This window comes from Caulobacter hibisci (genome assembly GCF_016135805.1).
Classification (GTDB): Bacteria; Pseudomonadota; Alphaproteobacteria; order Caulobacterales; family Caulobacteraceae; genus Caulobacter; species Caulobacter hibisci.
Map to the genome: position 1 here is coordinate 1 of NZ_JADWOX010000015.1, position 109,680 is coordinate 109,680.

110 protein-coding genes and 3 pseudogenes (1 of these 113 only partly in view) are annotated in these 109,680 nt (G+C 69.2%); 58 read left to right on the forward strand and 55 right to left on the reverse strand.

The genetic code is table 11. The features are described 5' to 3' along the window. Nucleotides 1-680 precede the first annotated feature (680 nt). From I4Q42_RS18580 to I4Q42_RS26175, 4 genes and pseudogenes are all read left to right on the forward strand, one after another. On the forward strand, nt 681-3,353 hold the full coding sequence (locus I4Q42_RS18580) for a TonB-dependent receptor (RefSeq protein ID WP_198577586.1): 2,673 nt from the start codon (nt 681-683) through the stop codon (nt 3,351-3,353). Nucleotides 3,354-3,456: 103 nt separating this feature from the next. After that, entirely contained in the window at nt 3,457-5,766 is a 2,310-nt protein-coding gene (locus I4Q42_RS18585) for an alpha-N-acetylglucosaminidase (protein WP_198577587.1), read from the forward strand. Nucleotides 5,767-5,783: 17 nt separating this feature from the next. Beyond that, nucleotides 5,784-6,899: an acyltransferase family protein gene (locus tag I4Q42_RS18590; protein ID WP_198577588.1), complete on the forward strand. Its 1,116-nt coding sequence runs from the start codon at nt 5,784-5,786 to the stop codon at nt 6,897-6,899. A 34-nt stretch (nt 6,900-6,933) separates the two neighbouring features. After that, nucleotides 6,934-7,026: pseudogene (locus tag I4Q42_RS26175) on the forward strand (hypothetical protein); the annotation flags it as partial. Nucleotides 7,027-7,046: 20 nt separating this feature from the next. On the opposite strand, the gene I4Q42_RS18595 reads toward I4Q42_RS26175, so the two are convergent. Continuing rightward, a complete protein-coding gene (locus tag I4Q42_RS18595; RefSeq protein ID WP_198577589.1) occupies nt 7,047-7,955 on the reverse strand; it encodes a LysR substrate-binding domain-containing protein in 909 nt (302 codons plus the stop codon). A gap of 159 nt (nt 7,956-8,114) precedes the next feature. Between I4Q42_RS18595 and I4Q42_RS18600 the strand changes: the two genes are divergently transcribed. Continuing rightward, entirely contained in the window at nt 8,115-8,546 is a 432-nt protein-coding gene (locus I4Q42_RS18600; protein WP_198577590.1) for a transcriptional repressor, read from the forward strand. Here the strand turns inward: I4Q42_RS18600 and I4Q42_RS18605 are convergent. From I4Q42_RS18605 to I4Q42_RS18635, 5 genes and pseudogenes are all read right to left on the reverse strand, one after another. Then, on the reverse strand, nt 8,543-9,118 hold the full coding sequence (locus I4Q42_RS18605; protein ID WP_198577591.1) for a hypothetical protein: 576 nt from the start codon (nt 9,116-9,118) through the stop codon (nt 8,543-8,545). The genes I4Q42_RS18600 and I4Q42_RS18605 overlap by 4 nt on opposite strands. Nucleotides 9,119-9,402: 284 nt before the next feature. After that, complete coding sequence (locus I4Q42_RS18610) at nt 9,403-11,748, reverse strand: TonB-dependent receptor (RefSeq protein ID WP_198577592.1); 2,346 nt, start codon at nt 11,746-11,748, stop codon at nt 9,403-9,405. A 203-nt stretch (nt 11,749-11,951) separates the two neighbouring features. Further along, a complete protein-coding gene (locus I4Q42_RS26180; protein ID WP_408611103.1) occupies nt 11,952-13,982 on the reverse strand; it encodes a PAS domain-containing protein in 2,031 nt (676 codons plus the stop codon). Then, nucleotides 13,965-14,426: pseudogene (locus I4Q42_RS18630) on the reverse strand (GAF domain-containing protein); the annotation flags it as partial. The pseudogene I4Q42_RS18630 and the gene I4Q42_RS26180, both read right to left, overlap by 18 nt. Before the next feature lie 126 nt (nt 14,427-14,552). Continuing rightward, nucleotides 14,553-16,154: an EAL domain-containing protein gene (locus tag I4Q42_RS18635; protein WP_198577593.1), complete on the reverse strand. Its 1,602-nt coding sequence runs from the start codon at nt 16,152-16,154 to the stop codon at nt 14,553-14,555. Nucleotides 16,155-16,403: 249 nt separating this feature from the next. On the opposite strand from I4Q42_RS18635, the gene recA reads away from it, so the two are divergent. Beyond that, entirely contained in the window at nt 16,404-17,474 is a 1,071-nt protein-coding gene (gene recA / locus I4Q42_RS18640) for a recombinase RecA (RefSeq protein WP_198577594.1), read from the forward strand. Nucleotides 17,475-17,906: 432 nt separating this feature from the next. Here recA and I4Q42_RS18645 read toward each other — a convergent pair whose 3' ends face one another. Then, nucleotides 17,907-18,392, reverse strand: coding sequence for a hypothetical protein (locus I4Q42_RS18645; protein ID WP_198577595.1), 486 nt, complete (start codon nt 18,390-18,392; stop codon nt 17,907-17,909). A gap of 355 nt (nt 18,393-18,747) precedes the next feature. On the opposite strand from I4Q42_RS18645, the gene alaS reads away from it, so the two are divergent. Together alaS and I4Q42_RS18655 are read left to right on the forward strand one after the other, a co-directional pair. Next, a complete protein-coding gene (alaS, locus tag I4Q42_RS18650; RefSeq protein ID WP_198577596.1) occupies nt 18,748-21,390 on the forward strand; it encodes an alanine--tRNA ligase in 2,643 nt (880 codons plus the stop codon). Between the two features lie 95 nt (nt 21,391-21,485). After that, the gene (locus tag I4Q42_RS18655) at nt 21,486-22,772 is read left to right on the forward strand and encodes a serine hydrolase domain-containing protein (RefSeq protein ID WP_332873113.1); all 1,287 of its coding nucleotides are present in this window, start codon (nt 21,486-21,488) and stop codon (nt 22,770-22,772) included. Nucleotides 22,773-22,826: 54 nt separating this feature from the next. On the opposite strand, the gene I4Q42_RS18660 is transcribed toward I4Q42_RS18655, so the two are convergent. Further along, entirely contained in the window at nt 22,827-25,622 is a 2,796-nt protein-coding gene (locus tag I4Q42_RS18660; protein WP_198577597.1) for a TonB-dependent receptor, read from the reverse strand. A 360-nt stretch (nt 25,623-25,982) separates the two neighbouring features. Between I4Q42_RS18660 and rhaT the strand changes: the two genes are divergently transcribed. The 12 genes from rhaT to I4Q42_RS18720 all read left to right on the forward strand — a co-directional run bounded on the left by rhaT (nt 25,983) and on the right by I4Q42_RS18720 (nt 38,545). Further along, a complete protein-coding gene (gene rhaT / locus I4Q42_RS18665; protein ID WP_198577598.1) occupies nt 25,983-27,050 on the forward strand; it encodes an L-rhamnose/proton symporter RhaT in 1,068 nt (355 codons plus the stop codon). Nucleotides 27,051-27,163: 113 nt separating this feature from the next. Next, complete coding sequence (locus I4Q42_RS18670; RefSeq protein ID WP_198577599.1) at nt 27,164-27,817, forward strand: hydrolase; 654 nt, start codon at nt 27,164-27,166, stop codon at nt 27,815-27,817. Nucleotides 27,818-27,881: 64 nt separating this feature from the next. Continuing rightward, nucleotides 27,882-28,157, forward strand: coding sequence for a DUF1427 family protein (locus I4Q42_RS18675; protein WP_198577600.1), 276 nt, complete (start codon nt 27,882-27,884; stop codon nt 28,155-28,157). A gap of 28 nt (nt 28,158-28,185) precedes the next feature. Beyond that, nucleotides 28,186-30,060 carry an amidohydrolase gene (locus tag I4Q42_RS18680; RefSeq protein WP_198577601.1) on the forward strand — a complete coding sequence of 625 codons (1,875 nt, stop codon included), beginning with the start codon at nt 28,186-28,188 and terminating at the stop codon, nt 30,058-30,060. After that, on the forward strand, nt 30,060-30,458 hold the full coding sequence (locus I4Q42_RS18685) for a DoxX family protein (protein ID WP_198577602.1): 399 nt from the start codon (nt 30,060-30,062) through the stop codon (nt 30,456-30,458). The genes I4Q42_RS18680 and I4Q42_RS18685 overlap by 1 nt, the downstream gene beginning before the upstream one ends. Next, nucleotides 30,455-31,813, forward strand: a complete 1,359-nt coding sequence (locus I4Q42_RS18690) for an alginate export family protein (RefSeq protein WP_198577603.1) — start codon at nt 30,455-30,457, stop codon at nt 31,811-31,813. The genes I4Q42_RS18685 and I4Q42_RS18690 overlap by 4 nt, the downstream gene beginning before the upstream one ends. Before the next feature lie 2 nt (nt 31,814-31,815). After that, nucleotides 31,816-32,490, forward strand: a complete 675-nt coding sequence (locus I4Q42_RS18695) for a YoaK family protein (protein ID WP_198577604.1) — start codon at nt 31,816-31,818, stop codon at nt 32,488-32,490. Between the two features lie 149 nt (nt 32,491-32,639). Next, nucleotides 32,640-33,245: a helix-turn-helix domain-containing protein gene (locus I4Q42_RS18700; RefSeq protein ID WP_232793279.1), complete on the forward strand. Its 606-nt coding sequence runs from the start codon at nt 32,640-32,642 to the stop codon at nt 33,243-33,245. Between the two features lie 19 nt (nt 33,246-33,264). Beyond that, the gene (locus I4Q42_RS18705) at nt 33,265-34,059 is read left to right on the forward strand and encodes an alpha/beta hydrolase (protein WP_198577605.1); all 795 of its coding nucleotides are present in this window, start codon (nt 33,265-33,267) and stop codon (nt 34,057-34,059) included. Between the two features lie 126 nt (nt 34,060-34,185). Continuing rightward, entirely contained in the window at nt 34,186-34,842 is a 657-nt protein-coding gene (locus I4Q42_RS18710; protein WP_198577606.1) for a response regulator transcription factor, read from the forward strand. After that, nucleotides 34,839-37,868, forward strand: a complete 3,030-nt coding sequence (locus I4Q42_RS18715; protein ID WP_198577607.1) for a sensor histidine kinase — start codon at nt 34,839-34,841, stop codon at nt 37,866-37,868. The genes I4Q42_RS18710 and I4Q42_RS18715 overlap by 4 nt, the downstream gene beginning before the upstream one ends. A 203-nt stretch (nt 37,869-38,071) precedes the next feature. Beyond that, entirely contained in the window at nt 38,072-38,545 is a 474-nt protein-coding gene (locus I4Q42_RS18720) for a GatB/YqeY domain-containing protein (RefSeq protein ID WP_198577608.1), read from the forward strand. A 79-nt stretch (nt 38,546-38,624) separates the two neighbouring features. Here the strand turns inward: I4Q42_RS18720 and I4Q42_RS18725 are convergent, their stop codons facing one another. Together I4Q42_RS18725 and I4Q42_RS18730 are read right to left on the reverse strand one after the other, a co-directional pair. Continuing rightward, nucleotides 38,625-39,560: an AEC family transporter gene (locus tag I4Q42_RS18725; protein ID WP_198577609.1), complete on the reverse strand. Its 936-nt coding sequence runs from the start codon at nt 39,558-39,560 to the stop codon at nt 38,625-38,627. A gap of 93 nt (nt 39,561-39,653) precedes the next feature. Then, nucleotides 39,654-41,183, reverse strand: a complete 1,530-nt coding sequence (locus I4Q42_RS18730; protein WP_198577610.1) for an esterase-like activity of phytase family protein — start codon at nt 41,181-41,183, stop codon at nt 39,654-39,656. A 118-nt stretch (nt 41,184-41,301) separates the two neighbouring features. On the opposite strand from I4Q42_RS18730, the gene I4Q42_RS18735 reads away from it, so the two are divergent. Then, on the forward strand, nt 41,302-41,676 hold the full coding sequence (locus I4Q42_RS18735) for a glyoxalase superfamily protein (protein ID WP_198577611.1): 375 nt from the start codon (nt 41,302-41,304) through the stop codon (nt 41,674-41,676). Here I4Q42_RS18735 and I4Q42_RS18740 read toward each other — a convergent pair. Next, nucleotides 41,673-42,773 carry a hypothetical protein gene (locus I4Q42_RS18740; protein ID WP_198577612.1) on the reverse strand — a complete coding sequence of 367 codons (1,101 nt, stop codon included), beginning with the start codon at nt 42,771-42,773 and terminating at the stop codon, nt 41,673-41,675. The genes I4Q42_RS18735 and I4Q42_RS18740 overlap by 4 nt on opposite strands. Nucleotides 42,774-42,888: 115 nt before the next feature. Continuing rightward, complete coding sequence (locus I4Q42_RS18745; RefSeq protein ID WP_198577613.1) at nt 42,889-43,461, reverse strand: DUF2939 domain-containing protein; 573 nt, start codon at nt 43,459-43,461, stop codon at nt 42,889-42,891. A gap of 182 nt (nt 43,462-43,643) precedes the next feature. Here I4Q42_RS18745 and I4Q42_RS18750 point away from each other — a divergent pair, with 182 nt between their 5' ends. The 3 genes from I4Q42_RS18750 (at nt 43,644) to I4Q42_RS18760 (ending at nt 46,863) form a co-directional block, all read left to right on the forward strand. Further along, nucleotides 43,644-45,047 (forward strand): amino acid permease, encoded by a 1,404-nt coding sequence (locus I4Q42_RS18750; protein ID WP_198577614.1) that lies wholly within the window; start codon nt 43,644-43,646, stop codon nt 45,045-45,047. 164 nt (nt 45,048-45,211) lie between these two features. After that, nucleotides 45,212-45,562 carry a PilZ domain-containing protein gene (locus tag I4Q42_RS18755; RefSeq protein ID WP_198577615.1) on the forward strand — a complete coding sequence of 117 codons (351 nt, stop codon included), beginning with the start codon at nt 45,212-45,214 and terminating at the stop codon, nt 45,560-45,562. 113 nt (nt 45,563-45,675) lie between these two features. Continuing rightward, complete coding sequence (locus I4Q42_RS18760) at nt 45,676-46,863, forward strand: patatin-like phospholipase family protein (protein ID WP_232793280.1); 1,188 nt, start codon at nt 45,676-45,678, stop codon at nt 46,861-46,863. Between the two features lie 13 nt (nt 46,864-46,876). Here I4Q42_RS18760 and arsH read toward each other — a convergent pair whose 3' ends face one another. Continuing rightward, a complete protein-coding gene (arsH, locus tag I4Q42_RS18765) occupies nt 46,877-47,605 on the reverse strand; it encodes an arsenical resistance protein ArsH (protein ID WP_198577616.1) in 729 nt (242 codons plus the stop codon). Between the two features lie 54 nt (nt 47,606-47,659). Between arsH and I4Q42_RS18770 the strand changes: the two genes are divergently transcribed. The 3 genes from I4Q42_RS18770 to arsC are packed head-to-tail and all read left to right on the forward strand — an operon-like array spanning nt 47,660 to nt 49,087. After that, nucleotides 47,660-48,001 (forward strand): ArsR/SmtB family transcription factor, encoded by a 342-nt coding sequence (locus I4Q42_RS18770; protein WP_198577617.1) that lies wholly within the window; start codon nt 47,660-47,662, stop codon nt 47,999-48,001. Nucleotide 48,002: 1 nt separating this feature from the next. Next, nucleotides 48,003-48,677, forward strand: a complete 675-nt coding sequence (locus I4Q42_RS18775; protein WP_198577618.1) for an MIP/aquaporin family protein — start codon at nt 48,003-48,005, stop codon at nt 48,675-48,677. Continuing rightward, a complete protein-coding gene (gene arsC, locus I4Q42_RS18780) occupies nt 48,674-49,087 on the forward strand; it encodes an arsenate reductase (glutaredoxin) (RefSeq protein WP_198577619.1) in 414 nt (137 codons plus the stop codon). The genes I4Q42_RS18775 and arsC overlap by 4 nt, the downstream gene beginning before the upstream one ends. On the opposite strand, the gene I4Q42_RS18785 is transcribed toward arsC, so the two are convergent. The 3 genes from I4Q42_RS18785 to I4Q42_RS18795 all read right to left on the reverse strand — a co-directional run bounded on the left by I4Q42_RS18785 (nt 49,077) and on the right by I4Q42_RS18795 (nt 51,671). After that, nucleotides 49,077-49,886 carry a hypothetical protein gene (locus I4Q42_RS18785; RefSeq protein ID WP_198577620.1) on the reverse strand — a complete coding sequence of 270 codons (810 nt, stop codon included), beginning with the start codon at nt 49,884-49,886 and terminating at the stop codon, nt 49,077-49,079. The genes arsC and I4Q42_RS18785 overlap by 11 nt on opposite strands. A 114-nt stretch (nt 49,887-50,000) precedes the next feature. Continuing rightward, on the reverse strand, nt 50,001-50,333 hold the full coding sequence (locus tag I4Q42_RS18790; RefSeq protein ID WP_198577621.1) for a DUF2322 family protein: 333 nt from the start codon (nt 50,331-50,333) through the stop codon (nt 50,001-50,003). Between the two features lie 123 nt (nt 50,334-50,456). Continuing rightward, a complete protein-coding gene (locus I4Q42_RS18795) occupies nt 50,457-51,671 on the reverse strand; it encodes an NADP-dependent isocitrate dehydrogenase (RefSeq protein WP_198577622.1) in 1,215 nt (404 codons plus the stop codon). A gap of 227 nt (nt 51,672-51,898) precedes the next feature. Between I4Q42_RS18795 and I4Q42_RS18800 the strand changes: the two genes are divergently transcribed. Beyond that, nucleotides 51,899-54,409, forward strand: coding sequence for an ATP-binding protein (locus I4Q42_RS18800; RefSeq protein ID WP_332873114.1), 2,511 nt, complete (start codon nt 51,899-51,901; stop codon nt 54,407-54,409). 21 nt (nt 54,410-54,430) lie between these two features. On the opposite strand, the gene I4Q42_RS18805 is transcribed toward I4Q42_RS18800, so the two are convergent. After that, on the reverse strand, nt 54,431-55,456 hold the full coding sequence (locus tag I4Q42_RS18805; RefSeq protein WP_198577624.1) for a serine hydrolase: 1,026 nt from the start codon (nt 55,454-55,456) through the stop codon (nt 54,431-54,433). A 101-nt stretch (nt 55,457-55,557) separates the two neighbouring features. Between I4Q42_RS18805 and I4Q42_RS18810 the strand changes: the two genes are divergently transcribed. Then, the gene (locus tag I4Q42_RS18810; RefSeq protein ID WP_198577625.1) at nt 55,558-56,358 is read left to right on the forward strand and encodes an RNA methyltransferase; all 801 of its coding nucleotides are present in this window, start codon (nt 55,558-55,560) and stop codon (nt 56,356-56,358) included. Nucleotides 56,359-56,519: 161 nt separating this feature from the next. After that, nucleotides 56,520-59,387, forward strand: a complete 2,868-nt coding sequence (locus tag I4Q42_RS18815; RefSeq protein ID WP_198577626.1) for a TonB-dependent receptor — start codon at nt 56,520-56,522, stop codon at nt 59,385-59,387. 134 nt (nt 59,388-59,521) lie between these two features. Here I4Q42_RS18815 and I4Q42_RS18820 read toward each other — a convergent pair whose 3' ends face one another. After that, nucleotides 59,522-60,391 (reverse strand): LysR family transcriptional regulator, encoded by an 870-nt coding sequence (locus I4Q42_RS18820; protein ID WP_198577704.1) that lies wholly within the window; start codon nt 60,389-60,391, stop codon nt 59,522-59,524. 117 nt (nt 60,392-60,508) lie between these two features. On the opposite strand from I4Q42_RS18820, the gene I4Q42_RS18825 reads away from it, so the two are divergent. The 8 genes from I4Q42_RS18825 to htpX all read left to right on the forward strand — a co-directional run bounded on the left by I4Q42_RS18825 (nt 60,509) and on the right by htpX (nt 66,459). Beyond that, the gene (locus I4Q42_RS18825; RefSeq protein ID WP_198577627.1) at nt 60,509-61,618 is read left to right on the forward strand and encodes an S-(hydroxymethyl)glutathione dehydrogenase/class III alcohol dehydrogenase; all 1,110 of its coding nucleotides are present in this window, start codon (nt 60,509-60,511) and stop codon (nt 61,616-61,618) included. Between the two features lie 167 nt (nt 61,619-61,785). Next, complete coding sequence (fghA, locus tag I4Q42_RS18830; RefSeq protein ID WP_198577628.1) at nt 61,786-62,622, forward strand: S-formylglutathione hydrolase; 837 nt, start codon at nt 61,786-61,788, stop codon at nt 62,620-62,622. A gap of 83 nt (nt 62,623-62,705) precedes the next feature. Further along, the gene (locus tag I4Q42_RS18835; protein WP_198577629.1) at nt 62,706-63,098 is read left to right on the forward strand and encodes a hypothetical protein; all 393 of its coding nucleotides are present in this window, start codon (nt 62,706-62,708) and stop codon (nt 63,096-63,098) included. A 57-nt stretch (nt 63,099-63,155) separates the two neighbouring features. Next, nucleotides 63,156-63,572, forward strand: a complete 417-nt coding sequence (locus I4Q42_RS18840; RefSeq protein ID WP_198577630.1) for an ExbD/TolR family protein — start codon at nt 63,156-63,158, stop codon at nt 63,570-63,572. After that, on the forward strand, nt 63,572-63,970 hold the full coding sequence (locus I4Q42_RS18845; RefSeq protein ID WP_198577631.1) for an ExbD/TolR family protein: 399 nt from the start codon (nt 63,572-63,574) through the stop codon (nt 63,968-63,970). Before I4Q42_RS18840 ends, I4Q42_RS18845 begins: the two co-directional genes overlap by 1 nt. Nucleotides 63,971-64,158: 188 nt before the next feature. Continuing rightward, nucleotides 64,159-64,776 carry a 30S ribosomal protein S4 gene (gene rpsD / locus I4Q42_RS18850; RefSeq protein WP_101712483.1) on the forward strand — a complete coding sequence of 206 codons (618 nt, stop codon included), beginning with the start codon at nt 64,159-64,161 and terminating at the stop codon, nt 64,774-64,776. Nucleotides 64,777-65,151: 375 nt separating this feature from the next. Next, nucleotides 65,152-65,508: a TFIIB-type zinc ribbon-containing protein gene (locus I4Q42_RS18855; protein WP_198577632.1), complete on the forward strand. Its 357-nt coding sequence runs from the start codon at nt 65,152-65,154 to the stop codon at nt 65,506-65,508. An 18-nt stretch (nt 65,509-65,526) separates the two neighbouring features. Then, nucleotides 65,527-66,459, forward strand: coding sequence for a zinc metalloprotease HtpX (gene htpX / locus I4Q42_RS18860; protein WP_198577633.1), 933 nt, complete (start codon nt 65,527-65,529; stop codon nt 66,457-66,459). 61 nt (nt 66,460-66,520) lie between these two features. On the opposite strand, the gene I4Q42_RS18865 is transcribed toward htpX, so the two are convergent. The 4 genes from I4Q42_RS18865 to I4Q42_RS18880 all read right to left on the reverse strand — a co-directional run bounded on the left by I4Q42_RS18865 (nt 66,521) and on the right by I4Q42_RS18880 (nt 69,572). Further along, a complete protein-coding gene (locus I4Q42_RS18865) occupies nt 66,521-67,816 on the reverse strand; it encodes a cation:proton antiporter (protein ID WP_408611101.1) in 1,296 nt (431 codons plus the stop codon). A 183-nt stretch (nt 67,817-67,999) separates the two neighbouring features. Continuing rightward, nucleotides 68,000-68,425 (reverse strand): hypothetical protein, encoded by a 426-nt coding sequence (locus I4Q42_RS18870; RefSeq protein WP_198577635.1) that lies wholly within the window; start codon nt 68,423-68,425, stop codon nt 68,000-68,002. 89 nt (nt 68,426-68,514) lie between these two features. Continuing rightward, nucleotides 68,515-68,970: a hypothetical protein gene (locus I4Q42_RS18875; RefSeq protein WP_198577636.1), complete on the reverse strand. Its 456-nt coding sequence runs from the start codon at nt 68,968-68,970 to the stop codon at nt 68,515-68,517. Between the two features lie 119 nt (nt 68,971-69,089). Continuing rightward, complete coding sequence (locus tag I4Q42_RS18880) at nt 69,090-69,572, reverse strand: Lrp/AsnC family transcriptional regulator (protein ID WP_198577637.1); 483 nt, start codon at nt 69,570-69,572, stop codon at nt 69,090-69,092. A gap of 84 nt (nt 69,573-69,656) precedes the next feature. Here I4Q42_RS18880 and I4Q42_RS18885 point away from each other — a divergent pair, with 84 nt between their 5' ends. Next, entirely contained in the window at nt 69,657-70,571 is a 915-nt protein-coding gene (locus tag I4Q42_RS18885; RefSeq protein ID WP_198577638.1) for an EamA family transporter, read from the forward strand. 4 nt (nt 70,572-70,575) lie between these two features. Here the strand turns inward: I4Q42_RS18885 and I4Q42_RS18890 are convergent, their stop codons facing one another. Then, nucleotides 70,576-71,712, reverse strand: a complete 1,137-nt coding sequence (locus I4Q42_RS18890; RefSeq protein ID WP_198577639.1) for a serine hydrolase domain-containing protein — start codon at nt 71,710-71,712, stop codon at nt 70,576-70,578. A 53-nt stretch (nt 71,713-71,765) separates the two neighbouring features. Here I4Q42_RS18890 and I4Q42_RS18895 point away from each other — a divergent pair, with 53 nt between their 5' ends. Continuing rightward, entirely contained in the window at nt 71,766-72,140 is a 375-nt protein-coding gene (locus tag I4Q42_RS18895) for a hypothetical protein (RefSeq protein ID WP_232793282.1), read from the forward strand. Between the two features lie 157 nt (nt 72,141-72,297). Here the strand turns inward: I4Q42_RS18895 and I4Q42_RS18900 are convergent, their stop codons facing one another. The 4 genes from I4Q42_RS18900 to I4Q42_RS18915 are packed head-to-tail and all read right to left on the reverse strand — an operon-like array spanning nt 72,298 to nt 74,247. Further along, nucleotides 72,298-72,717 (reverse strand): acyl-CoA thioesterase, encoded by a 420-nt coding sequence (locus I4Q42_RS18900; RefSeq protein WP_110121494.1) that lies wholly within the window; start codon nt 72,715-72,717, stop codon nt 72,298-72,300. A gap of 4 nt (nt 72,718-72,721) precedes the next feature. Continuing rightward, nucleotides 72,722-73,063: a Grx4 family monothiol glutaredoxin gene (grxD, locus tag I4Q42_RS18905; protein WP_198577640.1), complete on the reverse strand. Its 342-nt coding sequence runs from the start codon at nt 73,061-73,063 to the stop codon at nt 72,722-72,724. A gap of 53 nt (nt 73,064-73,116) precedes the next feature. Next, nucleotides 73,117-74,004 carry an aldo/keto reductase gene (locus I4Q42_RS18910; protein ID WP_198577641.1) on the reverse strand — a complete coding sequence of 296 codons (888 nt, stop codon included), beginning with the start codon at nt 74,002-74,004 and terminating at the stop codon, nt 73,117-73,119. A 6-nt stretch (nt 74,005-74,010) separates the two neighbouring features. Next, nucleotides 74,011-74,247, reverse strand: coding sequence for a BolA/IbaG family iron-sulfur metabolism protein (locus I4Q42_RS18915; protein WP_198577642.1), 237 nt, complete (start codon nt 74,245-74,247; stop codon nt 74,011-74,013). 318 nt (nt 74,248-74,565) lie between these two features. On the opposite strand from I4Q42_RS18915, the gene I4Q42_RS18920 reads away from it, so the two are divergent. The 5 genes from I4Q42_RS18920 (at nt 74,566) to dmeF (ending at nt 77,879) form a co-directional block, all read left to right on the forward strand. Then, on the forward strand, nt 74,566-75,069 hold the full coding sequence (locus I4Q42_RS18920) for a hypothetical protein (protein ID WP_198577643.1): 504 nt from the start codon (nt 74,566-74,568) through the stop codon (nt 75,067-75,069). Beyond that, complete coding sequence (locus I4Q42_RS18925) at nt 75,066-75,644, forward strand: hypothetical protein (RefSeq protein ID WP_198577644.1); 579 nt, start codon at nt 75,066-75,068, stop codon at nt 75,642-75,644. The genes I4Q42_RS18920 and I4Q42_RS18925 overlap by 4 nt, the downstream gene beginning before the upstream one ends. A gap of 12 nt (nt 75,645-75,656) precedes the next feature. Beyond that, nucleotides 75,657-76,580, forward strand: a complete 924-nt coding sequence (locus tag I4Q42_RS18930; protein ID WP_198577645.1) for a M20/M25/M40 family metallo-hydrolase — start codon at nt 75,657-75,659, stop codon at nt 76,578-76,580. 91 nt (nt 76,581-76,671) lie between these two features. Next, complete coding sequence (locus tag I4Q42_RS18935) at nt 76,672-76,947, forward strand: metal/formaldehyde-sensitive transcriptional repressor (protein WP_110121486.1); 276 nt, start codon at nt 76,672-76,674, stop codon at nt 76,945-76,947. A gap of 8 nt (nt 76,948-76,955) precedes the next feature. Next, a complete protein-coding gene (dmeF, locus tag I4Q42_RS18940) occupies nt 76,956-77,879 on the forward strand; it encodes a CDF family Co(II)/Ni(II) efflux transporter DmeF (RefSeq protein WP_198577646.1) in 924 nt (307 codons plus the stop codon). A 176-nt stretch (nt 77,880-78,055) separates the two neighbouring features. Here the strand turns inward: dmeF and I4Q42_RS18945 are convergent, their stop codons facing one another. Further along, nucleotides 78,056-78,250 (reverse strand): hypothetical protein, encoded by a 195-nt coding sequence (locus tag I4Q42_RS18945; RefSeq protein ID WP_198577647.1) that lies wholly within the window; start codon nt 78,248-78,250, stop codon nt 78,056-78,058. Between the two features lie 88 nt (nt 78,251-78,338). Then, the gene (locus I4Q42_RS18950) at nt 78,339-79,148 is read right to left on the reverse strand and encodes an SDR family NAD(P)-dependent oxidoreductase (protein WP_198577648.1); all 810 of its coding nucleotides are present in this window, start codon (nt 79,146-79,148) and stop codon (nt 78,339-78,341) included. A gap of 126 nt (nt 79,149-79,274) precedes the next feature. On the opposite strand from I4Q42_RS18950, the gene I4Q42_RS18955 reads away from it, so the two are divergent. Next, on the forward strand, nt 79,275-79,784 hold the full coding sequence (locus I4Q42_RS18955; protein ID WP_198577649.1) for a winged helix-turn-helix transcriptional regulator: 510 nt from the start codon (nt 79,275-79,277) through the stop codon (nt 79,782-79,784). Here I4Q42_RS18955 and I4Q42_RS26665 read toward each other — a convergent pair. The 5 genes and pseudogenes from I4Q42_RS26665 to ribD form a co-directional block, all read right to left on the reverse strand. After that, nucleotides 79,697-79,885: pseudogene (locus I4Q42_RS26665) on the reverse strand (hypothetical protein). The gene I4Q42_RS18955 and the pseudogene I4Q42_RS26665 sit on opposite strands and share 88 nt — an antisense overlap. A gap of 31 nt (nt 79,886-79,916) precedes the next feature. Continuing rightward, entirely contained in the window at nt 79,917-80,363 is a 447-nt protein-coding gene (gene ribH / locus I4Q42_RS18960; protein ID WP_198577650.1) for a 6,7-dimethyl-8-ribityllumazine synthase, read from the reverse strand. Then, entirely contained in the window at nt 80,360-81,577 is a 1,218-nt protein-coding gene (gene ribB, locus I4Q42_RS18965; RefSeq protein WP_198577651.1) for a 3,4-dihydroxy-2-butanone-4-phosphate synthase, read from the reverse strand. Before ribB ends, ribH begins: the two co-directional genes overlap by 4 nt. Next, nucleotides 81,553-82,167 carry a riboflavin synthase gene (locus I4Q42_RS18970; protein ID WP_198577652.1) on the reverse strand — a complete coding sequence of 205 codons (615 nt, stop codon included), beginning with the start codon at nt 82,165-82,167 and terminating at the stop codon, nt 81,553-81,555. The genes ribB and I4Q42_RS18970 overlap by 25 nt, the downstream gene beginning before the upstream one ends. A gap of 12 nt (nt 82,168-82,179) precedes the next feature. Further along, nucleotides 82,180-83,145 carry a bifunctional diaminohydroxyphosphoribosylaminopyrimidine deaminase/5-amino-6-(5-phosphoribosylamino)uracil reductase RibD gene (ribD, locus tag I4Q42_RS18975; RefSeq protein ID WP_198577653.1) on the reverse strand — a complete coding sequence of 322 codons (966 nt, stop codon included), beginning with the start codon at nt 83,143-83,145 and terminating at the stop codon, nt 82,180-82,182. Between the two features lie 144 nt (nt 83,146-83,289). On the opposite strand from ribD, the gene I4Q42_RS18980 reads away from it, so the two are divergent. Together I4Q42_RS18980 and I4Q42_RS18985 are read left to right on the forward strand one after the other, a co-directional pair. Continuing rightward, a complete protein-coding gene (locus I4Q42_RS18980) occupies nt 83,290-83,973 on the forward strand; it encodes a GntR family transcriptional regulator (RefSeq protein ID WP_198577654.1) in 684 nt (227 codons plus the stop codon). A gap of 40 nt (nt 83,974-84,013) precedes the next feature. After that, the gene (locus tag I4Q42_RS18985) at nt 84,014-84,466 is read left to right on the forward strand and encodes a MaoC family dehydratase (RefSeq protein ID WP_198577655.1); all 453 of its coding nucleotides are present in this window, start codon (nt 84,014-84,016) and stop codon (nt 84,464-84,466) included. Nucleotides 84,467-84,587: 121 nt separating this feature from the next. On the opposite strand, the gene I4Q42_RS18990 is transcribed toward I4Q42_RS18985, so the two are convergent. Together I4Q42_RS18990 and purL are read right to left on the reverse strand one after the other, a co-directional pair. Then, the gene (locus I4Q42_RS18990; RefSeq protein WP_198577656.1) at nt 84,588-84,941 is read right to left on the reverse strand and encodes a hypothetical protein; all 354 of its coding nucleotides are present in this window, start codon (nt 84,939-84,941) and stop codon (nt 84,588-84,590) included. Nucleotides 84,942-84,976: 35 nt separating this feature from the next. After that, nucleotides 84,977-87,184, reverse strand: a complete 2,208-nt coding sequence (gene purL / locus I4Q42_RS18995; RefSeq protein WP_198577657.1) for a phosphoribosylformylglycinamidine synthase subunit PurL — start codon at nt 87,182-87,184, stop codon at nt 84,977-84,979. Nucleotides 87,185-87,250: 66 nt separating this feature from the next. Between purL and I4Q42_RS19000 the strand changes: the two genes are divergently transcribed. The 3 genes from I4Q42_RS19000 (at nt 87,251) to I4Q42_RS19010 (ending at nt 88,188) form a co-directional block, all read left to right on the forward strand. Next, complete coding sequence (locus tag I4Q42_RS19000; RefSeq protein WP_198577658.1) at nt 87,251-87,514, forward strand: type II toxin-antitoxin system VapB family antitoxin; 264 nt, start codon at nt 87,251-87,253, stop codon at nt 87,512-87,514. Continuing rightward, a complete protein-coding gene (locus I4Q42_RS19005; RefSeq protein ID WP_232793283.1) occupies nt 87,511-87,906 on the forward strand; it encodes a type II toxin-antitoxin system VapC family toxin in 396 nt (131 codons plus the stop codon). The genes I4Q42_RS19000 and I4Q42_RS19005 overlap by 4 nt, the downstream gene beginning before the upstream one ends. 135 nt (nt 87,907-88,041) lie before the next feature. Continuing rightward, a complete protein-coding gene (locus I4Q42_RS19010) occupies nt 88,042-88,188 on the forward strand; it encodes a hypothetical protein (protein WP_198577659.1) in 147 nt (48 codons plus the stop codon). An 87-nt stretch (nt 88,189-88,275) separates the two neighbouring features. Here I4Q42_RS19010 and purQ read toward each other — a convergent pair whose 3' ends face one another. From purQ to I4Q42_RS19045, 7 genes are all read right to left on the reverse strand, one after another. Further along, a complete protein-coding gene (gene purQ, locus I4Q42_RS19015) occupies nt 88,276-88,938 on the reverse strand; it encodes a phosphoribosylformylglycinamidine synthase subunit PurQ (protein ID WP_198577660.1) in 663 nt (220 codons plus the stop codon). A gap of 55 nt (nt 88,939-88,993) precedes the next feature. Then, the gene (locus I4Q42_RS19020; protein ID WP_198577661.1) at nt 88,994-89,479 is read right to left on the reverse strand and encodes a DUF3291 domain-containing protein; all 486 of its coding nucleotides are present in this window, start codon (nt 89,477-89,479) and stop codon (nt 88,994-88,996) included. Nucleotides 89,480-89,537: 58 nt separating this feature from the next. Further along, complete coding sequence (locus tag I4Q42_RS19025; RefSeq protein WP_198577662.1) at nt 89,538-90,113, reverse strand: SCO family protein; 576 nt, start codon at nt 90,111-90,113, stop codon at nt 89,538-89,540. Beyond that, nucleotides 90,113-90,547, reverse strand: coding sequence for a copper chaperone PCu(A)C (locus I4Q42_RS19030; protein WP_198577663.1), 435 nt, complete (start codon nt 90,545-90,547; stop codon nt 90,113-90,115). Before I4Q42_RS19030 ends, I4Q42_RS19025 begins: the two co-directional genes overlap by 1 nt. Before the next feature lie 3 nt (nt 90,548-90,550). After that, entirely contained in the window at nt 90,551-91,882 is a 1,332-nt protein-coding gene (locus tag I4Q42_RS19035) for a PepSY-associated TM helix domain-containing protein (protein ID WP_408611102.1), read from the reverse strand. 2 nt (nt 91,883-91,884) lie between these two features. Continuing rightward, on the reverse strand, nt 91,885-93,933 hold the full coding sequence (locus I4Q42_RS19040; protein ID WP_198577664.1) for a TonB-dependent receptor family protein: 2,049 nt from the start codon (nt 93,931-93,933) through the stop codon (nt 91,885-91,887). A gap of 96 nt (nt 93,934-94,029) precedes the next feature. Then, nucleotides 94,030-94,461, reverse strand: a complete 432-nt coding sequence (locus I4Q42_RS19045) for a DUF2946 family protein (protein ID WP_198577665.1) — start codon at nt 94,459-94,461, stop codon at nt 94,030-94,032. Between the two features lie 177 nt (nt 94,462-94,638). Here I4Q42_RS19045 and I4Q42_RS19050 point away from each other — a divergent pair, with 177 nt between their 5' ends. Next, nucleotides 94,639-95,319, forward strand: coding sequence for a DUF1353 domain-containing protein (locus I4Q42_RS19050; protein ID WP_232793293.1), 681 nt, complete (start codon nt 94,639-94,641; stop codon nt 95,317-95,319). Nucleotides 95,320-95,380: 61 nt separating this feature from the next. Here I4Q42_RS19050 and purS read toward each other — a convergent pair whose 3' ends face one another. Both purS and purC read right to left on the reverse strand, forming a co-directional pair. Next, complete coding sequence (gene purS, locus I4Q42_RS19055) at nt 95,381-95,620, reverse strand: phosphoribosylformylglycinamidine synthase subunit PurS (RefSeq protein ID WP_198577667.1); 240 nt, start codon at nt 95,618-95,620, stop codon at nt 95,381-95,383. Nucleotides 95,621-95,758: 138 nt separating this feature from the next. Then, nucleotides 95,759-96,514: a phosphoribosylaminoimidazolesuccinocarboxamide synthase gene (gene purC, locus I4Q42_RS19060; protein WP_110121475.1), complete on the reverse strand. Its 756-nt coding sequence runs from the start codon at nt 96,512-96,514 to the stop codon at nt 95,759-95,761. Nucleotides 96,515-96,903: 389 nt separating this feature from the next. Between purC and I4Q42_RS19065 the strand changes: the two genes are divergently transcribed. Both I4Q42_RS19065 and I4Q42_RS19070 read left to right on the forward strand, forming a co-directional pair. Further along, nucleotides 96,904-97,221 (forward strand): DUF1476 domain-containing protein, encoded by a 318-nt coding sequence (locus tag I4Q42_RS19065; protein WP_110121474.1) that lies wholly within the window; start codon nt 96,904-96,906, stop codon nt 97,219-97,221. Between the two features lie 228 nt (nt 97,222-97,449). Further along, nucleotides 97,450-97,872 carry a DUF1842 domain-containing protein gene (locus I4Q42_RS19070; protein WP_198577668.1) on the forward strand — a complete coding sequence of 141 codons (423 nt, stop codon included), beginning with the start codon at nt 97,450-97,452 and terminating at the stop codon, nt 97,870-97,872. Between the two features lie 142 nt (nt 97,873-98,014). Here the strand turns inward: I4Q42_RS19070 and I4Q42_RS19075 are convergent, their stop codons facing one another. From I4Q42_RS19075 to I4Q42_RS19090, 4 genes are all read right to left on the reverse strand, one after another. Further along, a complete protein-coding gene (locus I4Q42_RS19075; RefSeq protein WP_198577669.1) occupies nt 98,015-98,521 on the reverse strand; it encodes a DNA-deoxyinosine glycosylase in 507 nt (168 codons plus the stop codon). After that, a complete protein-coding gene (locus I4Q42_RS19080; protein WP_198577670.1) occupies nt 98,518-99,270 on the reverse strand; it encodes a 2OG-Fe(II) oxygenase in 753 nt (250 codons plus the stop codon). The genes I4Q42_RS19075 and I4Q42_RS19080 overlap by 4 nt, the downstream gene beginning before the upstream one ends. A 5-nt stretch (nt 99,271-99,275) precedes the next feature. Further along, nucleotides 99,276-100,586, reverse strand: a complete 1,311-nt coding sequence (gene purB / locus I4Q42_RS19085; RefSeq protein ID WP_198577671.1) for an adenylosuccinate lyase — start codon at nt 100,584-100,586, stop codon at nt 99,276-99,278. Between the two features lie 239 nt (nt 100,587-100,825). Next, nucleotides 100,826-102,319, reverse strand: a complete 1,494-nt coding sequence (locus tag I4Q42_RS19090) for a spinster family MFS transporter (protein WP_198577672.1) — start codon at nt 102,317-102,319, stop codon at nt 100,826-100,828. A 215-nt stretch (nt 102,320-102,534) separates the two neighbouring features. On the opposite strand from I4Q42_RS19090, the gene I4Q42_RS19095 reads away from it, so the two are divergent. Next, a complete protein-coding gene (locus I4Q42_RS19095) occupies nt 102,535-102,699 on the forward strand; it encodes a hypothetical protein (protein ID WP_198577673.1) in 165 nt (54 codons plus the stop codon). A gap of 960 nt (nt 102,700-103,659) precedes the next feature. On the opposite strand, the gene I4Q42_RS19100 is transcribed toward I4Q42_RS19095, so the two are convergent. Further along, a complete protein-coding gene (locus I4Q42_RS19100) occupies nt 103,660-104,994 on the reverse strand; it encodes a spinster family MFS transporter (protein WP_198577674.1) in 1,335 nt (444 codons plus the stop codon). Between the two features lie 94 nt (nt 104,995-105,088). On the opposite strand from I4Q42_RS19100, the gene I4Q42_RS19105 reads away from it, so the two are divergent. Beyond that, nucleotides 105,089-105,706 carry a glutathione S-transferase family protein gene (locus I4Q42_RS19105; RefSeq protein WP_198577675.1) on the forward strand — a complete coding sequence of 206 codons (618 nt, stop codon included), beginning with the start codon at nt 105,089-105,091 and terminating at the stop codon, nt 105,704-105,706. Here I4Q42_RS19105 and I4Q42_RS19110 read toward each other — a convergent pair. From I4Q42_RS19110 to I4Q42_RS19120, 3 genes are all read right to left on the reverse strand, one after another. Then, entirely contained in the window at nt 105,703-106,602 is a 900-nt protein-coding gene (locus I4Q42_RS19110) for a hypothetical protein (RefSeq protein ID WP_198577676.1), read from the reverse strand. The genes I4Q42_RS19105 and I4Q42_RS19110 overlap by 4 nt on opposite strands. A 65-nt stretch (nt 106,603-106,667) precedes the next feature. Beyond that, nucleotides 106,668-107,315: a glutathione S-transferase family protein gene (locus I4Q42_RS19115; protein WP_198577677.1), complete on the reverse strand. Its 648-nt coding sequence runs from the start codon at nt 107,313-107,315 to the stop codon at nt 106,668-106,670. Between the two features lie 36 nt (nt 107,316-107,351). After that, nucleotides 107,352-107,669 (reverse strand): heavy metal-binding domain-containing protein, encoded by a 318-nt coding sequence (locus tag I4Q42_RS19120; protein ID WP_198577678.1) that lies wholly within the window; start codon nt 107,667-107,669, stop codon nt 107,352-107,354. A 175-nt stretch (nt 107,670-107,844) separates the two neighbouring features. Here I4Q42_RS19120 and I4Q42_RS19125 point away from each other — a divergent pair, with 175 nt between their 5' ends. Further along, nucleotides 107,845-108,309: a DUF4112 domain-containing protein gene (locus I4Q42_RS19125; RefSeq protein ID WP_198577679.1), complete on the forward strand. Its 465-nt coding sequence runs from the start codon at nt 107,845-107,847 to the stop codon at nt 108,307-108,309. Between the two features lie 32 nt (nt 108,310-108,341). Continuing rightward, complete coding sequence (locus tag I4Q42_RS19130; protein WP_198577680.1) at nt 108,342-108,800, forward strand: DUF4112 domain-containing protein; 459 nt, start codon at nt 108,342-108,344, stop codon at nt 108,798-108,800. A gap of 4 nt (nt 108,801-108,804) precedes the next feature. Here I4Q42_RS19130 and I4Q42_RS19135 read toward each other — a convergent pair whose 3' ends face one another. Together I4Q42_RS19135 and I4Q42_RS19140 are read right to left on the reverse strand one after the other, a co-directional pair. Beyond that, nucleotides 108,805-109,383 carry a Uma2 family endonuclease gene (locus I4Q42_RS19135; protein ID WP_198577681.1) on the reverse strand — a complete coding sequence of 193 codons (579 nt, stop codon included), beginning with the start codon at nt 109,381-109,383 and terminating at the stop codon, nt 108,805-108,807. Between the two features lie 46 nt (nt 109,384-109,429). Continuing rightward, nucleotides 109,430-109,680, reverse strand: the 3' portion of a protein-coding gene (locus tag I4Q42_RS19140; RefSeq protein ID WP_198577682.1) for a Uma2 family endonuclease. The gene runs 325 nt beyond the window's last position; only the last 251 of its 576 coding nucleotides appear in the window; the start codon falls outside the window, past its right edge; its stop codon occupies nt 109,430-109,432.

Genomic DNA, 109,680 nt, shown 5'->3' on the forward strand with positions numbered 1-109,680 from the left:
ACCCAACGCCGAGGCCGTGGCCACGGCGCTGGGGGAGGTGGTGGTCGTCTAGACGGCTACCTCAACTCCGAGCATCCCCGCGAAGGCGGGGATCCAAGCTGTCTTTCAGGATGGGTCGCGACAGGCGGCGGGCGCGTCTGACTCGGCTTGGATCCCCGCCTTCGCGGGGATCTTACGGCTGGGAGGGGAGGCATCTGGTCCCTCTCGCCTGGCCAAGACTCGCCGACTCGCGTCATGCGACGCCGCGCTCTCGGGGTGCGGGCGCCTTGTGGTGGGCGCCGGGCGCAAGCTGGGCGAGCGGCGCGTCGTGGAATGCGCGCTGGGCTTGCGTGAACGGGTGGCGTTGGGCCCGAATGGTCGCAAAAAAGGCATTAAATTGGTATTATGCCTAGCCCTGTCCAATAAGGACAAAATTTCACTAATCGCCTGACTTCATTCGTATTTGTTGCCGATCGCCGATATGCGGCGCGGCTTAGCCCGACAAATTGGGCGCCTAACCGGCAATCTCTGCCGAAATACAAGCAATAGAACGGGTTGCCGGCTTTGACGGCCTTCGCGCCGGCCCCTAGTTTGCCGGTGAGCAGCGAAAAAAGGTCTTTAAATGGTCTGCTCAAAACGGCGCCGCGGGGGAGCGGCGCTAAACGGGCGCGCGCGTCGCGCCGGCTTGAGGGGATAACAAGATGATCGGTCACAAGCTTACGAGTTTCCGGCCTGCCGCAAAGCGCAAGGCCTTCGCCCTGGCCCTGCTGGCGGGCGTCAGCTTCGCCGGCGTCGCCGCCGCGCAGGACGCCGCGCCCAGCGAGGCCGTCGACGAGGTGGTGGTCACCGCCTTCCGCAAGAGCCTTGCCACGGCGCTCGACACCAAGCGCAACGACGTGCGGGTGTCGGACGGCATCTCGGCCGAGGACATCGGCAAGTTCCCGTCGGAAAACATCGCTGAAGCCATCCAGCGCATTCCGGGCGTGCAGATCTCCAACATCAACGGTCGCGGCTCGACGATCAGCATCCGGGGCCTGGGTCCGCAGTACGCCCTGACCACGGTCAACGGCCAGGCCTTCAAGAGCTCGAACTTCACCGACGGCTTCCGCTACGACGTCATCCAGACCGAGCTGGCCTCGGGCATCCAGGTCTACAAGTCGCCGACGGCCGACATGGACGCGGGCGGCCTGGCCGGCACCGTCAACATCGACACCGTGCACCCCTTCAATGTGAAGGGCCGCCAGTTGATCTTCGCCGGCAAGCTGCAGCAGCAGGAGCTGATCGGCGGCGACCCGACCGCCAAGTTCGGCGCGACCTATGTCGACCACTTCCTGGACGGCAAGCTCGGCGTGTTCCTCGGCGCCGGCTACCAGGAGCTGAAGGACCGCGGCGACTATCTGTGGATGGACCGCTGGACCGTCGCCAACGGCGTCTACACCCCGGCCCGCCTGCGTTATCGCCGCATCGACCGCGAGACCAAGCGCAGCATGATCAACGGCGCGGTGCAGTTCAAGCCGACCGACGACCTGCAGATCGACGCCATCGCCACCTACGCCAAGGACGAGACGACGCAAGAGCTGCACCAGCAGGTCTTCCTGTTCACCACGCCCTCGGCCTCGAACGTGGTGACCCTGGCGACCGCCAACAACACCGCCACCAAGGTGCAGGTGAACAACTTCCGGCTGGAGAACAACCACCAGCATGAAGACCGCCCGCAATCGACCGGCGCCTTCACGACCAAGGTCCGCTGGACCGGCATCGAGAACTGGGACTTCAGCGGCGTCGCGCACTATTCGCGCGGCCACGCCCTGTTCAACGAAGAGGCGGCGATCCTCGGCGTCAACATCGGCAGCGCCACGGTCGACATCAGCAACCCGAAGAACGTGGTCTTCACCACCTCGACGCCGCTGAGCGACACGGCCCAGTACAACACCTCGACGCTTATCCGGAACACCTACCCGAACGGCGCCTTCCGGACGATCGACTCCTACGAGAACGCCGGCCAGTTCGACGCCAAGCGCTACGTGAACTTCAGCATCCTCGACTCGGTGCAGGTCGGCGCCAAGATCCGCCAGGAAGTGCTCAAGCGCTACGTCGTGCGCCGCGACGGCCAGAACACCATCCCGGCCTCGTACTCGCCGACCATGGCCGGCTCGGGCATCACGGTCAGCAACTTCCTCGACGGCGAGGCGACCCTGCCCTCGACCTGGGTGTCGCCGAACCTCGACGCCTATCGCGAGGCCCTCAAGGCCCAGGGCGTCACCGTCTACGAAGCCTTCGACCCGGCCGGCAGCTACCGCGTCGAGCGGGACCTGGCCTCGGTCTACGCCATGGCCAACCTGAAGGGCGAGGTGCTGTCGCGCACCTTCCGCGGTAACGTGGGCGTCCGCAGCGAAAGCACCGACCAGACGGTCAACGGCTATGTCGGCGGCGCGGCCAACCCGCTGAACACCGAAGTCAAGCTGGTGGCCGGCACCTACACGACCAAGAAGTCGTACGACAACGTCCTGCCGTCGGCGAACTTCAGCTTCGACATCACCGACAACCTGCTGCTGCGCGTCGCCGCGGCCAAGGTGCTGGTGCGTCCGATCATCGACTCCAGCAACCAGCTGGCCACGACGATGACCAGCACCACCGACACCACCGGCCACAAGGTCTATACGATCTCGGTCGGCCAGGCCTCGCTGGACCCGATGACCGCCAACCAGCTGGATGTCAGCCTGGAGTGGTACTACGGCTCGGGCAACGGCCTGTCGGCGGGCTTCTTCTCGAAGAAGGTCAAGAACGGCGTCTACACCTCGACCCTGTGCCCGACCACGTACGAGGGCACCTCGCTGACCAAGGACAGCAGCGGCGTCTGCGTCTCGGCCGCCGGCGACACCTACACCATCACCCAGAGCTTCAACGACGCGCGCACCGTTGACATCCACGGCTACGAGCTGAACTGGCAACAGTCGCTCGACGCCTGGCTGCCGATCGCGGGCTTCGGCCTGATCGCCAACTACACCCACGTCAATCCGGCGACCTCGGTGACCGGCTTCAAGCTGGCCAACCTGTCGGAGCACACCGCCAACGGCACGGTCTACTGGGAAAACCAGACCTTCAGCGCGCGCCTGTCGGCCAACTACCGCAGCGCCTATGACCAGACCTCGGTCGAGAGCTTCTTCTCCGGTCCCCTGGGCCACACCGTCGATGCACGCACCCAGTTCGACCTGAACCTGGGCTACAACATCAACGAGAAGCTCAGCCTGTCGTTCGCGGCGATGAACATCAACAACGCCCAGGAAAAGGCCTATCTCGGCAACGAGAGCCGCTGGCAGATGACCTCGGTCACCGGCCCCAGCTACTACCTGTCGTTCCAGTACAAGATGTAACCCCCGATCTCCTCCCCGGAGACGCCGTTCCGTGCGGCGCAACTGCTGGTCGCCGCCCTCCTGCCGGGCGGCGGCCAGATTTTGTTTCGAGAGAGATGTCCCGATGTCGTTCACGCCCTCGCGTCGCCAGACCCTGAAGCAAGCCCTGGCCCTGATGGCGGTCTCCGGCGCGCCATCGATGGTCCTGGCCGCAGGCAAGGAGCCGGCCGGCGCGGCGGCGGCGCGGGCGGTGCTGACGCGCCGGTTCGGGCCGAAGGCGGCGGGCATCCAGCTGGCCCTGACGGCGGGCAAGGGCGGCAAGCCCGGCTACGCGGTCAAGGCGGCCGGCGGCAAGGTGACGATCAGCGGCGATACGCCGGTGGCCCTGGCCCGCGGCGCCTACGCCTATCTGAAGGACAACGGCGCGGCTTCGGTCAGCTGGGAAGGCGACCGCGTCGCCCTGCCGGCCCGCCTGCCCGACGCCGACACCGGCCGGGTCGAAAGCCCCTTCTCCCATCGCGCCTATCTGAACACCTGCACCTACGGCTACACCACGCCCTGGTGGGGCTGGGACCGCTGGACCCGCGAGATCGACTGGATGGCGGTGCACGGCGTCGACATGCCGCTGGCCATGGAAGGCCAGGAATATGTCTGGCGGGCCCTGTGGCGCGAGTTCGGGCTGAGCGAGGCCGAACTGGCCGACTACTTCTCCGGCGCGGCGTTCACGCCCTGGCACCGGATGGGCAATATCGAGGGCTACGCCGCCCCGCTGCCGACCGCCTGGATCGACAAGAAGAAGGACCTGCAGGTCAAGATCCTGTCGCGCATGCGGGGCCTGGGCATGACGCCGATCCTGCCGGCCTTCGGCGGCTATGTGCCCAAGGCCTTCGCGGCCAAGCACCCGCAGGCCAGGATCTATCGCATGCGGCCGTGGGAAGGCTTCCACGAGACCTATTGGCTGGACCCGGCCGATCCGCTGTTCGCCAGGATCGCGGGGCGGTTCCTGGCGCTCTACACGGAGACCTATGGGGCGGGGACCTACTACCTCGCCGACTCCTTCAACGAGATGCTGCCGCCGATCAACGCCGACGGCGCCGACGCGCGCGACGCGGCCTATGGCGACGGCACGGCCAACACCTCGGCGACCAAGACCAAGGTTGAGGTCGATCCGGCGCTGAAGGCCAGGCGCCTGGCCGCTTATGGCAAGGCCATCTACGACTCCATCCGCCAGAGCCGTCCGGACGCGGTGTGGGTGATGCAGGGCTGGCTGTTCGGGGCCGACAGCCACTTCTGGGATCCGGCCGCGATCGGCGCCTATCTCAGCCTGGTGCCGGACGAGAAGCTGATGATCCTCGACATCGGCAACGACCGCTATCCCGACGTCTGGAAGAACGCCAAGGCCTTCGGCGGCAAGCCGTGGATCTACGGTTACGTCCATAACTACGGCGGCAGCAACCCGGTCTATGGCGACCTCGACTACTACCGCCGCGACATCGCCGCCGTGGCCGCCAGCGGCGAGACCGGCAAGCTGTCGGGCTTTGGCATGTTCCCGGAAGGCCTGCACAACAATTCGATCGTCTACGAGGCGGTCTACGACCTGGCCTGGAACGACGGCGGGGCCTCGACGGGCGCCTGGCTGTCGAGCCGGTCGAAGGCCCGCTATGGCAAGACCTCGCCGCAGCTGGACGCGGCTATGGGCCTGCTGGTGCAGGGCGCCTATTCGACCCGCTACTGGTCCTCGCGCTGGTGGAAGAGCAAGGCGGGCGCCTATCTGTTCTTCAAGCGGCCGACGGCGACCATCGGCGAGTTCCCGGGCCATCCGGGCGACCGCGCCAAGCTGGATGCGGCGGTACGGGCGCTGAGCGGCCTGGCGCCGGGCTACGCCAAGGAAAAGCTGTTCGTGCTCGACCTGGTCGATGCGGCGCGGCAGCTGGCCAGCCTGGAGATCGACGTCCAGCTGCAGGCCGCCGTCGCGGCCTATCGCAAGGGCGATGCGGCCGCCGGCGACGCGGCTCGCGGCAAGGTGCAGGATCTGGCGCTGGCGGTCGACGCCCTGCTGGGCGTGCAGCCCGAGACCCTGGCCACCTGGATCGACGACGCCCGCGCCTATGGCGACACGCCCGCCGACAAGGCGACCTATGTGAGCAACGCAAAGGCCCAGGTGACGGTGTGGGGCGGGGAGGGCAACCTCAACGACTACGCCTCCAAGGCCTGGCAGGGGCTCTATGCCGACTTCTACCTGCCGCGCTGGAGCCGCTTCCTCGACGCCCTGAAGGCCGCAGGAACCGGTCCGTTCGACGAGGCGGCCGTGGTCAAGGACGGGATCGTCTGGGAAAAGGCCTGGGTGGCCGCCGACGTCGCCTATCGCCGGACGCCGCCGGCCGATCCCGTCGCCGGGGTCAGGGCGCTGATCGCGCGCATCGACCGGGCCTGAAGGGGGAAGACACAGCCATGACGACCAAGCCCGCCCCCCGTTTCCTGTCGCTGGACGTGTTCCGCGGCCTGACGGTCTGCCTGATGATCGTCGTCAACACCGCCGGTCCAGGCGCCAAGGCGTTCACCCAGCTGGTCCACGCCCCGTGGTTCGGCTTCACGGCGGCCGACGCGGTGTTTCCGTCGTTCCTGTTCGCCGTCGGCTGCTCGATGGCGTTCGCGTTCTCGCGGCCGATCCCGCTGCCGGCCTTCAGCGCCAAGGTGCTCAAGCGCACGGCGCTGATCTTCCTGCTCGGCTTCCTGATGTACTGGTTCCCGTTCGTGCACCACGTGGACGGGCACTGGGCGCTGGCGCCGTTCTCGCAGACCCGGGTGATGGGCGTGATGCAGCGGATCGCCCTGTGCTACCTGATCGCCGCCTTCGCCGCGCGGTTCCTGTCGCCGCGCTGGATCCTGGCGCTGTGCGCGGGCCTGCTGCTGGGTTACTGGGCGATCCTGCTGGGCTTTGGCGACGGCGATCCCTATTCCAAGCTCGGCAACGCCGGGACCAAGCTCGACCTGCTGATCGTCGGCCGCGACCACCTCTATCGCAAGGACGGCGGCTTCGATCCGGAAGGGCTGCTGGGCACGCTGCCGTCGACCGTCAACGTGCTGGCCGGCTACCTTGCCGCCCGCGCCCTGCGGCAGGCGACCGACACCCGCAAGACCCTGGTGCGAATGGCGGGCCTGGGCGCGGTGCTGATCCTGGCGGCCCTGGCCTGGAACCCCTGGTTCCCGATCGCCAAGAAGCTGTGGACCGGCCCCTTCGTGCTGCTGACCGTGGGCATCGACCTGCTGGTCCTGGCCGCCCTGACGGCGGTGCTCGAAGGCCGCGAGCCCAATGCTGGCACCCGCCTCTTCCAGGTGTTCGGCCTCAATCCGCTGGTGATCTACCTGTTCTCGGAGCTGTTCGTGGTGACGCTGAACCAGTTCGCGATCGGCGGCGTCGGGCCGTACGAGTGGGTGGGCGTTCATGTGTTCCAGGCGGTCGCGCCGGGGGCGGTGGGCTCGCTGCTGTGCGCGGTGGCCTACATGCTGGTGTGCTGGCTGCTGGGCTGGGTGATGTATCGGAAGAACTGGGTGGTGAAGCTGTAGGGGCGACTCCCTCTCCCATGGGGAGAGGGTCGGGGTGAGGGGGTACGCCGCCCGCCGGCGTGCCGGCACGCCGTCAAACCTCGTAACCACTCACCCTCCCACCGCTTCGCGGCGGGCCCCTCCCTCTCTCTAAGAGAGAGGGTTTTTCTACACCGCCCCCGCCGCCGCGCTCTCGGCATAGCCCCGCAAGCGCGCGGCGATGACCTCGCCCACGGCTTCGGCCGCGGGGCGCTGGGGGAAGTGGGTGCGCCAGACGATGCGGATGGTGCGGCCGGCGCTGGCTGACAGCGGCCGCAGGACGATGCCGGCGTCCTGGGCGACGCCCGAGGCCAGGCCCGGGATCAGGGTGGTGCCGTAGCCGGCGGCGACCATGTTGAGCAGGGTCGAGAGGCTGGAGGCGCGCAGGGCCGCGCCCAGGGCCGTGGTGCTCTTGCCGCAGGCCTCCAGCGCCTGGTCGCGCAGGCAGTGGCCCTCGGCCAGCACCAGGATGTCACGGGCCAGGTCGGTCTCGGCGATGGTCTCGCGGCCGGCCAGCGGATGGTCCGGCGGCAGGGCGGCCAGGAACGGCTCGGCGAACAGGGCGCGACCGTCGAGGTCGGGCGCGGCCTCGTCGGTGGCCAGCAGGATGGCGTCCAGCTCGTGGGCGCGCAGGCGTTCCAGCAGGGCGGCGGTCTGGTCTTCCCAGGGTTCGAGATCCAGCGAGGGCAGAGCCTCGCGCAGCGGCGCGAACACCAGCGGCAGCAGGTAGGGGGCCAGGGTCGGGATGATGCCCAGGCGGAAGCGGCCGGCCATCGGGTCGCGCAGGTTTCGGGCTGTGGCCAGCACCGCCTCACCGGCCGTTACCGCCGTGCGGGCGTGGCCGAGCAACTGGCGGCAGGCGGCGGTGGGGGCGGCGGTCTTGCTGGTGCGCTCGAACAAGGTGACGCCCAGGAGCTCCTCCAGCTTGCGGATCTGCACCGACAGGGTGGGCTGGCTGACGCCGCAGGCGCGGGCCGCGCGGCCGAAATGCTCGTGCTCGGCCACGGCCAGCAGATAGCGCAGGTCACGCAGGTTCATGGTCCCTCCCGATAGGAAGAGCCTATCGCAACCATTGGACTTCGGCGCTTCTATTCAACCTGGGTTTGCGAGATGGTCGCCCCAGAGTTCGGGCGTGGGAGCCAGGCTGCGACGTCGAAAGATCGCGGCCGTTTCCCTCGCCCAGGGAGGACGCCCTGGATGCCCCATGCCGTGGACGCCGTCCTGCAGGACGCGTTGCGCCGGGCGGGACTGCCGTGCCGTGGCGCGGCGCCCCGGCTGCTGGCGCTGCTGCGCGCGTCGGAAGAAACCCACCTGACCGCGCCCGAGATCGCCGACCTTGCCGCCGAGGCGGGCCTGTCGCTGGCCCCTGCCGACCTGGCCCGCCAGCTGGAGGCGTTCGCCGACCACGGCCTGGTCAGCCGCCTGCCGACGACCGGCGGCGAGCCGGTGTTCGACACCCAGCCCGAGCCGCATTTCCATCTGGTCTATGAGGAGACGGCGCGGATCGTCGACCTGCACGTCTCGCCCGAGACCCTGCTGGCCATGCTCCGGGACGCCCTGGCGCGGCGTCCCGGCGGGGTGGAGGTGATGGTGGTGTTCCGCCGCGAGGAGGACGGACCGGCGTCCTAGGCGCGGGTGCGGTGCAGGCGGTGCATGTCGTCGCGGCGGAGGCCGCCCAGCGCCGCGGCGACGCTGGCGGCGAAGGCGCTGGTCAGGGCGCCGACGCCCAGGAACAGCGAGATCTGCGCGGCGACGTGCGTGGCGCGCAGCACCTCGGCCGGCGACAGGGCGACGTCGGGAACGATCGCCGCCGACGGGGCGGTCAGGGCGCCGAGCAGCAGCAAGCCGACCACGCTGGCCGCCCAGGCCAGAAGGCCGTGGGCGGTGTCGCGGAAGTGGACCTCGTGGTCGTGGACGTGCAGCCACTTGGTCCGCAGCCGTCCGGCGAGATAGCCGCCGAGCATGCTGGCGATGATCTGGGCGGCGACGAAGATCGCGCCGACGACGGGGGTGAAGTCCCGCGCCTCGATCCCGTTGGGCCAGCGCGGCTTGATGCCCAGGCCGAAGCCCGCGCCGAGCGACAGCAGGACGAACAGCGTGGCGATGGTCGCCGCGGCGCCGGCCGCGATCGCGTCCCAGCTGACGGCCGATTGCTGCTCTTCGGGGACGACATCGAGGGTCTGGTCGGTTCCGTAAGCCATGGCGGGGGTCCGATCAGAAGTGATGGGTGCAGAAGGCGAGCAGAAGGATGATGGGAAGCGGCACGCCGAGGAGCACCAGAAGGATCGATCGCATCGCAAATCTTCCTGCGCGAGAGGGGAGGGCGGAGGGCCTCTTGCGAAGCCTTGCTTGTCCACCCTCAACGACCCGCCCGGACGGCGGTTCCGCTGCTCCGAATTCCCCCCCTGGCGCCCGGGCCGAAACGACGACGCCCCGCCCGACGGGAGCCGGACGGGGCGCTGCGAACCTTCCTGAGTGGAAAGGATCAGTACTTCAGGTTCAGGGTCAGCAGGGCCGTGCGGCCTTCGGCGATCTGGACCATGTGGGTGCTGTAGGGCTTCAGCGCGTAACGCTCGTCCGTCAGGTTCTGCAGGTTCAGCTGCAGGCTGGCGTTCTGGTTGACGTTCCACGAGGCCATGGCGTCGTAGCGCCAGTAGCTGGGCACCTCGTAGGTGTTGGCCGCGTTGGCGTAGCGCTTGGACATGTAGGACGCGCCGCCGCCGATCGTGAAAGCCCGGCCGAAGTTGTACGACGTCCAGCCGCTGAAGGCGTGCTTGGGCGTGTTGGGGAACATCTTGCCGTTGTTCACCGAAGGCGTGGCCACGGTGGTGGCGGGGGTGGTCGACGTGGCCGGGATGGTGGTGACCGTGAAGCCGCCGTCGATCACTTCGCTGTCGGTGTAGGTGTAGCCGGCGGTTACGCTCCAGGCGCGGGTCAGCTGACCGCCGACGCCGAGTTCGACGCCCTGGGCGCGGGTCTGGCCGACCAACTGAGTGCTGCCGTCGGTGTCGATGACGCGGGCGTTGGTCTTGTCGGTGCGGAAGATCGCGCCGGTCAGGTTCAGGCGGTTGTCGAGCAGGTTCCACTTGGCGCCCAGCTCGTAGCTGTCGTTCTGCTCCGGATCGAGGTTGACCGTGGTGGCCGCCACGGAGGAGGTGTCGCCGGCGCCTTCGCCCGACGGGTTCGACGAGCTGCCGTAGGAGGCGTAGATGCTGGCGTTTTCCACCGGCTTGTAGACGACGCCAGCCTGGTAGTTCCAGAAGCGCGACTCGTTGCGCAGGCTGGAGGTCGGGGTGACGCCCGAGGCCGAGATCGTGCCGCCCAGATACTTGTTGGTGTAGTCGTCGTGGCGGACGCCCAGATTCACCAGCCAGTGCTCGTTCAGCTCGATGGTGTCGAAGGCGAACACGGCGCGGGTGCGCACGATGGTGCGGGTGAAGGTCGGCGAGCGGGTGACCGTGCCGATCCACGGATCGTTGGCGTTAGGGTTGTCCAGGGTGGTGCAGTTGTAGCCGTAGGCCGCGCCCAGGCGCGAGGCGTTGCAACCCAGGTTGCCGTTGACCAGCGTGCCCGAGGTGACGCCCGGCGAAGAGATGACGTAGCCCTGGCTGTGGGTCTGCTCCTGGGCCATCTCCGTGCCGATGGCGACGCTGTGCTTGAAGCCGCCGGCGTTGAACTCGCCGGTCACGGTCGTGGCGTTGGCCGTGGTCGTGGTCAGGGTGTTGCGGTTCTTCGACGAGCGGAAGAGGTAGCCGTTGGGGACGTTGCGCTTGGTGTCGTCGGGGTTGGTGGCGACGTAGGCGTTGGTGGTGCGGCCGTAGCGGGTGGAGGTCGAGAACTTCCACGTGCCGCCCAGGTCCTGCTGGAAGCGCAGGGTCGAGACGTCGGCGCTGGTGTCGCGGAAATCGCGGCTGGTCAGGCCGTAGAACTTGTCGTCGTGGCCGGTCAGCATCTTGCCGTAGGTGACCGAGCCCACCGTGGTCGGCACGTAGGGGATGCCGTAGTCAGGCAGCTCGCTGCTTTCCAGGTGGTAGTAGTCGAGGGTCAGGCGGGTCGGGCCGTTGAGGCCGAAGCCGACCGAGGCGGCCGCGCCCCAGCGGTCGCCGTGCACGTAGTCGCGGCCGTTGACCTCGTTCTCGTGATAGAGGGCGTTGAGGCGCAGGGCGATCCCGTCGGTCACCTGCTCGTTGACGTCGACGGCCACGCGGCGGGTCGCGTTGTCGCCGAGGGTCAGGGTGGCGGCCTTGGAGTCGCCGAGACGGGCGACCTTGCTGACCAGGTTGACGCTGCCCCCGGTCGAGCCGCGGCCGCTGTAGGCCGAGCTGGGGCCCTTGACGATCTCGATCTGCTCCAGGGCGAAGACTTCGCGCGACTGGCCGCCGGCGTCACGGATGCCGTCGACGAAGATGTCCGAGGTCGAGTCCATGCCGCGGATGCGCGGACGGTCGCCGGCCGGCGAGCCGCCTTCGCCCGATTCCAGCGTGATGCCCGGCACGGTGCGGAAGGCGTCGGCCAGGCTGGTGATGGCCTGCTGCTGCAGCGCGTCGGTGGTGATGATGTTGACGGTCTTGGGGGTGTCGAGCAGCGGAGCGGTGAACTTCTCCGACTGCGGACGGGCCTGCTTCTTGCCGTTGACGTCGACGCCCGAGACGTCGGTGGCGTCCGTGGCCGGAGCGGCAGCCGAGGCGGTGGCGATCGGCGCGGCGGCGTCGGCTTCGGCGGCGTGGGCGACGCCAGCGCCCAGGGTCAGGCCGGCGAGGCCCGCGACGGCGGTGGCGCTCAGCGCGCGGCGGCGAACGCTGGCGACGCCAGCGACGGACGGCTTCTTCATCTCGATATCCCCTCGAGCCGCAACCGTTGAATGTCGGCTGCTTGACAATGAGAGGCGCTCTTAATCGCACAGGTCCGGAAGATCAATGCGAGGCATTCGCAGCTATCGTCAGGCGGTTGAACTGCGGCCCTGAAGACACAGTGCGCTCAATGGGCGCGTGACGTCTCAGGCGCTCGCTTCGCGCGAGTGCTGAATGTTGTGTTTCAGCTTCGCAACATTCGGTCGACCCGGCCGGCGAGGTCGGAAACCGCGAACGGCTTGGTCAGGACTTCCATCCCAGGCTGGATGTGGCCGTGGTTCAGCACCGCGTTCTCGGCATAGCCGGTGATGAACATCACCTTGAGGTCGGGCCGCAGGTCGCGGGCGGCGTCGGCGACCTGGCGGCCGTTGAGGCCGCCCGGCAGGCCGACATCGGTGATCAGCAGGTCAATGCGGGCGTCCGACTGCAGCAGGCGCAAGCCCGTCGGCCCGTCGGCGGCCTCGATGCAGGCGTAGCCCAGCTCCTGCAGAGCGTCGACGATCAGCATCCGCACCGTCGGCTCGTCGTCGACCACCAGCACCGTCTCGCCCGCGCCCAACTGGACGGACGGGAAGGTGACGACATCGGTCTCGGCCGCTTCTTCCTCGCCGAAGTGGCGGGGCAGGTAGATGCAGACCATCGTGCCCTGGCCGACCTCGGAATAGATCCGCACGTGGCCGTGCGACTGGCGGGCGAAGCCGTAGACCATCGACAGGCCAAGGCCCGTGCCCTCGCCGATCGGCTTGGTGGTGAAGAACGGGTCGAACACCCGCTCCTGGATGGACTTGTCCATGCCCACGCCGGTGTCGCTGACGCAGACCGTGACGTACTGGCCCGCCTCCATGCCGCGTTCCTGGGCGGCGCGGTGGTCGAGCCACTTGTTGCCGGTCTCGATGGTGATGCGTCCGCCGTCGGGCATGGCGTCGCGGGCGTTGATGCAGAGGTTGAGGAGCGCGTTCTCCAGCTGGTTGGCGTCGACCAGGGCGGGCCACAGGCCGGCCGCCGCGACGGTCTCGACCGCGATCGCCGGGCCGACCGTACGCCGCACCAGATCGACGAACTCGGCCATCAGCCGGTTGATGACCACGGGCCGGGGCGACAGGGTCTGGCGGCGCGAGAAGGCCAGCAGGCGGTGGGTGAGGGCCGCGGCCCTCCGCGCCGCGCCCTGGCCGGCGGCCAGATAGCGGTCGACATCGGCCATGCGCCCCTGCTGCAGGCGCGTGCCGATCATCTCGAACGAGCCGGAGACGCCTGACAGCAGGTTGTTGAAGTCGTGGGCGAGGCCCCCGGTCAGCTGGCCCACAGCCTCCATCTTCTGGGCCTGGCGCAGGGCCTCCTCGGCCTCGCGCAGGCGCTCCTGCTCGGCCAGGCGCTCGGTGACGTCGTAGACGAACTGGTAGGCGCCGGTCTGCGCGCCGGCTTCGTCGCGCAGCACGCCGAACCGCATCTCGTAGTAGCGGCGGTAGCGACCAGGGTCGCCATAGGCGTCGACCTCGACGAACTCCTCGCCGGCCAGGGCGCGGGACCAGACAGCGCGCACCTGCTCGCGATTTTCGGGCTGGTCGTCCAGCAGGTCGAGCATGCTGTCGCCGACGTGGGGCGCCACGCCGAAGACCCGCTCGAACTCGCCGGCCGCGGCGCTGTTGATGGCCAGCCAGCGGAAGTTCCGGTCGGCCACCTGGATGAAGGCGTTGGCGCCCTCCATCGCGTCGGCCAGGGTGCGCCGCTCGGCGAGGGCGGCGGCGACGCGCTGTTCCAGCGTCTCGTTCAGCTCGCGCAGCGCCAGCTCGGCCCGGCGCCGCTCGGTGATGTCCTGGAACAGCACCGCCACCTGCTTGCGCTCGGGCGGCTCGATGCGGAACGACGACAGCGACAGGTAGCGGCCGGTGGCGACTAGTTCCTGCTCGAAGCGGATCGGCTGGCCGGTGCGCAGCACCTGGCCGTAGCGCGCCACCCAGGCGTCGGCCTCGTCGCCGACCATCTCGCGCAGCTTCTGGCCGACCACGTCGGGAATGCCGGCATGGCGGGCGTAGGCGGCGTTGGCGTCGATATGGACGTAGTCGCTGAGCGGCCCGTGCGGGCCGTCGAAGAACTCGATGATGCAGAAGCCCTCGTCCATCGAGTCAAAGAGGGTGCGGTAGAGCTGCTCGCTCTCGGCGCTCTTCTGCAGCGACAGCCGCAGGTCCAGCTGGTTCATCACCTGCCGGGCCAGCACCTGCAGGGTGCGCCGCTGCAGGGGCGACAGGTCCTTGGGCGCGGTGTCGAGCACGCACAGCGTGCCGATCGGCAGGCCCTCGGCCGTCTTCAGCAGGGCGCCGGCGTAGAACCGCAGGCCGGGCGTGTCGGTGACCAGCGGATTGCCGGAAAAGCGCTTGTCCTGGGTGGCGTCGGGGACCAGCAGGAAGTCGTCCTCGAGGATCGCCTTGGCGCAGAACGAGGTCTCCAGCGGCGTCTCGCGCACGCCCAGCCCGACCTCGGCCTTGAAGAACTGGCGGTGCTCGTCGATCAGGTTGACGACCGCGATCGGCGTGCCGCAGATTTCGGCCGCCAGGGCGGCGATCTCGTCGAAGGCGGCTTCGCGCGGGGTGTCGAGAATGTCGTAACGGCGGAGGGCCGCGAGACGGCGGGTCTCGCGCTCCGACGGATCGGCAGCGTCCATGCGAACTTGAGGCCCCCCGATCCCCGGCAGCGTCGACTCGCCGACGAACTGGCGTCGGCCTAGACGCTTAGACGCTTGGCGCGTTCAAGGGTTCCATGCAAGCACGGTAAAGCTTGTGGAAGAAGCTCAGCCCCAGCCTTCCGACACGCCCGAGCGGCGGGCCATCGGCGTCACCGAGGTGGGCTTCTGCGACGGCTGCGGCTGGTCGGCCGGCTTGCCGTAGAGCCAGCCCTGGGCGAAGTCGACGCCGGCCTTGCGGACCACGTCCTCGACGTCGGCGGTCTCGACCATCTCGGCGACGGTGCGGACGTTGAGGTCGCGGCACAGCTCGACCAGGCGGCGGACCATGGCCCCGTCGCGGCTGTTGCCGGCCAGCTCGCGCACGTAGCGGCCGTCGATCTTGACGATGTCGAGGGTCAGTTCCTGCAGATAGGCGAAAGAGGCCGCGCCGGCCCCGAAGTCGTCGAGGCAGACCAGCGAGCCCAGGCCGCGCAGGGCCTGGATGTGGCGGTTGGCGCGCGGCAGGTCGTCGATGGCGCTGGTCTCGGTGACCTCGAAGATCAGCTTGCCCTTGGCGGCCGGGGTCTGGGCCAGCAGGCGGCTGATATGGTCGACGAAGGTCTCGCTGACGATGGTGCGGCCCGAGACGTTGACCGCCAGCTTCACCGAGCCGCTGCGGTCCGAGGCGATCCGGCGCACCGCCTGCTCGGCGATGGCGTGGTCCAGCTCCTCGATGATGTCGAACTCCTCGGCCATGCGGATCAGGGCGAAGGGGCTGGCGCCGTCCTCGAAGCGCACCAGCGCCTCGTGGTGGTGGGCCTGGCCGTTCGAAAGATCGACCACGGGCTGGTAGGCGAGGGTGAAGCGGCGCTGGCTGACGGCCGCGCCCAGGGCTCCGGCGCGGGCCAGGGTGCGTTTCACCGAGCGGTTCATCGCCTCCGACAGGGTCAGGGGCGGGGTGTCCTTCAGGCCTTCGCGCAGGAAGTCGTCGAGGGCGTAGCGCAGGGCGCGCAGGCCGCGCGACGAGGCCCCGCCGTCCAGCGGCACGACGTGGGCGCTGGCGTCGAGGGCGGCGATCTTGGTCAGGCGGGCGGCCAGGGCCTCGGGCCGGTCGTCCTTGGCCCGCAGCAGGGCGTAGCGGTCGGGCGAGACCTGGGTGGCCATGGCGCCGGCGTGGGACTCGGCCCGCACCGCGCCGGCGATCTTCATGTCCAGGGCCAGGGCGTCGGGGCCGGTCATGCCTTCGCGCAGGGCCGACAGGCCGGCGAACTCGACCATGGCCAGTTCGAGTTCGAGCCCGGTGACCCGCGCCGCTTCAAACAGGCCCTTGGCGATCTCCTCGAAGTTCTCGCGCGGGCGCAGGCCCTTGGCGTCGAGGCCGCCGGCCGGGGCGCGGGCGGCGGTGATCGCCACGGAGGTGCGACCGAAATTGTCGGGGAGGGCCCGCAGAGTGACTCCAACGAAGCGTTCCGGCTCGCCGGCCACGCGGACGGTGACCGGACCCCGGCGCTGTCCCTCGTCGAGCGCATAGAGCGCCGCGTCCATCAACGGACGGTCGGCGGCGGTGAACAGGTCGCGCCAGACGCGGCCGATCAAGGAGGTTTCGGGTTTGCCCATGATCTTTTGCGCGGCGCCCAGGGCGAGGCTGACGCGGTCGCCCTCGAGTTCTAGCAACAGGTCGGCGCTGGCGAAGGCCAGTCCCAGCAAGCGGCGCGGATCGATAGACAAGGCGAAGCTCCCCCAGAGGAGAGGCAGCTTGCAGGGCTTAGCTTAAAGAGGCGTGCACGCGCCGGGTCGCGACTTGGGGGTGCGACCGCCCGCCGCAGGCGGGAAAAACCGGCGGGGCGCGATCGAAAAGAACATCTTGCGAACATAGAACAAAATGTGTACGCATTAATCATTCCACAGGCGGTAGGCGTAGCGGCGCTCGAACTTCCGGCCGGACGGTCGGAATCATGGAATAAGGCGGATCATCCAATGACAAGTCAGGCGGCTTTGAAACTCGTGGGCAAGGAAGAAGGCGACAAGGCGCGGGCGCTCGAAGCGGCCCTGGCGCAGATCGATCGGGCCTTCGGCAAGGGCTCGGTGATGAAGCTGGGCGAAAAGGGCAAGGCCGAGATCGCCTCGGTCTCCACCGGCTCGCTCGGTCTCGACATCGCGCTCGGCATCGGCGGCCTGCCCAAGGGCCGGGTGATCGAGATCTACGGTCCCGAAAGCTCGGGCAAGACGACCCTGGCGCTGCACGTGGTGGCGGAAGTCCAGAAGGCCGGCGGCACCGCCGCTTTCGTCGACGCCGAGCACGCGCTGGATCCGGGCTACGCCTTCAAGCTGGGCGTCAATCTCGACAACCTGCTGGTCTCCCAGCCCGACAACGGCGAGCAGGCGCTGGAGATCACCGACACCCTGGTGCGCTCGGGCGCCGTGGACATCGTCGTGGTCGACTCCGTGGCGGCCCTGACCCCGAAGGCCGAAATCGAAGGCGAGATGGGCGACAGCCTGCCCGGCCTTCAGGCCCGCCTGATGAGCCAGGCGCTGCGCAAGCTGACCGGCTCGATCAACAAGGCCAACACCATCGTCATCTTCATCAACCAGATCCGTCACAAGATCGGGGTGATGTACGGCAGCCCCGAGACCACGACGGGCGGCAACGCGCTGAAGTTCTACGCCTCGGTGCGCCTGGACATCCGCCGCACCGGCTCGGTCAAGAACCGCGACGAGATCATCGGCAACAACGTCCGCGTCAAGGTGGTCAAGAACAAGGTCGCCCCGCCGTTCCGCGAGGTCGAGTTCGACATCATGTACGGTGAAGGCATCTCCAAGCTCGGCGAGATCATCGACCTGGGCGTCAAGGGCGGCATCATCGACAAGGCCGGCTCCTGGTTCTCCTACAACAGCCAGCGTATCGGCCAGGGCCGCGACAACGTCCGTGAGTTCCTCAAGAACAACAAGGACCTGGCCAACGAGATCGAGCAGGCCGTGCGCAAGGCCTCGCAGAAGATCGAGGAAGAGCTGCTGGTCGGCGGTCCCGAAGAGGGCGACGACGAATAAGGACAAGCTGGCGCGAGCGCCTCGCGCCACGCTTCGCGGCCGCCGCCCGCCGAGGGCGACCCCGCCATAACGCCCGCGGCGGACTTCACCGCCAACGACGGCCGCGACCCCGGACGCCTGGACCCCATGCCAGGCGTCCGATTTCGTTTCTCCTCCCTCGCGTAGCGGGGGAGGTGGCGCGGCGCGAATACGCGCCGTGACGGAGGGGGCGAGGGACGGCGCGCGGGCTCGCGTCTTTCCCCCTAAGTCGCGGAGTTTATCCTCGGGCCGACCTCTGGCCGGACCCGGGGCGACAGCTCCCCCAGAGGGGGAGCATCTTACTGGATGCGCCGACGCCGGCCGGCAGATCCTCCCCCTCTGGGGGAGGTGGCCCGAAGGGCCGGAGGGGGGCCGTTTTCAGCTTCTAAGACGTTGGCCGATCTCCAACACCCCTCAGTTCCCCACCCGCGTCGGCGGCCGCTGCACGCAGACCGGCGCGCCGTCGATCACCGCCACACGGGCCGATCCTGGCGGCGCGTAGAAGGCCTGCTTGCCGCCGACGCTGACCGCCAGGGCGATCGGGCCGGTGAAGTCGCAGACCGGCGCCTCGCGCTCGCCGCCGGCCTGGGGATAAGTGCGGTGGGTGCATTCCAGGTGGCCGGCGCCCCGCACCAGGCTGACGCCGTCGAAGGCGAAGGTCATCGGCTTGCGCGGTCGGGCCTCGAAGGCGGCCTGGGTCATGGCGGGGCAGGGCGTTCCGGCCAGCGACCAGTAGGCGTCGGCGGCCGCGCCCGCCTCGCGCTGCTTGATCACGACATAGCCCAGCAGCGGCGCGGTGATCGCCACGGCGAGGGCCGCCCACAGCAGCCAGCCGCCGCGCCTGGTCCGTCCGTCGATCCGCAGCGCGCCCGGCCGTCCCACAATCTCCGCGTCGTTCATGATGGTCCTCCCGCCTGGCGACAGTAGGGGCGTGAGCACCGCTGAGCCAAGACCTTAACGCCGCGCTACCCCCTCAGTCGCTCCGCGACAGCTCCCCCAGAGGGGGAGCATCTTCTTGGTGAGGCGCTAGCCAAGATCCTCCCCCTGTGGGGGAGGTGGCCCAAAGGGCCGGAGGGGGGGCGTTTTCAGCTTCCGCGAAATTAGCCGACCGCTACGCACGCCCCAACCGATCGCTACGCGATCGCCTCCCCCACAGGGAGAGGATCTTCCATTCGATTTCCCCAAAACTTGAAACCGCGCTATGCAGCGCCGACTTCCGGTGTCCGCCGGACCTTTCGAGATTCCCGAGACGACGATGCCTAGCCTCAACGAGATCCGCAGCACCTTCCTCGACTACTTCGGCAAGGCCGATCACGCCGTCACGCCGTCGGCGCCGCTGGTGCCGCAGAACGACCCGACGCTGCTGTTCGTCAACGCCGGCATGGTGCCGTTCAAGAACGTCTTCACCGGCGCCGAGACGCCCGCGCATCCGCGCGCGGCCAGCTCGCAGAAGTGCGTCCGCGCCGGCGGCAAGCACAACGATCTCGACAATGTCGGCTACACCGCCCGCCACCACACCTTCTTCGAGATGCTGGGCAACTTCTCGTTCGGCGACTACTTCAAGGAACAGGCGATCACCCACGCCTGGACCCTGCTGACCGGCGAGTTCGCCCTGCCCAAGGACAAGCTGCTGGTCACGGTCTACCACACCGACGACGAGGCGGCGGACCTGTGGAAGAAGATCGCCGGCCTGTCGGACGATCGCATCATCCGCATCCCGACCAGCGACAACTTCTGGTCCATGGGCGACACCGGCCCCTGTGGTCCGTGTTCGGAGATCTTCTACGACCACGGCGAAGGCATCTTCGGCGGCCCTCCGGGCAGCCCCGATGAGGACGGCGACCGCTTCATCGAGATCTGGAACCTGGTGTTCATGCAGTTCGAGCAGCTGGCCGGCGGCGAGCGCCTGTCGCTGCCCAAGCCCTCGATCGACACCGGCATGGGCCTGGAGCGCGTCGCCGCGGTCCTGCAAGGCCAGCACGACAACTACGACATCGACCTGTTCAAGGCCCTGATCGCCGCTTCGGTCGAGCTGACCGGCGTCAAGGCCGAGGGCGACCAGGCCCCGTCGCACCGGGTGATCGCCGACCACCTGCGCTCGTCGTCGTTCCTGCTGGCCGATGGCGTCACCCCGTCGAACGAAGGCCGCGGCTACGTGCTGCGCCGGATCATGCGCCGGGCCATGCGCCACGCCTACCTGCTGGGCGCGCAGGAGCCCCTGATGCACCGCCTGGCCCCGACCCTGGTGGCCGAGATGGGCCAGGCCTATCCGGAACTGCGCCGCGCCGAGGCCTCGATCGTCGAGACCCTGCGCCAGGAAGAAGAGCGCTTCCGCGTCACCCTGGGCCGCGGCATGGGGCTTCTTGACGAAGCTACCGCCGGGCTCGAAAGCGGCGGCGTGCTGGACGGCGAGACCGCCTTCAAGCTCTACGACACCTACGGCTTCCCGCTCGACCTGACCCAGGACGCCGTGCGCGCCAAGGGCATCAAGGTCGACACCGACGGCTTCGACGTGGCCATGGACCGCCAGCGTCAGATGGCCCGCGCCAACTGGGCCGGTTCGGGCCAGCAGGGCGCGGCCGCCGCCTGGTTCTCGATCAAGGAAAAGGCCGGCGCCACCGACTTCGTCGGCTACGAGACCACTGAGACCACCGGCGTGGTGAAGGCCATCGTCGCCGACGGCGCCGAGGTCGAGGCCGCCTCGGCCGGCCAGACCGTCGACGTGCTGCTGGATCGCACCAGCTTCTACGCCGAGAGCGGCGGCCAGGCCGGCGACACCGGTTCGATCGAGGCCAACGGCGCCGAGAGCCGCGTGCTCGACACCCAGAAGCAGGCCGGCGAGCTGCACGTGCACCGCGTCGAACTGGCCGGGCCGCTGAAGGTCGGCGACCAGGTCGTGGCTTCGGTCGACGCCGAGCGCCGCCACACCACCCGCTCCAACCACTCCGCCGCTCACCTGGTGCACGCGGCCCTGCACCATGTGCTCGGCCCGCACGTCGCCCAGAAGGGCCAGATGGTCGACGGCGAGCGCATGCGCTTTGACTTCAGCCACGGCGGCCCGCTGAGCCCTGACGAGATCGAGCGCATCGAGGCCGAGGTCAATGCGGTGATCCGCCAGAACGTGGCGGCCCAGACCAAGGAAATGGCTCCGCAGGAGGCCATCGAGGCCGGCGCCGTGGCGCTGTTCGGTGAAAAGTATGGCGACAGCGTGCGCGTGCTGACCCTCGGCGACAGCCTGACCGAAGCCGGCAAGGCCTATTCGGTCGAGCTGTGCGGCGGCACCCACGTGGCGCGCACCGGCGACATTGCCCTGTTCAAGATTGTCTCGGAACAAGGCGTGGCCGCCGGCGTGCGCCGCATCGAGGCCCTGACCGGCGAGGCGGCCCGCCGCTTCCTGCTCGACCAGGCCGGCGTCGCCAAGGCCCTGGCCGACCAGTTCAAGACCCCGGTCGCCGAGGTCCTGGCCCGCGTCGACGCCCTGGTGGCCGAGCGCAAGAAGCTGGAGAAGGAACTGGCCGAGGCCAAGAAGCAGCTTGCCCTGGGCGGCGGCGGCGCGGCCTCCGGTCCGGAAGACGTAAACGGCACGGCCCTGATCGCCCGCGTCCTCGACGGCGTTGGCGGCAAGGAGCTGCGCGGCGTGGCCGAGGAGTTCAAGAAGCAGCTGACCTCGGGCGTCGTGGCGCTGGTGGGCACGACCGACGGCAAGGCCGCCGTCACCGTGGCCGTGACCGCCGACCTGACCGCCAAGTTCAGCGCCGCCGAACTGGCCAAGGCCGCCGTGATCGCCATGGGCGGCCAGGGCGCGGGCGGCAAGCCCGATTTCGCCCAGGGCGGCGCGCCGGACGCGACCAAGGCCGACGACGGCCTGGCCGCCATCAAGGCCGTGCTGGCCGGCTGATCGCCTTAGATCGGCCCGCTTCCTGACCGAAGCGGGCCGACCTCTCTCGTCGTCTAGTATGGGCGGACCCGCGCCTGCGTAAGCTCCACAACATCGTGCCCGATCCCGCCGAGCGTCGCGCCTGGCGGGTGTGGCTGGGCCTTGCCGCCATCGTCGCGGTGATCGGCGGCGGCGTCGGCCTGACCGTGTCGCGCTGCACGGGCGCGCCTGGGACCGGAACCAAGGCCGAGCGCCAGGTCGCGGCGGCCGCGACCCCCGTCGTCCTGCCGCTGGAGGCCAAGGACTGGCGCGGCAAGATCGACTACCGCGCCCTGGACGCCCGCATCGACACGATGATGCGCGATCGCAGCATGACCGGCCTGGCCGTTGCCGTGGTCGAGAACGGCCGGCTGTCGTTCGTGAAGGGCTATGGCGTCACCACGCCCGACGACGGCGAGGCGGTCGGCGCCGACACCGTGTTCCGCTGGGCCTCGCTGTCCAAGACCGTGGCCGCCACCCTCAGCGCGCGCCTGGCCGGGCAGGGGGCGTTCTCGCTGGAGGACCCGATCGGCAAGTTCGGCGTCAGTCTGCGCCTGCCGGCCGGGGCCGAGCACACCCTGACGGTGGCGCAGCTCTTGTCGCAGCGCACCGGCCTGCCGCGCAACGCCTATGACGGCTGGCTGGAAGGCGGCCGCGATCCGAAGATGATCCGGCAGGCCCTGGGGACGGTGCCGCCGCAGTGCCCGCCGGCCACCTGCCACACCTATCAGAACCTGGCCTTCGACACGATCCGCGAGGTGGTCGAGGCGACGACGCACAAGCCCTATGCCGACGAGGCGCGCCGGCAGCTGTTCCTGCCGCTGGGCATGGGCAGCGCGACCATCGGCATGCAGGGCCTGCGCGGCGAGCGGCATTGGGCCCGACCCACCCGCTACGGCCATGAGTCGGTCCTGGCCGAGGCCTATTATCGCGTGCCGGCGGCGGCGGGCGTGAACTCCAACATCGTCGACCTAGCGCGTTGGATGCAGGCCCAGATGGGCCTGGCGCCCGAGGTGCTGTCGGCCCAGGTGCTGGAAGAGATCCACCGTCCCCGGGTCAATACCAGCCGGCCCTATGGCAACTCGCCGCTGGGTCGCTCGCTCGACAAGCCGGCCTATGGCCTGGGCATGCGCAGCTTCGGCTACAAGGGCCATCGCCTGGCCGGGCACAGCGGCGCGGTCGACGGCTACCGCTCGACCATGATGTTCGATCCGGCCAGCAAGACCGGCGTCGTCATGTTGTGGAACAGCGAGAGCAGCCTGCCCTTCAAGCTGCAGGCCGAGGTGTTCGACCTCTTTTACCACGAGCCGTTCACGGACTGGCTGGGGTTGAAGGGCGGCGAGACGGCGGACGTCGCGCCCTGAGCCCGAGGGAGCGGACGCCCTCCACCCCCAGCGGGTGAAGAGCGCCCCGAGGTCCTAGAACTTCGCGCGGACGCCGAAGAAGTAGCGCGAGCCGAAGGTCTCGTTGCCGATCCGGCGGGCGGCGGCGTTGTATTCGATCCGCACCTCGTCGGTCAGGTTCACGCCCTCGACGAAGAGGGTGATGTTGTCGTTGAGGCTGTAGCTGGCCGAGGCGTCCAGCGAGCCGAAGGCCTTGTTGAACTCGGCCAGGCTGCCGCGGCCGCGGGGAGTGATCAGCCAGTCGTCGCGCCAGTTGTACGAGCCGCGGATGCTGAGCTTGTCGCCCTCGTAGTAGAGCGAGACGTTGTAGCTCTTCCTGGAAAGTCCCGGGAACGGCAGGATCTCGCCGGTCAGGAAGCTGGTCTCCTTATAGCCCTTGTCCTTCTGGTAGGTGTAGTTGGCCAGCACCCCGAAGCCATCGAAGGGGGCGGGCAGGAAGTCGAAGGCGTACTGGCCGCCGATCTCGATGCCGTCGATGCTCACCTGATCCGTGCCGTTGATCGGGCTAGTGATGCTGTACGACTTGCCGTCGATATCCTCGGAGACGGTCGTGTTGGTGATGAAGGACGAGATCTCCTTGCGGAAATAGGTCGCCGACACGAAGCTGTCCCTGCTGAAGTACCACTCCAGGCCCGCGTCGTAGGCGGTGGCCTCGAACGGCTTCAGGTCGGGGTTGCCGCGCGAGCCGGTGAAGCCGACCTGGTCGATGCTGCGGCGCAGGGCCAACTGGCTGGGCGCGGCGCGGGCCATGACCTTGCTGGCGGCGGCGCGGCCGATCAGCTTGCCGGGAATGAATTCGAACCGCAGGTTCAGCGACGGCAGGGTCTTGGTGTATCCGCCCTCGGCCTCGGCCTTGACGAAGTTGACGATCGTGGGACTGGTCTGCACGCGGTCGTAGCCGGTGGAGAGGGTCTCGGTGTCGACGACGCGGACGCCCAACGTGCCGCTGATCGGCACCGGCAGCTCATGGAAGTCGAAGGCGGCCTGGACGTAGGCGCTCTTGGTCTTCTCCTCCACCGACCAGGTGTCGAGGAAGGCCTGGAAGCTGCCCCGGCCGCCGGCCTTCTCTGCGGTGTTGATGTTGGGATTGACGCCGTAGATGTCGTTGCTGAGGCCCGCCGTCGCCAGGGTGGCGGCGTAGGTGGCGATGGTGTTGTCGCTCCATTGGCGGATACCGCCCGAATAGCCCAGGTCGCCGGTCTCGAAGAACGGGATGCTGTTGACCACCGAGTTGGTGTTGACGATGGCCTCAATGTTCGCGCACGAGGTCGCCACGGCGACGATGGCGCCGCTGCTGGTGTCGCCTCGGCAGTTCAGGCGCGTGGTGCGCTGGTAGAGGACCTGATCGGTCTCGAACTGGCGTCCCTGGATCCCCGCCTTGATCGAGGTCAGCCAGGAAATGTTCGGCCGATAGGTGACGTTGAACTGCTGGGCGGTCTCTTCGGAGGTGTTGTTGCGCGGGTTGAACAGGGCGTCGAGGCGGTTGACGCCCTGGCCCGAGGTGACGTCCAGGCCCGGAAACGAGAAGTTCGGCGCGCCCTGGTCGCCGGTGTAGTCGACGATGGCGCGCGGCACGCCGAACACCGTAGCGGTGGCGTTGATCTCGTTGTTCTGGACCTCGGCGTTGGAGTAGTCGAGGCGGGCGTCGAAGGTCCAGTCTCCGAGCTTCCACTCGCCGCCCAGGGCGGTTGTATATTGGGTGCGTTCCAGGTCGCCGAGGATGTTGCGGTAGGCCAGGTCCATCGGGAAGCCGGCGCCGCTGGTCAGCTCCAGGTGATTGACCGTGTTGTCCGCGCCGACGGTCGACTTGCTGTAGTCGATCAGGCCGCCCGCCGCGCCCAGTTGCAGGAACGAGCTGTTCACCCGCTCCTTGGCGGTGGCGTAGGTGGCGTCGAGATAGGCCTTGAAGTTGTCGGTCGGCCGCCATTCGACGACGCTGCTCAGCGCTTTTCGCTCGGTCTCGCGGCGGTCGATGATCAGGCGCGGAATTTCAGGAATGAAGTCCAGCTTGCCGTCGCCGTTGATGTCGGTGCCGCGCCCGGGCGTCGCCCCCGCGCCCGTGGCCGTGGGCGCGCGGCTCAGCCAGCCGGTGGTGCGGGCGTTGTTGCTGTTGAGGTGACGCTTTTCCCAGGTGCCAGACAGCAGGACGCCCAGCGTGTCGTCCAGGAAGGTGCGGCTGCCGATCAGGGCGACCTTGGGGTCGTATTCCTTGGCCAGGTTCGAATAGACGCCCTGCACCGAGCCGGCGACATAGGGGGTCTTGCTGTCGAACGGCCGGCGGGTGATGACCCGCACCGTGCCGCCGATGCCGCCCTCGGCCATGTCGGCGGTCGGCGACTTGACCACATCCAGGCGCGAGACGAACTCGACCGGGATGTCGCGGAAATCGACCGCGCGGTCGCTGCCGCCGACGGTCAGGGACAGGGCCGAGGAGCCGTTGATCTCGACGCGGTTGAGGCTGGGGTCGGCGCCGCGGATGCTGACGCCGCGGCCTTCGCCGTCCTGGCGGCTGATCTGCACGCCGGTCACCCGTTGCAGGGCTTCGGACAGGTTCTTGTCGGGGAAGTCGCCGATATCCTCGGCCGAGATGGTGTCGACCACCTGCAGGGAGTTGCGCTTGACGTCCATGGCGCTGCGCAGCGAGGCCCGGATGCCGGTGACGACCACTTCCTCGACCGCGTCGGGTTCAGTGGTCTGTCCGGCCGGAGCGGCGGGGGCGGCCTGGGCCTGGGCGACGGCCGGCGCGGCGAACATGGCCGCGGCCAGGGCCGCGCTCGAAATTCCGGACCACAGGCTGGTCGACGTCTTCATGGTTTCCTCCTCGGCGCCCTGGCGTGGCTCGGAGACGGGGCCCGGGGGGAGGGCGCTGCGCCGAGATCACCAGTGTTCACATATTGGGATTTAATCCCGATAGTCGGGATCGTAACCACTTCATGCCGTTGGTGTCGAGACGTATACGATGTGTCGGGTCAGAAATGATCGCAAGGCGCGGCCCCGAAGATTTGCGACAACACCAAGATTTATATGACTTTTCCGGCTTTCCGGGTTGAGGCGGCGGCCTTGCTATCGCCAAGCTGGCGCGGCCGGACGGGCGGCGTTGACAAACAGCCGAGCCGTCGCGATGCTCCCATTAAATAATCTAATTAATCAAAATGTGGGAGTTGAGCGCCGATGAACCCCTTACTGGGCGTCCTCTTCCATTGGCTGGGCGGCCTGGCCTCGGCCAGCTTCTATGTGCCCTATCGCGGCGTGCGGCGCTGGTCGTGGGAGATCTACTGGCTGACCGGCGGGGTGTTTTCCTGGCTCTTCGCGCCCTGGCTGTTTGCCTGGCTGCAGACCCGCGATCTGCTGGGCGTCATGGGCCAGGTCCCGTCCGACATCGCCGGCCTGTGCATCCTGTTCGGGGTGTTGTGGGGCTTTGGCGGCCTGACCTACGGCCTCACCATGCGGTATCTCGGCCTGTCGCTGGGCATGGCCGTGGTGCTGGGCCTGTGCACCGTGTTTGGCACCCTGATCCCGCCGCTGGTGCGCGGAACCTTCGCCGACGCCCTGCTGGCCACGCCGTCGGGCCGGATCATCCTGCTGGGCCTGCTGATGACCCTGGCCGGCATCGTCGTGGTGGCCTGGGCCGGAGCCAAGAAGGACGGCGACCTTTCCCCTGAGGAGAAGAAGGCCGCCGTCGCCGAGTTCGACTTCCGCAAGGGCCTGGCCGTGGCGATCTTCTCCGGCGTCATGAGCGCCTGCTTCGCCTTCGGCCTGGCGGCGGGCGAGCCGATCAAGGCCCTGTCGGCGGCGGCCGGCACAGGCCCGCTGTGGACCGGCCTGCCGGTGCTGTGCCTGGTGATGTTCGGCGGCCTGCTGACCAACGGCGTCTGGTGCGCCTTCCTGATCGTGCGCAACCGCAGCGCCGGACAGTGGATCGGCCGTCTTCCCGCAACTGATGAGGCGACGAAGACGTCGCCGCTGCTGGCCAACTACCTGCTCAGCGCGCTGGCCGGCACGGCCTGGTACTTCCAGTTCTTCTTCTACACGATGGGCGAAAGCCAGATGGGCAAGTTCGGCTTCTCCAGCTGGACCCTGCACATGGCCAGCATCATCATCTTCGGCACCCTCTGGGGCTTTGCCTTCAAGGAGTGGAAGGACGCTCGCCCGGCCGTGCGCAACATGGTCTGGACCGGCGTGGCCCTGCTGGTCGGGGCGACCGTGGTGATCGGCTACGGCAACATGATCGGGGCGTAAGGTCGCCTGTGGCCAGCTTGGCCAAATCGCGGGCGGCTCGGACAAGACCGCCTCGCGCGACATCGACAGTATCCGCGGACACCAACCCGTTCCGCTACCCAAGGATACCGTCGATGCCGATCACGGCCACCCCGACCCCCGGCGATCAACTGATCACCCCGACCGACCACACCCTGATCATGATCGACTTCCAGTCGCAGATGGCCTTCGCGACCAAGTCGATCGACCCGGTGTCCCTGCGCAACAACGCCGCCCTGGTGGCCAGCGGCGCGGCCGGCTTCGGCGTCTCGACCATCCTGACCACGGTGGCCGAGAAGAGCTTCTCGGGCCCGATGTTCGACGAGGTCACCGCGCCCTTCCCGGGCAAGGCCCTGGTCGACCGCACCTCGATGAACAGCTGGGAAGACGTCGGCGTGATCGACGAGGTCAACAAGATCGGCAAGGGCCGCATCGTGCTGGCCGGCCTGTGGACCAGCGTCTGCATCGTCGGCCCGGCCCTGTCGGCCCTGCAGCAGGGCTATGAGGTCTATGTCATCACCGACGCCTGCGGCGACATCTCCGACGAGGCCCACGAGCGCGCCGTTCAGCGGATGATCCAGGCCGGCGCGCGGCCGATGACGGCCCTGCAGTACCTGCTGGAGCTGCAACGCGACTGGGCGCGCGGCGAGACCTACGACCTGACCACGGGCATCGCCAAGAAGTTCGGCGGCGGCTACGGCCTGGGCATCATCTACGCCAAGACCATGTTCGGCGCCCACGAGGGCTGATGAACCGGTTCGCGCCGGCCGCCCTTCCAGGCCGGCGCGGACTGCCTCAGCAAGGCGTATCCCGATGAAGATCTACATCCTGTCGCTCGCCGCCGGCCTGGTGGTCGGCGTGTTCTACGCCCTGGTGCAGGTGCGCTCGCCCGCCCCGCCGGTGGTGGCCCTGTTGGGGCTGCTGGGCATCCTGGTCGGCGAGCAGATCCCGCCGCTGGTCAAGGGCGCCCTCGCGCGCAAGCCGGCCGCCGTCTCTTGGCTGCGCCACCAGGTGGGGCCGCACATGTTCGGCAGCCTGCCGGCCGGCGTGAAGCTGCCGCCAGGCCAGGACCCGGCCGACCAGGCCTGAAGTTTCCCAGTTCCCCCGGAGTATCCCCATGACCTCGCCCGACCTGATCCTGCGCAACGGCCGTTTCACGACGCTCGATCGGAGCAATCCCAACGTCGAGGCCGTCGCCGTGACTGGCGGGCGGTTCTCCGCCGTCGGGACCGAAACCGAGGTCATGGCTTTGGCCGGATCGGAGACGCGGGTCGTCGACCTGAAGGGTCGCCGGGTGCTGCCGGGGCTGATCGACAACCATCTGCACATCATCCGGGGCGGGCTGAACTTCAACATGGAGCTGCGCTGGGACGGTGTGCGCTCGCTGGCCGACGCCATGGGCATGCTCAAGCGCCAGGTGGCGATTACTCCGCCGCCGCAATGGGTGCGGGTGGTGGGCGGCTTCACCGAGCACCAGTTCGCCGAGAAGCGCCTGCCGACCATCGAGGAACTCAATGCGGTTGCGCCCGACACGCCGGTGTTCATCCTGCACCTTTATGACCGCGCCCTGCTGAACGCCGCGGCCCTGCGGGTGATCGGCTACACCAAGGACACACCCGAGCCCCCCGGCGGCCAGATCGTCCGCGACAGCCAGGGCGAGCCGACCGGCCTGCTGCTGGCCAAACCCAACGCCCAGATCCTCTACGCCACCCTGGCCAAGGGGCCGAAGCTGCCCTTCGACTATCAGGTCAATTCGACCCGCCACTTCATGCGCGAACTGAACCGTCTGGGCGTGACCGGGGCGATCGACGCCGGCGGCGGCTTCCAGAACTATCCGGACGACTACGAAGTCATCCAGAAGCTGGCCGACGAGAACCAGCTGACCATCCGGCTAGCCTACAACCTCTTCACCCAGAAGCCCAAGGGCGAGAAGGACGACTTCCTGAACTGGACGAAGACCTCGACCTACAAGCAGGGCGACGACTATTTCCGCCACAACGGCGCGGGCGAGATGCTGGTGTTTTCGGCCGCCGACTTCGAGGACTTCCGCCAGCCGCGCCCGGACATGCCGCCGCAGATGGAGGGCGAGCTGGAGGAGGTGGTCACCATCCTGGCCCAGAACCGCTGGCCCTGGCGGATGCACGCCACCTATGACGAGACCATCGACCGGGCGCTGGACGTGTTCGAGAAGGTCAACAAGGACGTTCCCCTCGAAGGCCTGAACTGGTTCTTCGACCACGCCGAGACGATCTCGGAGAAGTCGATCGACCGCATCGCCGCCCTGGGCGGGGGCGTGGCCGTGCAGCACCGCATGGCCTACCAGGGCGAATATTTCGTCGAGCGCTATGGCGCGGCGGCCGCCGAGGCGACGCCGCCGATCGCCAAGATGCTGGACCGGGGCCTGAAGGTCTCGGCCGGCACCGATGCGACGCGGGTAGCCTCGTACAATCCGTGGGTCTCGCTGGCGTGGATGATCACCGGCAAGACGGTGGGCGGCACGCGGATCTATCCGCAGCGCAACTGCCTGAACCGAGAAGGGGCCCTGCGGATGTGGACCGAGAACGTGACCTGGTTCTCTAACGAAGAGGGCAAGAAGGGCCGGATCGTCGAGGGCCAGTTGGCCGACCTGATCGTGCCCGACCGCGACTTCTTCGGCGTGCCCGAGGACGAGATCTGCGACCTGACCTCGGACCTGACGATGGTCGGCGGCAAGATCGTCTACGGGGCCGGCGACTTCGCCAAGCTCGACGAGAACGAAGTGCCGCCGGCCATGCCCGACTGGTCGCCGGTGCGGGTGTTCGGCGGCTACGCGGCCTGGGCCGAGCCGGAGAAGGACGCCGCGATCCGGCGTCAGGCGGCGACCGCGTGCGCCTGCGCCAGCGGCTGCGGGGTGCATGGCCACGACCACGCCACGGCCTGGACCAAGAGCCTGCCGATCAGCGACCTGAAGTCCTTTTGGGGCGCGCTGGGCTGCGCCTGCTGGGCGGTCTGATGCGCACCGTCCTCACCGCGCCGGCGGTGCGCTGGGTCGCGCTGCTGGGCCTCTGCGCCGCCTACATTCAGGGCGGACTGACCAAGGCCTTCGATTTCGGCGGGGCCGTCGGCGAGATGGCGCACTTCGGCCTGTCGCCGGCCGCACCCTTCGCCTTGGCTGTCATCGGGCTGGAGCTGGCCGCCTCGGTCATGATCCTGAGCGGCCGGCTGCGCTGGCTGGGGGCGCTGGCCCTGGCGGGCTTCACCCTGGGGGCGACCTTCCTGGCCAACCGCTTCTGGGAGATGGCGCCGCCCGAGCGGTTCGGGGTGACCAACGGCTTCTTCGAGCATCTGGGCCTGGTCGGCGGCTTCCTGCTGGTCGCCTGGCACGATCTCGACGCCAAGGACCGAGCATGAGGACGCTGGCGGCCGCGGCGCTCGTCCTCGCGGTCCCGCCCGGCGCGGCCCTGGCGGCCGAGCGTCCCGCGATCAAGGTCAACCGCTGGCAGGAGGACTGGTCGGTCCTGGCCGATCCGGCCAGGCGAACCGAGCCGCTGGACGGCCTGAAGTACGTGCCGCTCGGTCCCGACGCCCACCTGTCGCTGGGCCTGACCCTGCGCGAGCGGCTGGAGCTGGGCGACGCCCCGACCTTCGGCGAGGACGCGCCCGACACCAGCCTGTCCCAGCGCCTGCAGGTCCATGCCGACGCCCGTTTGGGGCAGGGCTGGCGGGCCTTCGTGATGCTGGAAGACGTGCGGGCCATCGGCCGACGGCATGTCGGCGGCGCCGACGCAGACCGCCTGGACCTGCGGCTGGCCTTCGTCGACCACGTCGGCGAACTGGCCGGCGGCAAGGTGACGGTGCGGGTTGGGCGGCAGGATTTCCCGATCGACCAGCAGCGGTTCCTGTCGGCCCGCGACGGCCCGGGCGTGCGTCAGTCGTTCGACGCGGTCTGGGCGGACTGGAGTCGGGGTCCCTGGACCCTGGCGGCCTTCGCCAGCCAGCCGGTGCAATATGCCGACGACGAGGCCTTCGACGACACGTCCAGCGGCCACGTGCGGCTCGACCTGGCGCGGGTCGAGCGCAAGGTGTTCGGCGGCGCGGTCTCGGCCTATGCCGGCCGCCTGGACCGGTCGAGCGCCCGCTATGGCGACGCGGTGGGGCAGGAAGATCGGCAGGTCTACGACCTGCGCTACGTCGGCAAGACCAAAAGCCTCGACTGGGATTTGGAAGCCATGGCCCAGCGCGGCGAGGTCGGTTCGGCCGACGTCCGCGCCTGGGCGGCCGGGGCGCGGGGTGGCTGGACCTTCGAGAGCGTTCCCTGGACGCCGCGTCTGGGGCTGCAAGGCGACCTGGCCAGCGGCGACCGCCGGCGAGGCGACGGGCGGCTCGGTACCTTCAACCCGCTCTATCCCAACGCCGCCTATTTCACCCGCGCCGGCTACACCGGCTACGCCAATATCGTCCACCTGAAGCCTTCGGTGACGGTGGAGCCGACCTCGAAGCTGACGGTGATGGTCGCCCTGGCCGGACAGTGGCGGCGCACGACCGCCGACGCGATCTACGGCCAGCCTTTCGTCGCCTATGCCGGCACGGCCGGACAGGGCGGCCGCTGGACCGGCGCCTATGCCCACCTGCGCGCCGACTACGTCGTCGGTCCCAGCCTGACCGCCACGGTCGAGGCGGTGCATTTCGAGGCGGGCGGCGCCCTGCGCGCCTCCGGCCGCGACGACAGCGACTATCTCGGCCTCGAGCTCAAATACGGATGGTGACCATGCGTTTTCCCGCCCTCTCCCAGATCATGAGCTTCAACGGCGGCTATCTCGACACGGTCGGCTTCCTGGCGCTGCAAGGCCTGTTCGTCGCCCACGTGACCGGCAACTTCGTCACCTTCGGCGCGGCGATGATCCACGGCGCCGACGGGGCGGTGGCCAAGCTCTTGGTGCTGCCGATCTTCTGTGCGGCGGTGGTGATCAGCCGGCTCGTCACCTTCCGCTTGGAGGCCAAGGGCCTGCCGGTGCTGCGGATCATGCTGGGGATGAAGACCCTGCTGCTGGTCGCGGGCTCGATCCTGGCCGTGACCCTGGCGCCGTTCGTCAAGGGCGACAGCTGGCAGCTGATCCTGGTGGCGGCGCTGTTCGTCTGCGCCATGGCCATCCAGAACGCCGCCCACCGGGTGCACATCCCGACCGCGCCGCCGACCACCCTGATGACGGGCTCGACCACCCAGATCATGCTCGACATCGCCGAGCTTATCCGCGGCGGCGGACCCGATCGGGGGGCGTCGATCGCTCGGATCAGGAAGCTGTCGGCGGCCGTCGGCCTGTTCGCGGCCGGCTGCGGCCTGGGGGCCCTGGCCTTCGCCCTGGGCGGAACCTGGGCGTTCTGGCCGTCGGCGGTGCTGGCGGCGCTGTCGCTGTTCTCGGCCGAGGCGCGTCCCAAGGCCTGAGTGACCGTTCCCATCGGGGGGCGCGATTCTTCACCCGCCTGGGTGAGTGCGCTTCACCCGTGCGGGAATGGTTCGGAGGCTCCTTTTGGTTGAGTTTCAGTCCCGCGCCGATCTGTGTCGGCGGCGACGACAATCCGAAGAGAGCGACGATGCATGCCCAGACCGTCATGACCCGCGCGCCGGAGCCGGCCGCGAAATCCGCCGCCAAGCCTGTCCAGGAGCCCGCCCAGGACCAGATCCGCCAGCTGTTGCAGCAGGCCCGTCACGCCCTGGCCACCGACCCGGCCGACGCCGAACGCTGCATCGCGGTGGCCGTGCGCCTGCTGCCGCAGATCGACGCGGCGTCCAAGAGCTTCGCCCCGCCGCCAGCCCCGACCCTGCAACGCGGCGGTCTGGCCCCCTGGCAGGTGCTGCGGGTCAAGGCCCTGGTCGAGGCGCGCCTCGCCGATCGGGTGACCAGCGCCGAACTGGCGGCGGCCGCTCGCCTCAGCCCCAGCCACTTCTCGCGGGCCTTTCGGGCCAGTTTCGGTGACGCGCCCAAGACCTATGTCAACCGCCGCCGCATCGCCCGCTCCAAGGACATGATGCTGGCCAGCGGCGACAGCCTGGCCGCCATCGCCCTGGCCTGCGGCCTGTCGGACCAGGCCCACTTCTGCCGGATGTTCCGCCGCTTCGAGGGCCAGTCGCCCAGCGTCTGGCGGCGCCTGCGCGGCGGCGCGCACGAGGCGGCCTGGCCGCTGGTCGCGGCGGAATGATCGAGCCCGAGGACCTGTCGTGACCACGACCGTCATGCTGATCCACGGCGCCTGGCTGACGCCGAGGTGCTGGGATCGCTTCCGGGCGCGCTACGCCGCGCGCGGCATGAGGGTGCTGGCGCCGGCCTGGCCGTTGCTCGACGGACCGGTCGAGGCGCTGCGCGGTCTGCCGCCCCGCGCCTTCGGCAGGCTGACCCTGGAAGAGGTGGTCGCCGCCTACGAGACCTCGGCCGCGACCCTGGCCGAGCCGCCGATCCTGATCGGCCACGGTTTCGGCGGCCTGGTGGTGCAACTGCTGCTCGACCGCGGCTGCGGGGCCTGCGGCGTGGCCATCGGCTCGACCCCGCCGTTTGGCCTGCTGGAGCGGCCGCGCGCGGCCTGGACCCTACGGCGCATCCTGGCCCGCTGGAGTCACCGCGACGGCGCCGTGCCGCTGAGCCTGGATCGCTTCGCCGCCCTGTTCGCCCAGACCCTGCCCGAGGCCGAGCGCCGCGCCGCCCATGCCGAGCAGGTGGTTCCGGCCCCCGCCCGGGTGGTGCGCCAGGCGCTGCTGGGGCCGTGGGGACGCTCGGCCGGCGCGGGCCGCCGTCGCCCGCCGCTGCTGCTGATCGCCGGGGACGAGGACCGGGTGGCGCCGGTCGCCCTGGTCGCGGCCACCGCTCGCCACCAGCGCCGCGCGGCCTCGCGCACCGACCTGCAATGCTTCGCCGGCCGCTCGCACTGGCTATGCAACGAGCCCGGCTGGGAGGACGTCGCCGACTTCGCCCTCGACTGGGGTTTGGCCAACGCCCGAGCAACCCAGGCCGAAACCTGATCCGCCCGGTTCGGCGTCAACCCCCGAAAGGGTAAGGCCTCGCCGCTTTCGTGTATGGTTTCGGTCGGCCAAACACGGCACATGTTCGCGTTCCATGCTCAAGGACCGGTCCCCGGACGCCGCCGAATGAACGACATTTCCCCCAGCGGCGCTTCCCCGGCCCAGCACGAGCGCATCCGCGTGCTGATCGCCGACGATCACCCCATGCTGCGCGAGGGGGTGATCGCGGTGCTGGAGACCCAACCCGACATGGTGGTGGTGGGCGAGGCGGCCAGCGGCGACGAGGCGGTCGCCAGCTGGGAGGCGCTGCGCCCCGACATCACCCTGATGGACCTGCAGATGCCCGGCCATGGCGTGGTGGCCATCGAGACCATCCGCCGGGCCCATCCCGAGGCGCGGATCATCGTGCTGACCACCTTCACCGGCGACGCCCAGGCCCTGCACGCGCTGCGGGCCGGGGCGGCGGGCTATCTGCTGAAGAGCAGCCTGCGCCGCGACCTGCTGGACGCCATCCGCGGCGTGCACGCCGGCCGTCGCCACCTGCAGCCCGAGGTCGCCGAGCGCATCGCCATCCACGCCATCGACGAGTCGCTGAACGCCCGCGAGATCACGGTCCTGCAGCTGATCGCCAACGGCAATTCCAACAAGCACATCGCCCGCGAGCTGAACCTGTCGGAAGACACCATCAAGTCGAACATCAAGAGCATCTTCGCCAAGCTCTATGTGAACGACCGGACCCACGCGGTGACCGTGGCCGCCAAGCGCGGCATCATCGACCTTTGAACCGGGCGGGGGGCTTCCGGACCGGACTGGCGGCCGTCGCGCTCGCCCTGGGCCTCGCTTTTGCAGCGAAGGCGGCGCCGGGGCTCGAACCGCTGGCCGAATACAAGCGCGTCAGCTGGTCGCTGGAGGGCGGGGCGCCCAGCCGGGTCAACAGCATCGGCCAGTCGAAGGACGGCTATCTGTGGATCGGCAGCGTCGATGGCCTGTTCCGCTTCGACGGGGTGGCGTTCGAGCAGATCCAGCGCGGCGAGCCCAAGCCCGGACGGCTGAACGTCGCCCAGGTGCTGGGCGCCAGGTCCGGCGCGCTGTGGGCGGGGCTGGGGCGTAGCGGCGGGGTGGCGGTCTATCGCGACGGCCAGCTGGTCGACGCCCGCATGCCCCATCCCTCGCGCGAGGTGACCAGCCTGGCCGAGGATCGCGAAGGCGGAATCTGGGTGGCCCGAGGCGGGCGCAAGCGCAACACCCTGGCGCGCTGGCATGCCGGCCGCTGGCAGGAGTTCGGCCCCGAGGTCGGCCTGCCCGAGCAGGAGATCTGGCAGGTCTTCTTCAGCCGCGACGGCGTCCAATGGCTGGTGCTGGGCGACACCGTGCTGCGCCGCGCGCCGGGCCAGGCGAAGTTCGCGGCCACCGGCGTCAAGGTCGCTCGCCGGGCCAGCCTGGCGGAGGATGCGTTGGGGCGCCTCTGGGTGTCCGACACCAAGGGCGTGCGACTGATGGCCGGCGAGGCCCCGGCCGCCTCGTCGCTAGCCCGGGCCTATCCGCGCCAGGATGAGGTGGGCGGCTCGAAGATCCTGTTCGACCACAAGGGCGACCTGTGGGGCGCGACCTGGACCGACGGCGTCGTCCACATTCCGGCCCCGGGCGTGGCGGCCAAGCGGGCCGACGCGGCGGGCTTGCGCATCCAGTCCTACAAGGCCGTGCACGGCCTGACCTCCGACCAGACCCACGCCGTGTTCGAGGACCGCGAGGGCAATGTCTGGTTCGGCACGGAGCTGGGCCTGGACATGATGCGGCCGGCCAGCGTGGTGGTCGAGCAGGCGATCCCGCCCAACTCCGCGCGCGGCTATCGGATGACCGCCACGGCCGGCGGGACGGTCTATGTCGCCGACGCCCACACCCTGTACGCCATCGCCCCGGGCCAGGCGCCCAAGCCCGTGGTCAAGACCACCTGGTCGGCCGGAGCGCTCTGCGCGGGCGCGGGGAACGCCGTCTGGGTCACCCTGCGCGATACGATGCTGCGGGTGCGGGGCGACAGGGTCGAGACCTTCGACAAGCCGGCCGAGGCCAGCGCCTATGGCTGCGCCGAGGACGACGAGGGCCGGCTGTGGATGGCCGCCCTCGACAAGGGCCTCTACTGGCGCGAGGCCGGGGCCTGGAACCGCTGGCCGGGCCTGTCGCCGACCCTGGGCCTGGCCTCCAACGTCGCCCGCCAGGCCGACGGCCGCGCGGCCGTGTTGTTTCGCACTCCGCCGCCGCTGCAAGGCCGCCCGCCGTTCGAGCCGCTGTACAAGGAGCGCTTTGCGATCGGCGAGATCGAGGGCGTGCTGCCGGGAACGCAGAGCCTCTATCTCAGCGGCGGCCAGGGCTTGGCGCGGCTGCGCGACGGCCGGACGGCGAGCCTGGACGCCGAACGCTATCCCTGGCTGGCCTCGGTCAACGGCCTGGTCCAGACCTCGGCCGGCGACACCTGGACGATCGGCGACGCCGGCGTGGTGCGCATGCGGACGGCTGACCTCGACCAGACGCTGGACCGCCCCGGCGGGCCCCTGCCGCGGCAGGTGTTCGACTTCCGCGACGGGCTGAACAGCTTCGTGCAGAAGTCGCCGGGCGCGCAGATCGTCGCCGGCGGCGATGGCCGGATCTGGATCCTGACCCGGCGCAACGTGCTGGTCATCGATCCCGCTCGGCTCAGCGTCAACGCCGTGCCGCCGCCGGTGGCGATCCGCTCGGTGATGGCGGGGGACCGCCGTTTCTCCGACCCCTCGGCGGTGCGCCTTGCGGCCGGCACGACCAGCCTGCGCATCCACTACACCGCGCTCAGCTTCGCCGTACCGGGGCGGGTGAAGTTCAAGTACCGGCTGGAGGGCGTCGATCGCGACTGGGTCGAGGCCGGCGGCCGGCGCGAGGTGATCTACAACAACCTCCGCCCGGGAACCTTCCGCTTCCAGGTCAAGGCGGCCAACAACGACGGGGTCTGGAACGAGCAGGGCGCCAGCGTGGTGGTGACCATCCCGCCGACCCTGGCCGAGACCTGGTGGTTCCGCCTGCTGTGCGTGGCGGCCGTCGGCCTGGCGCTGTGGGGCGTCTACGCCCTGCGGCTGCGGCGGGTGTCGGGCCAGATTCGGGCGCGACTGGAGGAGCGGGCGGCCGAGCGCGAGCGCATCGCCCGCGAGCTGCACGACACCCTGCTGCAGAGCGTGCAGGGCCTGATCATGCGCTTCCAGTCGGTGGCCTATCAGATCCCCGACGACCTGCCGGCCAAGGACGTCATCAACCAGGCCCTGGACCGCGCCGACCAGATGCTGGTCGAGGGCCGTGACCGGGTGCGCGACCTGCGCGGACGCGAGACCCGGCGGCTGGACATCCAGCTGCGCGAACTGATGGCCGAGCAGCCCTTCGAGCCGGGGGTGAAGGTCGAGCTGCTGGTCGAGGGCGTGGCGCGGGCCATCCAGCCGCTGGTGCAGGAGGAGATCGTCCGCATCGGCGGCGAGGCCCTGTTCAACGCCGCCCGCCACGCCCGCGCCGGCCAGGTGCAGGTGCGGGTGGCCTATGGCGTGCGCCAGTTGCAGGTGAGCATCCGCGACGACGGGGTCGGCATCGGCGCCAACCGCATGGCCTGGGCCAGCCGCGAGGGCCACTACGGCCTGATCGGCATGCACGAACGGGCCAGCAAGATGGGCGCCCAGCTGGCCATCGAGAGCGCCGCGGGCAAGGGCACCACCATCACCCTCAGCGTCGCCGGCGCCATCGCCTATCCGACCTTGCCGTGGCTGGCGCGGTTGTCGTGGAAGCGGCGGGCGGTGTAGCGACCCGACTGCGCCTCCTCGCCGTCGTTCCCGCCCTTCCGGCGGGAACGTCCACCGTTGCCGACAACCGGACAGCGGCCTTTCAGGTTGACCGTTCCTGGCGACGCCAGGCGCCGTCTTACGGCGCGACCGCGCTCTTGAACGGCTATCGCCTTCGCCCCACTACAGCGTTATCGAATTGAGTGATTTGAAAGGACGACGACATGGCTTTGCTCGACGAGCTCAAGGCTGACCAACTGGCGGCGCGCAAGGCGAGCGACCGCCTGAAGGCCGACTTGCTCACCACGCTGATCGGCGAAGCCACGCAGATCACGACCGAGGAATTCAAGCGCGGCGTGACGGAAGTCACCGACGAAAAGGTCGTCGCAACCGTCGCGAAGTTCTTGAAGAACACGAAGCTGACGCTGGAAAATCTCGCGGCCGAACGCGCGCGTCTGGTCGAGGCCAATGGCGATCTATCGAAGGTGGACGAGCGGACCAAGGCGGCCGAAACCGAACAGGCGATCCTGTCCTCCTATGGCCCCAAGCAGATGACGGAAGCGCAATTGCGCGAAGCCATCAACGACTTCCGGACCCAGAACCCCGACGCCAACGTCGGAGCGATCATGGCCCACCTGAAGTCCAACTTCGGCGGCCAGTATGACGGCAAGGCGGCCAGCGCTTTGGCCAGGGCCTAGACTGAAGGGCGCCCTCCCGGTCGTCGGGTGCTGAGCGTTCCAGTGTCCGGGAAGGCTCGGGAACGGCCGGCGTAAAGGGTTAGCTCTTCAGCCAGACCGCCGTGGCCGACAGGGTGACGCAGGCGATCACCGTGGTCAGGGCGACGATGCGCGCGCCGCCACGGGCGAAGACGGCGTAGGCGCGGGTCTGGATGAAGACGTTGACCGCCGTCGGGGTCGCCGCCAGCAGGGTGGCGGCCAGGCGGAAGGCGGCGGGGGCCGGGGTCAGGCCGACGACGATCCAGACCAGGGCCGGCAGGACCAACAGCTTGGCGATGGCGGCGACGACGACGGGGCTCCAGCGCGGGGCGGGGATGTCGCCCTCGACGGGCAGGGCCAGCACCACGCCCAGGGCGACCAGGGCCACCGGGCTGCCCGAGGCGGCGGCCGCGCCGACCGCGCGGTCGAGCACGCCGGGCAGTTGCAGGCCCAGCAGGGCCAGGGACGCGCCGAACAGGGCGGCGGCGACGATCGGGTTGCGGAAGGCCTGCATGGTCGAGCGCCAGACCGAACGGCCGCCGGCCCAGCCCAGCAGGGCCACGCCCAGGGCCGTGGCCAGCACGAAGTCGACCGCCACCAGCCCCGCGCCCAGGCGGGCGATCTCGGGTCCGAACACCGCGGCGGCCACCGGCAGGCCCAGGAAGGCGCTGTTGCCGACGCCGGCGGCCATGGCCGTGCCGGCCCGCTCCTCACGGGTCCAGCGCAGGAGCAGACCCGCGCCGACCATCAGGGCCATGATCGCCGCCAGGCAGCCGGCATAGGCGGCCAGGCCCAGGGTCAGGTCGTGTCCCGGCCGGCCCATGCGCGACAGGGAGTGCACCAGCAGGGCCGGGAAGCCGATCCAGTAGACGTAGGCGGAAAGGCCTTGGGCCATGCGGCCGTCGAACAGCTGCAGCCGCGCCAGGGTCACGCCCGCCCCGACCAGCAGGAAGAAGGGCAGGGCCCGCGCCAGGACTTCCAGGATCAGGCTCAGCACGCGGCGGATGCCTGGAAGAGCGGGGAAGGGGTCATGCGCGAGGGCCTCGGCGAAGAACGCGGGGTCGCTGATACCACCGGCCCGCCGCCGGGGTCAAAAGCGGCGCTGGGCGGCCAGGTCGGCCGGCAGGGTCAGGCGGTAGACCAGCACCAGGCTGTCGTTGTCGGCGGTCGCCGCGCCTTCGGGCGTCTTGGGCGCGGCGTCGAAGGCCAGGTCGCCGACCTTGCCGTCCTTGGTCTGGAAGTCGTTGTCGCTGCCGATCAGCAGGAAGACGTCGTTCGGCGCGGCCGGGTCGAGCGCCGGGACGATGGCCAGGGACTCCATCTTTTCGGGCAGGGTGGCGGCGGTCGGGGCGGCGTTGTCGAGGTTCAGGCCGACGCGCGCCGGGCCCTTGGGATCGACCAGATTGACCAGTTGCGCCTGGGCGGCCGGAACGACGCCGGCCGGCAGCGCGCCGCCGGGGGCGATGGCCGCGTCCTTGCCGTCGGCGGCGTCGCCCACGAGGTTGGTCGCGCCCTGGATGTCGACCAGCAGCACCGAGCGATAGACCGTGGGGTTGGCCGAGCCGGAGCCGAGACCCGCGCCGTCGCGGGCCAGGACCAGGAACTGGTGGTCGGACAGGGCCAGCAGTTCGGACTGGGCGGCCACCTTGTTCGGCGCGCCGCCGTCGCCCTTGGTGCGCACCACCGGCAGTTCGAGCGCGTATTCGGCGATCGGGGCGGCGGGCGTGGCGTCCTTCTCGATGTCGTAGACGAACAGGCGGGTCACGGCGCGGTCGGCGTCGCCCTCGCCGGAATCCTGGATCGTCGCGCTTTGCAGCAGGGCGTAGAGGCGCTTGCCGTCGGCCGAAACCGCGACGCCCTCGAAGCCCTGGTTGATGCGGCGGCCGGTCTTGGGCTTGGTCTCGCCGGAGAAGGCCGGGCGGCCGTCCTTGCGCGGCTGGACGGCGGCGACCGGCGCTATCACGCCCTTCAGCGCGCCCGTGGCGTCGAACCTGTAGAGGTTGGCGGCATATTCGTCGCCGACATAGAAGTCGCCGTCCGGCAGGCGGGCCAGGGCCTCGCCGTCCAGGCTGATGCGGAAGGCCCCGGGGCCGGTGATGGCGCTGGGGCAGGCGGCGCTGCCGCAGAACACCACGCCCTCGCCCGGGTCCATGCCGGTGAAGGGGTGACCCTTGTCGTCCTTCAGCACGAAGCCGCCGGTGGGCGTCAGGGTCAGCTGGTCGGCCTTGGCCGGGCCATAGCCGGCGGCGAGCGGCCGAAACGTGACATCGAAGCCGTGCACGCGGTTGTCGTAGGGCGTGGTGCCGGTCACCGAGCCGACGCCGTTGGGGCCGCGGTCGGGCAGGGTCAGCAGCTTGCCGGTGTAGGAGCCATCGGCCGCTCGGCTCCAGGCGGTCACGGCCATGCCCGAGAACGAGCCCAGGCTGTCGCCCAGGAAGTCGCGGGCGGTCGCGGTCAGGCGGCCCGCGCCGACCAGGCCGTGATTGACGAAGCTGGCGCCGTTCAGCGTCACGCCCGTGGGCGTCGCCGTGTCGGGCGTGCGGTAGGCGGCGGGCGCGGCGACAGCCGGCGCGGCGGCCAGCAGGGCCAGCAGCGACGCGGCGCAAGCAAAGGATTTCATGATGCGGCCCCCAGACGACGCCCCCCGGCGTTGGAGCGTGCCTAGCAGCGACGCTTGACGGTTCGGTGACAGCGCCCGGCCGTTGCCTAGGGGGCCGGAAAGGCGGCAAGCTGGTCCCATGAGCGACGCCATCCAGTTCATCCGCGCCACCCCGATCCTGCGCAGCTTCGACGAGGTCAAGGCGCGGGAGTTCTATCTCGGCTTCCTGGGCTTCTCCGTGCTGTTCGAGCACCGTTTCGAGCCCGACACGCCGCTCTACATGGGCATCGAGCGGTCGGGGCTGGTGCTGCACCTTTCGGAGCACCACGGCGACGCCGCGCCGGGCTCGACCGTCTATGTGCCGATGACCGGCGTGCGGGCCTATCAGGCCGAACTGATCGGCAAGGGCTACAAGTACGGCCGCCCGGGCGTCGAGGAACAGCCTTGGGGCGACGTGCTGCAGGTCCACGACCCGTTCGGCAACCGGATCAGGTTCTGCGAGGAGCGGGGTTAGGACCTGCCGTAGGCCTTCAGCAGGCTGAGCGCGCCATCCATCACGATGAGGTCGTGGCTCTTCATCGGATCATCCGGCCCGGGCTCGACCTGGTAGAGGATCATGCGGTCGCGTTTCTCGTCGCGGAACTCCAGCGTGCGCTTGGTGCGCGAGGTCTTGTCGGCGTGTAGCACCAGGCCCTTGTCGTCGAGCAGTGCGCCGATCATCGACGCGGTCTCGAGCCCGGCCATGCGCACCGTGCATTCGTCGACCGTGGCGTTCGGATTGACGACCCGCGAGGCGTGCAGCCGCCACTCGTCGGCGTCGGTCATGATCCAGGTCGTGTCGGCCTTGGGCTCGCCTAGACGCCTGGCCGCCTTCGAGCCCTCGGCCGTCGGGTCGGGGCGGCCGTTGCCGGCCTCGGCGACCTTGGCCGACACCGTCTCGTACGCCGGGTCGTCGCAGTAGCGGTCCATGCGCGCCACCGCTGTGGTCGCGGGGCTGAGGAAGGTGACCGGGTCGGGCAGGGGAGGTCCGGTCCGGACGACGTAGATCAAGGCCAGGCTCGGCTTGGCGCGCCAGACCGCCTCGGGCAGGCCGCGCCACAGCACGTAGTAGGCCGAGACGCCCTTGGCGGCGTGCTGGTCTTTGTAGAGCAGCATCCGCGCGCCGTCCGCGAAGGCGACGTTCACCGGCAGCGAACCGCTGGCGTACTGCACGAGGAAGTCGAAGAACTCGCCCTGGCCGGTGGGGACCTGGACCTTGCAGCGGATCTCCATGCCGCCGTCCGGCAGCCGCGTCTCGGAGGCCGTGAAGATATTGGCGGCGTAGTCGTTGTCGTACCACCACTGGACGTTCCCGCGCTCCAGTCGCGTGAAGGCCGGCATGTTCGGCGCCGGATCGTGAGCCTGGACGAAAGCCCCGATGATCGGCCGTTTCTCCTCCGCGCCCGCCGCGATGAAGGCCTTGGTCGCATCCTCCGCCGACCGCATCTCGTGAGGGCACAGGGTGTGGAACTCGTCGATGAAGGCCGTGCCCGAAAGGGGCTTCTTGGGCTTGGACTCGCAGGCTGACAGGACCAGCAGGGCGATACAGCCCAGAACGCCGAGGATACGCACGATCGATTCTCCAGGATCGCGCGCAAGCTTCACCAGTCTCAACCCTGAGGGAAGGGTCTGCGCGCGTCGGGCGAGCCTCGCCCGTTCAGGAGAGGCTAAGCCGGCTGGAAGCCGCCTACCGCTCGTCACCCGGCAGGCGGATGTGGACCAGTTTCCATTCGAACAGCGCCCGGCGCTGGAAGGAGAAGACCGTCACCTTGTCCTTGGCGTCCGGGCGGCGCACGGCGATGCGGACGCGGTTGGGGTCCCAGTAGGCGATGGTCGGGTAGGGGCCGCGGACCACGGCCTGCATGCGGGCCAGCACGGTTTCGGGACGCGGCGGCGACAGCGGGGCCGCGCCGGGGGCGTAGCCGCGGGTCAGGGCCGAGATCCCCTGGACGGTCAGGTAGCGGTCGACCTTGGGCTCGGGCGGGGCGATCGGCTCGATGGCGCGCTTGAAGACGCCCAGCGGGTTGGTCCACAGCGACGGGGCTTCGGGCTTGGCGGCCGGGGCGGCCTCGTCCAGCTGGCCGGTCAGGCTGCGACGCACGGCGGGGAAGTCGACCAGTTCGCCGATCGCCTGCACGTCCTCGTACTGGGCGGCGGCCTTCAGGGCGCGGAAGGCGAACCAGGGCGCCGTGGCGTAGGCGGCGGCGAACACGAAGATCGCCAGGACGATCAGGTCCCAGATCCGCTTCTGCAAAGTCATTGCGCCCCCGCACGGTTAACGCCGCCTAGAATGGGCATTCATGCCCTCTCCGCAAGGGCGTTCGCGCCGCAAGGGTTCCATCGGTGGAATCCGCTTTCCTGAAGGGCTCGGGGGCTCTATGGGGTCGCCGCTCGCGGTGGACCTTAAGCGCCCGCCGCCCCTGAGGAATTTCCGGAGCGCCCATGGCCGGCCTGCGTCTCGCCGATCTTTTCCGCTGCAAGCCCGTGGGCGCGATCGCGGCCGAGGGCGGCGAAAATCCCCACGACCTGCACCGCTCGATCGGCCTGTTCCAGCTGACCATGCTGGGCGTCGGGGCCACGATCGGCACCGGCATCTTCGTGGCCCTGACCACGGCCGTGCCGCTGGCGGGGCCGGCGGTCATCGTCTCGTTCGTCATCGCCGGGATCACCGCGGCCCTGACGGCCCTGTGCTACGCCGAGCTGGGCTCGACCATTCCCGTCTCGGGCTCGTCCTATTCCTACGCCTACGCCACGCTGGGCGAGTTCGTGGCCTTCCTGGTCGGGGCGTGCCTGCTGCTGGAGTACGCCGTCTCGGCCTCGGCGATCGCCGTGGGCTGGGGCCAGTACCTGAACGAGCTGTTCTTCGACCTCTTCCAGTGGCGCCTGCCCGAGGCCCTGGCCGCGCCGCCCGGAGCGGGCGGGGTGTTCAACCTGCCGGCCGTGGTGCTGGTGGGCGCGTGCATGGTGCTGCTGCTGCGCGGGGCCAAGGAGTCGGCGACGATCAACGCCGTGCTGGTGGTGGCCAAGCTGCTGGTGCTGCTGTTCTTCGTGGTCATCGCCTTCACCGGCTTTCGCTCGGAGAACCTGACGCCGTTCGCGCCGATGGGCGTGGCCGGGATCGGGGCGGCGGCCTCGTCGATCTTCTTTTCCTATATCGGCATCGACGCGGTCTCGACGGCCGGCGACGAGGTCAAGAATCCCAAGAAGAACCTGCCGCTGGGCGTGGTGCTCAGCCTGCTGATCGTAACCGCCGTCTATGTGCTGGTCGCCGTAGCCGCCGTCGGCGCCCAGCCCTGGACGGCCTTCGCCGGGCAGGAGGCGGGTCTCGCCGTGATCCTGCGCAACCTGACCGGCGCGGGCTGGACCTCGCTGATCCTCTGCATCGGCGCGATCATCTCGATCTTCAGCGTCACCCTGGTGGTCATGTACGGCCAGACCCGGATCCTGTTCGCCATGAGCCGCGACGGCCTGCTGCCCCGCGTCTTCCAGAAGACCGACCCGCGCACCCGCACGCCGGTCTGGAACACGGTGATCGTGGCGGCCTTCATCGCCTTCCTGGCCGCTTTCGTGCCGCTGGACGTGCTGGTCAACCTGACCAGCATGGGCACGCTGATCGCCTTCGCCATCGTCTCGGCCGGGGTGATCATCCTGCGTCGCACCCGGCCGGACCTGCCGCGCGGCTACAAGGTTCCGCTCTATCCGGTGCTGCCGGTCGCCAGCGTCGCCTTCTGCCTCTACCTGATCGCCGGCCTGCCTTGGGACACCTTCGCCCTGTTCGGCGCCTGGGCGGCGGCGGCCTGCGTCATGTACTTCGGCTATTCGCGCAGGCACTCGAAGCTGGCCTGACGGCGCCGTCCGCTGGCGGAGAAATTCTCGTTTCAGGTCAGTTGCGATCTTCCTGGGGATCGCACGCCTTCCCGCCTTGCCCCGCCGGTCCCGCGCCCCCTAGGCTCGCGCCGAGTTCGCGATAGCAAAGCTGTGTTCACGAAGACGGGTGTAGAGTCGCCGACATGACCCAGATCGACGCTCAGGGATCGGAAAAGCGCGCCTATCGCCGCTACCCCGCCTCGCGCAAGGCCTACCTCGTGGTGGCGGGCGAGCCGCTGCGCTGCCGGCTGATCGACATCGCCAAGGGCGGGGCGCGGATCGCCGGGCCGGAGCTGTCGCCGGAGGCCCGGCCGCTGCATCTGGTCGATCCGGCGCGCCGGCTGGTCCATCTCACCCGCATGGTCTGGCAGGGCGACGGCCAGGTGGGTCTGCAGTTCATCACCAGCCGCGCCTTCACCGAGGTGCTCGGCGGGGCCGAGGGCGCCGGCCGGGTGGTGCAGGAGCTCGGACCCTGGCCGCAAGACGACGGCTAGGCCCCAGGCCCCGCAAGGTTTTTCGCGTTCCGTAACGGCAAGCTGAGCCAACCTGAGCGCCGGTCGCGCGTTGCTGCGTCTGTCCGATTTCGACAGACGCTCAAGGTGATCGCTTGACCCCCATTCTTCGCGCCGCGGCCCTGGCCGCCGCCCTGCTGCTGACCGCCTGCGGGACGATGTCCCGGCCGCCCGAGGGGGTGGTGCGGCTGGCGCCCGGCGCGGTGATCCCGACCGCCGATCCGCGCATCGTCGCCAGCGACGCCGCCCCGGTGCGGCTGCTCGAACGCCAGATCATGGGCGAGCCGGGCGAGGGGCCGACCGCGATCCTGGCCCTGTCGGGCGGCGGGGCCAACGGGGCCTACGGAGCCGGTGTCCTCGTGGGCTGGACCGAGAGCGGCCAGCGGCCGGACTTCCGGATCGTCACCGGGGTCAGCACCGGCGCCCTGGCCGCGCCGTTCGCCTTCCTCGGCAAGGCCTGGGACCCGCAGCTGGCGGCCGCCTATTCCGACGGCGGGGCCAAGGACATCCTGGCCTGGCGGCAGCTGGCCACCTTCGCCTCGCCCAGCCTCTACAGCAGCTCGGCCCTGTGCAAGCTGGTCGACAAGGCGGTGACTCCGGAGCTGCTGGCCGCCGTCGCCGTCGAGCACGACAAGGGCCGGCGGCTGCTGGTGGCGACCACCAATCTCGACAGCCAGGAGACGGTGATCTGGGACATGGGCCTGATCGCCAAGCAGGGCGGACCGCAGGGGCTGAAGCTGTTCAAGGACGTGCTGGTGGCCTCGGCCAGCATTCCGGGCGTCTTCCCGCCGGTGCTGATCGCCGGCCGCGCCAAGGACGGCCGGATCCTCCAGGAGATGCATGTCGACGGCGGGGTCAACACGCCGTTCCTGGCCGTGCCCGAGAGCCTGCTGCTGTGGACCCGGCCGGCCGAACGCGCCCAGGCCGGTTCGATCTGGGTGCTGGTCAACGGCCAGCTGGGCCGGCGCGAGGCGGTGACCGTCGGCAGGCTGACGGCGATCCTCAAGCGCTCCTACGACAGCGCCAGCAAGGCCCAGGCCCGCGCCCACCTGGCCGCCAACGCCGCCTTCGCCGAGCGCAACGGCCTGGCCTTCCGCGTCGCCGCCGTGCCCGACGAGGCCGAGGCCAACAGCCTGGACTTCAGCGACGCCTCGATGGCCCGCCTGTTCGAGACCGGCCGGCAGCAGGGCCGGACCGGCAAGGCCTGGGCGGCCTGGAAGCCGGTCGAGGCCGAGAAGGTCGCGACCAACGGCCTGATCGTCATCGATGCGCCGCCGCGCTAAGGGGGGCGGCGGGTCAGGCCGTCTCGTGCCGCATGGCTTCGGCCGCCAGGGCTACATGCTCGGGGATCATGCCGCTGGACTTGCGCTCGCTGTAGCGGTCGACGAGGTAGTCGGCCCGGTCACGGGTCAGCAGGGTGAATTTGACCAGTTCCTCCATCACATCGACGACCCGCTCGTAGTAGCTGGACGGCTTCATGCGGTCGTTCTCGTCGAACTCCTTGTAGGCCATGGCCACCGACGACTGGTTGGGGATGGTGATCATCCGCATCCAGCGGCCCAGCAGGCGCAGGGTGTTGACCGCGTTGAACGACTGGGAGCCGCCGCTGACCTGCATGACGGCCAGGGTCTTGCCCTGGGTGGGGCGCACGCTGCCGATCTCCAGCGGGATCCAGTCGATCTGGGCCTTCATGACACCGGTGATCGCGCCGTGGCGCTCGGGGCTGCACCAGACCTGGCCCTCCGACCATTCCGACAGCGCCCGCAGTTCCTGGACCTTCGGATGATCAGGGCCGGTCGCGTCGGGCAAGGGGAGGTCGCGAGGATCGAAGATCCGGGTCTCGCAACCCAGGGCTTGGAGGATCCGGGCGGCTTCCTCCACCAGCAGGCGGCTGAACGAACGCTCCCGCAACGAGCCGTAGAGCAGGAGAATCCGCGGCGGATGGCTGGACGGCGCGACGACCGCGAGCCGATCGTGATCGACCTGGGCGAGGAACTTCGGGTCGAGGGCGGGGAACTCGGTCACGGGCGTCTCCAACGGCGTCATTGATCTGTCAGTTATTTCGATCATATTGGAAATATGGAATCGAAGTCCGCTGTCAACATGCTCTCCGCCCTCGGCCACGAGGGACGCCTGGCGATCTTTCGCCTGCTGGTGAAGGCCGGGCCGGTCGGGATCGCGGCGGGCGACATCGCCCGGACGCTGGACGTCCTGCCCAACAGCCTGTCGGCCAACCTCAACATCCTGGCCAACGCCGCGCTGATCACCTCCCGCCGCGAGGGTCGGTCGATCATCTATTCGGCCGACTACGGCGCGATGAGCGGCCTGCTGGGCTTCCTGATGGAGGACTGCTGCAACGGCGCGCCCCAGATCTGCGCCCCCTTAAGCGCGATCGTCGCCAAGGCCGAGGTCTGCTGCTGAGATGGCGCATTTCGACCTGCCCCGCCGCCTTGTGGCGGAAGCTCTGGGCTCGGCCCTGCTGCTGGCGGTGGTGGTCGGATCGGGGATCATGGGCGAGCGGCTTTCGGGCGGCAATGTCGCCATCGCCCTGCTCGGCAACACCCTGGCCACCGGCGCGGCGCTGGTGGTGCTGATCGGGGTGTTCGGGCCGATCTCCGGCGCGCATTTCAATCCGGCCGTGACGATGGTGGCGACCCTGCGGGGCGAACTGTCCTGGCGCGAGGCGGCGCTCTATCCGCCGGTCCAGATCCTGGGCGCGATCCTGGGCGTCTGGTGCGCGCACGCGATGTTCGGCGAGCCGATCCTTCAGGTCTCGACCAGGCTGCGGGCCGGCGGCGACCAGGTGTTTTCCGAGGCGGTGGCGACCTTCGGCCTGGTGGCGACGATCCTGGGGACCGTGCGCTTCCGGCCGGAGGCGACGCCGATGGCGGTGGGGCTCTACATCACCGCCGCCTACTGGTTCACGGCCTCGACGTCGTTCGCCAATCCGGCGGTGACGATCGCGCGCAGCCTGTCGGACAGCTTCGCCGGCATCGCGCCCGCCTGCGCCCCGGCCTTCATCGCGGCCCAGATCGTCGGCGCCCTGCTGGCGGCGGCGGTGTTCGGGTGGCTTCTCAAGACGGACAAGACTCCATGAGCGACAGCGACTTTCCCATCGTCATCTTCCACAACCCGGCCTGCGGCACCTCGCGCAATACCGTGGCCATGGTCGAGGCGGCCGGCTACGCGCCGCGGGTGATCCCGTATCTGGAGGCGGGCTGGACGCGCGAGCAGTTGCGGGAATTGGCGAGCGCGGCCGGCTTGGCTCTCAGGGACCTGATCCGTGAAAAGGGAACGCCGGCTCAGGCCCTGGGTCTGTTGGCCGATGGGGTGTCGGACGATGTCATCCTCGACGCCATGGTCGCTGAGCCGATCCTGGTGAACCGGCCCATCGTGATGACGCCCAAGGGCGTGAAGCTGTGCCGGCCCTCCGAGGTCGTGCTCGACTTGCTGGAGCGCCGTCCCGTCAGCTTCACCAAGGAAGACGGCGAGGTCGTCATCCTCTAGAGGGCCGCCGCGTCCCCGGGGCGAACAGCAGGTCCGACCAGCGCCAGGCCGCGTCGCCCAGGGCCAGGCGCGGCGCGCGGGGGCCGTCGGCGAGGCTGACGACGACGAGGCCGCGCATCGGGTCGGCGCGACAGGCGGCCGGAGCGAAACCGACCTCCATGATGATCGCTTCGCGCACGCCGGCCAGGCCGCGGCCGACCTGGTTGGGGCTTTGCAGCCACTTGCCGTTCCAGACCAGCACCGCCTTGCCCGAGGCGGCGGCTTCGCCGTGGGTCGAGGCCAGGGCCGCGCGGACGCGGGGATTGCGCCGCAAGGCGGCCTGAAGCCGCCGGACCATGTCGCAGCTGGCCCCGTCGCCGACGCCATCGCCCGAGCCCGTGCCGACCGTGGTGGCGCCGGCCAGATCGGCCTCGCCCAGCTCGGCGGCCATCATCGTGGTGTCGGCGGGCGTGGCGGCCAGGGGCTCGACATCGGGCGGGCGCACGGCCGGACGGGCCGTGCGGGTCGGCGGCTTGGGATCAGGCTTGGGCGGTGCGGGCGAGGGCGGCCGGGCGGGGGTGGGCTCGAGCTTCGGCTCCAGGGCCGGCGGCTTGGGTTCCGGCTCGGGCGGCGGAGGAGGGGGCGGCTGGATCAGGTCGACCGCGATCGGCTCGACCTCGGGCGGACGCGGCTCCGGCTGGGCCAGCAGCACCGCCGCCAGCACCGCCGCATGGGCGCCGACGCTGACCAGGCCGGCCGCCAGCTTCGTCGCGCGAGAAGCGCGCCTGCGGGGCGGCGGGTCGATCAACGGTCTCGTCATCACGCGTCCGGAACGAGCGCCGGGACGCCGGCGCAGCGTGCAGGTGAGCACGCCGCCGCGTCAGGATCGTGGCGAGCTGCGCCCCGATGCGGTCACCGGGGCTAACGGGGCGCGTCAGCCGGCGGCGACGATCTCGATGCTCAGCGGGCCGCCGCCGGCGGCGATCTCGATCAGGCGATCGACATTGGGGTGGGCGCCGTGATTTTCGCGGGCGTCGGCCGTGTGCTCGGCGAAGACGGCCAGGCCGTGTTCGGCGGCCTTGGCGTCGAGGGCGCCGAAGGCCTGCTTCAGGTGCTGGTAGACGGCGACAGAGCCCTTCTTGCCCGGCTGGTTCTCGATGCTGGCGACCACGTTTCCTTCGGCGTCGATCAGGTCGATGCGTTGCACGCCGTCGATGGCCGGCAGCTGCTGAAGGTTGTCCTTGAAGGTCGCGCCCGGTTGAAACATCGCCAGCTTTCTTGATCGTCGAGGGGGAGGCGGGGGCCTGTAGCACCCCGCGCGCCGGTTCGCCCAAAGAAAAAGGCCCTCCCGCGAGGGGAGGGCCTTCTGTCTTCCGGAAGGGTGGTCGCCTTAGGCGGCCATGGCCTTCTTCAGGTTCTCGTCGATCTTGTCGAGGAAGCCTTCGGTGGTCAGCCAGCCTTGCTTGTCGCCGACGAGCAGGGCCAGGTCCTTGGTCATGAAGCCGCTTTCGACGGTGTCGATGCAGACCTTTTCCAGGGTGGCGGCGAAGGCGGCCAGCTCGGCGTTGTCGTCGAGCTTGGCGCGGTGGGCCAGGCCACGGGTCCAGGCGAAGATCGAGGCGATCGAGTTGGTCGAGGTCGACTCGCCCTTCTGGTGCTGGCGGTAGTGGCGGGTGACGGTGCCGTGGGCGGCTTCGGCTTCCACCGTCTTGCCGTCCGGGGTCATCAGCACCGAGGTCATCAGGCCCAGCGAGCCGAAGCCCTGGGCGACGATGTCCGACTGCACGTCGCCGTCGTAGTTCTTGCAGGCCCAGACGTAGCCGCCCGACCACTTCAGCGCCGAGGCGACCATGTCGTCGATCAGGCGGTGCTCGTAGTGGATGCCCTTGGCCTTGAACTGGTCGGCGTATTCGGCGTCGAAGATCTCCTGGAAGATGTCCTTGAAGCGGCCGTCATAGGCCTTGAGGATCGTGTTCTTCGTGGAGAGGTAGACCGGGTAGCCGCGGTTCAGGCCGTAGGCGAACGAGGCGCGGGCGAAGTCGCGGATCGAGTCGTCGAGGTTGTACATCGCCATGGCGACGCCGGCGTCCGGAGCCTTGAAGACTTCGTGCTCGATGGTCTCGCCGTCTTCACCGACGAACTTGATCGACAGGGTGCCCTTGCCCGGGAACTTGAAGTCGGTGGCGCGGTACTGGTCGCCGAAGGCGTGACGGCCGACGATGATCGGCTGGGTCCAGCCCGGCACCAGGCGCGGCACGTTCTGGCAGATGATCGGCTCGCGGAAGATGACGCCGCCCAGGATGTTGCGGATCGTGCCGTTCGGCGACTTCCACATCTTCTTGAGGCTGAATTCCTCGACGCGTTGCTCGTCGGGGGTGATGGTGGCGCACTTCACGGCCACGCCGTGCTTCTTCGTCGCGTTGGCCGCGTCGATGGTCACCTGGTCGTCGGTGGCGTCGCGGTTCTCGACCGACAGGTCGAAATAGTCGAGTTCCAGGTCCAGATACGGGAAGATCAGCTTATCCTTGATGAGCTTCCAGATGATCCGGGTCATTTCGTCGCCGTCCATGTCGACGACGGGATTGGCGACTTTAATCTTGGCCATTGCGGGGTCTTCCTCTCGCGGTGGCGCGCTCTGACGCTCGGCGCACAGGGCCGGAACGTGGCGCGGACGGCGAGCCCTATAGACTGTTGCGGCCCCTGGGGAAAGGCTGCGTGAGTTCGTCTCTCGACCAAGCGCGGCATTCCACCACAGGCGACATCCGGCGCGCTCCGCCCTAATGGGTTGAGATTATGCTGGAAGGCCCCGACGGGCCGTCTTGGGGGAGAGGCGTGAGCAGCCTGTGGCGCCATACGGATGTGCGATCGCCCCTGGCGCGCCGACTCCTGGCCTTCGCCGCCGTGCTGTCGATCGCGGTCACGGGCCTGGTCACGGCGGTCACTTTCTTCTTCGTCCAGCAGAGCGCGGCCGAGACTCAGATGCGTCACCTGGCCGAATATGTCGGCGAGCGGGTGAAGACCGAGGACCGATTGTTCTCCGACCTGGTCAAGGTGCACGACGCCTCAAGCCTGGCCCTGCTGCGCCGGCTGCGGGATGTCGAACCGGGCATCGACGAGCAGTTCGACCTGCTGTTCCCCGACCATGGCGACGGCACGCGCCGCACCGCCGCGCGGCTCTATGACGGCGGCCGCACGGGCAACCACTATGTCTACGGCATCGGCGGCTTCGTGCCCCGCGCCGCCGAGCTCACCCGCGAGGACAAGGCCCTGATGGTCGCGGCCATGGAGGTCGTCGCCAACGCCGGCGAGACCGAGATCGGCCACTACGACAACTTCTACTTCTTCACGCCCGACACCCGGCTCGTGATGTTTGGTCCCAAGCGCAAGGACCGTCTGCTCTATTACCGCCAGGACGCCCCGCCGAACCTCGACATCTCCAAGGAGGAGATGACCCAGCTGACCTTGCCGGCGGTCAATCCGCAGCGGGTGATGAAGTGCACCAAGCTGCGCAAGCTGATCTCCAACCCCAGCGGGCGCGGGCTGAACGCCGCCTGCCTGACGCCGTTCGACATGGGCGGTCGGCATGTCGGCGCCTGGGGCACCAGCCTGTCGCTGGACTCCTTCCTGCTGCGGGCGGTGGGCGACGCCCTGCCGGGCGGCCAGAACCTGATCGTCTCGTCGGACGGCGAGCTGATCTCGGCCCCCGGCCTGGCCAAGGACGGGGTGGTCGACGCCGCCCGGCTGGCGCGGGTGCAGTCCAGCGAGCACGTGGCCGACCTGATGGCCCAGATCCGCCGCAACGGCGGCGACGTCGGGGCCCTGCGCGACAAGACCGGCGACCGGGTGGTGGCCTATGGGCGGATGAAGGAGCCCGACTGGTACTTCCTGATGACCTTCCGCTCGGACCAGATCGTCTGGAACGCGGTCAAGACCGCGTCCTGGGTGCTGCTGTTCGGCGTGATCGGCATGGTCGTCCAGCTCGTGCTGATGCACCGCCTGATGGCCCGCGAGGTGGTCTCGCCCCTGCGCGCCCTGGCCCGGGCCCATCGCGAGGACGACGCCGCCGCCGCCGGCCGCATCGAGGACCGCGGCGACGAGATCGGCGGTCTGGCCCGCGAGCTGCGCAAGCAGCGCGAGGTGCATGACGAGCTGCTGCGCTCGCTGGAGGACCGGGTGGCCGACCGCACCCGGGAGCTGGAAAAGGCCAACCAGGCCAAGTCGGTGTTCCTGGCCAATATGAGCCACGAACTGCGCACGCCGCTGAACGGCGTCATCGCCGTCGGCGACCGCCTGGCCGAGGAGAATGATCCGGCCCGCCGCCGCGAGCTTGCCGCCCTGGTGGCCTCGTCGGGGCGTCTGCTGGAGCAGGTGCTGGGCGACATCCTGGACGTCTCCAAGATCGAGGCCGGCCAGTTCCAGATGACTTTCGCGCCCTTCGAGCTGGAGACCCTGGTCGCCGGCATGGCCGAACTGCACCGGGCTTCTGCTGAAGCGAAGGGCTTGGCCTTCTCGTGGTCGGTGTCGCCCGAGGCGGCGGGACGCTACGACGGCGACGCCGGAAGGATCAGCCAGATCCTCTCGAACCTGCTGGGCAATGCGGTGAAGTTCACCAGCGTCGGCGGGGTGGACCTGTCGGTCGAGCGGATCGGCGACGTGGTGCGGTTCAGCGTCAGCGACACCGGGGTCGGCTTCGACGACGCCGTGCGCGAGCGCCTGTTCAAGCGCTTCGTCCAGGCCGACCAGTCGATCACCCGCCAGTTCGGCGGCACGGGCCTGGGCCTGTCGATCTGCGCGGCCCTGGCCGAGATGATGGGCGGGGCGATCGACGCCCGGGCGGTGACCGGCCGGGGCGCGACCTTCATCGTCGACCTGCCGCTGCAGCCCTCGACCGCCAGCCTGGGCCACGACGACGAGGACGACGACGGGCCAGTGTCGCTGGAGGGCCTGCGGGTGCTGGTGGCCGAGGACCATCCGGGCAACCGCAAGGTCGTCGAGATCGTGCTCGAGCCGTTCGGCGTCGACCTGACCATGGTCGAGGACGGCGAGGCGGCGCTGCGGGCGCTGGAGGATCAGCCGTTCGACGCGGTGCTGATGGACATGCAGATGCCGGTGATGGACGGCCTGAGCGCCACCCGCGCCATCCGCGCCCGCGAGGCGGCCTCGGGCGCGCGGCGGACGCTGGTCATCATGCTGACCGCCAACGCCATGGACGAGCACGTCGCCGCCGCCCACGCCGCCGGCGCCGACCTGCACGTGGCCAAGCCGCTCAATCCCGGCCTGCTGGTCCAGGCCCTGGCCGGCGCGCGCACGCGGGTGACGACGAGAGCCAGCGCGGCGGGGTGAAGCTGGCGGCCAATGCTCCCCCTACGCCTTCGCCGCCATCTTCAGCACCGTCCTTGCGACCTCGACCACGAGGGCCGTCCGGTTCTCGTCCTCCAGCGGCGAGGCCTTGAGGAAGATGGCCAGGGCGAAGCGGCGGCCGTCCTTCAGGCGGACCAGGGCGAGGGTGCTGTCGGCGGCGCAGAGGCCCAGATCGTAGGGCGTCCACGAGGTCAGGGTCGCCAGCCGCGCGCCGTCGGGCAGGGCGGGGCGCAGGCGATCGCCGGCGGCGGCTTCCATAAGCCGCAGCAGTCGGCGGCGGCCGTCCTGGCTGGTCAGTTCAAACTGGTTGAGGGCCTCGAGGAAGCGCACGGCGCCGAGCGGCGTGGCGGTGTCGCGCGGATCGGTCAGGTAGAGCCGCTGGGCCGCCTGCCGCCGGCCCGGAGGCGTGGCCAGCACCGCCTTGCGCCAGGCCTGGCCCTTCCAGTCGGCGCGGAACGAGGCCGTGCCCGTCCGCTCCGGCAGAAATTGGCGGGCGTAGCGATCGAGGCGAATCTCGTCGACCTTGCGCAGCTCCAGCCATGCCGTGAGCGCGCCCGGACCGCCGATCCGCTTCATCAGCACGTCGGCGGCGGTGTTGTCGCCCAGGGCCACCGCGCGCTTGAGCAGTTCCTCGATCGTGTAGCGGTCGCGGCCGGGCCAGGCGTCGGCAACGCCGCTGGGCGGCGGCGACAGGTCGACGTCGGCGACGGCCAGGACGTCGTCCAGCGACAAGGCCTTGGCTTCGGCCTCGGCCAGCACCGCCGCCCCCAGGATCGCCTTCCAGGCGCCCTCCATCGGAAAGGACTGGTCGCCGGCCACGGCGGCGCGCTGGGCGGTGGTCAGGTCCTGGACGGCGACGCCCAGCACGCCGGGGCGGGCGCGTTCGGCCAGGGCCTGGAGCTGCCGGTTCAGGACCTTGGCGTCCAGGGTCGGGTCGTCCTGTCCGGCCAGGGGCGGCTCGCGGCAGGCCGACAGCATCCCAGGCAGGGCCGGGGCGGCTAAGGCGGCGAGCAGGGCGCGGCGATGCATAGGGCGGGAAGCTCCCAGGGTAACAAGCGTGACCGGGGCTAAACGCGCCAGAACGCGGTTCGGACTTGCGTGGAGGCGCACGGCGGCGGCAAAGGGACGGGATGACCGCCGACACGCCTTCGCAAGACATCGTCCGCACGCCGCCGTGCGTGATCCTCAACGCCCCGCAACTGGCCGAGAACATCGGCTCGGTGGCCCGGGTGATGGCCAATTTCGGCCTCTACGAGCTGCGGCTGGTCAATCCGCGCGATGGCTGGCCGCAAGAGCGGGCCTGGGCCAGCGCCTCAGGCGCCAACTGGCCGCTGGACGACGCCAAGGTGTTCGACACCCTCGCCGAGGCCATCGCCGACCTGCATCTGGTCTACGCCACCACGGCCCGACCGCGCGAGACGCGCCTGCCGGTCTACACTCCGCGCGAGTCCGCAGGCCATCTGGCCGAGGAAGTCGATCAGGGCCGCAAGGTCGGCCTGCTGTTCGGCGGCGAGCGCGCCGGGCTGGAGACCGACGACATCGCCCTGTGCCAGGCCATCGTCTCGATTCCGATCGACGAGCGCTTCCGCTCGCTGAACCTGGCCCAGGCGGTGTCGATCAACGCCTACGAATGGAAGATGACGGTCGACGACCGCCCCTGGAAGAAGTTCGAGCTGAACGTCGAGGGGCCGGCCGACCAGGCGGCGATGATGGGCCTCTACGAGCACCTGGAGGGTGAGCTCGACAAGGCCGGCTTCTACCATCCGCCCGAGAAGAAACCGTCGATGGTGCGCAACCTGCGCGTCCCGCTGGCTCGCGCCCGCCTGACCGACCAGGAGGTTCGCACCTTCCGCGGCGTGATCACCGCCCTGTCGAAGGGACGTGGCCGGGTGCTGGCCAAGCTGGCCCAGAAGGCCGCCAAGGAAGACTAGGAACTCCCACCTTTCGGGAGTTGAGAAACCGGTTTCCCACCTTACAGGGCTTTAATTTTCGCAACCGCGAAAACGCCGCTATCCAGCCTAAATCCATGGCCAAGGTTTGGTTGTGGTTGGCATCCGGCGGTTGAGCGCGGGGCCTGTGCGGGGAGTGGGTCATGGCGCTGGGTGGAATGCTGCTGCACGGCTTCGCGGCCGCCCTGGCCGTGGCCGGCTTGCAACCGGGCGAGACCAAGCTGGCCGAGCCGGCCGGCGCCGAGACGACATCGCCCGACGCCAAGTCTTCAGACGCCAAGTCTTCCGCGACCTCGGTCGCCACGCCCGCCGCGGCGACGGCGCCTGCCGAGACCGTGCCCGCCGAAACCACTTCTAACGACACCGACGCCGTCTCCGGCGTCACCGTCGACGCCGCGCCGCGCGGCAAGACCGAGGGAACGATCGAGCCCGAGCAGGTGCTCGACGAGGCCGACATCCAGGCCTATGGCGCGGGCAGCCTGGCCGAACTGGTCACCGCCCTGGCGCCCCTGACGGTGTCGGCGCGGGGCCGGGGCGGCGACGAGCCGCCGATCATCCTGATCAACGGCCAGCGGATTTCCGGTCCGCAGGAGATGAGCGGCATACCGCCCGAGGCGGTGCTGAAGGCCGAGATCTATCCCGAGGAAAAGGCCCTGGCCTACGGCTATCGCGCCGACCAGAAGGTGCTGAACTTCGTCCTCAAGAAGGATTTCAGCCAGCGGACCCTCGAGGATGAGCGGCGCTGGGCCACCGAGGGCGGCCGCACCTTCTCCGAGCAGCGCGGCGGCCAGTTCAAGGTCGACGCCGACGCGCGCTGGACCATCAACGCCCGCTATCGCCGCGAGACCCCGCTGTACGAGCAGGAGCGTGACGTCGAGCGCAGCGTCAGCACGCCCTACGACCTCCAGGGCAACATCTTCGGCAAGCGCACGGACGGACAGATCGACCCGGCCCTGTCGGCCCTGGCCGGCACGAGCGTGACCATGGCCTCGGTCCCAGTGGGCCTGGCGGGCGGAACGGCGTCGCTGGCCGACTTCGTCGCGGGCGCCAACATCACGGCCGCCGACGACCTGACCGCATCGCGCACCCTGTTGCCGCGTGGCGAGGAGGGCGCGATCCAGGGCGCCTACAGCCGCAACTTCGGCAAGACCACGGTCTCGGTCAGCGGCAATCTGGAGAGCACCAGCCGCGTCAGCTATCTGGGCCTGCCGGGCGTGAAGCTGGAGCTGACGTCCGACAATCCGTTCTCGCCCTTCGCCGAGGACGTGACCCTCTACCGCTACATCGACGCTCCCGACGCCCTGCGCCGCAAGGTCGACACCGACAAGGTCGAGCTGGCCGCGACCGCCCTGGGCATGCTGGCCGGCTGGCGCTGGACCGCCTCGGGCAATTTCGACATGACCGACAGCGCCACCCGCACCGGCCGCGGGCTGGACACGACCGCCTACGCCGCGGCGGTCAAGGCCGGCGACCCGGCCGTCGATCCGTTCGGCGCGGTTCCGGCGAGCCTGCTGCGCTACGCCGCCCAGGACACGGCCGACTCTGTCACCACCAACGCCAAGGCCGAGTTCACGGCCGCCGGCTCGCTGCTGCAGCTGCCGGCCGGTCGCCTGCGGGCCACCGTCAAGAGCGGGTTCGACAGCCGCAAGGTCGAGGCAGACAGTGTCCGCTCCGGCGTGCCGGCCCAGCGCGACCTGACCCGCGACCGCGCCACCGCCTCGGCCAGCTTCGACCTGCCGCTGCTCGAGCGCGGCGAGGGGCGTCTGGGCTTCCTGGGCTCGGTGTCGCTGAACGGCAACGGGCTGTACGAGCGGTTCTCCGACATCGGCGGCCTGGTCACCGTCGGCGGCGGGGTGTCGTGGCAGCCGATCAAGGGCGTCAGCCTGGGCCTGAACTACAGCACCGAGGAGGGCGAGCCGACGCCCCAGCAGGTCAATGACCCGCAGGTCCTGACCCCCAACGTCTCGATGTACGACTTCGCCACCGGCGACACCGTGGCGGTCACCCGCATCGAGGGCGGCAATCCGAACCTGAAGCCCGACAGCCGCCAGGTCGTGAAGCTGAACTTCTTCTACAAGCCGTTCGAGAAACGCGACCTCTTCGTCTGGGGCAACTACACGGCCAGCCGCATCGACGACCAGATCGCCTCGTTCCCGTCGATCTCGCCGGAGCTGGAATCGGCCTTCCCGTCGCGCTTCGTGCGCGAGGTGGTGCCGGAGACGGATCCCGACTATCCGAACAAGATCGGCCGGCTGCTATCGGTCGACAGCCGGCCAGTGAACTTCGCCCATGCCGACAACCAGATCCTTCGCTGGGGGCTGAACTACAACCTGCGCTGGGGCGGCCCGCCCGCGCCGGCCGCCGGACCCAAGCCGGGGGCCGCGCCGACTACCGCAGCCCCGGCCGCCGGTCCGCGTGGTCCCACGAGTCCCGCCGGCGGCGCTGCGAGCGGTCCACGCCCCGGCGGCGGCATCCAGGTCAGCGGCGGCGGCATGACGATGCGCACCGGCGGCGGCGCCGTCCCGCCGGGCCAGACCCGCTTGCAGGTCTCGGTCAATCACACCTGGCGGGTGAAGGACGAGGTGGTGATCCGTAAGGGCCTGGCTCCGCTCGACCTGCTGGACGGCGCCTCGCTGGGCCGCCGGGGCGGCACGCCGCGGCACGAAATCTACGCCCAGGCCCAGCTGTCGCGCAGCGGCATGGGGGCCACCCTGCGCGGCAGCTGGCGGTCTTCGACCTGGGTGGACGGCGGCACGCGCGGCGACGACCTCTATTTCTCCGACCTGCCGACGTTGGGCCTGCAAGGCTACCTGGATTTGGACGTCAACAAGGACTGGACCAAGCGCTACGGCTGGCTGCGCGGCTCGCGCCTGACCCTCGGCGTCGACAACCTGTTCGACACCAAGCAGGTGGTGCGCAACGACAAGGGCGAGACGCCAAAGGCCTATCGCAAGGACTACATGGATCCCGCCGGGCGAACGGTGCGGGCCGGTTTACGGAAGGTGTTCTAGGGGATTCCCGCGCGACCCCTCCCCCTTGATGGGGGAGAGGCAGGGGGGGTGACTAGGGCGTTGATACCGCGCGTCACGGCCGGCTCTGCAACCACCCCCATCCCCGACCCTTCCCCCATCAAGGGGGAAGGGGGCTATCCGAGATTATGCTCCAGATGCTCCACCAAGAGCCGAACCTTGGCCGGCAGCAGGCGCAGGTGCGGATAGACGGCCCAAACGCCCTCGTCGGCGGGGTTGTGCGCTTCCAGCAGTGGGACTAGCCGGCCGTCGGCGATGGCAGGATCGACGTAGAAGTTCGGCAGCTGGCAGACGCCCAGGCCTTGCAGGGCCGCATCCAGCACCGCTTGGCCGCTGTTGCAGCGAAAGCGGCCCTGCGGCTTGAAGACGATCTCGCGTTCGCCCTCCCGCAGCGGCCAGGCGTCGGTCGCGCCCAGCACGCCGGCGTGGGCCTCCAGGTCGGCGATCGTCGTCGGCGTGCCGGCTCGCGCCAGATAGCTCGGCGCCGCGCACAGGCGGCGGGTGCGCGAGGCCAGGCGCTTGGCGATCAGGCGGCTGTCGGTCAGGCGGCCGAAGCGGATGGCGAGATCAAAGCCCTCGCTGACGATGTCGCGCACCGCGTCGTCCAGCTCGATGTGCACCGACAGCTTGGGGTGGGCCAGGGCGAAGGCGTTGACGGCCGGCACGACGTAACGCTCGCCATAGGCCGACGAGCAGGTCATCCGCAGCAGGCCTTTGACCTCGCCGTCCTCCTCGCCAACGGCGGCCAAGGCCTCGTCGCGATCATGGATCAGTTGGCGGCAGCGGGCCAGGAAAGCCCGCCCGGCGTCGGTCAGGCTGACCCGGCGGGTGGTGCGATAGAGCAGGCGGGTCTGCAGCCGCTCCTCCAGCCGCGCCACCTCGCGGCTGACGCCCGACGTGGAAAGGCCCAACCGTCGCGCGGCCTGGGAGAAGCTCTCGGCCTCGGCCGTGGCCACGAATTCGTCGATCCCGTCCCAGGCGCTCATGGCGGCGGTGGTGCGCCCATTGTCCCTGATGGGCAACAATGTTTTGCATCAATTGGGATTATCGCCGCGCCCGCATCGGCGTACCACAGCAGCCAAGATCTGATCGGAGCCCTTGAGATGAAGACCCGCGCCGCCGTCGCTTTCGAAGCCAAGAAGCCGCTGGAGATCGTCGAGGTCGACCTGGAAGGGCCCAAGGCCGGCGAGGTCCTGATCGAGATCAAGGCCACGGGCGTCTGCCACACCGACGCCTACACCCTGGACGGCCTGGACTCCGAGGGCCTGTTCCCCTCGATCCTGGGTCACGAAGGCGCGGGCGTGGTGGTCGAGGTCGGGGCCGGCGTCACCAGCCTGGCGGTCGGCGACCACGTGATCCCGCTCTACACGCCCGAATGCCGCCAGTGCAAAAGCTGCCTCTCGGGCAAGACCAACCTCTGCACGGCCATCCGCGCCACCCAGGGCAAGGGGCTGATGCCCGATGGCACGAGCCGGTTTTCCTACAAGGGCCAGACCATCCACCACTACATGGGCTGCTCGACCTTCTCGAACTACACCGTGCTGCCCGAGATCGCCGTGGCCCGCATCCGCAAGGACGCCCCGTTCAAGACCGCCTGCTACTGCGGCTGCGGCGTGACCACGGGCGTCGGCGCGGTGACCAACACCGCCAAGGTCGAGCCGGGCGCCAACGCCATCGTCTTCGGCCTGGGCGGCATCGGCCTCAACGTCATCCAGGGCCTGAAGCTGGTCGGCGCCAACATGATCGTCGGCGTCGATCTGAACCCGGACCGCGAGGAATGGGGCCGCAAGTTCGGCATGACCCACTTCGTCAATCCGAAGGACGTCTCGGGCGATCTGGTCGCCCACTTAGTGGCCCTGACCGACGGCGGCGCGGACTACACCTTCGACGCCACCGGCAACACCACGGTCATGCGCCAGGCGCTGGAAGCCTGCCATCGCGGCTGGGGCGAGAGCATCATCATCGGCGTGGCCGAGGCCGGCAAGGAGATCGCCACGCGTCCGTTCCAGCTGGTCACCGGCCGGGTCTGGAAGGGCACGGCCTTCGGCGGCGCGCGCGGCCGCACCGACACGCCCAAGATCGTCGACTGGTACATGGACGGCAAGATCCAGATCGACCCGATGATCACCCACGTCCTGCCGCTGGAACGCATCAACGAGGCGTTCGACCTGATGCACGCGGGCGAGAGCATCCGGACCGTGGTGACGTTCTAAGTCCTTTCCCTTCTCCCCTTGCGGGAGAAGGTGTCGCCGCAGGCGACGGATGAGGGGTTGAAGGCGCGTTCAGCCGCGCACGGTCCAGGCCGGCGCGACCCCTCATCCGACCTGCTTCGCAGGCCACCTTCTCCCGCAAGGGGAGAAGGATCGTTCAGGTAGCCGCCATGACGACCGTCGAAATCCTCGCCACCCACCGCACCCAGGGCGGGACCCTGCGCTACGGCCGGCACGACAGCGCCAGCACCGGCACGCCGATGAAGTTCACCGTCTGGACGCCGGACGGGGAGGGGCCGTTTCCCTATCTCGTCTGGCTGTCGGGCCTGACCTGCACCGAGGACAACTTCACCACCAAGGCCGGGGCCTATGCGTGGGCCGCCAGGCACGGCGTGGCCATCGTCGCGCCCGACACCAGCCCGCGCGGGGAGGGCGTCGCCGACGATCCGGCCTATGACCTGGGCCAAGGCGCGGGCTTCTATGTCGACGCCACGGAACAGCCGTGGGCGCCGCACTTCAACATGTACTCCTACGTCACCAAGGACCTGCTGCAGGCCGTCGACGGCGCCTTCCCGCTGGACCCGGCGCGGCGGGGGATCTTCGGCCATTCGATGGGCGGTCACGGCGCCCTGACGATCGCCCTGCGCAATCCTCAGCTCTTCAAGTCGGTCAGCGCCTTCTCGCCGATCGTCTCGCCGCTGAACTGCCCGTGGGGCGACAAGGCCCTGACCGCCTATCTCGGCCCCGATCGCGCCGCCTGGCGAGCCCACGACGCCTGCGCCCTGATCGCGGACGGCTTCGGCGAAGCCTTCGACGAAATCCTGGTCGACCAGGGCTTGGCCGACAACTTCCTGGAAAACCAGCTGAAGCCGCAACTGCTGGAGGAAGCCGGCGCCGAGGCCCGGCTGAAGGTGACCGTCCGCCGCCAGGAAGGCTACGACCACAGCTACTTCTTCATCGCGACGTTCATCGGCGACCACATCGCCTGGCACGCCGCCCGGTTGTGAACTTTCGGTAATTCATCCCGGGTTCAGCCGCGAAACGCTCCTCTCCGCCAAGGCCAAGTTCGGCCGCTGAGGGGTTCAAGAACATGCAGAAGAAACTGGCCGTCCTGGCCCTGGTGATGGCCGCGGGCCTGTCGACCTCGGCCTGCGTCATCATCGACGCCGATCACGGCGGCGGAAAGCGCGACGTCACCGTCAAGATCAACGACAGCGACGAGCTGGAGTCTATCTACGCCGTCGGCCTGGAGAAGGGCGAACTGGTGGCCCGCGTGTCGTCGAACGGCTGCACCAAGGCCGAGGACTTCAAGGTCGAAGCCAACCGCCGCGACTCCGTCGTCGCCGTCACCCTGACGCGTGAACGTCCCGACCTGTGCCGGGCGCTCGTGCCGGAGGGCAAGGAGGTGCGCTTCGACCTCGACGGCCTGGGCGTGCAGCGCAGCGACCGGGTCCGCGTGCGCAATCCGCTGCAACGGCCGTAAATTACGCTTGTCAGTCTCTTGCCGCCGCGCCACTCTCGCTTCGAGAGAGAGGCGCGGATGGCCCAGCGACTGGCGGGACGGCTGAGCGACAAGCCGATGGCGACGCCCAACATGGCGCCGTTGATCGGCGTGCTGCTGGCCGTATTCACGGTGGTGACCGCCACCTCGGTCGGGCTCGACAAGGCCGTGAACCTCCATGTCGACGTGTGCTCGCTGATGCCGCCCGGCGCCCAGGTTCCGTCTAGGGTCTACCTTTCCTTCCAGCAGAACGGCGAGGTCTATCTGGGCGCGACGCGCGAACCAAGCCACGCCGAGGCCGTCGCCGACGCCATCCGCGAGGCAAGGATCCATGGGCTGGCGGGCGTCTCCCTGCGGGCCGACGCCGAGGTGCGGTACGAGACCGTCGCCGCGGTGGTGAGGGCCCTCGACGACGCCGGCCTGAAAGCCAACTTCCTCAACGAGGAGATCCACTGATGGCGCGGCTGGCGGGACGTTTCGAGGGCAAGCCGATGGCCACGCCCAACCTGGCGCCGCTGGTCGGGGTGTTGCTGGCGGTGTTTGCCGGCGCGGTGAGCCTGGCCGGCGGCGCCGAGAGCGCGACCCGGGTGGAGCTTGCGGGCGTCTATCTCGGTTGCGGGATTCCTCCGGACCGGGCCTGGCTCGCGGTGGAGGCGGAGGGGCGCTATAGCCTGGACGGACGGCCCGTCACGCTGGCCGGCCTGGAGGCGGCTTTTGTCGGGGTGGCGGCCAGGAACGAGCGACTGACCGTCGTCGCCGATCGCGATACGCCGTACGCAGCGATCCCTCCCGTGGTCGAGGCCGCTCGGCGCGCGGGCGTGAGAGTCGATTTCGTCCAGCAGGAAAGCCGCTGAAACAACGGATTTATCCGGCCAGGCGCTGGTCCCGTCCGTTGACTCCCCGTCGCCCCTCCGTCATAAACCGCGCCTTCACGCCGCCGGCTCGCCGCGCGGTGCGAGCTTCATGACGGAATGACCCGACGCCGCCGTTGCAATCGCCCTCCTTCGGGAGGACCGGCCCGGATCGATATAAAGAGTGACCTATGTCCAAGCGCCATAGCGCCAAGTACAAGATCGATCGCCGTATGGGCGAGAACCTCTGGGGCCGGCCCAAGTCGCCGGTCAACCAGCGGTCCTACGGCCCCGGCCAGCACGGCCAACGCCGCAAGCAGAAGGTTTCGGACTTCGGCCTGCAGCTGCGCGCCAAGCAAAAGCTGAAGGGCTACTACGGCAACCTGACCGAGAAGCAATTCTCGCGCACCTACGAGGAAGCCGCCCGCCGCAAGGGCAACACCTCGGAAAACCTGATCGCGCTGCTCGAGTCGCGCCTGGACGCCATCGTCTACCGCGCCAAGTTCGTGCCGACCGTGTTCGCCGCCCGCCAGTTCGTGAACCACGGCCACGTGACCGTGAACGGCAAGCGCGTGAACATCCCGTCGTACCGCTGCAAGCCGGGCGACGTGATCGCGGTCCGCGAAAAGTCGCGCAACATGGCTCTGGTGCTGGAAGCCGTCGCCTCGAACGAGCGTGACTTCGCCGAGTACGTCTCGGTCGACGCCAAGGGCCTGTCGGCCACCTTCGTCCGCGCTCCGGAACTCTCGGAAGTTCCGTATCCGGTGAAGATGGAACCGAACCTCGTCGTCGAATTCTACGCCTCGTAAGACGCGTCGAACTCGCAAGAGATCGGAAAAGGCCCCGGAGCGATCCGGGGCCTTTTTTGTTTCAGGCCGTGCAGACCCCCTCCGGCCCTCCGGGCCACCTCCCCCAGAGGGGGAGGATCTACACCGCCAAGATGCTCCCCCTCTGGGGGAGCTGTCGCGAAGCGACTGAGGGGGTTTTGCCCCCTTGAAACCCGAAAACCCGTCCCTATCTCAAAGTCGCGGGCCGGGCCCCTCTGGCGCAGCGCTCTCGAAGAGCGCGCGTGATGTCGGACCGCATCGGGTGTTCTCGATGTCTGGGTCCGGGTTTCCCTCCCCCTCGTGCCGGACCTGACGTTGGGAACACCCGTCCACTTTGGACAAGGGACCCGAACGACCATGCCTCTTCTGATGTGCCCCAACTGCGACGGCTCCATGCAGGCCGTGCAGCGCGCCGGGGTCGAGTTCGACATGTGCCCCAAGTGCCGGGGCGTGTGGCTCGATCGCGGCGAACTCGAAAAGCTGATGGCCCTCGAGCGCGAGGACGCCCAGGGCGCGGCCGCGCCGCAGCCTTCGCCGTTCAATCGGCCCCAGCCCACCTATGAGCAGCGCCCCGAACCGCGCCGCTACGACGACGCCTGGCGGGGCGACCATAAGCGCCACGACGGCCACAAGCGCTACGACCATGACGACGACCATCGCCGTCACGGCCATCACAAGAAGAAGCGCTTCGACCTGTTCGACATCTTCGACTGACCCACACCCTCAAAGGCCATGAACCACTTCAAGACCTTCGCCCTGCTCGCCGGTCTGACGGCCCTGTTCGTCGGGGCCGGCTACATGATCGGCGGCGCCACGGGCATGCTGATCGCCTTCGTGCTGGCCGCCGGCATGAACGTGTTTTCCTACTGGAACGCCGACAAGATCGTGCTGCGGGCCTATGGCGCGGTCGAGGTCGACGAGAGCCATCCCGAGCCGCTGGTGCGAAGTTACGCCCGCGACGTGCGGGATCTCGCCCAGCGGGCCGGCCTGCCCATGCCGCGCGTCTGCATCATCGATAGCGACCAGCCCAACGCCTTCGCCACCGGCCGCAACCCTGAGAACGCCGCGGTGGCCGCCACCACGGGCCTGCTGGCCATGCTCGACCGCGACGAGATCCGCGGCGTCATGGCCCACGAACTGGCCCACGTGAAGAACCGCGACACCCTGACCATGACCGTGACGGCGACTATCGCCGGCGCGATCTCGGCCCTGGCCAACTTCGCCTTCTTCTTCGGCGGTTCGCGCGAGGACGACGAGCGTCCCGGCGGGATCATCGGCGCCATCGCCCTGGCCATCCTGGCCCCGATCGCCGCCATGCTGGTGCAGATGGCCATCAGCCGCTCGCGCGAATACGAGGCCGACCGGGTGGGCGCGCAGATCGCCGGCGACAACCGGGGCCTGGCTCGCGCGCTGGAGAAGATCGACGCCTATGCCCGGGGCGGGGTGGTGAACCACGAGGCTGAGCGCAATCCGGCCACGGCCCACATGTTCATCATCAATCCGCTGGCCGGGCGCGGGGCCGACAATCTGTTCTCGACCCACCCGGCCACCCACAACCGGATCGAGGCCCTGATGCGGCTGGCGATTGGGCAGGGAACGCGTCAGCGGCTGGAGACGGCCGTGCCGACCAGTGGTCCCAGCCGCCAGCCGGGGCCGTGGAGCTAGAAACGAAGAAGGCGGCGGGGATGTCCCCGCCGCCTTCATTTTTATGCTCCGCTTGGGGCGTCTACCGCGCCGCCGCCGGCGCCGTACCGCGCACCGGCTCTTCGTCCTCGTCCTCGTTCAGCGCGCCGAGCGCGCCGCTCAGGCGGGCCTTCCTGCCGTAGACGATCTCGAACAGCGGGCTGGCCATCAGCGTCGTGACGATGGCCATGACCACCAGCATCGAGAACAGGGCCGGGCCGATGATGCCCTTCTGCAGGCCGATGTTGATGATGATCAGCTCCATCAGGCCACGGGCGTTCATCAGGGCGCCGATGCCCATGGCGGTGGCGTTGTCCTGGCCGGTCAGGCGGGCGGCGGCCCAGCAGGCCAGGCCCTTGGCGGCGATCGAGCCGGCCAGGATGACCAGGGCGATGGCCGCCAGGCTCCAGCTGTTGACCATGGTCAGGTGGGTGTTCAGGCCCGAGAAGGTGAAGAACATCGGCACCAGCAGGGCCAGGGCCAGGGGCTCCAGCTGCTTCTTCAGCTCGCGGGTCAGCAGGCCGCGCGGCATGGCCGCGCCGAGGATGAAGCCGCCGAACACCGAGTGCAGGCCGGCCGCGTCCATGGCCCAGGCGCTGAGCGCGAACAGCATGATGACCACGCCTAGCAGGGCGGGCGTGACCTTGCCCTCGCGCTCGGCCCAGCGGCCCAGCGGGGCCATCAGCTTGGGGCCGAGGGTCAGCATAAAGGCGGCGAACAGGCCGCCGCCGATGATCGCCTTGACCGCCACGGCCGCGCCGCCGCCCAGGCTGGCCAGCACGATGGCCAGCACCGTCCAGGCGCCGGCGTCGTCGATGGCCCCGGCCGACAGCGACAGCGAGCCGAGCGGGGTCTTGGTCAGGCCGCGCTCCTGGATGATGCGGGCCAGCACCGGGAAGGCGGTGATGGAGATCGCCGCGCCCATGAACAGCGTGGCCTGGAAGGTCTGCACGCCCTGGCCGAACAGCTTCAGGCTCATCAGCCAGGGGGTCAGCAGGATGGCGACCAGGAACGGCGCGGTCATGCCCGACAGCGACACGGCCAGGGCGCTCTTGGCGTTGGCCTTGAAGTGGTCGCTGCGGAAGCCGATGCCGACCAGGAACATGTAGAGGCCCACGCCCAGCTGGGCGCAGACATAGAGCACCGACTTGGTCTCCTTGGGGAACAGCATGTGCTGCAGGTCGGGGGCCAGCAATCCGAACAGCGACGGGCCCAGAATCACGCCGGCGATCATCTCGCCCACTACCTGCGGCTGGTCGAAGAACCGCTTCACGATCCAGCCCATGCCGCGACAGGCCGCGACGATCACGGCCACCTGCAGGAAAAAGGCTACGCTCAACTCAGCCGTCGTCATCCGGCCATTCCCCCTGGTCTGCGCCGCCTGGAGCGGTCGCGTTTCATCCCTGAAGGCAGGCTAGCAGCGACCGTGGTATCGGACAACGTTGTCACTTGAAATTGTTAGCGGTCCCAAGGTTCAAGCCACGTGTCGCGACAGCGCGCGTGCCCGGTCAGGCCTTTCGCCTCACTGAGAGGTGAGCGGCGGCGGGACGTAGACGCCGGGGGCGTACGGATAGCCCACATAGGTTGGCGAAGAGTAGAAGGGCTGGGCCCTGGACCACAGGTCCGAGAAGGGCGACATGGGCGTCGTGCGCCGCGCCGCGCGCGCGGGCGTCGGCACCCATTCGTCCCAGGCCACGCAGGTGTTCGCCACGTCGGCGCTGTCGGCCCGGCAACTGAAGCCTTCGGCGGTCTGGCGGCAGACGTCCAGCGTCGCGGCGGGCTTGTAGCACGTGCCCTTGCGCCGCGCCTTGGCCTGGGCCTCGGCGGTCGCCGCGGTCATGGCGTCTTCCTTGGTCGAGGCCTGGGCCCAGTGCCAGGTGCTGGCGACCGCGCCGCCAGCCCCGACGAGCGACAGGGCCAGACCGATCGCGAGGATGCTCGCCTTCATGAGTTCAGCTCCAAAATAGCGACGGTGATTTTCTTGTATGGGCGCAGAGACGAGCCCGGTGCGCCTTCCCGGAGCGGAGCGCCGGGTCTTCACGGCTGAGGGAACGGCGTCGCCGTTACGGACTGCGTGAACGAGGGCCCCGCGCCGTAGAGCGAGCCGGTATAGGGCGACGTCGGCTCCGGCAGGGTCCACGGTAGCTCGAAAGACGCGCGCGGATACGAAGGGGTGGCCGCGGTCGACGCCAGGCTTCGCGCCGGCCTCGCTCGCAGGGCCATCTCCCAGCCCGGCCTGTCTCCGCAGCCGCGCCGGTCGGCGGCGCTGGAGGCCCGGCAGCGGAAGCCGTCCGCGACCTGCCGGCAGGAATCGACGACCGCGGCGGGCTTGAAGCAGGACGCCTTGCGCCAGGCCTTGGCCCGGGCCTGCGACGTGGCCAGGCGCATGGCTTCTTCCTTGGTCGGCGCCTCTGCCCAATGCCACGTGCCCGCGACGGCGCCGCCGGCCGCGAGCGACATCGCCAGACCGATCGCGATCACATGCGCCTTCAATGGCTCCACCTCCCAATGGACGCGCCGATTTCGACACTCATCCGGCGTCGCGTCAACAACCTTGGCGCAATGATCTATTTAAAACTCCACCTTTGGAGGTGCCTGCTCTGGCGCTCCGTTCACTCCACCAGCGGGGCGCGCGAGGGATCCAGCCGCACGATTTCGCGGATGCCGACCAGGGTGATGAACGAGCGCACCCGGCGGTCGTCGTTGAGCACCTCGTGGGTGAAGGCCTCGTAGGCCTCCATGGTCGGCACGGTGACGGTCAGCAGGAAGTCGGTGCTGCCGGTCACGTGCCAGGCGCTGAGCACCTCCTTGCGGGCCGCCACGCCCGCGGCGAAGGCGTTGAACAGGGCGCTGCCTTCACGCTCCATCTCCACCAGCACATGCATGGTCAGGCCGGCGTTGAGGCGGGCCGGATCGACGATGGCCACGTCGGCGACGATGACGCCTTCCTTGCGCAGTCGCCGCAGGCGGCGCAGCACGGCGCTTTCCGACAGGCCGACCTTCTCGGCCAGGCTGCGCGCCGGCTCGAGATTGTCGCGGCGGACCAGTTCCAGAAGCTTGCGGTCGAAGCTGTCGAGGGTGACGGATTTCGTCATCTGGGTCGCTCATATCGCCTGTTTCAGGCGGTATACGACGAATTTCGGCGAGAAGCGCCGGGCCGCGGCGACTAATTTCGCCCCATGTCCACCGCCGCCATCCGCCGTCCCGCGCTCGACGCGCTGCTGCCCTATGCGGCCCTGTTCGGCGGCATGGTGACCCTGGCCGGCGGCACCTCCTTCGCCAAGAGCCTGTTTCCGATGGTGGGCGCCCAGGGCACGAGCGCCTATCGGGTCGGTTTCGCGGCCCTGCTGCTGCTCCTGCTGTGGCGGCCCTGGCGCTTTCCGCTGAGCCGGCGCGACCTGATGGGCGTGGCCTTCTACGGCGTGGCGACCGGGGTGATGAACCTCTGCTTCTACATGGCCTTGCGCACCATTCCGCTGGGCGTGGCCCTGGCGATCGAGTTCATGGGGCCGCTGAGCCTGTCGCTGCTGCACGCGCGCAAGCCCAGCCACTTCCTGTGCATCGGCTTGGCCGCCTTCGGCCTGCTGCTGCTCCTGCCGCTGAAGCTGGGGGCCGGGGCGCTCGATCTGGTGGGCGTGGCCTTCGCCCTGGCCGCGGCGGTCTGCTGGGCGCTGTACATCGTCGCCGGTAAGCGCCTGGGCCATCTGCATGGCGGCCGCTCGGTGGCGCTGGGCATGAGCGTGGCGGCCCTGGTGGTGGTGCCGTTCGGCATCGCCTCGGCCGGCGCGGCCCTGCTCGATCCGCGCCTGATGCTGCTGGGCCTGGTGGTCGCCATCTGCTCCAGCGCCGTGCCCTATTCGCTGGAGATGATCGCCCTCAAGCGCATCCCCAAGCGCACCTTCGGCGTGATGCTCAGCGTCGAGCCGGCCATCGGCGCCCTGGCCGGGGTGATCGTGCTGGCCGAGCTTCTGTCGCCCCAGCAGTGGATCGCCATCGCCTGCATCGTCGCCGCCTCGGCCGGCGCGATCCTGACCACGACGCCCGAGACGGCGGTGGTCGAGGATCCGGAGGCCATGGAGCGGCCGGGCGGCTGAACCGCTACTTCGCCTCGACCGGCAGCAGTCGGGTATATTCCCAGCCCCAAGGCAGGCCGGTTTCGCCCAGGGCTGCCTTGACCACCGACGGGATGATCCGCTGGCCGTCGCCGCTGTTGGTCAGCACGACCACGCAAGCCCGGCGCTTCTCGACGCAGACCAGCATGTTGTCGGTGATGTCGTTGTGGCCGCCCTTGAAGAAGGCGTGGCCCTGCGGTCCGTCGAAGGTGACGACGCCGACCCCGGCCGCCAGCTTGATCTTGGCGTTGTCGGGGTTCTTGTCCTCGGTGAAGGGCGGGAACTGATAGGCGGCCGGGATCGCCAGGCCGCCGCGCGAGAACTCCGCGCGAGCCTTCTTCGACAGGCCCCTGCCGCTGGCCATGGCGGCCGCCAGCCTGCCCAGGTCCGAGATGGTGGTGTCCAGCGAACCGGCCGCCTTGACGCTGGAGCGGTCGTCGTGCGGCTCCCACTTGCCGTCGGCCTGGCGTCCGTCGGCCAGGTCGGTCGCGAAGTCGTCCCGCCAGACCATGCCCGAGCGGGCCATGCCCAGCGGCTTGAAGAGGCGGCGGTCCATGTCCTCGCCGACCTTGATCGAAAGGCCCTGCTCGATGACGAACTGCATCAGGTTGAGGCCTTCGCCCGAATAGGCGTAGCGGCTGCCGGGCTCGAACTTGATGTCGAGCTTCTCGTCGGGGTTCAGCCAGCGGAAGTTGGGAAAGCCCGCCGAGTGGCTCAGCAGCATGCGCGGGGTGATCTTGCGCCAGCGCGGATCGCCCGCGAGATCGGCATAGGCCTTATAGTCGGGCAGGGGCTTGGGGAGGACCTCGGCGATGGGCTTGTCGAGGTTGAGCCTGCCCTCGTCGACCAGCATCAGCACGTAGTAGGCGAAGGCCGCCTTGGTGATCGAGGCGGCGTACATCACCGTCTGGGGCGTCAGGGGATCGCCCTTCTCGTTGCGCACGCCCATGGCGGTGACGTGGGCGACCTTGCCGTTCTCGACCACGGCCACGGCGACGCCCGGGACCTTGCTGACGGTGATCAGTCGGGCGATCTCGTCATCGAGCTTGCGGTTCTCGGCGTGCGCCGATCCGGCGGCCACGCACATGGCCGCCGCCGCCAAGGCCAGAGACTTTCCACGCATTTCCACAGGCCCCACGGTTGCGCACGCCCTCGCGCCGGGCGACCTTGGCCGCCATGGGCGTCCTTTTCAACCGCCGCGTGCTGCTGGCCGGGCTCTTGCTTTCCGGCTGTGCGACTGTTCCCGAGGGACCGCCGCGCCTGTTGCCGGCCGGGGCCGACGCGCCGGGCGAGCTGGAGCCGCTGCTGGCCGTCCGCGCGGAGGCCGGCGGTCTGGTCATCCGCCTGAAGTCGAGGGGCTGCCTGCGCAAGGAGGACCTGCGCTTCTTCGTCGAGCGCGGCGGCGCGCCGTCTGTGGCTTTCGCCCGGCGGAGGCTGGAGACCTGCAAGAGCGGCGGGGCGGACGAGGCGGAGGTGCGGTTCGGTTGGGACGAACTGGGCCTAGCGGGGGCGCGGGCGGTGCGGGTGATGAATCCCTTCAACACCCCATAATCTCCCGTCATTCCCGCCCTTGTGGCGGGAAACCCTGGTTCCGTTCGCAAGGGAAGCGCAAGCGGATCGCTGGCGATCCGCCTCGTTCTCGCCTGCGGCTGACAGAGGGGTTCCCGCCACAAGGGCGGGAATGACGGGAGGAAAGAGGGTGTAGCCTTCACCCCTTCGGCGTGAACCGCTCGATCATCCAGGGCAGCACGCGAGCCGGGCGTTTGGCGGCGATGTCGATCAGGACCCAGTCGGTGCGGCTCTGGGCGCACATCTCGCCGTCGGGGCCGTCGATACGGACATAGCGCTCGAAGCGCGGGCCCTTCAGCTCCCCCACCCAGGTGTAGCCGGTGGCGACTTCATGGGGCAGCAGCTCGCGGCGGTAATCGATCTCGTGGCGGCGGGCGACCCAGCTCCAGGGAGCCCGTTCCTCTTCCGAAGCCCAGGCCTCCCAGTGCGCGATCGCCAGGTCCTGGGCCCAGCCCAGATAGACCACGTTGTTGACGTGGCCGTTGGCGTCGATGTCCGACGCCTTCGGTTCGAAGGTCAGGGGATAGGCGTCGCCGGGCGGGACGAAGAGGCGGCTCACCCGGTTAGGCCGAGATGACGCCTTGCTCGATCAGCAGGGTCTTCAGCTCGCCCGACTGGAACATCTCGCGGACGATGTCGCTGCCGCCCAGGAACTCGCCCTTGACGTAAAGCTGCGGGATGGTCGGCCAGTCGGTGAAGGTCTTGATGCCCTGGCGCAGTTCGTCGTCCTGCAGCACGTCGACGCCGACGAACTCGACGCCCAGATGGTCGAGGATCTGCACGGCCACCGACGAGAAGCCGCAGCGCGGCTGGTCGGGCACGCCCTTCATGAACAGCACGACCGGGTGCTCGGCCACGGTCTTGGCGATGAATTCGAGGGCGGGGGAGGCGGCGACTTCAGTCATGGGAGGGCATTCCTTGGGCGTAGCCTCTCAGCTAGGCGCCCGAGACCCCCCGGTCAAGCGCGGCGCTTGGCCCCGTCGGCCTGTTCGGCCGAAAAACGCGCCATCTCGATCTGGGCGGCGCAGCCGGTCGGCAGGTCGCGCTCGGCCACCGCGGCCAGGGCTTCCAGCTTCTCGCGCTTGGTGGTGATGACCTGCACCGTGGCCAGGGACGGCTCGGTCAGGGCGTAGCCCAGGCAAAGCTCCTGGCCGCTCCAGCCGGGGGTGCTGTCGAGGAAGTCGTAGCCGCCGAGATTGGCCAGGGGGTCGGTGCGGCGCCGCCACAGGGACGGCTTCTTGAAGATCGGCCGGGCTTCGCGGTCGCGGATGCTCTGGGGCCAGAAATCCTCGCCGATCACGGCCACGTCGCGCTGGACGGCCCCGCGGATGCGGTTGCGGTCGGCCCAGCCGGACGACAGGTTGAACGGCGCGGCCAGGGCGTCGAAGGCTCCGGACGCCAGGTGGCGGTCCTGGCTCTCGCCGCGGCTGGCCAGGCCCAGGTTGCGGATCAGGCGCGACTGGCGCAGGCCCATCAGGGCCGCCAGCGCCGAGGGCGGGAAGGCCGAGCCTGGATCGTCGATCGTGATCAGGTCGGCATAGGCCAGGCCGCAGCGCTCGATCACGTCCATCAGGTCGTGGATGGCCTGGGCGCTCAGCAGCTCGCCGCCGCTGCGCAGACGCCAGCTGACGAACAGCAGGCGGCGCTCCACAGAGCCCAGGCCCTCGCCGAGGCCTTCCAGCAGGGCCTTGGACGAGCCCTGAACCTCGAAGCTGTTGATGCCCGCTTCCAGGGCCGTGAAGATCAGGGCGCGCCAGTCCTTGGCGCTCATGCGCGGATGGTCGGCCAGTCGCAGCGTCACCGCCGAGACCGCCATGCCCGCCTTGCCGAAGGGACGGTAGCGCAAGGCTCGTTACTCCGCCGGGGCCGCGGTTTCGAGCGCCAGGGCGTGCAGCTCGCCGCCCAGCACGTCGGCCAGGGCGCGGTTGACCAGCTGGTGCTGCTTGACGCGGTTGAGGCCGCGGAAGGCGGGCGAGACGATGCGCGCCTTGTAGTGATCGCCGTCGCCGGCCAGGTCGGTCAGCACGATCTCGGAGTCCGGGAAGGCCGCGTTCAGGCGGGCTTCGAGCACGTCGGGCGCCATGGGCATGGGACGGAGTCTCCGATCTTGGAAGGGCTAGATGCCCGATAAACCTTAAGATCGCGCATATGGCGGGCGTCGCGCTTCGGTGCAATCGCCGGAAAGAAGAGCCAGCCTCGTCGATGACGCTTGACGATAACGCAATCTCACGTAGTGATCACGCATCCGTGAATCTTCCGTGAGGTTGGTGTGATGCGGTACTTGGGGATTTTGGTCGCGGCGGTGGTCGCGATGGGGTTGGGCGGTTGCGCTGGGGTGGTTTCGGACACGCCCTGGTTTGGCCCGGAGGACGCGCGAGGCGCGCCACGGTTGAAGCCAGGACTTTGGGTGGCGACTTCCAAGGATTGCCGGGCTCGTGCGGACAGGCCGCTGCGGCGCTGGTCGAAGTGCGGGATCTTCCTGATCCGCGACACGGACCAGGTTCAGCTCGAACAGGACGACAAGGGCCACTGGGCCTGGCGGCCGCAGGACGCGCTCCTGGCCTTTCGCGACCCGATCATCCTGCAGACCCGCGATCCCCAAAAGGCCTCGGCCGCCTACGAGTATCGCGCCGTGACGCCTGTGGCGTTCGACGGAATGGGGCGGGTCGTCGCGTTCCACTTCGCGCTTCTGTATTGCGAAGACTTCGATGCGCCGGAAGACGCCGAGGGGCGACGGCCGCTCAAGCCCGGCCTCAGCTGGAAAGTCGAAGGCGCCAACTGCGTCGCCGAAAGCGAGGCGGCGCTGATGGCCGCCGCGGCGGCGGAGGTGAAGGCCGACAGGGATGATCCGGCTGAGATGCGCTGGGTCCGCGAGGTGCGGCCCGACGATTTCGCCAAGGCGCGCCGATGATCGCCGCCCTGCTGGCCGCCGCCGCCCTGGCCGCGACCCCGCCGCCGCTTGTCCTGCGTGACGGCGTCTGGACCAGCGATTGCGGCGGCAAGACCGACTGCGACCAGTTGCTGGTGCGTGGCGGCGCGCTCATTGGCGAGGACGAAGGCAAGCCCGTGAGCAGGCCCCTGCGGCTCATTCCTGGCGATCCTCCGCTGCTGCAGCTCGATCTCTACGCCGTCGGCGACTTCCTCGACCTGAACGAGGCCGCCGATACGCAGCGCAACTATCTGGGCGTCGAGATCAAGGCGCGTGACGGCCAAGGGCGGATCACCAGCCTCAAGGTCTGGCCGATCCGCTGCGACGAGCCTCCGGAGGGCAAGGCCCTGGGCATGGCGGGTGTACGCTGGGAGGCGACCCGCCACGCCTGCTTAGTGGACGGCAAGGACCCCATCAGAGCCGCCGCGCCGGGATCCAGGGATGATGATGGCGTCTTCAGCCTGTTCTCGTTCCGCTGGTTGCGCGATCCGGCGCCGGGTGATCAAACCTTCGACGAGCCCGCCGTTTCGACGTCTGCGCGCCCTGAAGACAAGTAGCCCGGAGTTTCAATGCGTCCGTTCTTCGCCGCCGTGACCGCCGCTGTGCTCGCCGGCCTCGCCGCGCCCGCCCTGGCCGGTCCGGGCGACCTGGCCCTCGACGACGTCAAGATCCTGTCGGCCGACACGATGCAGGGGCGGGCGGTCGGCTCGCCTGGGTCGCAACTGGCCCGCACCTACATCCTCGAGCGCTTCAAGCGCATCGGCCTGTCGCCGATCGGCGAGGGTTTCGAGCGGCCGTTCCGCTTCACCCGTAAGGACGGGGTCGTGGTCACCGGCGTCAATCTCGTGGCGCGCATCAAGGGCACGGAAGGCGGCAAGACCCTGCTGGTCACCGCCCACTACGACCATGTCGGGGTCAAGAACGGCCAGATCTACAACGGCGCCGACGACAACGCCTCGGGCGTGGCCGGCCTGCTCGCCGTGGCCGAGGCCTTCCAGGAGAAGCCGCCCAAGCACGACGTGCTGATCGTCGCCCTCGACGGCGAGGAGAGCGGCCTGCGCGGGGCCAAGGCCTTCGCCGCCGAGCCGTCCGTGCCCCTGGCGAGCATCGGCCTGGCAGTGAACTTCGACATGCTGAGCAAGAACGCCAAGGGCGAGCTCTATGTCTCGGGTTCGGGACCCCAGCCGTTCCTGAAGCCGATCCTCGACGAGGTCGCCAAGGCCGCGCCGGTCACCCTCAAGCAGGGCCACGACACCGACGCCGCCGGCAAGGAGAACAACTGGACCTTCCAGTCCGACCAGGGCGCCTTCGCCGAGAAGGGCGTGCCGTGGGTCTATTTCGGGGTCGAGGACCACCCCGAATACCACCAGCCGACCGACGACTTCGGCACCATCCCGCAGCCCTTCTTCAAGGGCTCGGTGGCGACGGTGATCCTGGCGACCCGGGCCTTCGACGAGCGGCTGTGGGAAATCAACAAGGCGGCGGGGCGGTAGCAGTCTCGGGTCACACCCACCCGTAGGATCTCCGCTTTTGCGGGGAATAGCGGGTTCACGTGGTTCGTAATATACTATAGGGGGGTATGCTATGGCCCACCTCTCCACCGACAACGACGCCCTGCTCAAGCGCGTGCGGCGTATCGCCGGCCAGGTCGCCGCGATCGAACGCGCGATCGAGGGCGACCACGACTGCGCCAAGACCCTGCATCTGGTCGCCGCAACCCGCGGCGCGCTCAACGGCCTGCTCGACGAGATCGTCGAGGCCCACCTGCGCGAGCACGTGGCGGCCCCGGGCCTGACCGACGCCGAGCGTGAAAAGGGCGCGGCCGAGGTGATCGAGGCCTTCCGGCGCTATTCCAAATGAGACCCGACATGACCGCCGCCCCCGCGCCGCACGAGCACGTCTTCCTGGCCGCCGACCACGACGCCAACGCCCGCCGCACCCTGTGGGTGGTAGGCCTCACCGCCGTGATGATGGTGGTCGAGATCCTGGCCGGCTGGTGGACCGGCTCGATGGCCCTGCTGGCCGACGGCTTCCACATGGCCACCCACGCTGGGGCTCTTGCCGTGGCGGCGGCCGCCTACGCCTATGCCCGCAAGCACGCGACCAGCCGCCGCTACAGCTTCGGCACCGGCAAGGTCGGCGACCTGGCCGGCTTCGCCTCGGCCCTGGTGCTGGCGGTGATCGCCGTCGGCGTGGGGGTGGAGTCGGTGCGGCGACTGTTCGAGCCGTCGTCGATCGCCTTCCTGGAGGCCATCGTCATCGCCGTGGTTGGACTGATCGTGAACCTGGCCAGCGCGGCCCTGCTGTCGGGCGGTCATCACGGTCATCACCATGAGCATGATCATCACCACGGCCACGACCATGGGCACGATCATGCTCATGGTCATGGCCACGACAACAACCTGCGCTCGGCCTACATGCACGTGCTGGCCGACGCCCTGACCTCGGTGCTGGCCATCGTCGCCCTGGTCGCCGGCCGGCAGTTCGGCTGGACCTGGCTGGATCCGCTGATGGGCGTGGTCGGGGCGCTGGTCATCGCCCGCTGGGCCTGGGGGCTGCTGCGCGACACCGCCGCCATCCTGCTCGACGCCACCGACGATCACGTGGCCGACGAGGTGCGCGAACTGGTCGAGGGGCCGGGTGACGCCCGCATCCTCGACCTGCACGTCTGGAAGGTGGGTCCCGCCGCTCATGCGGCCATCGTCAGCGTGGCGGGCCTGTCCGCCGAGGCCGTGCGCGGGCGGCTAGCGCCGGTGCACGAGCTGCGTCACCTGACGGTGGAGGCTTTCTGATCCCTCTCCCCCTTGCGGGAGAGGGTAGCCTCGCGGAGCGAGGTCGGGTGAGGGGTTTCTCAGAAGCAAGACGCCGCGACAGCTGATCAGCCGTCGCGGCGTTTTTCGTTGGTGCGACCCCTCATCCGTCATCCTTCGGATGACACCTTCTCCCGCAAGGGGAGAAGGGGGCGTTGCTAGTCCTCGACCTCGTCATTGGCCGCTTCGACCTCGACGCCGAACACCTCGTCGATGACCTCCATGATCTCCTCGAGATCGTCGAGGGTGACCCGCACGCGCATGGTCTGGTCGTCGTCGGCGGTGACGGTCAGGAAGATGCCGTGCTCGGTCTCTTCCAGGATGAATTCGTCTAGATTGGCGATGACGGACATGGCGGGCTCCTTGCCTCTGCTCGGGGGGCAGCCTTGCCGGGAGCGGCCGGCGGCGGGTTTCGTTCCTTGGCCCGCCGCCAGCTCGCGATCAGGCCTCTTCCAGCACCTTGTAGCGCGCCGCGGGGCGATCGCGCGACAGGTTCGGCGCCAGGTTCAGCCGGGCGCCTTCATAGGCGGCGAAATCGGCGGCCTCGGGCAGGGAGGGGATGGTCACCAGCTCACCCTGGTCGAAGCCGGCCAGGGCCGCGTCCACCAGGTCGCCGACCTCCATCAGGGTCGAGGGATCGAGCGCGGCCGTGCCGCCGCCGCCCGAGCGGTCCCAGATTTCGGTGCGGGTGGCGCCGGGCAGCACGGCCTGCAGCTTGACGGTCTCCGGCAGCTGGCTGCGCAGGCCCTGCGTGAAGTAGGTCACATAGGCCTTGGTCGCGCCGTAGACCGGCGAGCGGAACTCGGGCAGCAGGCCGACCACAGACGAGATGTTGACGATCGCGCCGCGCTCGCGGGCCTTGAAGGCGCCGGCCGCGGCGTGAGCGAGGCGGGTCACCGACACCACGTTCAGCTGGATCAGGTTGTCGACCTTGTCGAGGTCCTGGTCGACGAAGTCGCCGGACAGGGCCGCGCCGGCGTTGTTGATCAGCAGATCGATGGACGCGTCGTCGCGCAGCCGGGCCTCGACCCGGGCCAGGTCGACGGCGTTGGTCAGGTCGGCCTGGATGACGTCGACCTTGACGCCGGTCTCGGCGCGCAGGCGCTCGGCCAGGTCGGCGAGGCGCTTGGCGTCGCGGGCGACCAGAACCAGGTCATGGCCGCGCTTGGCCAGGCGGTCGGCATAGGTGGCGCCGATGCCGGTGGAGGCGCCCGTCACCAGGGCCGCGCCGGGAAACTGTTGCTTGCTCATGGTCTCTATCCCCTTGGGATGGTTGTCGCCTCGGCGCTCGGCCCGGCGTGACTTGCAGATGGCAAGTCACTTTCGAATTGCAAGTGACCGGCTTTCATTTTGCTAGCGAGGCCCTATCTTTCATCCATGACCACGCGCGCCTTCGATCCTGGACAGTGCCCCGTCGGCCGCACGCTGGAGCGCGTCGGCGACGTCTGGAGCCTGATGATCCTGCGGGACGCCTTTCACGGCCTTACCCGCTTCGACGCCTTCGAAAAGAGCCTCGGGGTCGCGCCGAACATTCTGACCAAGCGCCTCGGGGCGCTTGTAGAATCCGGCTTTCTCGAGCGGCGGCCCTATCAGGAGCGGCCGCTGCGCCACGAGTACGTGCTGACTGAGATGGGCCGCGATTTCGGGCCCGTGCTGACGGCGCTGCTGGCCTTCGGCAACCGCCATCTCGCCAAGGAGGGGATCGCCAGTTGCCTGGTCGACCGCCAGACGGGAGAGACGGCCGAGCCGGTGCTGGTCGACGCCCGCAGCGGCAAGCCGATCGACGGCGAGGCCTTCGCCTATGGCGCCGGCCCGGTCGCGGGCGAGGCGGTGCTCGCGCGCCTGGCGTTGATCGAGGGGCGGCGCGCATCTGCCCCTCTCCCATAGGGAGAGGGAGGGGCCCGTCCCGACGACGTCGGGATGGGAGGGTGAGGGGTTACGAGGTCGGACGATGTGCCGGCGCTCCGTCAGACGCCGTAACCCCTCACCCCGACCCTCTCCCTATGGGAGAGGGAGCTATCAAGCCGCCGCCCGGATCACCCGCAACGTCGCCGCCGCCTCGACGCAGGCAGCTGCGGCCTCGCGGCCTTTGTTGCCGGCGTCGTCGCGGCTGCGGATCGCGGCTTGTTCGTCGGTGTAGGTGGTCAGAACCCCGAAGGCGATCGGGGTCTCGGTGGCCAGGCCGGCGCTGACCAGGCCCCAGGCCGCGCCGGCGCTGATGAACTCGAAGTGGGCGGTGTCGCCCTTGATGACGCAGCCGAGGCAGGCGATCCCGGCGTAGCGGCCCGTCCGCGCCAGGGCCTGGGCGATCAGCGGCAGCTCGAAGGCGCCGGGAGCCTCGAAGACGTCGGCCTGGGCGACCGGCGCGCCGCGCTGCGCGAACTCGGCCAGGGCCCCGGCCAGCAGGCCTTCGGTGACCTCGGGATTGAAGCGGCTGATGGCCACGGCGAAGCGGTGGGTGGTCATGCGGGGATCCTTACGGGGGAAAGACGGTGGCCGAGCTTGGCGCGCTTGGTCGCCAGGTAGGCCGCGCTCAACGGGTCGGGCGGCGCGACCAGGGGCAGGGTCTCGCGAACCGTGACCCCCAGACCCTCAAGCGCCTGCGCCTTGCGCGGGTTGTTGCTGAGCAGGCGGACCTCGGAGGCGCCCAGCGACCGCAGGATTGCCGCCGCCACGCCGTAGTCGCGGGCGTCGTCGGGAAAGCCCAGGGCGTGGTTGGCCTCGACGGTGTCCAGTCCCTGGTCCTGCAGGGCGTAGGCGGCGATCTTGTTGGCCAGGCCGATGCCGCGCCCCTCGTGGCCGCGCAGATAGACCAGCACGCCGTTTCCGGATGCGTCGATCTCGTCCAGCGCCGCCTGCAATTGGGCGCCGCAGTCGCAGCGGCGTGATCCCAGGGCGTCGCCGGTCAGGCATTCAGAATGCACCCGCACCAGCGGCGCGCCGCCCAGCGGTCCCCGGACCATCGCCAGATGCTCGGCGCCGTCGAGGCGGCTGCGGAAGGCCCGCACCTCGAACTGGCCGTGGCGCGAGGGCAGGCGGGCGGTCGCCACCGCTTCGACCGGCGGATCGGCTGCGATCAGGTGAGCGCGCAGCTCGGCGATGCTGAGGATCGGCAGATCGTGGTGGGCCGAGAAGGCGGCCAGGTCCTCGCCCCGGGCCATGGTCCCATCGTCGTTCATGATCTCGCAGATCACCGCCGCAGGGATCAGGCCGGCCATCCGCGCCAGCGCGACCGAGGCCTCGGTGTGACCCGCCCGCGCCAGCACGCCGCCGGGTACGGCCCGCAGGGGGAAGACGTGGCCGGGCGAGACGAGGTCGGCAGGCCTCGCGCCGTCCGCCACCGCCGCCTGGATCGTGTGGGCTCGGTCGGCGGCCGAAATGCCGGTGTCGACCCCTTGCGTCGCCTCGATCGAGACGGTGAAGGCGGTGCTGCGCCGCGTGCGGTTGTCGGCGACCATCGGCGGCAGGCCCAGGCGGTCGATCAGCGGGGCGTCCATGGCCAGGCAGATCAGGCCGCTGGCCTGCTTGGCCATGAAGGCGATGGCGGTCGCGTCGGCGAACTGCGCGGCCTGCACCAGATCGCCCTCGTTCTCGCGGTCCTCGTCGTCGACCAGGATAATCATGCCGCCGGTCTTCAGGCGGTCCAGCGCTAAGCTCAGGCGTTCAGGGAGGCGTGACATAGCCGCTCCACATATTTGGCCAGCACGTCGACCTCGACATTGATCGGGTCGCCGGGCGCGGCGTGCTGCAGGTTGGTGTGGGTCCAGGTGTGGGGGATCAGGGTCACCCCGACGGCGAACCGGCCGCCCGCGACCGGCTCGACCGTGTTGAGCGTCAGGCTGACGCCGTTGAGGGCGACCGAGCCCTTCTCGACGCAGTAGGGAGCCAGCGAGGCCGGCAGGCTGAAGCGGGTCTTCCAGGCCCCGTCCTCATGGACGACCGAGGCCAGACGCGCCTCGCCATCGACATGGCCCTGGACGAGGTGTCCCGACAGTCGCGTGGCCAAGGTCACGGCCCGCTCCAGATTGACGAAGCCGCCGGGTTTCAGGGCCTTGAGGTTGGTGCGCGCCAGGCTCTCGGCGCTGACGAAGACCTCGGCGCGCCCGGACGGGTCACTCTCGACGACGGTCATGCAGGCGCCGTTGATCGCCACGCTCTCGCCCAGGGCCAGGTCGGGAAAGCCGGTCTCAAAGGTCAGGCGCACGGCGCCGTCGGCGACCGTCTCGACGGCCGACACCCGGCCCAGGCGTTCGACGATTCCGGAAAACATCGGGTCTCCTTCTCAGGCCAGGGCGCGGGTGACGACGTCGCCGTCAGCGCCCTGGCGGATGATCACGTGTTCGTCCCACAGGCCGGCTTCGAGGAAGGCGGCCAGCAGGGTCGGGCCGCACTCGACCAGGGCCTCCAGCACGCTATCGGCGGCGAGGTCGGCCAGCAGGCCGGGGATGTCGCCATGCAGGCTGGGCGCGAAGCCCCGCGCGCGGGCGGCGTCGAGATAGGCGGCGGGCGTGCGGCCCCGGCGGTCGAGGATCGCCAGGCGTCTTGGCTTGCGGCTTAGGTCTTCCACCCGGCGGACGGTCAGCAGCGGCGCATCCGCCAGGATCGTACCCGAGCCGGTGATCACGGCGTCGGCCCGGCGGCGCAGGTCGTGGGCGAGGGCCAGGGAAGCGTCGGAGGTGAAGGTCTTGGCCCCGGGCGGCGGGATCATCGAGCCGTCGGCGTCGAGGGCCTGCTTGATCGTCAGCCACGGGTGGCCGCGCATGAGGCGGGTGACGAATGGCGCGATCAGCCGGGCGGCGCGGGCGTGAAGCGCGGCGGCGTCGGCATGGGCGAGATCGGCGATCGGACCGATGGCGAGGCCCGCCGCCGCCAGTCGCGCCGCCCCGCCGGTCGCCGTCGGATTGGGATCGCCCGCCCCGTACCAGACCGCCTTCGCGGGGCTGGCCAGGATCGCCTCCGTGCAGGGCGGTGTGCGGCCATAGTGATTGCAGGGCTCCAGGGTGACGACCACCGTGTGGATGTCACCTTGCCGTCCCGCCGCGCGGCAGGCGGCCAGGGCGGCGGCCTCGGCGTGCGGCTGTCCTGCCGCCTCGTGGGCCGCGACCGCTAGCACCGTCCCGTCCGCCGCCAGCAAGGCGCAGCCCACCGGCGGGTTGGGCGCGGTGGCGCCGACGAAGCGGTCGGCGGCGTCCAGGGCCAGCTGGAAGCCGGTCGCGATCTGATCAGGAGAGGGGAGGGGGGCCGTCATCGGCCGCCTATAGATGACGGGATCGTCGGCTTTCCAAGCCAGCTCCGCCTTTCGCGCCTCTTACATTTTAGACCCCGTTGGGAATGACGCTCGGGGCTAATTGGCTTAGCTACGGAGCATGACCGACCACTCGCCACCGCCGAAATGAAGGGCCCGCGCAACAGCGTCGAGCCGCACGGCGCCTGGTCGCCCGGGCTGCAGAAGGCGCGGCTGTACGAGCTGATCCTGCAGGACATCCTGCTGGGGGATCTCGCCCCCATGCAGGTGCTGGAGGAGAAGGCCCTGGCCGCTCGCTACGCCGGCGGGCTGGCCGGCGTGCGCGACGCCCTGGGGCGCCTGGCCATCGAGGGGCTGGTGCTGCGGCGGCCGCGGGTCGGCACCATCGTCGCGCCGCTGGACGTGGCCGAGATCGAGCACGCCTTCCAGGTGCGGCTGATGCTGGAGGCGAAGACGGCGGGCCTGGCCGCCCGCAACCATCGCCCGGCCGACCTGCCGGCGATCCTGACGGCCTTCGACGGGGCGGAAGAGGCGATCGCCGCCGGCGACTTCCGGGCCATGCTGGCCATGGACCTGGCCTTCCACCGCGCCGTCGCCTTCGCCACCCAGAACCCGACCTTGGCCCGCTTCGTCGTCAGCCTGCAGAACACCGCCACCCGCTTCTGGATCTGGCAGATGGAGAAGCAGGCCCCCGACGAGCAGATGGTCGATGTCGCCCTGCATCGCGAGATGGCCGACGCGATCGCCGCCCGTGACCCTGTTCGGGCGGAAGCGCTCTGCGCGCAGCTGATCGGCCAGCCGCCCAGCGCTTCGGAGCCGGAGGGCCGGTAACGGTTTTGCGACGGGCCGCGACCCGTGCTAACGCCGCGTCATGATCGAAGCGCATCCCACCGGCGGCTATATTCTCGAAGAACTCTCCGTCGGCATGACGGCCGAGAAGCACGTGCCCGTCACCGAAGACCGCATCCAACTGTTCGCCGAGGCCTCGGACGACTTCAACCCGGTGCACGTGGACGAGGCCTTCGCGGCCAAGACCGCCTATCGCGGCCGGATCGCCCACGGCCTGCTGTCGGCCTCGTTCGGCTCGGCGGTGGTCGGCACCATCCTGCCCGGCGCCGGCGCGATCTATCTCAGCCAGACCCTGGCCTTCCACCGGCCGGTGCGGATCGGCGACGTCGTCACCGCCCGCGTCACCGTCTCGGCCATCGACCAGGAGAGCGCCCGGGTGGTGCTCACCTGCGCCGCCCTGGTCGGCGAAGACGTGGTCATGGACGGCGAAGCCACCGTCCGCGTGCCGCGCCGCCGGCGTCCGGCCAAGGGCTGAGGACGGCGCTGGATGCTCCCCTTCTGGGGGAGCTGTCGCGGAGTGACTGAGGGGGTTCCGAGCACCGGCGCTGGCCCCCTCCGGCCCTGTGGGCCACCTCCCCCAGAGGGGGAGGATCTAGCTAATCCACGCAGATCGCGCTGGTGGCCTTGCCGCCCACGACCTTGGCGTAGCAGCCGAACTGCACGTTCGAGCGCTTGCACTGGCCGGTGACCGGCGCGTCGCTGGGCTCGAGGTTGCCTTCCAGGACGCAGCCGCCCTGGCATTGCGAGCCGTCGGTGCAGGCCTTGCCGGCGTCTGCGAAGGGCACGACGCAGGTCGGCAGGCCGCGCCGGCCGACGGTCTCGATCTGACCGCCGCGCGCCGTGCAGGCCTCGACGCTGTCGCCGGCTTGCGCCGAAGGCCCCGGTGGCGGGGCCGTCGGGGCGCAGGCGGCCAGGGTCAGCAGGGCGACGGCGATCAGCGGCAGGCGCATGTCAGATCCTCGAAAGCGTCGGCCGCACTTGGCCATCAGCCCATGAACGCCGGCAGCCAGGCTTCGTTCGTCTCGCGCAGCTTGGCCAGCGGGATCGAGAACAGGCCGGTCGAGGCGAAGGCCTCGCCGCCGGCCACGCCCGCGATATTGGCGTGCACGCCGGCTTCCTTGGCCGCTTCCAGCAGGGCGTCCGGATCGGGCGTCGCCAGCAGGTAGCGGGCCTGGTCCTCGCCGAACAGGTAGGGGTGGGCGTGGGCGTGGCTGGTGGCGTTCAGGGTGACGCCGACCTTGCTGGCCAGGGCGATGTCGGCCGCGGCGATCAGCAGGCCGCCGTCCGACAGGTCGTGGACGCCGGCCACCAGGCCCGAGCCGGCCAGGCCGCGCACGAAGTCGCCGTTCTTGCGCTCGACGGCCAGGTCGACCGGCGGCGGGGCGCCGTCCTCGCGGCCCAGGATCTCGCGCAGATAGATCGAGGCGCCCAGTTCGCCGTGGGTCTCGCCGATCAGCACCAGGGTGTCGCCTTCGGCGACGTTGCCAAAGCCCGTGCGCAGGTCGAAATCTGCCAGCAGGCCGACGGCGCCGACGGTCGGGGTCGGGGGAATGGCGACGCCGTTGGTCTCATTGTAGAGGCTGACATTGCCGCTCACGACCGGGAAGTCCAGCGCCCGGCAGGCCTCGGCCATGCCGTCGGTGGCGCGGACGATCTGGCCCATGGTCTCGGGCTTTTCGGGGCTGCCGAAGTTGAGGTTGTCGGTGATGGCGATCGGCAGCGAGCCGGCCGCCGTCAGGTTGCGCCAGGCTTCGGCGACGGCCTGCTTGCCGCCCTCGTACGGGTCGGCCTGGACGTAGCGCGGGGTGCAGTCGCTGGTCACGGCCACGGCCTTGCCAGTGCCGTGGATGCGCACGATGCCGGCGTCGCAGCCGGTGGCGCTGTCTTCCAGGGTGTCGGCCATCACGTGGCGGTCGTACTGCTCCCACAGCCAGCGCTTGGAGGCCATGTCGGGGCAGCCGACGACCTTCAGCACGGCCTCGTCCCAGTTCTCGGGCGCGGCCACCTTGGCCGGGTCGAGGCGGGCGTCGACCTTGGGCTCGGTCCACGGGCGGTCGTACAGCGGCGCGTCGTCGAACAGCGTGGCCAGCGGCACGTCGCAGACCGTCTCGCCGTGGTGCTTGAGCACCAGGCGGCCGGTGTCGGTGGTGTAGCCGATGACGGCGGCGTCCAGGCCCCACTTCTCGAAGATGGCATGGCCGTCCTGCTCGCGGCCGGGCTTGAGGACCGCCAGCATGCGCTCCTGGCTTTCCGACAGCATCATCTCGTAGGCCGACATGCCGGTTTCGCGTTGGGGCACGGCGTCCATGTTCAGCTCGATGCCGACGCCGCCCTTGCCGGCCATCTCGACCGACGAGGAGGTAAGGCCGGCCGCGCCCATGTCCTGGATGGCCGCGACGGCGCCGGTGGCCATCAGCTCCAGCGTGGCCTCGATCAGCAGCTTCTCGGCGAAGGGGTCGCCGACCTGCACGGTCGGGCGCTTCTCCTCGGAATCCTCGGAGAACTCGGCCGACGACATGGTCGCGCCGTGGATGCCGTCGCGGCCGGTCTTGGAGCCGAAATAGACAACCGCCAGGCCTGCGCCCGGGGCGGCTGAGTAGAAGATCTTGTCGGCGTCGGCCAGGCCTACGCACATGGCGTTGACCAGGATGTTGCCGTTGTAGCCGGGGTGGAAGTTGGTCTCGCCGGCCACGGTGGGCACGCCCACGCAGTTGCCGTAGCCCGCGATGCCGGCCACCACGCCGTCGACCAGGCGCTTGGTCTTCGGGTGCGAGGGATCGCCAAAGCGCAGGGCGTTCAGCAGGGCGATCGGCCGCGCGCCCATCGTGAAGACGTCGCGCATGATGCCGCCCACGCCCGTCGCCGCGCCCTGGTAGGGCTCGATGTAGGAGGGGTGGTTGTGGCTCTCCATCTTGAAGATGATCGCCTGGCCGTCGTCGATGTCGATGACGCCGGCGTTCTCGCCCGGACCGCAGATGACGCGCGGGCCGTCGATCGGGAACTTCTTCAGCTGGTTCTTCGACGACTTGTACGAGCAGTGCTCGGACCACATCACCGAAAACACCCCGAGCTCGACGAGGTTGGGCTCGCGGCCCAGGCGGTCGAGAACGACCGCGTATTCCTCGGGCTTCAGACCGAATTCGGCGGCCGTATCGGCCATGGACTTGGCGGGGGCGGTGGAGGGTGCGCTCATGGGCGCGCCTTCTAGCGCGGCTGGGGGGATTCCGCTATATTCTAGAAAGCCGAAGGTGGTTCTAGAATGGGCATCAGCATTAAGCGGGCCGAGACGGAAGCCCTGGCGCGGCAGGTGGCCGAGGCCACGGGCGTCAGCCTGACCGATGCTATCCACAACGCGCTGGCCGATACGCTGAAGGCGTTGGGGCTGGAGCCGCAGGCGCAGACCGATCGATATGCCGAGATCGAGGCCTGGCTGCGCGAGGTCGATGCGCGGCCTCGAATCTCCGACAAGACAGCCGCCGAGATCGACGCCGAACTCTATGACGAACAGGGCTTGCCGCGTTGATCGTCGTCGACACGTCGGCGCTGGCGGCCATCGTGCTGAGAGAGTCCGAGCGCGAGACCTTCCTCTCGATCCTGATCGCCCAGCCGCGCAAGGCGATGTCCGCCGCCAGCGTGGTCGAGGCCGCTCACGTCTATGCCAAGGTTTTCGCGGCCGAGATCGTGCCGAGCGAACTCGACCGAGATCTCCAGATGCTGGGGATCGAAATCATTGATGTCGATCCGGCGCAGGCGCGCTTGGCGATCGATGCGGCGATGAGGTTTGGCAAGGGGCGCCACCCCGCGCGCTTGAACTTGGGAGACTGCTTCTCCTACGCTCTGGCCAAGGCGCTGAACGCGCCGCTGCTCTTCAAGGGCGACGACTTCGCCCATACCGACATCCGCGCGGCGCTCTGACGCATGGCGCGAAAACGCCTGCGAAAACATGAGCTAAGCTGGAATTAAGGCAGCTCCGCCGGAGGAACGCCGCGACTCCTCGGTCCGTTCTTGTCCCTGTGCGCAGGCAGCGCGCGGACCGAAGAGGAGAAGCCCATGGGTGACCAAAACCGCAATCCGCAGCAACAGCAGCAGAACCCGCAGCGACAGGCGCCGGGCCAACAGCAGCAGCAGCGCCAGAACGAACAGGGCCGCAACCCGGGCGGCCAGGAAAACCAGCCGGATCGCGACCGCGAACGCTGACTTAGCGGGCGTTAGCAGTGCTCCATCGGAGGAAGGGCCGGCGTCGCTCCGCCGGCCCTTTGTCGTGGGCGGCGGGCCGTCAGGGCGTCAGGCGCTCTGGAAGACGCTGCGGAACAGGATCGCGCCGTCTTCCGAGCCGAGGTCGGCGTCGAAGGACCGGTCGGGGTGGGGCATCAGGCCCAGGACGTTGCCGCCGGCGTTGACGATGCCGGCGATGTCGCGGGCCGAACCGTTGGGGTTTTCCTTGTAGCGGAACACCACCTGGCCCTCGCCCTCGATGCGGTCGAGGGTTTCCTCGTCGGCGAAGAAGTTGCCCTCGCCGTTGCCGACGGTCATGACCGCGTCGCGCTGCTCGCCGAAGCTGGCGGTGAAGCGGGTCTGGCTGTTGACGATGTCCAGCTCGACCGGCTTGCAGATGTACTTCAGCTTGGCGTTGCGCAGCAGGGCGCCGGGCAGCAGGCCGACTTCGGTCAGCACCTGGAAGCCGTTGCAGATGCCGACTACGGCCACGCCCTTGTTGGCGGCCGAGACCACTTCGCGCATCACCGGGCTCTGGGCGGCCATGGCGCCGCAGCGCAGATAGTCGCCGTAGGAGAAGCCGCCGGGCAGGACGATCAGGTCCAGGTCGTCCGGAAGGGCCGTCTCCTGGTGCCAGACCATCTCGACGCGAGCGCCGGTGGAGCGTTCGACGGCGACCTTGCAGTCACGATCGCAGTTGGAACCGGGGAAGACGACGACGGCGGCTTTCATGGCGCGGGCCTGTAGCACCGTTCGGATCGAATGTCAGGCGCCGCTGTCCCTAAACTCACGCGCATTCGTCCAGCACCGGCTCGACCTCGTCGCCGGCCGGGGCGGGGAAGGGGTGGCGGAAGGTGAAGGCCGCCGGCGTCGGACCGTGGGCGGACAGCAGGGCGAGCTTCTCAAGCGCCTCCTCGACGCTGGGCCGATGGCCCGCCGGAACCCACCACAGAACCAGGTGCGGACCCTCGGCCGGCTCGAACCACTCGCGCCGCCGCCGCATGATCTCCACGTGGGCCGAGCGATAGACATAGGCGCCCAGCGACGGAATGTCGGTCCAGGTCGAGAGGTTGGGGATCACCAGCGGATCGCCGCCGACGGAGAGGTCGGTGGCGTTGTTGCCGTCGCCCTTCAGCCGCCAGACGAAGCCGGGCGAGCCCTCGGCCAGCTGGTTGATGCGGTCCAGATTGTCGACGAAGTCCTTGATCGCCGGATCGTCGATCGGCGCTTTCAAGCGGCCGATATTGACCTGGGCCAGTTCAAAGGCGGCCATGACGTCCTCCCGTCCTGTTCAGGCGAAGGTAGGGAGCCACGGCCGCCGCCGAAAGGACTCAGCTTCCCAGTAGTCGGCGCAGCTGGCCTTCCGCCCGGTCGGGGGGCGACTGGTAGGCGATCGGTTCGACGAAACCGCCCTTGGCGTCGAACAGGTAGATCGCCGACGAGTGGTCGATCGTATATTCGCCGCCGTCCTGCGGGACCTTCTTGTAATAGACGCGATAGGCCTTGGCGGTCTTGGCGATCTCGTCCGGCGTGCCGGTGAAGCCCTGGATGCGCGGGTCGAAGTTCGACAGGTAGAGCTTCAATTGCTGCGGCGTGTCGCGCTCGGGATCGACCGAGACAAACACCACGTTCAGCTTGTCGGCGTCCGGCCCCAGGGCCTTCAGCCAGGCGCTCATGTCGGTCATGGTCGTGGGGCAGACCTCCGGGCAGTAGGTGAAGCCGAAGAAGATCGCCGTCGGCTTGCCCAGCAGGCTTTTCTCGGTGACCGGCTTGCCGTTGGTGTCCACGAGGTTGAACGGCCCGCCAATCTGGATCGTCGAGCGCGGGGCCTGCGCCGGGGCCTTCTGGTCGCAGGCGGCCAGGGGCAGGGCGGCGGCGAGCGCGGCCGCCAGGAACAGGGCGCGCATCAAGGCTTCACCGCGGTGCGGACCGGGGCCTCGACCGTCACCGGCGGAGCCTTGGCGAACTTCAAGGTCAGGGGAACCTTGGCGCCGTCCTTGAGGGCGATCTTCGGACCGATGATCATCAGGTGCTCGGCGCCGGGCTTCAGGGCCACGGCCTGGCCGGCCGGCAGGGCGATGCCGTCGGCCAGCTTGCGCATCCGCATCACCCCGCCGTCCATCGACATGATGTGGATCTCGCCGCGCTTGGCGGCCGGGGTCTCGACGGCGACCAGCCGGTCGTCGGCGGCGGCCGTCAGGGTGACGTAGCAGCCGCCGGCCATGGCTCCGGCCGGGGCGGCGCGGCACCAGGCGTCGGCGACGGCGACCTTGGCGGGCGGAGCGGCCAGGGCCGAGCTCGCCAGGGCCAGGGCGGCGAGCGGGAGGAGGAAGGCTTTCATCAGTCAGGCTCCGAGGCGCGGCGCGGGGGACAGCCGCCGCAGGACGAGGTCGAGGATCAGCGCCGCCGCCAGCGAGGCGCCGACGAGCGGATAGAGAACGGCCAACGGCAGGACGACGGCCAGAAGACCCAGATAGGCGCCGCGACGGGCCGGCGGAACGGGCGCGGCCAGGCGACTCTTGGGCCTGCGCTTCCACCACATCACCACGGCCGAGACGCCCAGCAGCCAGATCGAGATGCAGCCGGCCAGCATCAGCAGCTTGTTGGCCAGGCCGAACTGCTGGCCCTGGTGGACGGCGATGCCCCATTCGATGACCTTGGCCGCCGCGCCGAAGTCACGATAGCCGATGTCGGCCAGCACCCGGCCGTCGGCCCCGTCGAGATAGACCGTGCGGGCGTTCTCGACCTTGTCGGGCATGTAGGCGGCGGTCCAGGCCCCGCCCGGGGTCTTGGGCAGGCTCAGGGTGAAGCCGTCGGTCAGGCCCGCCGCCCGGGCCTTGCCGACGATGGCGTCGACGCCGAGGGCCGCGTGGTGGTCATGGTGGCTCGCGGGCGCCGCCTTGGTCTGCAGGGCCCAGGGCACGCCCTCGGCCGGTTCATCGTGGTGCGACTGAACGACCGGCGGCTTGGGGCGGCCAAGTCCGGCTTCGGTCGTCAGCTGGCGGACCTCCTTGCCCCAGAAGGCCGACCACGGCATGCCGGTGACCGCCAGGAAGACGATCACCGCGCCGGCGAAGATCCCTGTGACGGCGTGCAGGTCGCGCCAGAACAGCCGCTTGGCCGGCCGGCTCCGCACGGTGACAACGCCGCCGCTCCGGCCACGCGGCCACCACAGGAAGACGCCGGTGGCGACCAGCACGATCGCCCAGCCGGCCGCGACCTCGACCAGCAGGTTGGCGACAGGACCGGCGATGTCGAGGCTGTGCAGCCGCTTGACCAGGCCCATCAGCCCGCCCGGCGCCGTCACGCCCAGGGCCTGGCCCGTATGCGGATCGACATAGGCCGTCGTCTTGCCGGAAGCCGTCTCGACGGCCACCTGCACCGACCGATCGCTGCGCGCGGGGATGACCATCTGCACGGCCTTGCCGCCGCCCGCCACCTCGGCCGCGGCCAGCCAGGTCGCCGGGCTCGCCGTTTCCGGGCCATCGGCGACGACGACCAGGGGGCGGTGGATGATCGCCGTCAGCTCGTCCTTGAACAGGTAGAGCCCGCCGGTCAGGGCCAGCAGCATCAGCACGGGCAGGACCAGCAGGCCCGCATAGAAGTGCCAGCGCCAGAAGGCGCGGTAGACCTCGCCGGCGGGCGAGGTCCCTTGGGTTTCGCTCGCGTCCGTCACGGTCAGAACGACACCGTCACGCCGCCATAGACCGAGCGGCCGTCGCCGGGCCACAGGGCGGCGGTCGAGGCGGTCCAGACCGTGGCCGCCTGGGTGTTGGAGACATAGGCCTCGTCGGTCAGGTTCCGTGCGTCGAGGAACAGCGAGATCTTGTCGGTCGCCTTCCAGCCGGCGTTGAGGTTGAGGATCGCGTAGCTGGGGGCGGTCTTGGTGTTCTTGTAGTCGATCCACTGGTCGCTGGCGGACCATTCGACCGACGGGGCCACGAACCAGCCGCCGCGACCATCGTAGCGGACCTCGGCGCGGTAGAAGTGCTCGGGCACGATCGGCAGGCGGTTGTCGCCGTACTGGACGTCGCCGTCGAAGCGGAAGTCCGACCACGTCCAGGTCTGGCGCAGCCGCCAGCGCGGGGCCACGGCCCAGTCCAGGGCCGCCTCGATCCCCTGGTGGATGGTCTTGTCGGCGTTGAAGGTGGCGGCCGGGATCAGGCTGCTGACCGCGTATTGCAGCATCTCGTGCTTCAGGTTCGCCCGGTACAGGGTGACGTCGTAGGTCAGCGGGCCGCGATGGCCCCGCGTGCCGATCTCGCCGGTCCAGGCCTCTTGCGCCTGCACGGCCGTGAAGCCGGTGTTGGTCGGCGTCATGGAGCTGAAGTTCGGCGGCTCGACCGAGCGGGTGAGGTTGGCGAAGATCTGGTCGCCGCCGTCGCCCTGCCACAGCAGGCCCACGCGCGGCGAGAACCACTCATAGGTCTTGTCGGCGGTCAGGTTGAAGGTCGTTGCGACGCCCGGCACGGCGAAGCTGACATAGTCGCGCTCGGCTCGGCCCCAGGTCGCCCCGCCCACCAGGGCCAGCTTGTCGGTCACGAACAGCCGGCCCTCGCCGAACAGGTCCATGGCCCTGGCGTTCTGCTGGGTGCGCGAGGTCGGTGCGCCGCGCGCTCCGCGGTTGTTGACGTAGAAGTTGGAGTCCAGATCGCCCTGGCGATACCAGGCGCCGAAGAAGGCGTCGGTGCGCAGGCCGCCCAGCTGGCCGTCCCAGTCGAAGCGACCGAAGGCGCCGTAGTTGCGGCTCTGCTGGTCGATGACCTGGAAGATCGGGTGGTCCAGGTCCTTCCACACCGCATAGACCGCGCCTTCGAACACCAGCTCGTCGCTCAGCCGCCAGCTGGTGCGCAGCGAGCCGCGCAGGCCGCGCTGGTTGCGGCCCTGGTCGGCGGCGGCGCTGGCCGCGGCGGTCTGGCGGGGATTGGCCTCGAACTGGGCCACGGTCAGGGCGCCGGGGATCTCCTGGTTGACGTTCGAGCCGTTGAGGATGAAGCGCACCTCGCGGTCCTGGCCGAAGGAGCGGCCGATATTGAGGCTGCCGAACTGGATGTTTTGCTGGCTCTGCGAGCGCCAGCCCTGGCTGGTCTGGTTGGTGGCGGCGGCATAGACGTCCCAGTCGCCCGACTGGCGGGCCAGCGCGACATGCTCGCGGATCAGCCCGTAGGAGCCGCCATCGACCCGCACCTGGGCGCCGTAGCCGGCGTCCTTGCCGGTCGGCGTGACCATGTTGATCGCCCCGCCCAGCAGGGCGCCGCCGAAGCGCAGGGCGTTGCCGCCGCGATAGACCTCGGCATAGCGGGTGTTGAGCGGATCGACCGCCTGGCTGTCGCCATAGCCGTCGGCCTCGTTCAGCGGCACGCCGTCCTGGGCCAGCAGCAGGCCGCGGTTGTGGCTGGCGTTGCCGATCCCCGACCCGCGGATCGAGATGCGGATGTCGCCGCCCCACTTGCGCTGGGCGTAGACCCCGGGGGCGTCGCGCAGCATGTCGTCCAGGGCGATGGCCTGGCGGGAGGCGTAGGATTCCTGCGAGATCACCGACACCGCGCCCGGCGTTTCCGAAAGGCGGCCGCGGGCCAGGGCGACCACTGAGGGCTCCTCGGGATTGCGGCGGGCGGTGACGATGACCGAGGTGACGTCGGTGTCGGCGGCGTCGGGCGTATCAGCGGCGAAGGCGGCGGGCGCGACGGCGAGCATGGCGGCGGACGCCAGCAAGAGAGACTTCATGGAACGGTTCTGGTCCTTCGGCCGCGCGGGGCGGCCGTGATGATCTGCGCGCGTCGCAGCGGACGCGCGGGCGCTAGCCGGCCGAGGGCGGCGGGATCAGATCAGCAGGGACGGAGGACCGGTGGCAGGCGGCGGCGGGGCGGCCAGGCCCCGGCCGGGAACGACTGTGCGCGCCAGGGGCGGCGGCGTTTCGCTGTGGGCGATCGCCAGGGCCTCGCCGGCCAGGGCGATCTCGACCGGCGGCGCGGCCGGGCCCTGGGCGGCGAACGGGCAGGGGCCGTCATGCGCCGGCTTCTTCTCGCCGTGGTCGTCCTGATCGTCCTGGTGCGAGGCCAGCAGGTCGCCGGGCGCGACCATCTTGGCCCCGTCGGCGGTGCAGAGCACCAGGGCGAAGGGCAGGCCGTTGCGGGCTTCGGCGTTGGGCATGAAGCCGGCCGGGACCAGCACCTTGAGCACGATGGCCAGCACCGCGAGCGCCAGGAAGGCGTCGCGCGCAAGCAGTCGGGCAAGGGCGGTCGGACGGGTCACGGGGCAGCTATAGCTTAAACATCCAGGGTTGTCGTGCGGGGTTGTCGGGCAACGCCGGCGTCGCGAGGGCCACAAGTTCTGGATCGTCGATACAATCCATAGTAGCGTTCATAAGTAACGTCGTTCCGTGATTGCGGCGACCCTGGGGGCCGCGCCGGACGCATCGGGGAGATCGTGATGGGCGTCGAGGTGCTTGAGACCGCGCCGGCGGAAGCCGCGCACGCCGAGGCGACGCAAGCCGAGGGAGCCGGCGGATTCGGCGTGTTCAGCGGCGATCCCCGGACCGTCTGGCTGACCGAAGGCGACGACGATCGGCGGATGAAGCTGATCGATCCCTTCAGCTTCAGGGACGCGGCCGGCAAGGTCTGGGACGCGCCGGCAGGGTGGGTCGTCGACGGGGCTTCGATACCCCGGGCGCTGTGGACGCTGGTCGGCTCGCCCTACACCGGCGACTACCGCCGCGCGTCGATCGTCCACGACGTCGCCTGCGATCGCCATCCGCACGACGGGCCCGACCGGCGGGCGGGGGACACGATGTTCTACGCCGCCTGCCGGGCCGGAGGATGCAGCGCGGTGCAGGCCAAGCTGCTGTATCTGGGGGTGCGGATCGGCTCGACCTGGGCCGGCCAGGAGGCGCTGCCGGGCGGGGACGACAAGGTCAGGCTGCGTCCGTCGCCCGAGGATCGTCTGCTGCAGGAAGAGTTCGCGCGCCTGGGCGACCAGGTGGTCGCCGCGGAGGTCGCGTCGCTGGGCGCCGAGCGCCTGCTCGACCCGCAGGAGGAAGCCGCCCGCGCGGTCGCCGAGGTCGATGCGATCGTGGCCGCCAACACGGCGGGGCTGGCCGCGCCGGGAAGCTGAAGGAGGCGAGGGACGGCTGAGCGTCCCTCGATCCGTATCGCCCTTAGGCCCTCGTCTCGCCTTAAGCGATGTCGATGCGGTAGCTTTCGATGACCGTGTTGGCCAGCAGCTTCTCGCACATGGCCTTGACCTCGGCCTTGGCGGCCTCGGCGTCGGTTCCGTCGAGGTCGAACTCGATGACGCGGCCGACGCGGGCCTCCTTCACCGACGGCCAGCCCAGGCCGTGCAGGGCGTTCTCGACGGCCTTGCCCTGGACGTCGAGCACGCCGGGCTTCAGGAACACGTGGACGGTGGCTTTCACTGTAAATTCCTCCCTCGCGAAGCGGGGGAGGGGGACCGCGAAGCGGTGGAGGGGCGTAAGCCGTCCACGGCGATCGGGATCTTCCCCCTCCGTCGCCTCCGGCGACACCTCCCCCTCCAGGGAGAGGATCAAAAATGACTAGTGCACGCCGCCTTGGATGACGGTGGGCATTTCCTTCATGATGCCGAGGCGGCGGGCCACTTCGGTATAGCTCTCGATGACATTGCCCAGGTCGCGACGGAAGCGGTCCTTGTCCAGCTTCTCGTTGGTGGCGGCGTCCCACAGGCGGCAGCTGTCGGGGCTGATCTCGTCGGCCAGGATGATCCGCGAGAAGTCGCCCTCGTAGATGCGGCCGAACTCGATCTTGAAGTCCACCAGGGTGATGCCGACGCCGCTGAACAGGCCCGACAGGTAGTCGTTGACCCGCAGGGCCATGGCCATCATGTCGTCGATCTCCTGGGTGGCGGCCCAGTTGAAGGCGGTGATGTGCTCTTCCGACACCATCGGGTCGTTGAGCTTGTCTTCCTTGTAGTAGAACTCGATGATCGAGCGCGGCAGCGGCTGGCCTTCGGTCAGGCCCAGGCGCGTGGCGATCGAGCCGGCGGCGATGTTGCGCACGACGACTTCCAGCGGAATGATCTCGACTTCCTTGATCAGCTGCTCGCGCAGATTCAGCCGGCGGATGAAGTGGTTCTGTACGCCGATCGAATTCAGGCGAGTCATGACGTACTCGCTGATCCGGTTGTTGATGACGCCCTTGCCTTCGAGCTGGGCCTTCTTCTCGCCGTTGAAGGCGGTGGCGTCGTCCTTGAAGTACTGGATCAGGGTGCCGGGCTCGGGGCCCTCGTACAGGATCTTGGCCTTGCCTTCGTAGATCTTCTTGCGACGGGTCATGGCTCTCGTCGAGGCCCTTCTGCGAATAAGCGCGCCACCCACACCCCGGAGGAACTCTCCGGAGAAACGAAAAGCGCGCGCGGCGGATAGCTGCGCGCGGCGTTCGACTCAAGGCCGCTCACTGAAAAATGTCCGTCGGAACCTACCCGAACGCGGCCTTTGGCGCAAACGGGGGCTGCCGGAATGGTAAACCTTCGCCCTGCGGCGTCGGGAGTGATTGCCCCCCGCCTCGCCACGGGATATGGAGCCGCCACTAGGGCCAATTCGCCTAGCGGACGAGATACGTTCGCACGGGACGAAACGGCTCTACTCTCTTACACTGGATCGCCGCTACACCGCCCTGGGGTTGCACCTTCGGGCGGAGGCGTTTCGGAAAACTTGGGGCTTTCATGACGACCTTCGACGACCGCGAGCAGGCTTTCGAACGCAAGTTCGCGAACGACCAGGAGCTGGAGTTCAAGGCCACCGCCCGCCGCAACCGCCTGGTCGGCGAATGGGCCGCCGGCCTGATGGGCCTGGCCACGGTCGAGGAATACGCCCGCGCCGTGGTGAAGTCCGACTTCGAACAACCGGGCGACGACGACGTGGTCCGCAAGGTCTTCGAAGACCTGAAGGGCTCGGGCGTCGCCGTCAGCGAGGGCGAGGTCCGGATGAAGATGGCCGAGCTGCTGGCCTTCGCCCGCGAGCAGATCCGCTCGGGCGAATAAGCCGCCCCGCCTTCGCGGCGGAAGATCAGAAGGCCCGGCCCGGTTCACACCGGCCGGGCCTTTTCTTTTGCCCGCTACCGTCGCTCTGTGAACATTTGCATCTTTAGGTTGTTGAAAATCTGAGATCGTCCTCAGGCTTTATCGGGCGTTGAATTCGCCCGGCAGGCGCATCGTCAAAAGACGGGGCGGCGACCAAGCGACCGTTCCCGCATCATCGGAGGACGACACATGGCTGACGACGTCGGCAACCTGCACTCCCAAACCACCGAAATCAGCCCGGTCGGGCTGTACCTGGTCAAGCTCGTGGTCGGTAACGTCGGCACGCCCGGCGCCCCGATCGTCAACCTGGCCCTGACCGTCGATGCGCCCTCGGGCCATGTCAGCGGCATCGCCGAGATCAACCAGGCGATCATCGGCGGCCAGCACCGCTTCCCGGTGCAGGGCAACATCTACCACACCGGCTTTGGCCAGGATCAGCTGCTGATCGCCCTGCACGGCCAGTTCGTGGCCAGCGTGCCGCCGCCCGCCATCGGCGCCTTCCTGGTGCAGTTCCGCGCCGGCCTGGTGGTCGACAAGACCTGGAACGGCCACGGCGGCTTCGACTACCTCAACACCCACGTCGACAACGTGCCGGTGAAGAAGGTCGGGTGAAGCCATAGGATCCTCCCCCTCTGGGGGAGGTGGCGCAAAGCGCCGGAGGGGGGGCGTTTCAGCTTCCGCTGATACGGACGGCTTCACGGCCACTCCCCTCTCCGTCGCCTTCGGCGACACCTCTCCCACGGGGAGAGGGTCTCTAGGGCTTCAACCAACCCCGCAACCCCAGCCACGCCTTGCGCTTGGCCTCGAAGCCCAGCGCCGCATGGGCCGGGCTCGACGAGGGCAGGGGCGCCAGGGCCAGGCCCGAACCTGACAGCAGCCGTGTCCCCGCCTTGGCCGCCGCGCCGCCGTTGAAGGCGACGGCCCGCAGCCGCGGCAAGGTCGCGATCAGGCCCAGCAGGTCGTTGTCGGCCGCATCCTTGATCGCCGCATCGAGGCTGCCGGGCCGCACGGCCTCGGCATGGACGTCCCACAGGCCAATCCCCGCCGCCAGCAGGCCCGCCAGGCGCTGCTCGTAGGGCAGGGCGACGAGATCGTGGTCGATGACAGCGCCGATCAACCGCCAGAAGCCGTTGCGGGGATGGCCGTAGTATTGCGCCGCCGCCAGCGAGGCGTCGCCGGGCAGGCTGCCCAGCACCAGCAGGCGGACGTCGGGGTTCACCACCGGCGGGAAGCCGCGCTTGCGGGCTTCCTCGACGCTCATTGGGCGCGCGGCGTGCCCGACGGCGGGCTGTCCTTAAGCCAACCGGTGACCATAAGCCGCGGCGCGCCGGCATAGGGCGCGACGGGGGCCACCGAGTGCTGGCGGGGCACCTTGAAGATCGTCATCACGTTGAAGGCCGGGGCGAAGCCGCGCTCGATGTCGCCGGCCGCGTCGTGGAACAGCAGCTGCCCGCCCCAGTCGCTGCGCCATTCGCGGGTCAGGCTGATGGTGTAGGCCGCTCGCCGGTCGCCCTCGCCGGTGTCGTCGTGGCGGGTCAGAAAGTCGCCGGGCCGATAGAGGGTGGCCTGGGCGTCCAGCTTGGTGATCCCGCTCTCGCCGATCACCGCCGCCCCGAAGGCGATCATCTCGGGACTGTTGAGGAAGTCGGTCAGGTCGTGGATCGGGTGGCCTGGATCGCGCCCGGCCAGGTAGGCGCTGATCATCGGATAGCCGAGATAGACATAGGCGAAGCCGTTGCGGGCCCGCAGGGTGGCGGCCTTCAGCTTCTCGCCGACGCCGGTCGCGCCCAGCTTCTGGATCGCCGCCCGGTCCAGCACCTCGGCCTTGCCGCTCTCGGTGGAGCAGACGACGTCCCAGTTCATGCCCTGCTCGAGCATGCGGGCCAGGACGTCGGCCGTGGCCGGCTCGAAGATCCCGGGGATCCGCACCACGCCGTCGCGAGCATAGGCGGCCGCGAAGGCCGCCGGATCCAGCGCCGGGTTGAGACGAAGGATCGGCGGCTCGCTCAACGGGTTCAGGCCTGTTCGCCGAACACGCGCTTGAAGATCACGTCGACGTTCTTGGTGTGGTAGGTCAGGTCGAACAGGGCCTCGAGGGCCTCGTCCGACAGGGCCTTGCTGACGGTCTCGTCGGCCTTGAGGAAGTCGAGGAACCGGCCTTCGCCGCGCCACACCTTCATCGCGTTGCCCTGGACGGCGGCATAGGCGTCTTCGCGGCTGACGCCTTCCTGGGTCAGGGCCAGCATGACCCGCTGCGAGAACACCAGGCCCCCGAGCTTGTCGAGGTTCTTGGCCATGTTGTCGGGATAGATGTTGAAGCGCTCGATGACGCCGGCCAGGCGGCGCAGGGCGAAGTCGAGGTGGATGGTGGCGTCCGGGCCGATGCCGCGCTCGACCGACGAGTGGCTGATGTCGCGCTCGTGCCAGAGGGCGACGTTCTCCATCGCCGGCACCACGGCCGAGCGGACCAGGCGGGCGAGGCCCGTCAGGTTCTCGGTGAGGATCGGGTTGCGCTTGTGGGGCATGGCCGAGCTGCCCTTCTGGCCGACCTCGAAGGGCTCTTCGGCTTCGAGGACCTCGGTGCGCTGCAGGTGGCGGATCTCGGTGGCCAGGCGCTCGATCGACGAGGCCACGACGCCGAGGGCGGCGAAATAGGCCGCGTGGCGGTCGCGCGGGATGACCTGGGTCGAGACCGGCTCGACGGCCAGGCCCATCTTGTCGGCCACGTGCTGTTCGACGCGCGGATCGACATTGGCGAAGGTGCCGACGGCGCCGGAGATCGCGCAGGTGGCGATCTCGAACTTGGCCATCGCCAGGCGCTCCTTGGCGCGCTGGAATTCGGCGTAGTAGCCGGCCAGCTTCAGGCCGAAGGTGATCGGCTCGGCGTGGATGCCGTGGCTGCGGCCGACGCAAACGGTGAACTTGTGTTCCAGCGCGCGGCGCTTCAGGCCGGCCAGAACGAGATCGACGCCGTCGAGCAGCAGGTCGGTGGCGCGCGACAGCTGCACGGCGAAGCAGGTGTCCAGCACGTCCGAGCTGGTCATGCCCTGGTGCAGGAAGCGGGCCTCGGGGCCGACGATTTCCGACACGTGGGTCAGGAAGGCGATGACGTCGTGCTTGGTGACGCGCTCGATCTCGTCGATCCGGTCGCTGTCCCAGATCGCGTCGCGACCCTTCTCCCAGATGGTCTCGGCGGCGAGCTTCGGGATGGTCCCGATCTCGGCCATGGCGTCGGCGGCGTGGGCCTCGATCTCGAACCAGATCTTGTACTTGGTCTGGCTGGACCAAATGGCGGCGGCTTCGGGGCGGGCGTAGCGGCTGATCATGGGGCCGGGGTTTCGTCGCGCCAGGGCGCTGAGTCAAGGGAAGCGGGTTATTACTTAGGTCCAGGCGTCCTTCTCCCCTTGCGGGAGAAGGTGGCGGCCGACGGCCGTCGGATGAGGGGTCTCTCAGATCTCGACCGCTGCACCCCGTCGTTCGGCTTTCGCGGCGGATAGGTTTGAGAGACCCCTCACCCGACCTGCTTCGCAGGCCACCCTCTCCCGCAGGGGGAGAGGGGTCGTTTTTAGCCCCGCGACTTCATGTGCTTGACCATGCCGATCGCCGCCAGGGCGTAGTGGACGCCGGCCCAGGCGTAGAAGCACACCGAGACGACGATGCCCTGCTGGGTGGCGCGGGCCATGGCCGCGCCGCAGGCCTTGGCGGCCTCGACCGGCGCGCCCTTGGGGGCGATCCCGCCGGGGCAGGCGGCGGCGAAGTCGGCCGGGCCGGGCGAGAACGAACCGGCCAGGGCTTGGAAGATGCTGGTGACCTGCGGATGGTTGAAGTGGAAGCCGGCCAGGTGGTCGATCAGCCAGCCGGTGAACACCGGGCCGCCGCCCAGGGCGATCAGGTTCAGGAAGAAGAACAGCAGGGCCGTGGCCGTGGCCCGGCGGCGCGGCTCGACCGAGTTCTGCACCACCCCGAAGGTCGGGGCGAGATAGACGTAGTGGAAGACGCCGGGGATCAGCAGGATCAGCGCCATGGTCTGCCACTGGGGTTGCAGGTAGGCGGTGATGTAGATCGGGGTGCAGACGATCAGGCCGATGGCCGGGGTCAGGGCGTACCACTTGGCGCTGCGCTTGCCGGCCCAGTCGCTGAGGAAGCCGCCGACCAGGGTGCCGATGCCGGCCGAGAAGCCGCCGATCAGGCCGACGATCAGGCCCACCTGGGCCAGGCCCAGGCCGAAACCGCGGACGAAGTAGGGCGGCACGAAGGCGTTTGAGCCATAGGAGCCGAACGAGGCGATGGTCACGCCCAGCACCATGTGCAGCACCGGCCACTTGCCGAACAGGATCTTGGTCACGGCCCACAGCTCGGCGAATTCCTGGTTCAGCGAGAAGGCGGGCTTGACCGGTTCGGCGGGGGTGACGGCCTCGGGCTCCAGCGGCGTCTCGACGAGGTCGGAATGGCCGCGCGGCGGCTCCTTGACCACCAGCTTGACCAGGATGGCCAGCAGGATGCCCGGCAGGCCGACGATGACGAAGGCCACGCGCCAGCTGAACTCCTGGGCCAGCCAGCCACCGGCGACGGCGCCGAACATCGTGCCCAGCGGAATGCCGAAGCTGTAGATCGACAGGGCCGAGGCCCGCTGCTTGGGGGCGTAGTAGTCGCTGATCAGCGAGTGGCTGGGCGGCGAGCAGCCGGCCTCGCCGACCCCAACCCCGAACCGGTAGAGCGCCAGTTGGGCGAAGCTGGCCGCCGTGCCGCACAGGGCGGTGAAGCCCGACCAGACGACCAGCGAGATCGAGATGATCGAGACCCGGTTCCAGCGCTCGGCCAGGCGGGCGATCGGAATACCGAGGATGGTGTAGAGCAGGGCGAAATAGAGCCCGCCCAGCAGGCCCAGCTGGGTATCGGTCAGGTGCAGGTCGACCTTGATGGCCTGACCGATGGTGGCGATGATCGTGCGGTCGATGAAGTTGAAGGTGTAGGTCGCCAGCAAGAGCGCCAGCACGGAAGCCTTGTATCCCTTGGAATAGAGCGGCGCTCCGCCGCCCGGCGCATGCGCCTGGCCCATCCTGACTCTCTCCCTTCAAACGTTTGTTCTATTTGCGCCGACTGTGACCCAACGGCAGGGGCGACGCCACCCTCTTTTCGAAAGTTCGGAATGGCGGCGGCTTTGCGGCGTGCGGATGAACGGGAGATAACAAGCCGGGGCAGGAACGTTCAGGAAGAGGCGCGCCTACTGGGCCCATACAAGGTCGCTCGAACGGCCGTCGCGTCGGAGGTCACATGCAAGCCGCTCGCCCCCTGGAAACGGAAACACCCGCCCGCGAGGCCAAGGTCGTCTCGCTGGCCGAATTCAACCACGCCCGCTCGATGCGGGCGCTCGAGCGCTGGGACCTGGACGTTCCCGCCGACCGCTATCCGTTTGCCTACTGCTTCCCGAGGTCTTGAACGTTCCCTCTCCCCTTGCGGGAGAAGGTGGCGGCCGAAGGCCGTCGGATGAGGGGTTTCTCGGATGTTGGACGCTCCGCTCGGCCTGACCGCCGTTTGCAGCTTTTATGTCTGAGAGACCCCTCACCCGACCTGCTTCGCAGGCCACCCTCTCCCGCAAGGGGAGAGGGCACGGGTTGGCGATCTCCCGCGTTTCGGCGGCAGCTGGTGGGGAGGCGCGGAGCGGCCGGGCGGAGCCCGGAGACCGTGATGTTGTTTAGCGTTTCGGCTTCGTCAGACCGCTCCGCCGCATCGTTGGCTCGAAGGACCGGGGGCGTAGGCGCTATTTCAGCCATTGGCCCGGCTAGCCCTCGGACGGGCAGGATCGACAGCCCCGCGGTAATCCGGCGCGGCCTCGGCTGATCCTGTTGAACCGGTTTGAACGTTCCCGGCCTGTCGACCCGCTTGTCGCGTCACGGAACGGCTGACGGCCCAATCACGCCTTCTGAGCGATCCTGCAAACCCGCCCTTCCCGCAACGCAACCAGCGGCCCCGCTCGATGCGATCACAGCCGCAACTTGGGCCGGTACCAAGAGCCCTCCCCATGGCTGGGATGACTGTGAGTATGGGGGTGGTTTTGGCGCGTCTGATAAGTTTGGGTGATAAAGTTGTACCGCGCTGCTTTGGCTGAAATCTTTTTCGAGTTCGCCGGGGATCGACACTCGCCAATCCCCGTCCGACGCAGGTTTTCCTTCTCCCATAGGGAGAAGGTGGCGCGAAGCGCCGGATGAGGGGTTAGGGACTGAAGACGGCGTGCCGGCACGCCGGTTGGCGGCGTAACCCCTCACCCTCCCACGCTTCGCGCGGGCCCCTCCCTCTCCCTCTGGGAGAGGGGCGGGGAGCGATCGCCTAGCGCTGCCCCTGTAAGATCTTGACCGCCGACGCGGTCCCCCTCGTCCGCAAGTGAGGGAGGATCTCGAACTACCCCACCATGTCCTCGCGGATCGTCTTCCGCGCCGCCCAGAACAGGGCGAAGGCCAGCAGGCCGAACATGGTCGAGACGATCAGCGCCCAGCGCACGCCCTGGGCCTCGCCTAGTCCCATGGGGCCGGCGAAGACGTCCGACAGCGCGCCGACGGCGACGGGGCCAAGGCCCAGGCCGATCAGGTTGATGACGAACAGCAGCACCGCCGAGGCCGTGGCCCGCATCTCGGCCGGCACGATGCTTTGGGTGGTGGCATAGACCGGCCCGTACCACAGCGTGCCCAGCAGCATCGGCACGGCCAGGACGCCGATCGCCGCCCCCACCGAGTCCAGGCTGACGACGGCGATGTAGAACGGCAGGGTCACCAGCGAGGCGATGGCCGGCACGGTGACATAGGCCCGCAGGTCCTTGGCCCCCATGCGGTCGGCCAGCTGTCCGCCCAGCCAGGCGCCGATGACGCCGGCCGTGCCGCCGATCAGGCCCAGCGACAGGCCGAGAAAGCCGGCCGACTTCAGCCCGAACTGGGCGGCCAGGGCGGCGATGTCGGCGCTGTGGTTGCGGAAGAAGTAGGAGGCGATGAACGGCGCCTGGCCATAGCCGACGAAGGCCTTGATCGAGGCGGCGAAGGCCACCAGCCAGAAGGTCTTCTTGGCCATCAGCACCGCCAGGGCCGCGCCGAAGCCGATCGACGGCGTGGCGCGGGCCGCCAGGTCGGCGGCCAGGCGCTTGCGCGGCTCCACCAGGGTGAAGGCGGCGACCAGGGCGAAGAGCACGCCCGGCGCGCCGGCGACCATGAAGGCGACCCGCCAGCCATAGGCGTCGGCGACCAGACCGCCCATGGCCATGCCGGCCAGCGTGCCCAGCGGCGTGCCGATCGAATAGAAGGCGATGGCGCTGGCCCGCTTTTCCTTGGGCACGTAGTCGGTGATCAGCGAGTGGGCCGGCGGGGTGCAGCCCGCCTCGCCGACGCCCACCCCGATGCGGGCGGCGATCAATTGCCAGACGTTCTGGGCGAAGCCGCACAGCAGGGTGAAGGCGCTCCAGGCCAGGATCGAGGCGGCGATGATCCTTGGCCGGTTCTTGCGCTCGGCCAGGCGGGCGATCGGAATGCCCAGCACGGTGTAGAAGATCGCGAACGCCAGGCCCGTCATCATCCCCAACTGCCAGTCGGCCAGCCCCAGGTCGCGCTTGATCGGCTCGGCCAGGATGTTGACCACCTGCCGGTCGAGGAAGTTCAGCGTGTAGATGATCAGCAGCACCCACAGGGCGTAGCGGCGATAGCCGCTCGACACGGGCGCGATCACCGGCGACGGAACCACCGTCTCGGCCATGGGCGTTCCTCCTCGAACAGTTGTTCTAATCGTTGAGGCGACTGTAGACGCGCGCTAATCGAGAACACCAGTCGCTTTGAACAGGAGACCGTCCATGGAACTCGTCATCGGCACCAAGAAGTGGTCGACCTGGTCGCTGCGGCCCTGGCTGGCGCTCAAGAAGATCGGCGTCCCGTTCAAGGAGACCCTGATCCCGCTGCGCGAGGCCGAGGTCACCGACGCCGAGATCGCCAAGCACTCGCCCAGCAAGCTGATCCCGGTGCTCAAGGACGGCGACCTGACGGTGTGGGACTCGCTGGCGATCTGCGAATACCTGGCCGAGAAGTTCCCCGAGGCGGGGCTGTGGCCGGCCGATCCGGAACTGCGCGCCCTGGCCCGCGCGGCGGCGGCCGAGATGCACTCGGGCTTCTCGTCGCTGCGCGGCGAATGCCCGATGGACATCGGCCTGATCAAGAAGGCCGACCTGTCGGAAGCCACCCAGAAGGACGTGCGCAAGATCGTCGAGCGCTGGAACCAGCTCCTGAAGCGCTCGGGCGGGCCGTTCCTGCTGGGCGAATGGTCGATCGCCGACGCCTTCTACACCCCGGTCGCCACCCGCTTCCGCACCTATGGCGTCCATCTGTCCGACTACGGCGACGCCGGGGCGGCGGGGACCTATTGCGAGCGCCTGCTGGAGACGCCCGAGTTCCTGGCCTGGGAAGCCGAGGTCTAGGAACCGGCCGGCGGAGCGGGGGCGTCGCCCCTATCCCCGTCGCTCTTGTCCTCCTGACCCCGGGCGGCGCCGATCATGGCCCGCCAGGCGGTGAACACGCCACCCAGGGCCGCGAGCAGGGCGCCGATCGCCTTCAGCCAGGTCGGCGCCTGGACGATCACGTCCCAGATGTACTGCAGGGCGTTGACCCGTATCGCGACGGTCTTGCTGCGCGTGGTCGTGGCCAGGGCCAGTTCCTTGTCGTCCGAGGTGGTGAACACGACCGCCGTCTTCATGGTCAGGCTCTGGGAGCCGCCGGAGGTCGGCGTCACGGCCCATTCCCAGGTCGTCAGGCCGCGCGACGACACGGTCTGGACGCGCTCGGACAGCGGCTCGATCTTGAAGCCCGTCCCGGTGAGGTCGGCGGCCATCCGCCGGCCCATGACCGGGTGATAGTCGATCACCGTCCCTTCGTTCTCCCTGACCACGTCGCTGGGGGTCTCGGGCGGCGGGGGAGGGGGCGGTGGTGATGGCGCGGGCTGCGGCGTCTCGGGCGCGCCCTCGGGCGGGGGCGCGACGCTGTTGTCGACGGCCGAGGCGTTGGTCGTCGTTTCCGAGGGCTGGGATGGCGGCGGATCGGTCTTCTCGCCAATGGCCAGCTGGATCTTCACCGTCCGCCCGCGCAGCATGGTCAGGGGGACGTTGAAGGCCCCGACGCCAGCCTTGACCTTGGATTCCACCAGGCCGGCGTTGTCGCAATCCTCGCGCGACAGCTTCTGGCCGACCAGTTCGCAGAAGATCAGGTTTTCGGCCGCGACCGGCACGGTCTCGCCGGGGGCGACGGACGCCTCGCCCGTGCGCTGACAGGCGCCGAGCGCCAGGACCGCCGTGAACACCAGGCCTCGTAGCGCGCGCATGCTCGCCCTCGCGACAAGCCGCCAGACTAGCATGGCCGCGCTCGTCGTGCACGGAGCGGTTGTTTCTAGCCGGGGAACATCGCGAAGTAGGGCGCGGCCTCTTCCAGGGCTCGCGCATAGGACGGGCGGGCCTTCAGCCGCTCCAGATAGGCCGCGGCGTTCGGGCGGTCCGGCAGGAAGGGCATGACCTTGTCGGTGTAGAACAGGGCCGGGGCTGCGGCGCAATCGGCCAGGCTGAAGGCTTCGCCCGCCGCCCAGGTGCGGGTCGCCATGTCGCGCTCGACGAGGTCGAGCGCGGTGGAGAGGGCGGCCTTGGCCTCGGCCAGGCCGTGCGGGTCCTTGGCGTCGCCTGGCCGGATGCGGTCGTTGACGATCTTCTGCATCGGGACCTGGACGTGCAGGTCGAAGAACCGGTCCCTGGCCCGCACCTCCAGCGCGGCCGCAGGATCCTCGGGGATCAGGCGGACGGCGGCCGGATGGTGAAGCTGCAGATACTCGATCAGGATCGAGCTTTCGGGCACGACCTGGCCGCGGGCGGTGTCTTCCAGCACCGGCATCTTGGCCACGGGCCACAGCGCCCGGAACGCCGCGGCCGAGTCCGGGTCGCCGAAGTTGACCATCCGCTGCTCGAAGGGCAGGTCCAGCTCGTACAGGGCCACCAGCGCCTTGTGGCAGAACGACGACAGCGGGTGGGCATGCAGGATCAGCGCCATGCGGTGGTTTCCCTCGTTGGCGATATCGGCGTGGATCTAGAGGACGACCGCCGTGCCGGAGACCGAAACCATCATCATCTGGCCGTTGGGGCCGACGGTGTTGTAGTCGAGATCGACCGCCAGGATGGCGTTGGCGCCGACCTTCTCGGCTTCCTTGATCAGGCCCTTGAGGGCGTCGTCGCGGGCCCGTTCCAGCACCCGCTCGTAGGAACTGGACCGCCCGCCGATGAAGTCGCGGATCGAGGCCAGCAGGTCGAGCACCACGTTGGCGCCGAGGATCGCCTGGGAATAGACCGCGCCCTTGTAGTCCTGGACCGGACGGCCCTCGATGAACGGGGTGGTCGAGATCAGCATCGGCGGCGGTCCTTCGATCGATGGCGCATAGTTAAGCATAAATGGCGAGCGCCGCGAGGGGCTCCACGATCGCGTGCGCCTCGACACGCGAAGTTTCGCCTATGGCGGGAAACCGGCTTCCGGGAAGCCTGGCCTTGAGGCAGATTGCCCGCCGCTGACGCTGGGGGGCTGGCCGTTGTTCTTCGCCAAATCGCATCTCGACCTGCACAACATCCGCGGCAGCGTCGAACGCACCGTCAAGCTGTCGGACAATATCGTCGGCGTCGGGCCGATCGGCATCGGCCTGGACGGCATTCTCGCCTGGTTCGGCGGGGCGGGGTCGCTCTACTCGCTGGGCGCGGGCGGGGTGCTGCTGTTCGACGGCGTCCGCGCGCGGGCCGCGCCGATGGTGCTGATCCAGATGACCGCCGTGCTGCTGATCGACGCCCTGCTGCCGCTGGGGCCGCCGGGCCTGGGGGCCGTGGCCGACACCCTGTTCACCGGCCAGAAGTGGGCCGGCGGCATGCTGATCCGGCACATGGACGACACCATCTATTTCGAAGGCTCGCGCAAGGAGGCCCAGGCCACGGCCGAGTATCGCGACCTGCTGGAGCGGATCCGCTCGGGCAAGGAAAAGCGCCGGGTGGTGTTCCTGGGCTGACAACCAAGCTTGCGTCGAGGCGTTGAGACGACATGACCGACGAAGCCGCCTTTCAGGCCGAAGTGATCGACGAAGGCCCCGCCGCCCACCGCCGCCGGGCGCACAAGGCCTGGCGCAACGCCGAGACCATCAAGCGCCTGTCGGACCGGCTGATCGGCATCGGTCCCATCGGCATCGGCCTCGACGGCGTGCTGGCCTGGGTGCCGGGTGCGAACACGGCCTACACCCTAGGCGCGGCGGGCCTGCTGGCCTATCACGCCGTGCAGGCCAAGGCCTCGGCGGCGACCCTGGCGCGGATGGCGGCCTATATTCTGTTTGATAGTTCCACCAGCGCGGTGCCGGGTCTGGGCTGGGCGATCGACACCCTGTTCCCCGGCCACCTGATGGCGGCCAAGGCGCTGCAGAAGGACATCGAAGCCCGCCACGGCCTGCCCGACGACGTCGATCCCAAGCGGCGCAAGAAGGTGAAGCCCAAGGTCGGCAAGCGCTGAGCGGTCAGTCGTCGAGCGGCAGATCCGCGACGTTGATTTCGAGCTGCGGAAAAGCCTTCGGGGCGATCGATCCCCGCGCCCCGACCTCCTGCACCGCGCGATAGCCGCCCGCCGAGGGCTCGCGATGCACGACGATCCGTCGGGCGGGAACGTCGATGACCCAATATTCGCCGATGCCGCTTTGCGCGTAGAGCTCGGCCTTGCGGCCCAGGTCGAAGGCCTGGCTGGACACCGACACTTCGATCGCCAGCACGATGTCGACGCCGCGCACGTCGCGATCATGCAGACGGCTCGGGAAGATCGCCAGGTCCGGCTCGGGCGCGGTCAGGTCGTCGAGGCGGACCGGGGCGTCCGAATTGACCTCCCATTCGCCCTCGGTGAGGCGGCGGGTGAAGAACTGGGTCAGCCACCGACGGCAGCGAACGTGGGGCACGCTTTCAGGCGACACCGCGATCAGTTCCCCCTCGATCAGCTCCACATGCGCGTCTTCAGGCAGAATGCCGGCCTCCGCCATTCGCAGCACGTCGTCGTACGTGAAGCGATAGGGCGTGACGGTCTCGGCAGGGCGGCCCGGAGCGTTCATGGGCTGGACGATAACACGGGCGTCGCGGCGCGTAACGGCGTGCGGCTCAGCGGATCGGCGGCAGGTCGGCGAGGCACAGGCTGAGTTGCGGCAGGACCAGCGACGTTACCGTGTCGCGCGCCGAATACCGCACGACGTCGCGATAGACGCCGCCGCTCAGGGTGCGGTGCACGACGACCTCGGCGCTATTGACGTCCACCACCCAGTAGTCGCGGACGCCATGCTCGGCATAGAATTCCGCTTTCACCGACAGGTCCTTGGCGACGGTGCTCTGGGCGATCTCGACGACGAGGCCGA

Excerpts from the sequence above, each read along its gene's own strand:
- I4Q42_RS18990 (WP_198577656.1), bottom strand. The coding sequence starts at position 84,941 with ATGCGCCTGCCGCTGATCGCCGTCGCCCTGCTGACCCTGGCCGCCTGC.
- I4Q42_RS18825 (WP_198577627.1), top strand. The coding sequence starts at position 60,509 with ATGAAGACCCGCGCCGCCGTCGCTTTCGAAGCCAAGAAGCCGCTGGAG.
- grxD (WP_198577640.1), bottom strand. The coding sequence starts at position 73,063 with ATGACTGAAGTCGCCGCCTCCCCCGCCCTCGAATTCATCGCCAAGACC.
- purC (WP_110121475.1), bottom strand. The coding sequence starts at position 96,514 with ATGACCCGTCGCAAGAAGATCTACGAAGGCAAGGCCAAGATCCTGTAC.
- I4Q42_RS18820 (WP_198577704.1), bottom strand. The coding sequence starts at position 60,391 with ATGAGCGCCTGGGACGGGATCGACGAATTCGTGGCCACGGCCGAGGCC.
- I4Q42_RS18710 (WP_198577606.1), top strand. The coding sequence starts at position 34,186 with ATGAACGACATTTCCCCCAGCGGCGCTTCCCCGGCCCAGCACGAGCGC.
- I4Q42_RS19100 (WP_198577674.1), bottom strand. The coding sequence starts at position 104,994 with ATGGCCGAGACGGTGGTTCCGTCGCCGGTGATCGCGCCCGTGTCGAGC.
- I4Q42_RS18685 (WP_198577602.1), top strand. The coding sequence starts at position 30,060 with ATGCGCACCGTCCTCACCGCGCCGGCGGTGCGCTGGGTCGCGCTGCTG.
- ribD (WP_198577653.1), bottom strand. The coding sequence starts at position 83,145 with ATGACGGCCCCCCTCCCCTCTCCTGATCAGATCGCGACCGGCTTCCAG.
- I4Q42_RS18595 (WP_198577589.1), bottom strand. The coding sequence starts at position 7,955 with ATGAACCTGCGTGACCTGCGCTATCTGCTGGCCGTGGCCGAGCACGAG.
- I4Q42_RS18690 (WP_198577603.1), top strand. The coding sequence starts at position 30,455 with ATGAGGACGCTGGCGGCCGCGGCGCTCGTCCTCGCGGTCCCGCCCGGC.
- ribB (WP_198577651.1), bottom strand. The coding sequence starts at position 81,577 with ATGTCACGCCTCCCTGAACGCCTGAGCTTAGCGCTGGACCGCCTGAAG.
- I4Q42_RS18915 (WP_198577642.1), bottom strand. The coding sequence starts at position 74,247 with ATGCCCATGGCGCCCGACGTGCTCGAAGCCCGCCTGAACGCGGCCTTC.
- I4Q42_RS19020 (WP_198577661.1), bottom strand. The coding sequence starts at position 89,479 with ATGGCCGCCTTTGAACTGGCCCAGGTCAATATCGGCCGCTTGAAAGCG.
- I4Q42_RS18895 (WP_232793282.1), top strand. The coding sequence starts at position 71,766 with ATGGGCGTCCTTTTCAACCGCCGCGTGCTGCTGGCCGGGCTCTTGCTT.
- fghA (WP_198577628.1), top strand. The coding sequence starts at position 61,786 with ATGACGACCGTCGAAATCCTCGCCACCCACCGCACCCAGGGCGGGACC.
- I4Q42_RS19025 (WP_198577662.1), bottom strand. The coding sequence starts at position 90,113 with ATGCGCGCCCTGTTCCTGGCGGCCGCGCTCGCCGCCGCCCTGCCCCTG.
- I4Q42_RS18590 (WP_198577588.1), top strand. The coding sequence starts at position 5,784 with ATGACGACCAAGCCCGCCCCCCGTTTCCTGTCGCTGGACGTGTTCCGC.
- I4Q42_RS18735 (WP_198577611.1), top strand. The coding sequence starts at position 41,302 with ATGAGCGACGCCATCCAGTTCATCCGCGCCACCCCGATCCTGCGCAGC.
- purL (WP_198577657.1), bottom strand. The coding sequence starts at position 87,184 with ATGAGCGCACCCTCCACCGCCCCCGCCAAGTCCATGGCCGATACGGCC.
- I4Q42_RS18750 (WP_198577614.1), top strand. The coding sequence starts at position 43,644 with ATGGCCGGCCTGCGTCTCGCCGATCTTTTCCGCTGCAAGCCCGTGGGC.
- I4Q42_RS18815 (WP_198577626.1), top strand. The coding sequence starts at position 56,520 with ATGGCGCTGGGTGGAATGCTGCTGCACGGCTTCGCGGCCGCCCTGGCC.
- I4Q42_RS18745 (WP_198577613.1), bottom strand. The coding sequence starts at position 43,461 with ATGACTTTGCAGAAGCGGATCTGGGACCTGATCGTCCTGGCGATCTTC.
- rpsD (WP_101712483.1), top strand. The coding sequence starts at position 64,159 with ATGTCCAAGCGCCATAGCGCCAAGTACAAGATCGATCGCCGTATGGGC.
- alaS (WP_198577596.1), top strand. The coding sequence starts at position 18,748 with ATGCCTAGCCTCAACGAGATCCGCAGCACCTTCCTCGACTACTTCGGC.
- I4Q42_RS18790 (WP_198577621.1), bottom strand. The coding sequence starts at position 50,333 with ATGTTTCAACCGGGCGCGACCTTCAAGGACAACCTTCAGCAGCTGCCG.
- I4Q42_RS18985 (WP_198577655.1), top strand. The coding sequence starts at position 84,014 with ATGATCGAAGCGCATCCCACCGGCGGCTATATTCTCGAAGAACTCTCC.
- I4Q42_RS18840 (WP_198577630.1), top strand. The coding sequence starts at position 63,156 with ATGGCCCAGCGACTGGCGGGACGGCTGAGCGACAAGCCGATGGCGACG.
- I4Q42_RS18775 (WP_198577618.1), top strand. The coding sequence starts at position 48,003 with ATGGCGCATTTCGACCTGCCCCGCCGCCTTGTGGCGGAAGCTCTGGGC.
- I4Q42_RS18805 (WP_198577624.1), bottom strand. The coding sequence starts at position 55,456 with ATGCATCGCCGCGCCCTGCTCGCCGCCTTAGCCGCCCCGGCCCTGCCT.
- I4Q42_RS18810 (WP_198577625.1), top strand. The coding sequence starts at position 55,558 with ATGACCGCCGACACGCCTTCGCAAGACATCGTCCGCACGCCGCCGTGC.
- I4Q42_RS19065 (WP_110121474.1), top strand. The coding sequence starts at position 96,904 with ATGACGACCTTCGACGACCGCGAGCAGGCTTTCGAACGCAAGTTCGCG.
- I4Q42_RS19070 (WP_198577668.1), top strand. The coding sequence starts at position 97,450 with ATGGCTGACGACGTCGGCAACCTGCACTCCCAAACCACCGAAATCAGC.
- I4Q42_RS18925 (WP_198577644.1), top strand. The coding sequence starts at position 75,066 with ATGATCGCCGCCCTGCTGGCCGCCGCCGCCCTGGCCGCGACCCCGCCG.
- arsC (WP_198577619.1), top strand. The coding sequence starts at position 48,674 with ATGAGCGACAGCGACTTTCCCATCGTCATCTTCCACAACCCGGCCTGC.
- I4Q42_RS18835 (WP_198577629.1), top strand. The coding sequence starts at position 62,706 with ATGCAGAAGAAACTGGCCGTCCTGGCCCTGGTGATGGCCGCGGGCCTG.
- I4Q42_RS19050 (WP_232793293.1), top strand. The coding sequence starts at position 94,639 with ATGGGCGTCGAGGTGCTTGAGACCGCGCCGGCGGAAGCCGCGCACGCC.
- purB (WP_198577671.1), bottom strand. The coding sequence starts at position 100,586 with ATGATCAGCCGCTACGCCCGCCCCGAAGCCGCCGCCATTTGGTCCAGC.
- I4Q42_RS18680 (WP_198577601.1), top strand. The coding sequence starts at position 28,186 with ATGACCTCGCCCGACCTGATCCTGCGCAACGGCCGTTTCACGACGCTC.
- htpX (WP_198577633.1), top strand. The coding sequence starts at position 65,527 with ATGAACCACTTCAAGACCTTCGCCCTGCTCGCCGGTCTGACGGCCCTG.
- I4Q42_RS18660 (WP_198577597.1), bottom strand. The coding sequence starts at position 25,622 with ATGAAGACGTCGACCAGCCTGTGGTCCGGAATTTCGAGCGCGGCCCTG.
- I4Q42_RS18585 (WP_198577587.1), top strand. The coding sequence starts at position 3,457 with ATGTCGTTCACGCCCTCGCGTCGCCAGACCCTGAAGCAAGCCCTGGCC.
- I4Q42_RS18700 (WP_232793279.1), top strand. The coding sequence starts at position 32,640 with ATGCATGCCCAGACCGTCATGACCCGCGCGCCGGAGCCGGCCGCGAAA.
- recA (WP_198577594.1), top strand. The coding sequence starts at position 16,404 with ATGACAAGTCAGGCGGCTTTGAAACTCGTGGGCAAGGAAGAAGGCGAC.
- I4Q42_RS19135 (WP_198577681.1), bottom strand. The coding sequence starts at position 109,383 with ATGAACGCTCCGGGCCGCCCTGCCGAGACCGTCACGCCCTATCGCTTC.
- I4Q42_RS19105 (WP_198577675.1), top strand. The coding sequence starts at position 105,089 with ATGGAACTCGTCATCGGCACCAAGAAGTGGTCGACCTGGTCGCTGCGG.
- I4Q42_RS18675 (WP_198577600.1), top strand. The coding sequence starts at position 27,882 with ATGAAGATCTACATCCTGTCGCTCGCCGCCGGCCTGGTGGTCGGCGTG.
- dmeF (WP_198577646.1), top strand. The coding sequence starts at position 76,956 with ATGACCGCCGCCCCCGCGCCGCACGAGCACGTCTTCCTGGCCGCCGAC.
- I4Q42_RS18580 (WP_198577586.1), top strand. The coding sequence starts at position 681 with ATGATCGGTCACAAGCTTACGAGTTTCCGGCCTGCCGCAAAGCGCAAG.
- I4Q42_RS18935 (WP_110121486.1), top strand. The coding sequence starts at position 76,672 with ATGGCCCACCTCTCCACCGACAACGACGCCCTGCTCAAGCGCGTGCGG.
- I4Q42_RS18755 (WP_198577615.1), top strand. The coding sequence starts at position 45,212 with ATGACCCAGATCGACGCTCAGGGATCGGAAAAGCGCGCCTATCGCCGC.
- I4Q42_RS18950 (WP_198577648.1), bottom strand. The coding sequence starts at position 79,148 with ATGAGCAAGCAACAGTTTCCCGGCGCGGCCCTGGTGACGGGCGCCTCC.
- I4Q42_RS19040 (WP_198577664.1), bottom strand. The coding sequence starts at position 93,933 with ATGAAGTCTCTCTTGCTGGCGTCCGCCGCCATGCTCGCCGTCGCGCCC.
- I4Q42_RS18785 (WP_198577620.1), bottom strand. The coding sequence starts at position 49,886 with ATGACGAGACCGTTGATCGACCCGCCGCCCCGCAGGCGCGCTTCTCGC.
- I4Q42_RS18980 (WP_198577654.1), top strand. The coding sequence starts at position 83,290 with ATGAAGGGCCCGCGCAACAGCGTCGAGCCGCACGGCGCCTGGTCGCCC.
- I4Q42_RS19095 (WP_198577673.1), top strand. The coding sequence starts at position 102,535 with ATGCAAGCCGCTCGCCCCCTGGAAACGGAAACACCCGCCCGCGAGGCC.
- I4Q42_RS18600 (WP_198577590.1), top strand. The coding sequence starts at position 8,115 with ATGCCCCATGCCGTGGACGCCGTCCTGCAGGACGCGTTGCGCCGGGCG.
- I4Q42_RS18955 (WP_198577649.1), top strand. The coding sequence starts at position 79,275 with ATGACCACGCGCGCCTTCGATCCTGGACAGTGCCCCGTCGGCCGCACG.
- rhaT (WP_198577598.1), top strand. The coding sequence starts at position 25,983 with ATGAACCCCTTACTGGGCGTCCTCTTCCATTGGCTGGGCGGCCTGGCC.
- I4Q42_RS18930 (WP_198577645.1), top strand. The coding sequence starts at position 75,657 with ATGCGTCCGTTCTTCGCCGCCGTGACCGCCGCTGTGCTCGCCGGCCTC.
- I4Q42_RS18885 (WP_198577638.1), top strand. The coding sequence starts at position 69,657 with ATGTCCACCGCCGCCATCCGCCGTCCCGCGCTCGACGCGCTGCTGCCC.
- I4Q42_RS19010 (WP_198577659.1), top strand. The coding sequence starts at position 88,042 with ATGGGTGACCAAAACCGCAATCCGCAGCAACAGCAGCAGAACCCGCAG.
- I4Q42_RS19120 (WP_198577678.1), bottom strand. The coding sequence starts at position 107,669 with ATGCTGATCTCGACCACCCCGTTCATCGAGGGCCGTCCGGTCCAGGAC.
- purQ (WP_198577660.1), bottom strand. The coding sequence starts at position 88,938 with ATGAAAGCCGCCGTCGTCGTCTTCCCCGGTTCCAACTGCGATCGTGAC.
- I4Q42_RS18870 (WP_198577635.1), bottom strand. The coding sequence starts at position 68,425 with ATGAAGGCGAGCATCCTCGCGATCGGTCTGGCCCTGTCGCTCGTCGGG.
- I4Q42_RS18730 (WP_198577610.1), bottom strand. The coding sequence starts at position 41,183 with ATGAAATCCTTTGCTTGCGCCGCGTCGCTGCTGGCCCTGCTGGCCGCC.
- I4Q42_RS18770 (WP_198577617.1), top strand. The coding sequence starts at position 47,660 with ATGGAATCGAAGTCCGCTGTCAACATGCTCTCCGCCCTCGGCCACGAG.
- I4Q42_RS19030 (WP_198577663.1), bottom strand. The coding sequence starts at position 90,547 with ATGAAAGCCTTCCTCCTCCCGCTCGCCGCCCTGGCCCTGGCGAGCTCG.
- I4Q42_RS18720 (WP_198577608.1), top strand. The coding sequence starts at position 38,072 with ATGGCTTTGCTCGACGAGCTCAAGGCTGACCAACTGGCGGCGCGCAAG.
- I4Q42_RS18670 (WP_198577599.1), top strand. The coding sequence starts at position 27,164 with ATGCCGATCACGGCCACCCCGACCCCCGGCGATCAACTGATCACCCCG.
- I4Q42_RS19075 (WP_198577669.1), bottom strand. The coding sequence starts at position 98,521 with ATGAGCGTCGAGGAAGCCCGCAAGCGCGGCTTCCCGCCGGTGGTGAAC.
- I4Q42_RS19090 (WP_198577672.1), bottom strand. The coding sequence starts at position 102,319 with ATGGGCCAGGCGCATGCGCCGGGCGGCGGAGCGCCGCTCTATTCCAAG.
- I4Q42_RS18645 (WP_198577595.1), bottom strand. The coding sequence starts at position 18,392 with ATGAACGACGCGGAGATTGTGGGACGGCCGGGCGCGCTGCGGATCGAC.
- I4Q42_RS18845 (WP_198577631.1), top strand. The coding sequence starts at position 63,572 with ATGGCGCGGCTGGCGGGACGTTTCGAGGGCAAGCCGATGGCCACGCCC.
- I4Q42_RS19130 (WP_198577680.1), top strand. The coding sequence starts at position 108,342 with ATGACCGACGAAGCCGCCTTTCAGGCCGAAGTGATCGACGAAGGCCCC.
- I4Q42_RS18970 (WP_198577652.1), bottom strand. The coding sequence starts at position 82,167 with ATGTTTTCCGGAATCGTCGAACGCCTGGGCCGGGTGTCGGCCGTCGAG.
- I4Q42_RS18855 (WP_198577632.1), top strand. The coding sequence starts at position 65,152 with ATGCCTCTTCTGATGTGCCCCAACTGCGACGGCTCCATGCAGGCCGTG.
- I4Q42_RS18695 (WP_198577604.1), top strand. The coding sequence starts at position 31,816 with ATGCGTTTTCCCGCCCTCTCCCAGATCATGAGCTTCAACGGCGGCTAT.
- I4Q42_RS18890 (WP_198577639.1), bottom strand. The coding sequence starts at position 71,712 with ATGCGTGGAAAGTCTCTGGCCTTGGCGGCGGCGGCCATGTGCGTGGCC.
- I4Q42_RS19115 (WP_198577677.1), bottom strand. The coding sequence starts at position 107,315 with ATGGCGCTGATCCTGCATGCCCACCCGCTGTCGTCGTTCTGCCACAAG.
- I4Q42_RS18795 (WP_198577622.1), bottom strand. The coding sequence starts at position 51,671 with ATGGCCAAGATTAAAGTCGCCAATCCCGTCGTCGACATGGACGGCGAC.
- I4Q42_RS19000 (WP_198577658.1), top strand. The coding sequence starts at position 87,251 with ATGGGCATCAGCATTAAGCGGGCCGAGACGGAAGCCCTGGCGCGGCAG.
- I4Q42_RS18945 (WP_198577647.1), bottom strand. The coding sequence starts at position 78,250 with ATGTCCGTCATCGCCAATCTAGACGAATTCATCCTGGAAGAGACCGAG.
- I4Q42_RS18610 (WP_198577592.1), bottom strand. The coding sequence starts at position 11,748 with ATGAAGAAGCCGTCCGTCGCTGGCGTCGCCAGCGTTCGCCGCCGCGCG.
- I4Q42_RS18605 (WP_198577591.1), bottom strand. The coding sequence starts at position 9,118 with ATGGCTTACGGAACCGACCAGACCCTCGATGTCGTCCCCGAAGAGCAG.
- I4Q42_RS18880 (WP_198577637.1), bottom strand. The coding sequence starts at position 69,572 with ATGACGAAATCCGTCACCCTCGACAGCTTCGACCGCAAGCTTCTGGAA.
- I4Q42_RS19110 (WP_198577676.1), bottom strand. The coding sequence starts at position 106,602 with ATGCGCGCGCTACGAGGCCTGGTGTTCACGGCGGTCCTGGCGCTCGGC.
- ribH (WP_198577650.1), bottom strand. The coding sequence starts at position 80,363 with ATGACCACCCACCGCTTCGCCGTGGCCATCAGCCGCTTCAATCCCGAG.